This is a genomic window from Streptomyces sp. NPDC091377 (assembly GCF_044757045.1).
Lineage (GTDB): Bacteria > Actinomycetota > Actinomycetes > Streptomycetales > Streptomycetaceae > Streptomyces.
In genome coordinates this window covers 109778-222453 of sequence record NZ_JBIVUE010000002.1, presented here as the reverse complement: position 1 = coordinate 222453, position 112676 = coordinate 109778, and the positions used below count along the sequence as shown (strand labels likewise).

At 73.3% G+C, this 112676-nt stretch carries 99 protein-coding genes (2 of these 99 running past the window's edge); 53 read left to right on the top strand and 46 right to left on the bottom strand.

Annotation, left to right across the window (positions count from 1 at the left end; genetic code table 11):
- The 4 genes from ACIQNG_RS05185 to ACIQNG_RS05170 all read right to left on the bottom strand — a co-directional run.
- A protein-coding gene (locus tag ACIQNG_RS05185) for an amino acid adenylation domain-containing protein (RefSeq protein WP_401482665.1) crosses the window boundary here: on the bottom strand, positions 1-6951 show its 5' portion. Its footprint begins 3864 nt before the window's first position; only the first 6951 of its 10815 coding nucleotides appear in the window; it begins with the start codon at positions 6949-6951; its stop codon lies beyond the left edge, outside the window.
- 43 nt (positions 6952-6994) lie between these two features.
- Positions 6995-7999: a taurine catabolism dioxygenase TauD gene (locus ACIQNG_RS05180; RefSeq protein ID WP_401482664.1), complete on the bottom strand. Its 1005-nt coding sequence runs from the start codon at positions 7997-7999 to the stop codon at positions 6995-6997.
- A 36-nt stretch (positions 8000-8035) separates the two neighbouring features.
- A complete protein-coding gene (locus ACIQNG_RS05175; protein ID WP_401482663.1) occupies positions 8036-8791 on the bottom strand; it encodes an SDR family NAD(P)-dependent oxidoreductase in 756 nt (251 codons plus the stop codon).
- A 178-nt stretch (positions 8792-8969) separates the two neighbouring features.
- On the bottom strand, positions 8970-10178 hold the full coding sequence (locus tag ACIQNG_RS05170) for an ATP-binding protein (protein ID WP_401431111.1): 1209 nt from the start codon (positions 10176-10178) through the stop codon (positions 8970-8972).
- A 1019-nt stretch (positions 10179-11197) separates the two neighbouring features.
- Here ACIQNG_RS05170 and ACIQNG_RS05165 point away from each other — a divergent pair.
- Positions 11198-12268, top strand: a complete 1071-nt coding sequence (locus tag ACIQNG_RS05165; protein WP_401482662.1) for a serine hydrolase domain-containing protein — start codon at positions 11198-11200, stop codon at positions 12266-12268.
- A 36-nt stretch (positions 12269-12304) separates the two neighbouring features.
- Here the strand turns inward: ACIQNG_RS05165 and ACIQNG_RS05160 are convergent, their stop codons facing one another.
- From ACIQNG_RS05160 to ACIQNG_RS05150, 3 genes are read right to left on the bottom strand one after another with little or no spacing between them, the layout of a single operon-like run.
- Entirely contained in the window at positions 12305-13933 is a 1629-nt protein-coding gene (locus ACIQNG_RS05160) for a PucR family transcriptional regulator (protein ID WP_401482661.1), read from the bottom strand.
- 4 nt (positions 13934-13937) lie between these two features.
- Complete coding sequence (locus ACIQNG_RS05155) at positions 13938-15299, bottom strand: sensor histidine kinase (RefSeq protein WP_401482660.1); 1362 nt, start codon at positions 15297-15299, stop codon at positions 13938-13940.
- A complete protein-coding gene (locus tag ACIQNG_RS05150; RefSeq protein WP_401482659.1) occupies positions 15296-15946 on the bottom strand; it encodes a response regulator transcription factor in 651 nt (216 codons plus the stop codon). The genes ACIQNG_RS05155 and ACIQNG_RS05150 overlap by 4 nt, the downstream gene beginning before the upstream one ends.
- A gap of 168 nt (positions 15947-16114) precedes the next feature.
- Between ACIQNG_RS05150 and ACIQNG_RS05145 the strand changes: the two genes are divergently transcribed.
- From ACIQNG_RS05145 to ACIQNG_RS05125, 5 genes are all read left to right on the top strand, one after another.
- Positions 16115-16678 (top strand): hypothetical protein, encoded by a 564-nt coding sequence (locus ACIQNG_RS05145; protein ID WP_401482658.1) that lies wholly within the window; start codon positions 16115-16117, stop codon positions 16676-16678.
- Between the two features lie 5 nt (positions 16679-16683).
- Entirely contained in the window at positions 16684-17853 is a 1170-nt protein-coding gene (locus ACIQNG_RS05140) for a peptidoglycan-binding protein (protein WP_401482657.1), read from the top strand.
- A complete protein-coding gene (locus ACIQNG_RS05135; RefSeq protein ID WP_401482656.1) occupies positions 17850-18578 on the top strand; it encodes an ABC transporter ATP-binding protein in 729 nt (242 codons plus the stop codon). The genes ACIQNG_RS05140 and ACIQNG_RS05135 overlap by 4 nt, the downstream gene beginning before the upstream one ends.
- A complete protein-coding gene (locus ACIQNG_RS05130) occupies positions 18575-19837 on the top strand; it encodes an ABC transporter permease (RefSeq protein ID WP_401482655.1) in 1263 nt (420 codons plus the stop codon). Before ACIQNG_RS05135 ends, ACIQNG_RS05130 begins: the two co-directional genes overlap by 4 nt.
- A gap of 186 nt (positions 19838-20023) precedes the next feature.
- Complete coding sequence (locus tag ACIQNG_RS05125) at positions 20024-20674, top strand: hypothetical protein (protein WP_401482654.1); 651 nt, start codon at positions 20024-20026, stop codon at positions 20672-20674.
- Here ACIQNG_RS05125 and ACIQNG_RS05120 read toward each other — a convergent pair.
- The 3 genes from ACIQNG_RS05120 to ACIQNG_RS05110 form a co-directional block, all read right to left on the bottom strand.
- Entirely contained in the window at positions 20607-21152 is a 546-nt protein-coding gene (locus ACIQNG_RS05120; RefSeq protein ID WP_401431137.1) for a sigma-70 family RNA polymerase sigma factor, read from the bottom strand. The two genes, ACIQNG_RS05125 and ACIQNG_RS05120, sit on opposite strands and share 68 nt — an antisense overlap.
- A 343-nt stretch (positions 21153-21495) precedes the next feature.
- On the bottom strand, positions 21496-22452 hold the full coding sequence (locus tag ACIQNG_RS05115) for a hypothetical protein (protein WP_401482653.1): 957 nt from the start codon (positions 22450-22452) through the stop codon (positions 21496-21498).
- A 77-nt stretch (positions 22453-22529) separates the two neighbouring features.
- Positions 22530-23303 (bottom strand): transglycosylase SLT domain-containing protein, encoded by a 774-nt coding sequence (locus tag ACIQNG_RS05110; RefSeq protein ID WP_401431143.1) that lies wholly within the window; start codon positions 23301-23303, stop codon positions 22530-22532.
- A 207-nt stretch (positions 23304-23510) separates the two neighbouring features.
- On the opposite strand from ACIQNG_RS05110, the gene ACIQNG_RS05105 reads away from it, so the two are divergent.
- The 9 genes from ACIQNG_RS05105 to ACIQNG_RS05065 all read left to right on the top strand — a co-directional run bounded on the left by ACIQNG_RS05105 (position 23511) and on the right by ACIQNG_RS05065 (position 32603).
- Positions 23511-23828: a hypothetical protein gene (locus tag ACIQNG_RS05105; RefSeq protein WP_401482652.1), complete on the top strand. Its 318-nt coding sequence runs from the start codon at positions 23511-23513 to the stop codon at positions 23826-23828.
- A 448-nt stretch (positions 23829-24276) separates the two neighbouring features.
- A complete protein-coding gene (locus ACIQNG_RS05100) occupies positions 24277-24660 on the top strand; it encodes a hypothetical protein (RefSeq protein ID WP_401482651.1) in 384 nt (127 codons plus the stop codon).
- Positions 24657-24941 carry a hypothetical protein gene (locus ACIQNG_RS05095; protein ID WP_401431151.1) on the top strand — a complete coding sequence of 95 codons (285 nt, stop codon included), beginning with the start codon at positions 24657-24659 and terminating at the stop codon, positions 24939-24941. The genes ACIQNG_RS05100 and ACIQNG_RS05095 overlap by 4 nt, the downstream gene beginning before the upstream one ends.
- A gap of 167 nt (positions 24942-25108) precedes the next feature.
- Entirely contained in the window at positions 25109-25405 is a 297-nt protein-coding gene (locus ACIQNG_RS05090) for a hypothetical protein (protein WP_401431154.1), read from the top strand.
- A 41-nt stretch (positions 25406-25446) separates the two neighbouring features.
- Positions 25447-26208, top strand: a complete 762-nt coding sequence (locus tag ACIQNG_RS05085) for a hypothetical protein (RefSeq protein ID WP_401482650.1) — start codon at positions 25447-25449, stop codon at positions 26206-26208.
- A gap of 4 nt (positions 26209-26212) precedes the next feature.
- Positions 26213-27541, top strand: a complete 1329-nt coding sequence (locus tag ACIQNG_RS05080; protein WP_401482649.1) for a hypothetical protein — start codon at positions 26213-26215, stop codon at positions 27539-27541.
- 165 nt (positions 27542-27706) lie between these two features.
- Complete coding sequence (locus tag ACIQNG_RS05075) at positions 27707-29200, top strand: SCO6880 family protein (protein WP_401431162.1); 1494 nt, start codon at positions 27707-27709, stop codon at positions 29198-29200.
- Entirely contained in the window at positions 29197-30792 is a 1596-nt protein-coding gene (locus tag ACIQNG_RS05070; RefSeq protein WP_401431165.1) for an ATP/GTP-binding protein, read from the top strand. Before ACIQNG_RS05075 ends, ACIQNG_RS05070 begins: the two co-directional genes overlap by 4 nt.
- Entirely contained in the window at positions 30792-32603 is a 1812-nt protein-coding gene (locus ACIQNG_RS05065) for a type IV secretory system conjugative DNA transfer family protein (protein WP_401482648.1), read from the top strand. Before ACIQNG_RS05070 ends, ACIQNG_RS05065 begins: the two co-directional genes overlap by 1 nt.
- Here ACIQNG_RS05065 and ACIQNG_RS05060 read toward each other — a convergent pair.
- Both ACIQNG_RS05060 and ACIQNG_RS05055 read right to left on the bottom strand, forming a co-directional pair.
- Positions 32515-33828, bottom strand: coding sequence for a DUF418 domain-containing protein (locus ACIQNG_RS05060; protein WP_401482647.1), 1314 nt, complete (start codon positions 33826-33828; stop codon positions 32515-32517). The genes ACIQNG_RS05065 and ACIQNG_RS05060 overlap by 89 nt on opposite strands.
- Positions 33825-34217, bottom strand: a complete 393-nt coding sequence (locus tag ACIQNG_RS05055) for a hypothetical protein (RefSeq protein WP_401431173.1) — start codon at positions 34215-34217, stop codon at positions 33825-33827. The genes ACIQNG_RS05060 and ACIQNG_RS05055 overlap by 4 nt, the downstream gene beginning before the upstream one ends.
- 142 nt (positions 34218-34359) lie before the next feature.
- On the opposite strand from ACIQNG_RS05055, the gene ACIQNG_RS05050 reads away from it, so the two are divergent.
- From ACIQNG_RS05050 to ACIQNG_RS05040, 3 genes are all read left to right on the top strand, one after another.
- Positions 34360-35403, top strand: a complete 1044-nt coding sequence (locus ACIQNG_RS05050; RefSeq protein ID WP_401482646.1) for an NlpC/P60 family protein — start codon at positions 34360-34362, stop codon at positions 35401-35403.
- Positions 35404-35489: 86 nt separating this feature from the next.
- Complete coding sequence (locus tag ACIQNG_RS05045; RefSeq protein ID WP_401482645.1) at positions 35490-36638, top strand: hypothetical protein; 1149 nt, start codon at positions 35490-35492, stop codon at positions 36636-36638.
- A gap of 153 nt (positions 36639-36791) precedes the next feature.
- Positions 36792-38393, top strand: coding sequence for a glycosyl hydrolase (locus tag ACIQNG_RS05040; RefSeq protein ID WP_401431180.1), 1602 nt, complete (start codon positions 36792-36794; stop codon positions 38391-38393).
- A gap of 79 nt (positions 38394-38472) precedes the next feature.
- Here the strand turns inward: ACIQNG_RS05040 and ACIQNG_RS05035 are convergent, their stop codons facing one another.
- Positions 38473-42396, bottom strand: a complete 3924-nt coding sequence (locus tag ACIQNG_RS05035) for a BTAD domain-containing putative transcriptional regulator (RefSeq protein ID WP_401482644.1) — start codon at positions 42394-42396, stop codon at positions 38473-38475.
- Positions 42397-42533: 137 nt separating this feature from the next.
- Here ACIQNG_RS05035 and ACIQNG_RS05030 point away from each other — a divergent pair, with 137 nt between their 5' ends.
- Both ACIQNG_RS05030 and ACIQNG_RS05025 read left to right on the top strand, forming a co-directional pair.
- Positions 42534-44201 (top strand): hypothetical protein, encoded by a 1668-nt coding sequence (locus ACIQNG_RS05030; protein ID WP_401482643.1) that lies wholly within the window; start codon positions 42534-42536, stop codon positions 44199-44201.
- 85 nt (positions 44202-44286) lie between these two features.
- Complete coding sequence (locus ACIQNG_RS05025) at positions 44287-45240, top strand: phosphotransferase family protein (protein ID WP_401431188.1); 954 nt, start codon at positions 44287-44289, stop codon at positions 45238-45240.
- Between the two features lie 80 nt (positions 45241-45320).
- Here ACIQNG_RS05025 and ACIQNG_RS05020 read toward each other — a convergent pair whose 3' ends face one another.
- The 5 genes from ACIQNG_RS05020 to ACIQNG_RS05000 form a co-directional block, all read right to left on the bottom strand.
- Positions 45321-48251, bottom strand: coding sequence for a hypothetical protein (locus ACIQNG_RS05020; RefSeq protein WP_401482642.1), 2931 nt, complete (start codon positions 48249-48251; stop codon positions 45321-45323).
- Positions 48252-48253: 2 nt separating this feature from the next.
- Positions 48254-50101, bottom strand: a complete 1848-nt coding sequence (locus ACIQNG_RS05015) for an HSP90 family protein (protein ID WP_401482641.1) — start codon at positions 50099-50101, stop codon at positions 48254-48256.
- Between the two features lie 151 nt (positions 50102-50252).
- Complete coding sequence (locus ACIQNG_RS05010) at positions 50253-51239, bottom strand: hypothetical protein (protein WP_401431195.1); 987 nt, start codon at positions 51237-51239, stop codon at positions 50253-50255.
- A gap of 228 nt (positions 51240-51467) precedes the next feature.
- Positions 51468-52751, bottom strand: coding sequence for a sensor histidine kinase (locus ACIQNG_RS05005; RefSeq protein WP_401482640.1), 1284 nt, complete (start codon positions 52749-52751; stop codon positions 51468-51470).
- The gene (locus tag ACIQNG_RS05000) at positions 52748-53404 is read right to left on the bottom strand and encodes a response regulator transcription factor (RefSeq protein ID WP_401482639.1); all 657 of its coding nucleotides are present in this window, start codon (positions 53402-53404) and stop codon (positions 52748-52750) included. The genes ACIQNG_RS05005 and ACIQNG_RS05000 overlap by 4 nt, the downstream gene beginning before the upstream one ends.
- 196 nt (positions 53405-53600) lie before the next feature.
- Between ACIQNG_RS05000 and ACIQNG_RS04995 the strand changes: the two genes are divergently transcribed.
- The 6 genes from ACIQNG_RS04995 (at position 53601) to ACIQNG_RS04970 (ending at position 58650) form a co-directional block, all read left to right on the top strand.
- Positions 53601-54161: a hypothetical protein gene (locus ACIQNG_RS04995; protein WP_401482638.1), complete on the top strand. Its 561-nt coding sequence runs from the start codon at positions 53601-53603 to the stop codon at positions 54159-54161.
- On the top strand, positions 54158-55291 hold the full coding sequence (locus ACIQNG_RS04990) for a peptidoglycan-binding protein (RefSeq protein WP_401482637.1): 1134 nt from the start codon (positions 54158-54160) through the stop codon (positions 55289-55291). The genes ACIQNG_RS04995 and ACIQNG_RS04990 overlap by 4 nt, the downstream gene beginning before the upstream one ends.
- Positions 55288-55983, top strand: a complete 696-nt coding sequence (locus ACIQNG_RS04985) for an ABC transporter ATP-binding protein (RefSeq protein WP_401482636.1) — start codon at positions 55288-55290, stop codon at positions 55981-55983. Before ACIQNG_RS04990 ends, ACIQNG_RS04985 begins: the two co-directional genes overlap by 4 nt.
- A gap of 71 nt (positions 55984-56054) precedes the next feature.
- Positions 56055-57260: an ABC transporter permease gene (locus tag ACIQNG_RS04980; RefSeq protein WP_401483035.1), complete on the top strand. Its 1206-nt coding sequence runs from the start codon at positions 56055-56057 to the stop codon at positions 57258-57260.
- Positions 57261-57367: 107 nt separating this feature from the next.
- Entirely contained in the window at positions 57368-57826 is a 459-nt protein-coding gene (locus ACIQNG_RS04975) for a MarR family winged helix-turn-helix transcriptional regulator (protein WP_401482635.1), read from the top strand.
- 176 nt (positions 57827-58002) lie between these two features.
- Positions 58003-58650, top strand: coding sequence for an isochorismatase family protein (locus ACIQNG_RS04970; RefSeq protein WP_401482634.1), 648 nt, complete (start codon positions 58003-58005; stop codon positions 58648-58650).
- A gap of 146 nt (positions 58651-58796) precedes the next feature.
- On the opposite strand, the gene ACIQNG_RS04965 is transcribed toward ACIQNG_RS04970, so the two are convergent.
- The 3 genes from ACIQNG_RS04965 to ACIQNG_RS04955 are packed head-to-tail and all read right to left on the bottom strand — an operon-like array spanning position 58797 to position 61581.
- Positions 58797-59348: a hypothetical protein gene (locus ACIQNG_RS04965; RefSeq protein WP_401482633.1), complete on the bottom strand. Its 552-nt coding sequence runs from the start codon at positions 59346-59348 to the stop codon at positions 58797-58799.
- Positions 59345-60901, bottom strand: coding sequence for an ATP-binding protein (locus ACIQNG_RS04960; protein ID WP_401482632.1), 1557 nt, complete (start codon positions 60899-60901; stop codon positions 59345-59347). The genes ACIQNG_RS04965 and ACIQNG_RS04960 overlap by 4 nt, the downstream gene beginning before the upstream one ends.
- Positions 60898-61581, bottom strand: coding sequence for a response regulator transcription factor (locus ACIQNG_RS04955; protein WP_401431226.1), 684 nt, complete (start codon positions 61579-61581; stop codon positions 60898-60900). Before ACIQNG_RS04955 ends, ACIQNG_RS04960 begins: the two co-directional genes overlap by 4 nt.
- 134 nt (positions 61582-61715) lie before the next feature.
- On the opposite strand from ACIQNG_RS04955, the gene ACIQNG_RS04950 reads away from it, so the two are divergent.
- The 5 genes from ACIQNG_RS04950 (at position 61716) to ACIQNG_RS04930 (ending at position 66682) form a co-directional block, all read left to right on the top strand.
- Positions 61716-62390 carry a hypothetical protein gene (locus tag ACIQNG_RS04950; protein ID WP_401482631.1) on the top strand — a complete coding sequence of 225 codons (675 nt, stop codon included), beginning with the start codon at positions 61716-61718 and terminating at the stop codon, positions 62388-62390.
- The gene (locus ACIQNG_RS04945) at positions 62391-63458 is read left to right on the top strand and encodes an efflux RND transporter periplasmic adaptor subunit (protein ID WP_401482630.1); all 1068 of its coding nucleotides are present in this window, start codon (positions 62391-62393) and stop codon (positions 63456-63458) included.
- Positions 63455-64207 (top strand): ABC transporter ATP-binding protein, encoded by a 753-nt coding sequence (locus tag ACIQNG_RS04940; protein WP_401431234.1) that lies wholly within the window; start codon positions 63455-63457, stop codon positions 64205-64207. Before ACIQNG_RS04945 ends, ACIQNG_RS04940 begins: the two co-directional genes overlap by 4 nt.
- Positions 64204-65439 (top strand): ABC transporter permease, encoded by a 1236-nt coding sequence (locus ACIQNG_RS04935; protein WP_401482629.1) that lies wholly within the window; start codon positions 64204-64206, stop codon positions 65437-65439. Before ACIQNG_RS04940 ends, ACIQNG_RS04935 begins: the two co-directional genes overlap by 4 nt.
- 301 nt (positions 65440-65740) lie before the next feature.
- Positions 65741-66682: a helix-turn-helix domain-containing protein gene (locus tag ACIQNG_RS04930; RefSeq protein ID WP_401431240.1), complete on the top strand. Its 942-nt coding sequence runs from the start codon at positions 65741-65743 to the stop codon at positions 66680-66682.
- Between the two features lie 156 nt (positions 66683-66838).
- Here the strand turns inward: ACIQNG_RS04930 and ACIQNG_RS04925 are convergent, their stop codons facing one another.
- Both ACIQNG_RS04925 and ACIQNG_RS04920 read right to left on the bottom strand, forming a co-directional pair.
- Entirely contained in the window at positions 66839-67711 is an 873-nt protein-coding gene (locus ACIQNG_RS04925) for an SAM-dependent methyltransferase (RefSeq protein ID WP_401482628.1), read from the bottom strand.
- Positions 67712-67954: 243 nt separating this feature from the next.
- Positions 67955-68176 (bottom strand): DUF397 domain-containing protein, encoded by a 222-nt coding sequence (locus tag ACIQNG_RS04920; RefSeq protein ID WP_401431246.1) that lies wholly within the window; start codon positions 68174-68176, stop codon positions 67955-67957.
- 666 nt (positions 68177-68842) lie between these two features.
- On the opposite strand from ACIQNG_RS04920, the gene ACIQNG_RS04915 reads away from it, so the two are divergent.
- The 4 genes from ACIQNG_RS04915 (at position 68843) to ACIQNG_RS04900 (ending at position 72772) form a co-directional block, all read left to right on the top strand.
- Positions 68843-69154: a helix-turn-helix domain-containing protein gene (locus ACIQNG_RS04915; protein WP_401482627.1), complete on the top strand. Its 312-nt coding sequence runs from the start codon at positions 68843-68845 to the stop codon at positions 69152-69154.
- Between the two features lie 329 nt (positions 69155-69483).
- Positions 69484-70158 carry an ATP-binding cassette domain-containing protein gene (locus tag ACIQNG_RS04910; protein WP_401431252.1) on the top strand — a complete coding sequence of 225 codons (675 nt, stop codon included), beginning with the start codon at positions 69484-69486 and terminating at the stop codon, positions 70156-70158.
- On the top strand, positions 70155-71849 hold the full coding sequence (locus tag ACIQNG_RS04905; RefSeq protein ID WP_401482626.1) for a hypothetical protein: 1695 nt from the start codon (positions 70155-70157) through the stop codon (positions 71847-71849). Before ACIQNG_RS04910 ends, ACIQNG_RS04905 begins: the two co-directional genes overlap by 4 nt.
- Positions 71850-71971: 122 nt before the next feature.
- Positions 71972-72772, top strand: a complete 801-nt coding sequence (locus ACIQNG_RS04900; RefSeq protein WP_401482625.1) for a GNAT family N-acetyltransferase — start codon at positions 71972-71974, stop codon at positions 72770-72772.
- Here the strand turns inward: ACIQNG_RS04900 and ACIQNG_RS04895 are convergent.
- The 11 genes from ACIQNG_RS04895 to ACIQNG_RS04845 all read right to left on the bottom strand — a co-directional run bounded on the left by ACIQNG_RS04895 (position 72754) and on the right by ACIQNG_RS04845 (position 83637).
- Positions 72754-73317 carry a hypothetical protein gene (locus tag ACIQNG_RS04895; RefSeq protein WP_401482624.1) on the bottom strand — a complete coding sequence of 188 codons (564 nt, stop codon included), beginning with the start codon at positions 73315-73317 and terminating at the stop codon, positions 72754-72756. The two genes, ACIQNG_RS04900 and ACIQNG_RS04895, sit on opposite strands and share 19 nt — an antisense overlap.
- Before the next feature lie 31 nt (positions 73318-73348).
- Positions 73349-73879 (bottom strand): hypothetical protein, encoded by a 531-nt coding sequence (locus ACIQNG_RS04890; protein ID WP_401482623.1) that lies wholly within the window; start codon positions 73877-73879, stop codon positions 73349-73351.
- A gap of 154 nt (positions 73880-74033) precedes the next feature.
- Positions 74034-75026, bottom strand: coding sequence for a hypothetical protein (locus ACIQNG_RS04885; protein WP_401482622.1), 993 nt, complete (start codon positions 75024-75026; stop codon positions 74034-74036).
- Positions 75027-75068: 42 nt separating this feature from the next.
- On the bottom strand, positions 75069-75341 hold the full coding sequence (locus ACIQNG_RS04880) for a DNA-binding protein (protein WP_401431269.1): 273 nt from the start codon (positions 75339-75341) through the stop codon (positions 75069-75071).
- Positions 75338-76087 (bottom strand): hypothetical protein, encoded by a 750-nt coding sequence (locus ACIQNG_RS04875; RefSeq protein ID WP_401482621.1) that lies wholly within the window; start codon positions 76085-76087, stop codon positions 75338-75340. Before ACIQNG_RS04875 ends, ACIQNG_RS04880 begins: the two co-directional genes overlap by 4 nt.
- A 14-nt stretch (positions 76088-76101) precedes the next feature.
- A complete protein-coding gene (locus ACIQNG_RS04870; protein WP_401482620.1) occupies positions 76102-78162 on the bottom strand; it encodes a hypothetical protein in 2061 nt (686 codons plus the stop codon).
- Positions 78152-78421, bottom strand: a complete 270-nt coding sequence (locus ACIQNG_RS04865) for a hypothetical protein (RefSeq protein WP_401482619.1) — start codon at positions 78419-78421, stop codon at positions 78152-78154. The genes ACIQNG_RS04870 and ACIQNG_RS04865 overlap by 11 nt, the downstream gene beginning before the upstream one ends.
- A 240-nt stretch (positions 78422-78661) precedes the next feature.
- The gene (locus tag ACIQNG_RS04860) at positions 78662-79552 is read right to left on the bottom strand and encodes a hypothetical protein (protein WP_401431281.1); all 891 of its coding nucleotides are present in this window, start codon (positions 79550-79552) and stop codon (positions 78662-78664) included.
- The gene (locus tag ACIQNG_RS04855) at positions 79549-81864 is read right to left on the bottom strand and encodes a hypothetical protein (RefSeq protein WP_401482618.1); all 2316 of its coding nucleotides are present in this window, start codon (positions 81862-81864) and stop codon (positions 79549-79551) included. Before ACIQNG_RS04855 ends, ACIQNG_RS04860 begins: the two co-directional genes overlap by 4 nt.
- Positions 81861-82817: a hypothetical protein gene (locus ACIQNG_RS04850; RefSeq protein WP_401482617.1), complete on the bottom strand. Its 957-nt coding sequence runs from the start codon at positions 82815-82817 to the stop codon at positions 81861-81863. The genes ACIQNG_RS04855 and ACIQNG_RS04850 overlap by 4 nt, the downstream gene beginning before the upstream one ends.
- A gap of 160 nt (positions 82818-82977) precedes the next feature.
- Positions 82978-83637 (bottom strand): Crp/Fnr family transcriptional regulator, encoded by a 660-nt coding sequence (locus tag ACIQNG_RS04845; RefSeq protein WP_401482616.1) that lies wholly within the window; start codon positions 83635-83637, stop codon positions 82978-82980.
- Positions 83638-83818: 181 nt separating this feature from the next.
- Between ACIQNG_RS04845 and ACIQNG_RS04840 the strand changes: the two genes are divergently transcribed.
- Positions 83819-85066 (top strand): phosphodiester glycosidase family protein, encoded by a 1248-nt coding sequence (locus tag ACIQNG_RS04840; RefSeq protein WP_401482615.1) that lies wholly within the window; start codon positions 83819-83821, stop codon positions 85064-85066.
- 60 nt (positions 85067-85126) lie between these two features.
- Here the strand turns inward: ACIQNG_RS04840 and ACIQNG_RS04835 are convergent, their stop codons facing one another.
- The 6 genes from ACIQNG_RS04835 to ACIQNG_RS04810 form a co-directional block, all read right to left on the bottom strand.
- Positions 85127-85321, bottom strand: coding sequence for a hypothetical protein (locus tag ACIQNG_RS04835; RefSeq protein WP_401431296.1), 195 nt, complete (start codon positions 85319-85321; stop codon positions 85127-85129).
- Positions 85322-85513: 192 nt separating this feature from the next.
- A complete protein-coding gene (locus ACIQNG_RS04830) occupies positions 85514-86374 on the bottom strand; it encodes a phosphatidylinositol-specific phospholipase C/glycerophosphodiester phosphodiesterase family protein (RefSeq protein WP_401482614.1) in 861 nt (286 codons plus the stop codon).
- 197 nt (positions 86375-86571) lie between these two features.
- Complete coding sequence (locus ACIQNG_RS04825) at positions 86572-87648, bottom strand: acyl-CoA dehydrogenase family protein (protein ID WP_401482613.1); 1077 nt, start codon at positions 87646-87648, stop codon at positions 86572-86574.
- Positions 87645-88841: an acyl-CoA dehydrogenase family protein gene (locus tag ACIQNG_RS04820; RefSeq protein ID WP_401482612.1), complete on the bottom strand. Its 1197-nt coding sequence runs from the start codon at positions 88839-88841 to the stop codon at positions 87645-87647. Before ACIQNG_RS04820 ends, ACIQNG_RS04825 begins: the two co-directional genes overlap by 4 nt.
- Positions 88838-89875: an NADPH:quinone oxidoreductase family protein gene (locus ACIQNG_RS04815; RefSeq protein ID WP_401483033.1), complete on the bottom strand. Its 1038-nt coding sequence runs from the start codon at positions 89873-89875 to the stop codon at positions 88838-88840. Before ACIQNG_RS04815 ends, ACIQNG_RS04820 begins: the two co-directional genes overlap by 4 nt.
- Positions 89876-90086: 211 nt before the next feature.
- Entirely contained in the window at positions 90087-90671 is a 585-nt protein-coding gene (locus ACIQNG_RS04810) for a helix-turn-helix domain-containing protein (protein WP_401431304.1), read from the bottom strand.
- 92 nt (positions 90672-90763) lie between these two features.
- Here ACIQNG_RS04810 and ACIQNG_RS04805 point away from each other — a divergent pair, with 92 nt between their 5' ends.
- From ACIQNG_RS04805 to ACIQNG_RS04770, 8 genes are all read left to right on the top strand, one after another.
- Entirely contained in the window at positions 90764-91792 is a 1029-nt protein-coding gene (locus ACIQNG_RS04805; protein ID WP_401482611.1) for an NAD(P)/FAD-dependent oxidoreductase, read from the top strand.
- Positions 91793-91821: 29 nt separating this feature from the next.
- Positions 91822-93414 (top strand): ATP-dependent DNA ligase, encoded by a 1593-nt coding sequence (locus ACIQNG_RS04800; RefSeq protein WP_401482610.1) that lies wholly within the window; start codon positions 91822-91824, stop codon positions 93412-93414.
- Positions 93411-93875, top strand: a complete 465-nt coding sequence (locus tag ACIQNG_RS04795) for an NUDIX domain-containing protein (protein ID WP_401431312.1) — start codon at positions 93411-93413, stop codon at positions 93873-93875. The genes ACIQNG_RS04800 and ACIQNG_RS04795 overlap by 4 nt, the downstream gene beginning before the upstream one ends.
- A gap of 101 nt (positions 93876-93976) precedes the next feature.
- Complete coding sequence (locus ACIQNG_RS04790; RefSeq protein WP_401482609.1) at positions 93977-95362, top strand: NADP-dependent succinic semialdehyde dehydrogenase; 1386 nt, start codon at positions 93977-93979, stop codon at positions 95360-95362.
- Positions 95363-95387: 25 nt separating this feature from the next.
- The gene (locus ACIQNG_RS04785) at positions 95388-95624 is read left to right on the top strand and encodes a DUF6213 family protein (protein WP_401431317.1); all 237 of its coding nucleotides are present in this window, start codon (positions 95388-95390) and stop codon (positions 95622-95624) included.
- A 146-nt stretch (positions 95625-95770) separates the two neighbouring features.
- Positions 95771-96880: a type III polyketide synthase gene (locus ACIQNG_RS04780; protein ID WP_401431431.1), complete on the top strand. Its 1110-nt coding sequence runs from the start codon at positions 95771-95773 to the stop codon at positions 96878-96880.
- A gap of 1 nt (position 96881) precedes the next feature.
- The gene (locus ACIQNG_RS04775; RefSeq protein WP_401482608.1) at positions 96882-98102 is read left to right on the top strand and encodes a cytochrome P450; all 1221 of its coding nucleotides are present in this window, start codon (positions 96882-96884) and stop codon (positions 98100-98102) included.
- Positions 98103-98109: 7 nt separating this feature from the next.
- A complete protein-coding gene (locus tag ACIQNG_RS04770) occupies positions 98110-98631 on the top strand; it encodes a cupin domain-containing protein (protein WP_401431322.1) in 522 nt (173 codons plus the stop codon).
- Positions 98632-98768: 137 nt separating this feature from the next.
- Here the strand turns inward: ACIQNG_RS04770 and ACIQNG_RS04765 are convergent, their stop codons facing one another.
- Positions 98769-99995: an acyl-CoA dehydrogenase family protein gene (locus ACIQNG_RS04765; RefSeq protein WP_401482607.1), complete on the bottom strand. Its 1227-nt coding sequence runs from the start codon at positions 99993-99995 to the stop codon at positions 98769-98771.
- 169 nt (positions 99996-100164) lie between these two features.
- Between ACIQNG_RS04765 and ACIQNG_RS04760 the strand changes: the two genes are divergently transcribed.
- Positions 100165-100806, top strand: coding sequence for a TetR family transcriptional regulator (locus ACIQNG_RS04760; protein ID WP_401431328.1), 642 nt, complete (start codon positions 100165-100167; stop codon positions 100804-100806).
- A gap of 112 nt (positions 100807-100918) precedes the next feature.
- Here the strand turns inward: ACIQNG_RS04760 and def are convergent, their stop codons facing one another.
- Positions 100919-101455 (bottom strand): peptide deformylase, encoded by a 537-nt coding sequence (gene def, locus ACIQNG_RS04755; protein ID WP_401482606.1) that lies wholly within the window; start codon positions 101453-101455, stop codon positions 100919-100921.
- Positions 101456-101598: 143 nt separating this feature from the next.
- Here def and ACIQNG_RS04750 point away from each other — a divergent pair, with 143 nt between their 5' ends.
- From ACIQNG_RS04750 to ACIQNG_RS04730, 5 genes are all read left to right on the top strand, one after another.
- Positions 101599-102837, top strand: coding sequence for a MurT ligase domain-containing protein (locus ACIQNG_RS04750; protein ID WP_401431333.1), 1239 nt, complete (start codon positions 101599-101601; stop codon positions 102835-102837).
- Positions 102838-102869: 32 nt separating this feature from the next.
- A complete protein-coding gene (locus ACIQNG_RS04745; protein WP_401431336.1) occupies positions 102870-103601 on the top strand; it encodes a type 1 glutamine amidotransferase in 732 nt (243 codons plus the stop codon).
- 176 nt (positions 103602-103777) lie between these two features.
- Positions 103778-104803 (top strand): 6-phosphofructokinase, encoded by a 1026-nt coding sequence (locus ACIQNG_RS04740; protein ID WP_401431338.1) that lies wholly within the window; start codon positions 103778-103780, stop codon positions 104801-104803.
- Positions 104804-104902: 99 nt separating this feature from the next.
- Complete coding sequence (locus tag ACIQNG_RS04735) at positions 104903-105853, top strand: cytochrome c oxidase assembly protein (RefSeq protein ID WP_401431340.1); 951 nt, start codon at positions 104903-104905, stop codon at positions 105851-105853.
- Between the two features lie 68 nt (positions 105854-105921).
- Positions 105922-106089, top strand: a complete 168-nt coding sequence (locus ACIQNG_RS04730; RefSeq protein WP_401431343.1) for a hypothetical protein — start codon at positions 105922-105924, stop codon at positions 106087-106089.
- A gap of 16 nt (positions 106090-106105) precedes the next feature.
- On the opposite strand, the gene ACIQNG_RS04725 is transcribed toward ACIQNG_RS04730, so the two are convergent.
- The 4 genes from ACIQNG_RS04725 to ACIQNG_RS04710 are packed head-to-tail and all read right to left on the bottom strand — an operon-like array spanning position 106106 to position 110194.
- Positions 106106-107311 (bottom strand): sensor histidine kinase, encoded by a 1206-nt coding sequence (locus tag ACIQNG_RS04725; RefSeq protein ID WP_401482605.1) that lies wholly within the window; start codon positions 107309-107311, stop codon positions 106106-106108.
- Positions 107308-109020 (bottom strand): cation acetate symporter, encoded by a 1713-nt coding sequence (locus ACIQNG_RS04720; protein ID WP_401431348.1) that lies wholly within the window; start codon positions 109018-109020, stop codon positions 107308-107310. The genes ACIQNG_RS04725 and ACIQNG_RS04720 overlap by 4 nt, the downstream gene beginning before the upstream one ends.
- 16 nt (positions 109021-109036) lie before the next feature.
- Positions 109037-109393 carry a hypothetical protein gene (locus ACIQNG_RS04715; RefSeq protein WP_401431433.1) on the bottom strand — a complete coding sequence of 119 codons (357 nt, stop codon included), beginning with the start codon at positions 109391-109393 and terminating at the stop codon, positions 109037-109039.
- A gap of 39 nt (positions 109394-109432) precedes the next feature.
- Positions 109433-110194, bottom strand: coding sequence for a LytR/AlgR family response regulator transcription factor (locus ACIQNG_RS04710; protein ID WP_401431351.1), 762 nt, complete (start codon positions 110192-110194; stop codon positions 109433-109435).
- 123 nt (positions 110195-110317) lie between these two features.
- Between ACIQNG_RS04710 and ACIQNG_RS04705 the strand changes: the two genes are divergently transcribed.
- The 3 genes from ACIQNG_RS04705 to rocD all read left to right on the top strand — a co-directional run.
- Positions 110318-110812 carry an Lrp/AsnC family transcriptional regulator gene (locus ACIQNG_RS04705; protein WP_401482604.1) on the top strand — a complete coding sequence of 165 codons (495 nt, stop codon included), beginning with the start codon at positions 110318-110320 and terminating at the stop codon, positions 110810-110812.
- Positions 110813-110974: 162 nt separating this feature from the next.
- Positions 110975-111802, top strand: coding sequence for a dimethylargininase (gene ddaH, locus ACIQNG_RS04700; RefSeq protein WP_401482603.1), 828 nt, complete (start codon positions 110975-110977; stop codon positions 111800-111802).
- On the top strand, positions 111802-112676 hold the 5' portion of the coding sequence (rocD, locus tag ACIQNG_RS04695; RefSeq protein WP_401482602.1) for an ornithine--oxo-acid transaminase. Its footprint extends 376 nt past the window's final position; only the first 875 of its 1251 coding nucleotides appear in the window; its start codon is at positions 111802-111804; the stop codon falls past the right edge of the window. Before ddaH ends, rocD begins: the two co-directional genes overlap by 1 nt.

The following is a 112676-nucleotide window of genomic DNA, read 5'->3' as shown; positions in this document are numbered from 1 at the left end:
GGTCCCGTCGCTGGGCACGACGCGCAGGACGGGCCGGGCCGCCGGTCCGGTGAGCACCTGCTGGCGCTGTTCGCCGTTGACGGTGGGGAAGACGGTGCGCAGTATCTCGTGCCGGTCGGCGACATCGGCCAGCGCGGCCCGCAGCGCGTCGTCGTCCACCGGTCCGGACAGGCGCAGGGCCAGGGGGATGTTGTAGGCGACGCCGCCGTCCAGTTCGCTGAGGAACCACAGGCGGCGCTGTTCGAACGAGAGGGGGAGGTGGTCGGGTCGCTCGGCCGCCCGCAGCACCGGGCGGGCCACGTGCCGGTCCCCGAGGCGGCGGACCAGGCGGGCTACCGTGGGGGCCTCGAACAGCGTCCGGACCGTGAGCTGCACGCCGAGGGCCGACCACACGCGGCTGGTCAGTCGCATGGCGAGCAGGGAGTGGCCGCCCAGGTCGAAGAAGTCGTCGTCGATGCCGATCCGCTCGACGCCGAGGATCTCGGCGAACAGGTCGCACAGGACCTGTTCGGGTACGGTGCGCGGGCCTCTGCCGTCGGTCGTGGTGCCGGTGCCGGGGGCGGGGAGCGCCTTGCGGTCGACCTTGCCGGTGATGGTGTGCGGCAGGGTGTCGAGCACCATCAGCGCGGAGGGCACCATGTAGTTCGGCAGGGTCCGCCGTACGAGGTCGGTGACGGTGGCGGCCAGGGTGGTGGTGTCGGCGTCCGGCGTCGGGACGAGGTAGCCGACCAGCCTGCGGTCGCCGGGGCGGTCCTCGCGGACCTCCGCGACGGCCTGGCGTACCGAGGGGTGTCCGGCCAGCGCGGTCTCGACCTCGCCCAGTTCGATCCGGAACCCGCGCAGTTTGACCTGGCTGTCGACGCGGCCGAGGAAGAGCAGCCGTCCGTCCTCGTCCCGTCGTACGAGGTCGCCGGTGCGGTACATCCGGGAGCCGGGGGGCCCGTAGGGGTCGGCGACGAAGCGTTCCGCGGTGAGGCCCGGCCGGTTGACGTAGCAGCGGGCGAGTCCGGCGCCCGCGAGGTACAGCTCGCCGGGGGTGCCGGTGGGCACCGGGCGCAGCCAGCCGTCCAGGACGTGGGCGCGGGTGTGGTCCAGCGGGGTGCCGATGGGCAGGTGGTCGGGGACCGGGTCGGCGCCGGTGAGGGGGGTGTGCGCGGTGGCGAAGGTGGTGGTCTCGGTGGGCCCGTACACGTCGATCACGCTGGTTCCGGGGCAGGCGGCGAGGACCGCGCGGACGGCGTCGGCGGGGACGGCCTCGCCGCCGGTCCACACCTCGCGCAGTCCGGCCAGGGAGGCGGGGGCGTCGGTGGCGATCATCCGGAACAGTCCGGTGGTCATGAACGCGGCGGTGAGGCCGTGCTCGGTGATCGCCCGGCGCAGGGTGGGCGGGTCGAGGTCGCCGGGCGGGATCACGACGACCGTGCCGCCGCGCAGCAGCGGTACCCACAGTTCGTAGGTGGAGGCGTCGAAGGCCAGCGGGGAGTGCAGGGGCAGGCGGTCGTGCGCGCCGCCGTCGAAGCGCTGGTCGAAGGCGAGTGCGACGACGTCCCGGTGGCGGGCGGCGACGCCCTTGGGCCGGCCGGTCGAGCCGGACGTGTAGACCACGTAGAGGAGTCGGTCCGGGTGGATCGGGCGGCCGGGTGCGGGGGCGGGGGGTGGTGCGGGCCGGTCCTCGCCGAGGGTGAGGAGGTGGCCGTCGTGGATCTGCCGTGCGGTGGTCCGCCAGGCGGGGTCGGTGATGAGCACCTCGGCGTCGGCCTCGGTCAGCATCAGCCGCAGCCGTTCCTCGGGGGCCCGCTGGTCCAGGGCCAGGTAGGCGGCGCCCGCCTTGGCCACGGCCAGGACGGTGACGACCGCGTCGACCGAGCGGTCGAGCAGCACTCCGACGCGGTCCTCGGTCCGTACGCCCAGCGCGGTCAGTTCGGCGGCCAGCCGGTCGGAGCGCGTGTCGAGTTCCTGGTACGAGACGCGGGTGTCGGCGCACTCCACCGCGGTCGCGGACGGATCGCGCCGTACCGCGGCGGTGAACAGGTCGACCACGGAGCCGGCCGGGGTGGGGCGGCCGGCGCGGCCGGACTGCCGTCGGACGAGGGCGTGTTCGGCGTCGGAGAGCAGGTCCAGGCGTCCGGTGAGGCGGGTGGGCTCGGTGGCGAAGGTCTCCAGCAGCCGGACGAGGCGGCCGTGCAGGTGCCGGGCGGTGGCTTCGTCGTAGACGTCCTGCCGGTATCCCAGTTCCACGCGCCAGTTCGGGCCGGGGAGGACGGCGAGGCTGAGGGGGTAGTGGACGGTCGGCGGCAGGCGGTCGTCGTCGCGGTCGGTGACGGTGAGTCCGGCCGTCCGGTGCGTCGGGCTGTCGCGGGGCGCGTTCTGGAAGACGGTGGAGGTGTCGAACAGGGCTCTGAGGCCGACGCGTCGCTGGATGGCGGGCAGTCCGATGTGGTGGTACGGGCTGAGCGCGGCCTGCTCGCGCTGGATCCGGGCGAGGAGGGCGTCGAACGGCTGGGCGGGGTCGAGCCCGACCCGTACCGGGATGGTGTTGATGAGGAGGCCGACGATGGACTCGACGCCAGGGATCTCGGCCGGGCGGCCGGAGACGGTGGCGCCGAACACGACGTCCCGCTGCCGGGTGAGGCTCGCCAGGAGCAGCGCCCAGGCTCCCTGGACGACGGTGTTCGGGGTCAGTCCGCGGGCGCGGGCGGTCGTGACGAGCGCCTCGGTCGTGGTGCGGCCGAGTTCGCCCACGACGAGGCCGGGCAGGGCGGGCAGTGAGGCGTCGAGACCGGGGGCGACCAGTGAGGGTTCGGTCAGTCCGGCGAATGCCTCGCCCCAGGCGGCCGGTCCTTCGTCGGGGTCCTGGCGGTCCAGCCAGGACAGGTAGGTGCTGAAGGGGACCGCCTCGGGCAGTGCGCCGGACCCGGCCTCGTACAGGTGCCACAGCTCGGCGAGGACCCGGGTCATGGACCAGCCGTCCCACAGGATGTGATGGCTGGTCAGCAGCAGGAGGTGCCGTTCGGCGGCGAGGCGGACCAGGGTCACTCGCAGCAGCGGGGGGCGCCGTGGGTCGAAGCGTGCCAGTCGGTCCTGGTGGAGCAGGTCGGCGACCCGGGTGCGGCGCTCGTCCTCGGTGAGGTCGGTCAGGTCGACGTCGTGCCAGGGCAGTTCCGCGTGGGCCGGGACGACCTGGACGGTGGCGCCGCTGCGGCGGGTGACGAACCCGGCCCGCAGGCTGGGGTGCCGGTGCAGCAGCCCCGCGAACGCCTCCCGCAGCCGCGGCCCGTCCAGGGCGCCGGTGAGGTCCAGCGGGGACTGGGTGGTGTAGGGGTCGGCGGTGTCGTGGTCGTAGACGGCGTGGAAGAGGAGCCCTTCCTGGAGCGGGGTCACCGGCCAGATCTCGGTGCCCGGGCCGAACCCGTCCAGGAGTTCCGCGCGCTCCTGGGCGCCGACGCCCTCCAGCGGGTCGGTCGGGGCTTCCGGGGCCTGCGGTCCGGGCCCGGCGTCCGGGGCCCGCCGGGCGGTCCGGGCCAGTTCGGCGACCGTCCGGCGTTCGAAGATGTCGCGCGGGGACAGGGGCAGACCGGCGCGGTGGGCGCGGACGGCGAACTGGATCGAGGTGATGGAGTCGCCGCCGAGGGCGAAGAAGTCGTCGTCCACACCGACCTCGGTGACGCCGAGGACGTCGGTGAGCAGCCCGCAGAGCAGTTCCTCGCGCGGGTCGCGCGGCGGGCGGGACGCACCCGAGCCGGTGAACCGCGGGGCGGGCAGGGCCCGCCGGTCCACCTTGCCGGTACGGGTCACCGGCAGCGCGTCCAGGGGCACGAACGCGGCCGGCACCATGTAGTCGGGCAGCCGGGCCGCGGTGTGCGCGCGCAGCGCCGTGACGTCGACGTCGGCGGGCACCACGTAGGCGGCGAGTCGTTTGACGCGTGGCCGGTCCTCGCGGGCCACGACCGCGACCTCGCGCACGTCGGGGTGGGTGCGCAGCACCGCCTCCACCTCCCCCGGCTCGATCCGGAAGCCGCGGATCTTGACCTGGTCGTCGGCGCGGCCGAGGAACTCCAGCTCTCCTTCGCCGGTCCAGCGCACGAGGTCGCCGGTGCGGTACATCCGGGACCCGGGGGGCCCGAACGGGGAGGCGACGAACCGCTCGGCGGTGAGCGCGGCCCGGTTCAGGTAGCCGCGCCCCAGCCCGGGTCCCGCGAGGTACAGCTCGCCCTGGGCCCCGGGCGCCACCGGTCGCAGCGCGCTGTCCAGGACATGGGCGCGGGCGTTGGCGACGGGGCGGCCGATGTGGGTGCGGACGTCTCCGGCGATCCGGCTGAAGGTCGAGTCGACGGTGCACTCGGTGGGGCCGTAGAAGTTGTAGCTCGGCACCTCTGCGGCGGCCAGCTCGGTCCACAGGGCCTCGTCGACGAGGTCGCCGCCGAGGGAGATGAGGTGGGGCCGGTAGCCGGGCCGGTCCAGGAGTCCGGCGGCGAGGAGCTGGGTGGCGAACAGGGGGGTGACGCTCAGCGAGTCGAGAGCGTGCCGGGCCGAGTAGTCGATCAGCGCGGCGGCGTCCTTGCGCACCTCCTCGCCGATCAGGTGCAGTTCGTGCCCGGCGACCATCCGCAGCAGGTCGGCCCAGGCGGCGTCGAAGCCGAAGCCCGACACCAGGGCGACCCGGAGCCGGCGTCCACCGGCCGCCTCGACGGCGGCGTGCATGTAGCCGTCGTTCTGCGCGTGGTACATGTTGACGATGCCGCGCTGGGTGAGCGCGACGCCTTTGGGGCGCCCCGTCGAGCCGGAGGTGTGGATCACGTACGACAGGTGCGACGGCAGCAGCGGGCGGACCCGGTCGGTGTCGGTGGGGTCGTGCGCGGGCAGGTGGGGTCCGATGTCCTCGACCCGCAGCGCGGGCCGTCCCCCGGGCGGGGTGTGGTGCGTGTCCGTGAGGACGAGTGCCGGGTGCGCGTCGGTGAGCAGGGAGGCGATGCGGTCGGCGGGCCAGCCCGGTTCGACGGGCAGGTAGGCGCAGCCGGCCTTGAGGACGCCGAGCCAGGCCACGACGGCGTCGGCGGTCCGCGGCAGCAGCACGGCCACCAGGTCGTCCGGGCCGGCGCCCCGGGCGATCAGGGCGTGGGCGAGGCGGTTGGCGCGCTCGTTGAGCAGGGCGAAGGTCAGCTCCCGGCCGTCCACGACCAGGGCGGTGTCCTGGGGTGTCGCCGCGGCCCGCGCCTCGAAGAGCGGCGGGAGGGTGCCCTCGCAGTCCGCTCCTTCGTCGCCGCTCCAGGTGTCCAGGAGCCGGTGTTCGGCCGCGGTGAGCAGGTCGACGCGCCCGGTGGGCAGGCCCGGGTCGGTGGCGAGCAGGGTGAACAGGCGCTGGGCCCGTCCCATCAGCCGTCGGGCGAAGTCGGCGTCGAACAGCTCCGCCCGGTAGCTGATCTCCAGCCGCAGCCGTTGCCCGGGGAAGACCTCGAAGCTCAGCGGGAAGTGGGTGAAGCCCTGTTCCTCGTCGGCGTCGTGGCCGCTGATCTCCAGGCCCCTCGCCCGGTGCGAGCGGCTGTCGCGCGGGGAGTTCTGGCAGACCGTGGAGGTGTCGAAGAGCCGGCCGTGTCCGGTCCTGCGCTGGACGGCGGGCAGTCCGACGTGGTGGTACGGCGTCAGGGCGACCTGCCGGCGCTGGAGGTCGGCGAGCAGGGCGTCGAGCGGCTGCGCCGGGTCGATCCTGACCCGGACCGGGACGTTGTTGATCAGCAGGCCGACGATGGACTCGACGCCCTGGACGCCGGGCGGGCGGCCGGAGACGGTGGCGCCGAAGACGATGTCCCGCTGTCCGGTGAGGTCCGCGAGCAGCAGCGCCCACACCCCTTGCATCAGGGTGTTGAGGGTGAGGCCGCGGTGCCGTGCCAGGTCGAGCAGGGATGTGGTCAGTTCCTCGCCCAGCTCGTCCACGACCCGCGCGGGCGGCGCGGTCAGCGCGCCGTGCGCGCCGGGTGCGACCAGGGTCGGCTCGGCCAGCCCGGAGAGCGCCTCGTCCCAGGCGGCCAGGCCCTCCTCGGGGTCCTGGCGGTCCAGCCAGGACAGATAGGCGCTGAAGGGCACCGGCTCGGGCAGCGCGCCGGCGCCCTCGTACAGCCGCCACAGCTCGGTGAGGGCGCGGGTGGTGGACCAGCCGTCCCACAGGAGGTGATGGCTGGTCAGCAGGAGCAGATGGCGGCTGTCGGCGAGGTGGATCAGGGTGACCCGCATCAGGGGCGGCCGTTCCGGGTCGAACCGTGCCAGCCGGTCCTGGTGGAGCAGGTCGGCGACCCGGGTGCGGCGCTCGTCCTCGGTGAGGTCGGTCAGGTCCACCTCGTGCCAGGGCGGTTCCGCGTGGGCCGGGACGACCTGGACGGTGGCGCCGCTGCGGCGGGTGACGAACCCGGCCCGCAGGCTGGGGTGCCGCAGCAGGAGCCCCGCGAACGCCTCCCGCAGCCGCGGCCCGTCCAGCGCGCCGGTCACCAGCAGCGGTCGTTGCATCAGATAGGGGTCGGTGTGGTCCCGGTCGTAGACGGCGTGGAAGAGCAGCCCCTCCTGGAGCGGGGTCACCTGCCAGACCTCGGCCCCCGGGCCGAACCCGCCGAGCAGTTCCGCCCGCTCCTGGGGGTCCGCGTCCGCCAGCGGATCCGTCACCCGCGCCGGCCCGTCCCCCTCGGCCGTGCTCTCGCGCGCGGCGAGCGCGAGCTCCGCGACCGTCCGCAGCTCGAAGACATCGCGGTACTCCAGGTGGAGCCCGGCCCGGTGGGCGCCGGCCAGCAGCTTGATCGACGCGACCGAGTCGCCGCCCAGCTCGAAGAAGTCGTCGTCGACCCCGACCTCGGCACGTCCGAGGACCTCCGCGAACAGGCCCCGGAGCAGGGACTCGTACGCCTGGAGCGGCTGCTGCGGGACGGCGGACCCCGATGGTTCGGCGATACGGCTGGCCTGGTTCATCTCGTCCCTTTCCCGGGGCGGCGGTGGACTGGGGATCCGGTCGTCAGAGCCGTACGCGGTCGAGCGGCTCGGCCCCGTGCGCGGCGGACCTGCCGCTGACGATGACCTTGCGCAGCCAGCGGTCGGTGCCGTCGTGCCGTGCGGTGAAGGAGTCCCGCCCGTGTACGACGCCGGTGTTGTCGAGGATCAGCAGGGAACCGGCGTGGGCGACCAACGGCCGCCGCACGCGGGCCAGTTCGGCCAGCAGCGCGTCCAGTGCGCGCTGTGCCTGCGGGTCGTCGCCGCAGCAGCGCATGAACGGGGTGTCCAGCCGGATCCGGGGATGGGCCGGGTCGCCGAAGAGCACCGGGACGGGCCGCGGCCGGTCGCGCATCTCGATGGCCCGCAGCAGCGCCGGATCACCCGGGGCCCGCAGCTCCAGCTGCCGGATGTGCTCGTCGTCCGGGAGGATGTGGAACCGGCTCTCCGACAGCACCCGCAGTGCGGTGGCACCGAGCCGTACGTCGCGCAGCGCGGCGACGAACGTGGGTACGGCGTCGGGGTTGCGGATGCCGAGCAGCAGCAGGTGGTCGGGCGAGTCGGGGCGGAACGCGTCGTCGGTGTGGAACGTCAGGAACTTCTCGCTGCCGTGTCCGCTCTCGCGCCGCTCGTCGCCCTTGATGGGGAAGATGTCCTGGACGAGACGCCCGTACTGGAGAGTCGCCCAGGCGAACGGCTCGCCCAGTGTCGAGGCGCACATCGCCAGGTAGATGTCCGGCCCGAGGGTCGTGTCACAGCCCTCGGGGCGCTCCCAGTGCCGGGGCGTCGGCCCGACGGCCGTGTCGTCGACCGGGAAGCCGTTCACCACACAGGCGGCGGACGACGGGTCGTCGCGGAAGTCCGCGAGGAAGCGGCGCAGCCCGTCGGGCAGCAGTTCGTGGCAGCCGCGGTACTTCTCGTAGAAGGCGGGCTCGATCGGTGACAGCCCGCTCGCGCTCACCTCGTCCAGCGTGGCCCGCAGAGCGTCGGCCTCGTCGCCGCTCAGCGTGTACTCGTCGGTGCCCACCATGGTTGCCTGGCCCTTCCTCGATCGCGGGGGACTCACTTACCGACGACCCGGCCGTTCGGAGATCGCCGTACCGAACTCGGACGTCAGAGGGCCGGTGATCTCGCCGCCGTCGATGACGAGTTCCTGACCGGTGATGAACCGCGCCTGGTCCGAGGCGAGGTAGTGGAACGCCTCGGCGATCTCCTCCGGCTGTGCGTGGCGTCCGGCCGGAATACGCGCGTTGACGTCGTCCAGCATCCGCGGGGTGTACTCGGCCTGCTGCATCGGCGTCAGCACGGCGCCCGGCGAGACACACGCCACCCGGACGGCCGGGCTCAGCTCCATCGCGAAGGTGCGGCAGAGCGCGGTGATCCCCGCCTTGGTGGCGTTGTAGTCGGCGTAGTGGGCGAAGCCGCGGTGGGCGTTGACGGAGGCGGTGGCCAGGAGCACTCCCGCGCCCCGGTCCACCATGTGACGCGCCGCGGCCCGCCACAGGCCGAGCACGCCCAGCAGATTGACGTCCACGACACGGCGGGCGTCCTCGAAGGTGATGTCGAGGACGCCGCGGCGGATGCTGATGCCCGCGTTCGCGATGACGACGTCGATCCGGCCGTGCGTGTCGTGCACCTGGGCGACGGACCGTTCCACGGCGGACCAGTCGGCGACGTCGGCCGCCAGCCAGGTGACATTGCCGACCGTCGTCTCCGGCGGTTTCACGTCCAGGTTGTAGACCTGGTCGCCGGACCGGGCGAATCGCTCCGCGGCGGCGCATCCGATTCCGCTCGACGCGCCGGACACCACAACGATGCGCATGACCGTGCTCCATCCTGATGATTGCCTGGCCCCGCTTCATCGTCGTCGGCGGCAGCGCGTCGTTACAGGCAGAACCCCGGCTATTCGACTGTGCGCCCGGCAGGATGGGCAGCGGCGGCAATGCGGCAGGCAAGGGGCAGGCAACCGGGAGCGGTCGGCGCCACCCGGCGCCGGGTCACTACGGCGTCGGCGAGCCGTGCGCGTGCGCCGCCGCGTCCGCGAGATACGCCTTGAGGTGGCGCAGCATGCGGTATTCGTAGCTCCGGCCGCGGTTGACCTGGAGCAGCGAGGCGTCGGCCAGATCGGCCAGCAGGTCCATGGTCTCCGGCGTCGTGAACTCGTCCTCGACGGTGCCCTGGGCGTCGAAGGAGACACTCTCGGGGCGCTGCGCCAGCCGGATCAGCACCTCCTGGTGCCGTTCGCCGAGCAGATCGAGGCTCCAGCGCAGGCTGTCCTGGACACTGCGCTGGTGCGGCAGTGCGGAGGAGTCCGTGGAGCCGAGCAGTTTCATGCCGTACTGGCGGGACAGCAGGGTGGACAGCGGCGCGGTCCGCAGCCGGTGGGCGGCGAACTCCAGTAACTGCGGCAGACAGTCCAGCCGCCAGGCGAGTTCGGTGAGCCGTGGCAGGTCGTCGGAGAGGTCCAGGGTCGGGCAGCTCATCCGTACCCGGTCGGTCAGCAGTTGCACCGCGGCCTCGCCGGACAGCAGTCCCAGTTCCCGGATCCGGGCGCCGTAGAGGGGATCCGCGCGGCGGGAGGTGATCAGCATGTGCAGCGTCGGGTGGTCGTCGAGAAGGCGCTTGACCAGCACGGGCATGGTGGACGCCAGATGTTCCGTGTTGTCGAGGACGAGCAGCATGCCCAGTCCGTCGGGCCCGTCCTCGCCGGTCAGCAGGCCGTGCACCGCCTCCAGCGCGTACTTCACCGCCGACTCGGCGTCCAGGTCCTGCTCCCGGGGCACCCAGCCCATCTCCACCACGGCCACGCCGTCGGAGAACCGCGGGCCGACGCTCTCCGCCGCCGCCAGCGCGACCCGCGACTTGCCGACCCCGCCCGGGCCGGTCACCATCACGACCTGGTTGGCGAGGACGAGTTCGCCCACCTCCCGTACGTCGTCCTCACGTCCGACCAGTGAGGTGTGCGGGGGTCTGGGCCCGCGCCACGCTCCCGTTCCCAGCCGTATCTCGTCCACGGTGGCTCTGCGCAGATGTTTCTGCTCGGGGTCGAGCACCGCGAGCAACAGGTCGACCGACTTGCGCCGGGGCCGCTCGATCAGTCCGCATTCGACGTTGCGGATGGTCCGAACGCTGACACCGGACCGGTGCGACAGTTCCTCCTGGGTCAGGCCCCGCTGGATCCGCAGGTGCCGGAGTGCCTCTCTGTTCAAGGTCTGATCAACCCTTCTAGGCCCGGGCGCGCACATGCCCTGTTCGATCGGAACGGACACGTACGGTGCTGATGGATGGACGGACGGTGGTGACGGGTGGACGTGCGGTGGTTCGGCGGTTCGGTTGGTTGCTGTATGCCGAGAACGTTCTGATGAACGGGGCTCGCGGCGGGGCCGATCGGTCGGTGTGCGACCGTCCGGAGCTAGGCCGAGCGACAGTGCGCGGGGGCGCGCTCCGGGCGGACGGCCGCTGCCGGCCGGCGATCAGATGGCTTCATCACCGCGTCCCCCTGATGGCTCGACGTGCCCCGCCTGGATCCGGCATTTCATCGGCCGTCAAGGGCCATGCGCCGGGGGATCGACAGCCTCCGCCCGACGGGCTGCGCAAGGTGCACCGGGCGCGCTGTCGGCGCCGTGAGGTGATCAGCGACGCACCGAATCCTTGAGCACCGATGCACGTCTGTCAACGATTGTTGAAGCGTATTCGGCAACGGCGGGCCGCCGGACGGACGCGGGAGCCGCCGCCCGCCTGCTCCACCAGAGTCCCAACCCTCCTAGGGGGGCGATTTCTCGCCGTTTTTCCGTTGCATCGGCGGCTGTTGGACGAGAGCACAAAGGCCGTGCCGCATCCCTGGACAGCTGACGCATGCCCCGGGCGGGACCGCACCCGATGCTGGGGAGGAACCGGATCACCGGTCCGTGACCTCGTGGAACCAGTGGGTCGAGTGGGACCGGGGCGACACGTGCGACGAGCGGAGGAAGGGGACGCGATGCGTCGTAGGAGTGGTGGGGGCGATGGGAGTCATGGGAATGACGGGAGTGACGGGAATGACGGGGGCGCTGGGGGGAGTGGGGGCCATGAGTGTGGTGTGGGCCGTGGGCGTGGCGTGGGCAGTGGGCGTGGTGCGGGCGACGGGAGTCGTGCGGGCCATGAGAGTGGTGCGGGCGACGGGAGTCGTGCGGGCCGTGGGCGTCGTGGGAGTCGGCGGACAAGTGCCGTCGCCGCGTTCTGTCTCGCGGTGCCGCTGCTGACCGCCCCGGTCGCCTCGGCCGGTGCGCCGGGATGTGACACGAAGCCGTTCCGGACGGCCCTGGCGGAGTTGGGCACGGCCGGCGCCTCGGGTGTCAGCGTGACGGTGAAGAGTCCGCGCTGCGGGGTGCTGAGCGCTGGTGTGGGGCTCGCCGACCTCCGGACGGGCCGGGCGGTCGTCGGGGACGAGCACAGCCGGATCGCCAGCAACACCAAGACCTGGGTGGCCACGGTCGTGCTGCAACTCGTCGGCGAGGGAAGGCTCCGGCTCGACGACACCGTGGACCGTCATCTGCCCGGTCTGATCCGGACCGAGCACTACGACGGCCGTACGATCACCGTCCGGCAACTGCTCCAGCACACCAGCGGTCTGCCCGACTACCTGGAGGCGCCGTTCTGGGAGGACGAGACCGCGCACCGCTGGGACCACATCGAGCCGCTGGAGACGGTGCGACAGGCGCTGACCCTGCCCCCGCCCACGGACAAGCCGTTCTCCTACTCCAACACCAACACCAACCTGGTCGGTCTGATCGTCGCCGAGGTGACCGGGCGGGACATCGGCACGGAGATCAGGCAGCGGATCGTCAAGCCGCTCGGGCTGCGCGGCACCTCCTGGCCCGGGGACCGGACCACACTGCCCGAACCGGACCTGCGCGGCTATGTGCAGCGGGACGGGAAGGTGCTGGACTGGACGGAGTGGAACGTCTCCGCGGCGGACGCGTCGGGCGCGCTGGTGTCCACCGGTGCCGACGTCACCGTCTTCTGGTCCGCGCTGATGAGCGGGAAGCTGCTGGCCCCCGCCCAGTTGGCCGAGATGAAGCGGACCGTTCCCGACCCCACCGTGCCGGACGGGCGCTACGGCCTCGGGGTCGAGCGCTATGCGCCGTCTCCGGGTCTGGTCACCTGGGGCCACGGCGGCTTCATGGAGACCGGGCACAAGCTCAGGAACGCGGTCACCGGGGACGGCCGGCGGGCCGTGACCCTGCTGATCGGCTCGGAGGAGTTCGACGAGGACAAGGTCGACGCCACCCTGCGCACCCTGATCCGCGACCTCCGCTGACGGCCCCGGCCTCGGCGACCGGTCCGGCCGCCCCCGTCACCCGGCCAGTACCCTCAACTGAAGCCAGAGGACGAGCCGTTCGTCGGGGTCCGCCAGGTCGATGCCGAGCTGACGGCCGACCTGCTTCAGCCGGTAGCGGCAGGTGTTGGGGTGGACCGACAGCGCGCGGGCCGCCCGCGTCACATCGCAGCCCGCGTCGAACCAGGCCATGAGGGTGCGGGCGTAGTCGGTGCCGTGGTCGGCGTCGGCCGCCAGCACCAGCCGCCAGGCGCCCGCTCTCCACTCCCGCCGTACCCGCATCACATCGGAGAGCCGCAGCAGGGTCGCCCGGGGACGCACCTCGTCCACCGTGGCCACCGGCAGGGAGTCGTCCAGCAACCGCAGGACGAGATCCGCGTCGGCCCGGGAGTCGGCCACCCCACCGAGGTCCGGCACCAACTCGCCGAGCCCGGCCCGCACCGGCACCCGCAGCGCCCGCCCGGCGCTCCGCACGATGTCCTCCGCCCACCGCCGGTGCCGCCGGTCGACCGCCTCCCGCTCCGACGGAGCCGACAGAGCCGACGGAGCCGACGGAGCCGACGGCCCGGGCTGCCGGCCGCAGCGCTCCCCGGGCTGCTCCCCGGGCCGCTCCCCGGGGGCGGGCAGCAGCGCGTACACCACCGTGCCCAGGAGCACACAGGCCGGCCATCCGTACCGGGCCTCGCACTGGAGCCTTACGACGTCCAGCAGCCGGAGCCTGGTCCGCTCGGCGTCCGGCACGCTCGCCGCAGAGTCGAGGACGAACGCGGCGACCCGGACCGCGCCCCCGCCGAATCGGTACGCCGCCGTGGTGAGGTCCGCGGCCCCCTCCAGCAGCCGGCGTACCAACGCGGTGTCCTGGTCGTGGGCGAGACCGCGGGCCACCCGGGCGCGCAGCAGGAGCAGGGCCGCCGTGGACGCGCCCTGCGCGAGGCTCCGCTCGGCGTCCGGGGCGAGGGCGCCGCCGTCCACCACCCAGATCGAGCCGAGGGTCTCACCGCCGGCCCGCACCGCGACGGCCAGCCGCGGCAGGTCCGCGGCGGTGAGCGGGGGCAGCCGCAGGGGGCCGGGCGCGGCGTGCACCAGCCGGATCTGGTCCGCGTTGGCGACACCGTCCGGTACCTGGAGGCCGAGGATGCCCTGGCGGCGGTCCTCGTCGACCGGCTGGCCGGGCACGGTGGAGTAGGCCAGGATCCGCTGGTGCGGGTCCTCCACGGCGGTCGCTCCCCCGGTCGCCGTGGCGATCGCGTCGGCCAGCGCGAACAGGTCCGCGCGCCCGCCGTCCTCGGCGGACGGGGCGCCGAGCGCGGAGGCCAGCATCAGATGGGCCTGGTGCCAGGGCACGTCCTCGCCGAGCGTCAGGAGGGCCACACCGAGCGACTCGGCCTCGTCCACCGGTCCGTCCGGGCCGCGCACCACGACCCCGGTCATCCCGGCCTTCGCCGCGGCCCGTACGAGGGGACCGGCTTCGGCCGCCCGGACGCCGACCGCGAGCAGCAGGGCCCCGGGGGCGTACGGCAGCGGGGCGTGGGGGTCGTGGAGGAGCACCCCGGTGACCGGGGTGGCCGGCCCGGCGGGTGCGGTGCGCAGCCGCAGGGCGGTGCCGCCGACGGCGTCGGTCAGGGCGCGGAGCGTGAGGCCGTCCATCGGCTCAGGTGCGGTGGGCGGGGAGTTCGGCGCGGACGGTGAGGCCGCCGCCGGTGGGGTTCGGGTGGACGGTGAGGTCGCCGCGGTGGGTGTCGGTGACGGTGCGGGCGACGGTGAGGCCGAGGCCGGATCCGGCGCGGTGGGGGTGGGTGCCCCGGTGGAAGGGTTCGAGGAGCGCCGGGATGTCGGGGGCGGCGACGGTGGGTCCGGTGTTGCGCACCTCGATCCAGCACCGGCCCGCCGCCGCGCCGGTGGTGATGTGGACGGTACCGCCGGGGTGGTTGTGCCGGACGGCGTTGACCACGAAGTTGAGGGCGAGTTGTTCGAGGAGGGTGGCGTCGCCCGCGGTCGGGGCGGGGCCCAGGTCGGTGTGGAGGGTCACCTTCAGCTCCTCGGCCTCCTCACGGACGTCGGCGAGGGCGGTACGGACGTGATCGGCGAGGTCGCCGCCCCCGGTGCGGGCCGCCTCGGTGCCCCGGGCGTGGGCGAGGCCGCTCTCGCCGCGGGCCAGGGCGAGGAGGGAGGCGATGAGGCGTTCGCTGCGGTCGACGGAGGCCAGGGCGCGGCGCAGCGCGGGTGCGAGGTCGTCGGGCACCCGGCGCTGGGCGAGGGGGATCTCCAGGGCGGTGCGGGTGAGGGTGAGGGGGGTGCGCAGTTCGTGCGAGGCGAGGGCGATGAAGTCGCGTTGGGCGGCGAAGGAGCGTTCCAGGCGTTCGAGCATGGCGTCGAAGGTGTCGCCGAGTTCCCTGACCTCGTCGTGGGGGCCGGTCAGGGCCAGACGGTCGTGGAGGTTGGTGTCGCCGATGTGCCGGGCGGCTTCCGCGACCTGGGTGACGCGGATGAGGGAGCGGCGGGCGATCCACCATCCGGCGAGCAGGGACAGGGCGGCGACGACCACGATGAGGAGCACGGAGCGGGCGAGCAGTTCGCGCATGACGGTGTCCCGGAACTCCTCGAAGAGTGCGCCGGGGACGGTGGGCCAGGGTTCGGTCAGCGGGTGTGACGGCGAGGGCGCGGGGTCGGTGGCCGGGGGCGCCGACGGGGACTCGGCGGGGAGGGTCGGGGACACGGCGAGCAGGGAGCGGTTGGCGTCGAGGAGATCGCGGACGCTGTGCCAGTTGAGGGCGAGCAGGGCGAGGCCACCGACGGTGAGGGCGGTGGAGTTGGAGAGCGCGAGGCGGGCACCGACGGTGAGCCGACCTCTACGGTCACCCCGGTCACCCCGGTCACCCCGGACACGCCGGCCACCCCGGACACGCGCGTCAGCGCCGCCGTCCCCGTCACCGCCACCGTCCCGGCCACGCCGGCCACCCCGAACACGCCCGTCACCGCCGCCGTCCCCGTCGCCGCCTCCCCGGCGGATCACAGCCGGTACCCGAACCCGGGAACCGTCTCGATGAGCGGCGGGGCGCCCAGTTTGCGGCGCAGTTGGTGGACGGTGACCTTCACGGTGCTGCGGGACCGGGGCGGGCTCTCCCAGACGGCGTCCAGGAGTTCGCCGGGGCTGAGGATGCCGCCGTCGGCTTCGAGGAGGACTTCCAGGGTGCCGAACTCCTTGGGGGTCAGGGCCAGGAGGCGGCCGTCGCGCTCGGCCAGGCGCCGGACGGTGTCGAGCCGGACACCGTGGCGTTCCAGGACGGTGGGGGCTCCGGAGGGGCCGCGGCGGGCCAGCGCCCGCAGTCGGGCGACGAGTTCCAGGTAGGAGAAGGGCTTGGACAGGTAGTCGTCGGCGCCCTGGCCGAGGCCGTCGACAATGTCGCTGAGGGTGCCGGCCGCCGTGAGCATGAGGATGCGGGCCGGGTAGCCGCCGGCGGCGAGGGTGCGGCAGACGGCGTCACCGCTCATCACGGGCAGATCCCGGTCGAGGACGATCACGTGGTAGTCGTTCGCCGCGGTCCGCTGGAGCGCGGTCGCCCCGTCGTGGGCGGTGTCGGCGGTCATGCCCTCGCCGCGCAGGCCCTCCGCGATCATCTCGGCCAGTTCCGTCTCGTCCTCCACCACCAGTACCCGCATGGGTCCCGCTCCTGTCCCTAGAGGTGTGCGCCGCGTGCCCGCCCATCGTGAACGGGCCGTGGTTGGGCGGGGGTCGGCTCGCCATGACCGGCGCATGACCCGGGGGCCCGTATCCCTTATGACGGCCGGGACGCCGCTGGGGTGCACCGGGCAGAAGGAGGATCTGTGATGGCTCGTACGACCGTCCGTCTGACAGGGATGCTGCTCGCCGTCTGCTCCGCCGTGGCGCTGTCCGCGTGCTCGTCGGGGGGCGGGAACGCGCCGGACGTCGCCGGTGGTGAGGGGTCGGTGAAGCCCCAGGACGACGGGGCGATCCGGCAGGCGTGGGTGCGGTGCATGCAGGACGAGGGGCAGACCGAGGTACAACTGGGCGAGGACGGGCGGATCCAGATGCCCATGGGGCAGACCGAGGAGGGCGCCGGGGCGGGGGCCGGGAGCGATCCGCTGGCGAAGGCCATGGAGACCTGCAACAAGAAGGTGCCGGGCCTCAAGCAGCTCCAGGACAGCGCGATCCCGCCCGAGATCGTCGAGGAGGCGCGCGGCCTGGTCACCTGCCTGCGCGAGAACGGTCTCACGGTCAAGCAGGTGCCCGACCCGGACCCGAAGTACAAGGGCAATGTCGCCATCGCGCCCGACGTCGACGACAAGGTGTTCCAGAAGGCGTACGCCATCTGTTCCAAGGACTACCCGAACGTCGGTGTCACCTCCACGGTCCTTCCGGACGGGCAGTGACCACGATGACGACGGAGCACACCGAGCCCCTCTCCCCCGCCGGGGAGGGCGGGCCACGTGACCGGCGCAGGCGCTCACGGACCCTGCGCCGTACCGTGATCGGCGCCGCCGTGGCCGCCGCGGTCACCGCGGGTGTCCTGGTGGTGGCCGGGCCCCCTTGGAGCGGTGACCGGCAGGAGCCCGCGGAGCGGGCCGAGCAGTTGGGCACGGCCGCGGTGCGGCGGGCCTCGCTGTCCTCCGGCATGACCCTGACCGGGCGGATCGGGTACGGCGACCCGGTCGAGGTCACCGCGCAGGGCCAGGGCACCTTCACCCGGCTGCCCGCGGCCGGGGACGATGTCGCGGCCGGGCAGCGGCTCTACGAGATCGACGGCGAGCCCGTCGTGCTGTTCACCGGGGACCGCCCGTTCTGGCGGGAGCTGGCCAAGGGGGTGGACGACGGCGCCGACGTGGAGCAGCTCAAGCGCAATCTGGTGGACCTCGGTCACGCGGCCGAACTGGGGCTGGCCGTGGACGAGGAGTTCACCGACGGCACCGTCGTCGCGGTCAAGCGCTGGCAGAAGGCCCTGGGGGTGCGGCAGACGGGGAAGGTCGAGCTGGGCCGTGCCGTGGTGCTGCCGCAGCGCGAGGTCCGGGTGCAGGAGGTGACCGCGACGCCCGGTTCGGCGGTGGGCGCCGGTGCGGTGCTGGAGGTGACGGGTCCGGAACTGGCCGCGACCGTCCGGCCGGAGGACGAGCAGTTGCCGCAGTTCGCCCCCGGTTCGCGGGTCACCGTCGCCCTCGCCACCGGTGGCACCACCAAGGGCACCGTCCGCAGCATCACCCGGCCGCCCCCCGGCGAGGAGGGGGCCGGCGGTGGGCAGGGCGGGGCGGAGGGCGACGACAAGGCGACCGTCACCCTGGACCTGGCCGACCAGGGCGCCGCCCGCAAGGCCCTGCGGGCGGCCCGCCCCGCCGTCTCCGTCACCGTCAGCGACCGCACCGCCGAGGATGTGCTCACCGTCCCCGTCACCGCGCTGCTGGCCCTCGCCGACGGCGGTTACGGCCTCCGGGTGCGGCGGCCCGGCGTGTCCTCCCCCGCGTTGGTCCCGGTCGAGGTGGGGCTGGTCGCCGACGCCCGCGCCGAGGTCTCCGGGAAGATCCGCGAGGGCGACAAGGTCGTGGTGCCCTCGTGATCCCCTCCCCCGGCTCGGCCCCACCGCCCGTGCTGCGCCTGGAGAAGGTCGTCAAGGAGTACGACGGTTCCCCGCCGCTGCGGATCCTGCACGGCATCGACCTCACCGTCCGTCCCGGCGAACTCGTCGCGGTCGTCGGCCCCTCCGGCTCCGGCAAGTCCACCCTGCTCGCTCTCCTGGGCACCCTGGACCGCCCCACGTCCGGGGCGCTGAGCCTCCAGGGGCACGACGTGGGCGCCCTGGCGGAGCGTCAGGTCTCCGCACTGCGCGCGCACCGCATCGGCTTCGTCTTCCAGCAGTTCTTCCTGCTGCCCGGACTGACCTGTGTCGAGAACGTCGCCACCGGCCTGCTCTACACCGGGCACAGCGTCCGCCGCCGCGGGATCCGCGCCCGGGAGGTGCTGCGTCAGGTGGGCCTCGGCCATCGACTGGGCCATCGGCCCGACCAGCTCTCCGGCGGTGAGAAGCAGCGCGTCGCCATCGCCCGCGCCTTGGCCGGACGGCCCGCCCTGCTGCTGGCCGACGAACCGACCGGGGCGCTGGACACCGTCTCCGGGACCGCGGTCGTCGATCTGCTGCGCGGTCTCAACGCCGACGGCACCACCGTCGTCGTCATCACCCACGACCGCGAACTGGCCGCCTCCTTCCCCCGCCGGATCGGCCTCCAGGACGGCCGTATCGCCTTCGACGACACCACCGAGACCCCGGTCAGGACACCCGTATGAGCCGCTCGCAGAAGTCCCGTACGAGCCGTGGCGGCGTCCCGTCCGCCGGGGACACCGCGGTGCCCCGACCGTCCCGCCTCGGCCCCGCCGACCTGCTGCGCGTCGGTCTCATCGGTCCCCGCACCCGCAGACTCCGCTCGGCCCTGTCCGCGCTCGGGATCGCGCTGGGGATCGCCGCGGTCGTCGCCGTCACCGGGATCTCCGCCTCCAACCAGCAGCACCTCCTGGACCGGCTCGACCGGCTCGGCAGCAATCTGATCACCGTCGGCCCCGGAAAGGACGCCCTGGACGAGATCGTCCCGCTGCCCGAGGAGGCACCCGTCATGCTGGGCGCCATCGCGCCGGTGGAGAAGGCGAGCGCCACCGGCGCCACCAAGGCCGGCATCTACCGCAGCGACCTGGTCCCGGCCGAGCAGACCGGCAGTCTCACCGTGCTCTCCGCCCGCCTCGACCTGCTCGACACCCTGCGCGGCACCCTGCGTTCGGGGCGCTGGCTGGACACCGCGTCGCAGAAGCTCCCCGTCACGGTCCTCGGCGACGCCGCGGCCCAGCGCCTCGGCGTCACCGCACCCGGGGAGAAGGTGTGGGTCGCCGGGAAGGGGGTGCCCGGTCAGTGGTACGCCGTCCTCGGCGTCCTGCGGCCCAACGAACTCGTCCCCGAGATCGACAGCGCCGCCTTCGTCGGCGGCCCCCGGGCCCGGAAGCACCTGGGTGGCGACGGCACCCCCGCCACCGTCTACGTACGGGTCCACCCCGACCGGGTCGCCGACGTCCAGGCCGTGGCCGCCGCGACCGCCCATCCCGCGAACCCCGGCATGGTCGCCGTCTCCCGCCCCTCCGACCTGCTCAAGGCCCGCAGCGCGACCAAGGACAGCCTGACGGGCCTCGTCCTCACCCTCGCCGGGGTCGCCCTGCTGGTCGGCGGCCTCGGCATCGCCAACACGATGGTCGTCGGGGTCATGGAACGCCAGGGGGAGGTCGGCCTGCGCCGCGCGCTCGGCGCACGTCAGGGGCAGATAGCCGCCCAGTTCCTGGTCGAGGCCGTCCTGCTGGGCCTCCTCGGCGGACTCGTCGGGGCGGCCCTCGGCTCCCTCACCGTCCACGGTTACGCCACCGCGCAGGACTGGCCGACCGTCATCCCCGCCGTCTGGGCGGTCGCGGGCCCCGCCATGGCCGTGGTCGTCGGCACCACCGCCGGCCTCTACCCCGCCCTGCGCGCCGGACGGATGCCCCCCACCACCGCCCTGCGCGGGGCATGACTCCTGGCAGCTCCGCGACCTCGTCCTTCCGCGCGAGGGTGGTGTCGCGGAGCCGCCGTGATGACGTGCGGCGGGGTGACCGCGGCCCTCGCGTTCGCCGTCGTCGGGGCGCACCCCACCCGACGGGTGACCTGGCCGCGGGAGTGAGCCCGGGTGGGGCGGATGACCTTTCGGTTACCTTCCCCCATGCGACAGGACGAGATTCTCAGCGACCTCACGGTGAGCGGCGGCGCCACCGCTCCGGAGCGACTGGCCGCGCTCGCCGACGAGTTCGACCTGCCCGTGGCCGACCTGCTGGTCGTCGCGGGGCGTCCGGTGCCGGCGGAGCTGCTTCCCCCGCCGCGGGACGCCGGGACCGTCCGGGCATTCGCGTACCGCGTCAGCCACTGCGACCACACGCAACTGGCCTCGCTGGAGGACTTCGTACGCACCCTGTCCCACGTCACCGTGCCCCGCGTCACCGTGCCGGAGCCGGTCGTGCCATCGGTCTCCCCGTACCACCCTCCGGTCGGGACGGGTTTCGCCGCGGTCCTCGACGGGTTGCTCCGCAACCGTGGCTTCGATGTCCGCGACCTGCCGTTCCTGGGGCTGTCGCGCAGCACGCTCTACGGGATGCTGTCGCGCTGGTTCCTGACCACCGGCCAACTCGTGGAGGCCGCCCGGGAGGCGGACCGGCTCAGCGCGCGCGAACGGCACGGGGCGTGGCAGCCGGTGTCGCAGGGCTTCGCCGCCCAGTGCCCGGACTTCCACCGACCGCAGGACGGGGTCACTACGCCACTCCCCGCTCCGCCAGCGCCGACTTCAGACACCTCAAGGCGTAGTACACCCGGGACTTGACGGTGCCCTGGGGGACTCCCAGGCTGGTGGCCGCCTGGCGGGTGGTGCGGTCGGCGAGGAACGTCGCCCGGAGCACCTCGCGGTGGGCCGGGGTGAGTGCCTCCAGGGCCTCCTGCACCACCACGGAGGACAGCATCCGCTCGATGTCGTCCACCTCGGCGCTCCACTCGGTCAGCCAGGTGTCCCCGTTGACCTCCAGCGGCCTCGCCATGCGGGTGCGATGGGAGTCGATGACGAGGTTGCGGGCCACCCGGAACATCCACGGACGTACGGCCATCCCCTCGCCGTCGGCCAGGTTCCGGGTGTTCCAGCAGCGCAGCAGCGTCTCCTGGACGACGTCCTCCGCGCGGTACGTGTCGCCGCCCAGCATGCGCAGCACGTAGGTGTACAGCGCCGGGCCGTGGGCGAGGTAGAGATCCCGCAGCGCCCGCTCCTCGGCGGAGGCCGCGCACGCCGATCCGATGACCGTCACGTTCATGGTGTGCTCCTGCTCCCCCGGGCACCGGCCCGGTCCTGCTGACCGGGCACCTGGGTGTCCTTGGGGAACGGAGTGTTCCGAGCCGTGGTCCATGGCCGATTGACGTGCGCTTTACAGCGCTGACCTGGGCGTTCCCGGTGTACGACTCGGGCGCGGACGGGGCCCGTTTCGGCGGTGGGCGAGGCCCGCGCCGGACGGGGATTTGACCCGCCTGAGGCGTACATGCGACCTACGGAAGACGGGTCGACGGCCCGATTCGGGCATCCGCCGTGCCCGTTTCGACGGTGGACCGGGCCCGACTCGGACATATATCGGGCCCGGATCCGACGGCGCCGCCCCGGGCTCAGGCATAGGCGGCCAGGGAGTCCACCCGCTTGCGGACGCGTGCGGCGATCTCCCGGTGGCGGGGGGTCAGCAGGCCGTGCGCGTTCAACATGGCCCACATGTGCAGCAGTTCGCGCCCGTGGACGACGGCGGCCCGGTCGTCGTCCAGTTGCTGCCAGTAGGCCGCCGCCCGCGCCACGTCCCCGGGCGCCCGCAGGTCCCCGGTCGTGCACCGGGTGCGGGCCACGCCCAGGGCCAGGACGAGGGCCTCGCGGTGTTCGCCGCAGAGATGGGCGACGTACGCCTCCAGGGACCGCGCCTCCAGGACGTGCGGGTCCTCGGCGCCGAGGGAGAGGGTGAGGTTCTCCCGCAGCGCGGTCGCCGCGGCAAGGGCCTCCTCCAGCCGCTCCTCCGACGCCAACTCGTTGACGCGGTCGATCCGTTCGCTGAACTTCGCGGGACGGTCGGGTTCCGTCGTCGGGGCCGGTTCCGGGGCGGCTGTCCGGGGGGAGGGCGTCCGGGCGGCGTCCCTGGCCCGGCCGACCGCGGTGGCGAGGGCCGAGGCGGCGGCGCTGGTGGCGAGGTCGGGGCCCGGGCCGGGCGCCGGCTCCGGCTCCGGCTCCGGAGCGGGATCAGGATCGGTGGCCGTGTCGGTGTCGGTGTCCGTGTCGGCGCCGACGTCGGCGTCCGTGTCCGTGTCGAGATCGGCCTCGGGGCCGGGTTCGGGTTCGGGGTCGGGGCCCTCTCCGGAGTCGAGGAGGCGGCTGGAGCCGTCCGGGGACACCTGGAGGGTGAAGTCGTCCAGACCGGAACCCTGGTTGACGGTCGCCTCCACGGCGGAGCCCCGCTCCTGGGCGTACCACTGCAAGGTGTCGAGCACGGCCTCGTGCACGGACTTGCCGGGGGCGGCGACGACCGGCTCACCGTCTATCTCGGCGAGCCCTTCGTCGGAGAGGTACACCTCGAAGCGGTCCATGGCTCTGCTCCTCATACGGGGGGGGTGGGGTGCGGTGGTGGTCGGCGGGGAGGGCGGGCTGCCGCGAACAACAAGCCCTAGCCGGTCGGGCTCGGGGTGACTCCGGGGGTGGCGCCGGGCGGCGGGGCGGCGACACCGCTGTACTTCGCGAACTGGGCGCGGATCGCGGCGACGTAGCCCTGCGCTCCCTCCGTGTTCGGCACCCCTTTCGCCTCGCGGACCGCGTCCATGCCGACGTGGTAGGCGGCCAGGGTGAGGTCGAGGACCGAGGCGTCGGTCTCGTCGGCGTCCACCATCTTCTGGGCCTCCTCGGCGAGGGCGCACATGTGGCGGCCCTGGGCCATGATCGAGTCCTCGGCGTCGAAGGCGGACGTCTTGTCGTTGTCGTCGTCGTCCTCGCCGTACTGGTCGAAGATCTCGGGCGGCAGTTGGGAGATGCCCTCCTCGCCGTCGGGGCCGACCATCGAGGCGTTGAAGCCGGACTCCCGCTCCAGCTGCGAGGCGATGACGATCGGGCCGATGGCGTCGCACAGCTCACCGGCCTCCTGGATGGGCTCCGCGAGGTCCTCGGGGACCGTGGAGGTGTCCAGTTCGCCCTTGCCGTCGCCCTGGAAGATGGTCATCACCTCGTTGGCGGTGTTCTCGTTCTCCGCGGTGGAGCCGCCGCCCCCGCCGAAGAGCATGATCAGCGCGATGAGCGGGGCGAGCAGGACCCCGAAACCGCCCCAGATGATGACGACGACCGCCCCGCCGATCAGGACCAGGGGCGTCGCCAGACAGCCACAGCCGCCGGCGACGATCAGGCCGTTGCGCACGGCGTTCGAGGACCCGCCCTCCTGGTTCTCCGCCATACGCGCGCCTTCTTCCTCTCACCTTGAACCGCCACGGCCCGACCGTCCGTTGTGCTGTCCGTCGGGCCCGAGAGATCCCAACGGGCCGGAAGGCAAAGAAGTTCAAAACGGTGGAAAACAGATGAGTCAGAGCGGTGCAGGCACGGACGAGGAGAGGGGCGGGACACAGATGAGCACGCGTGCGACGAGAGCCTCGGGCCCTCCCGGGTGGGAACGGGGACCGAACACCCCCTCACCCGCGCCCCCCTCGCCGACGCCTCCCTCACCCGCCCCCCGGCCACCCGCGCCACCCGCACCGGCGCCCCGGCAACCCGCGCCGACGGCACCCGTGCCCCGGCAACCGGCATCCGCGGCACCCGCGGCACCCGCGCCCCGAGCGCCCGCGCCTCCCCCGCCCGCGCCCCGGTCGTCGGCCCCCCGGCCACCGGTGCCCCCGACGCCGGTGCCCCCGGCACGGACGCCCCCGCCCCGCCCGGACCGCGCGGACCCGGCGTCGCGGGCACCGGGACCCGCTCCCGACGGTGAGCGGCGGCGTCCGGCACCCCAGGCCCGCCCCCCGCGGCCCGCACCCGCGCCGCGGAGGGCACCCGAGCGACGGCAGGCCCCCGACCGGCAGGAGGCACCCGAGCGACGGCAGGCCCCCGCGCCGCGGCAGGCACCCCAGCCGCCCCCGACCGGTGACCGCCGTGCCCGGGGCCCCGTACGGAACGCGCCGCGCCCGGCGCCCGCCCGCCAGGTGGAGCCACCCCTCGGGCCCCCCACGCCCGTACGCCCCGCACCCGCACACCGCTGCCCCGCCCCTGCCCCCGCACGCCCGAACCGCCCCTCCGGCCCGACCCGCTCCCCGGCCCCCGTCGCCGTCCCCGAAGGCACCTGGGGTCACCAGCCCCGGCAGCCGGTACCCGCCCGAGGCCGCTCACGTGACGACGTCGGCTGGGTCAAGGCGCACGGCGGGGCCGGGGTCACCTCCCTGGTGGAAGAGCTGGGCGGAGTGGACGTGGGGGCCCGGTGGCCGGACCCCGCCCGGGGCGAGCCACGGCGGGTTGTCCTGGTCGGCCGCACCCACGCGGGCGGGCTGCGGTCCGTGTCGCGGGCGCTGGCCGCGCTGGAGGAGGGACACGCCCCGCGCGGGCTCGACCTGCTGTGCGTGGTCCTCGTCGCCGACGCCCCTGGGCTGCTCCCGCTCGCCCTGCTGCGCCGGATCCGGGTCATCCGCTCCGTCGCCCGGGTGCACCGGGTGCCGTGGATCCCGGCGTGGCGGGAGGGCGGACAGCCACGGCGGCTGCCCGCGCAACTCGACCGGCTCGGCGCCCTGGTGGGCTCCGGCGCCGAAGCCGGGAAAGGTTCCCGCTCATGACACAGCTCCCGTCCGTCGGGCTCCTCCTGGCCGCCAAGGAGCCGACGTTCACCCCGGGGCCGGCCGCCCTGGACATCCTCGAACTCATGGCCTGGTGCGTCTCGGCGGCCGGTGTCTTCGGTCTGCTGGTCGTCGGCATCAACATGGCGCTCCAGTTGCGCCGAGGCGATCCGGGCGAGGGCGGCGATCACTTCCGCGGCATCTTCTTCGTCGCACTCGCCTCCGTCGTCGCCACGACGGCCGGCCCCCTCGTCAGGCTCCTCGGCGACATCACCCTCTAGCGCCCCGACCCCGTTCATCCTCCTGACCCTCCGCTCACCCGGTTCCTCCCGTCCTTCCCGTCCTTCCCGTCCCTCAAGTTCCCCCGGTTCCTTCCGCTCCGTGCTCCTACCCGTCACCGCTCACCCGGTCCACCGCCCAGCGTGGCCCCGATTCTCCGGAGATCCTCATGTCCTCCCTGCTCACCGCAGCCACCGATATGTTCGCCGCCTTCCCCGTCAACGTGCCCAATCCGGAAGGTGACGCTCCCCCGGAGCTGACCGAGAAGGTCGACACGGTGCTCAACCTGGTCGCCTGGGCCGGTACCGCCGCCGGGGTCGCCGGGGTGCTGGTGACGGGCGCGATGATGGCCATCTCCGTCAAGCGCGGCGAGAGTTCCGAGCACATGAGCCGCCTCGGCATGGTCCTCGGCGGCTGCATCCTCGTCGCCACCGCCGGCCCCGTGGTCAGCTTCGTCTTCGACTGAGCCGAAGGGACACAGGGCGGACGAGAGGACGGACGGACGAGATGTGGCTACGCAGAGGGGCGCGCGCCGAGGAGTCGGAGCCGTACTGGCGGCAGCGGAGCTGGCAGTGGTCGGCGGGCTTCCTCGGTATCGCGGTCGTCGTGGGCGGGCTGCTCGCTCTGACGTCGCCCGGGACGGAGGACGCCGGGGCCGATCCGGCCCGCCGGCCCGCCGGTTCGGGACCGCTGGCCGGCTCGGCCGCCCTCAAGGACGGCGAGCGGCCCGGCGGCTGCGCGACCGACGACCGGGCGGGCGACCGGCTGCCCGAGGCGGCGCCCAAGGACCTCAAGTGGCGCGAGATCGGCATCGGACGGGTGCCCGTCTCGGCTTCGGCGGGCCCGACCCGGTTCCAGGACGAGGTGTGGTGGTGCTTCGCGCACACCCCGATGGGTGCCGCGCTCGCCGCGACCGTGATCCCCACCCAGATGAGCGAGCCCGGCTGGCGGACCGTCACCGAGCAGCAGTTGGTGCCCGGGGACGGACGGGAGATGTTCACGTTCATGCGGTCCCAGTCACCCGACCGCGCCCGGCGTACGGACGCCACGCCCGCCTCCACCTATGTCGGTGTCTCCGTCCTCGCGTACACCCGCGAGGCGGCGACCGTCTCCCTGCTGATCAAGGGCGACCAGGGTTTCGTCGCGACCTCCGTCGAGGTGCGCTGGAGCGGCGGGGACTGGAAGGTCCAGGCCGGCGGGGACGGATCCCTGTACACCGAGGTCTCGGCCGTCCAGGACACCAACAGCTACCTGTTGTGGGGCCGCTGACACCATGAAATGCAACTCGACGGGCAGTCCGATCCTGGACGCCCTCAAGAACTTCTTCAGCTTCCTGACCGACCCGATCGGGACGATCCTGTCCACGATCGCGGACTTCATCCTCTTCGCGGCGTACCAGGTGTACGGGGCGATCCTGATCAGCATCCCGACACTCGAAGGGACGGCGACGTCCGAGCGGGTCAGCGCGCAGACCCGCTGGGTCGTGGTCTACCTGGCGGTGGGCTCGCTGCTGTTCGCCGCCGCCAGGATGGCGATGGAGCGCAAGGGCGAGGCCGGTATCACCGCGCTCAAGGGCATCCTGCGGGTCGTCCTCGTCTCGGGCGCCGCCACCATGATCATCGGCGCGGCCGTCACCGTGTCCGACAAATACTTCGAGCATCTCTTCAAGGTGGGCGCGCAGGAGCAGCTCAAGCAGATCGGTGGCTGCTCGGACTTCGGCACCATGGGTGCCTTCGTCAAACTGATCCTCGCCCTTCTGCTGCTGATCGCCGGGATCCTCCAGACGATCCTGCTCTACGTCCGCATGGGCGTCCTGATCATCCTGCTCGGCACCCTGCCGGTGGCGGCGGCGGCCTCCATGACGGACTGGGGCAACGGCTGGTGGCGCAAGCACATCGGCTGGATGATCGCCTGGCTGCTGTACAAACCCGCGGCCGGTCTGGTGCTCTACGCGGGCTCCGTGATGACCAACGCGGGCAAGACGGGCACCGGGGACGTCACCGTCAGCGTGCACACCCGGATCGCGGGCATCGCGGTGATGCTGCTCTCCGCGGTGGCGCTGCCCGCGCTGCTGAAGCTGATCGTGCCCGCCACGGCCGCGCTCGGCACGGGCAATCCCGGCGGCAAGGCGCCGCAGGTGGCCGGCTCGCTGGCCTCCGGCGCCATCCAGCTCGCCGGCCGTGGCGCCGGGGGCGGGGGCGGGGGCGGACAGACGGCCCAGCGCGGCCCGTCCGGGGCGGCCAGTTCGGGCGGCCCCGCGGGCACCGCGGGTTCGGGGGGCTCCTCCGGTGCCGGTGGCACCCAGGGCGCTGGTGGTTCCACCGGCGGGGGCTCCTCGGGAGCGGACGGCGGCAACGGGCGGGGCGGTCCCCCGGGTTCGGGCGGCGGGTCCGGTCCCGCGGGTCCGGGCGGCGGGCAGGGTGCCGGTGTCGGTGGCGGCGCGGGGCCCGCGGGCGCCGGTGCCGGTGCAGGTGCCGGTGCGGCCTCGGTCGCCGGGCCGGCCGCCGCGGCGGTCACCGCGGTCACCACCGCGACCAGGGCCGTCGCCTCCGGTGCCGCCAGCGGTATCGAGGGGGCCAACGGCAGGGAGGGGCACAACTGAGCCCCGGCAGGACGCCCCCCGGCGTCCCCCCACCGCCCCACTGACCGGCCGCCGGGCTCCCCTCCCCCAGGGGGCCCGGCGGCCTTCTCCCCGTAGCGCCCTTCGTTCCCCGTCCGCCCCGGCCCCGCACCCCACCCGCACCTCCCAGAAGGGACCCCGATCCACATGTCCACCGAAGCAGCCACCCATCCGACGTACGGAAACTGGCGCAGGCCACGCCGGCCGGGCCTCGGGCCGCTCGGACTCGTCGGTACCTTCGGGGTGTTCGGCGGGCTCGTCCTGACCCTGCTGGCGTCCCTGATCTCCCTCCAGGCCGCGATGGTCGTGGCCGTTCCCATCGTCGTCGTGCTGGCGCCACTCGCCGTGCGCACCCAGGACGGCCGCAACGTCTACCAGCTCATCACGCTGCGCATCGGCTGGATCCGCCGGAAGCAGAAGGGCGCGCACCTGTACGTCTCCGGCCCGCTGTCGGCGCGGCCCGGCGGCCGGTTCCGTCCCCCGGGGCTGCTGAACAAGGTGACCGCGGACGAGGGACGGGACGCCTACGACCGGCCCTTCGGGGTGCTGCACCACCCGGCGCGCAACCTGTACACGATCGTGCTGGGCTGCGAACCCGACGGCGGCGCGCTGATCGACCCGGACCAGGTCGACGTATGGGTGGCGCTGTGGGGCGAGTGGCTGGCGCGGCTGGCCCACGAGCCGGGGCTGCGCGGGGCGTCGGTGATCGTGGAGACCGCCCCCGACCCGGGCACCCGGCTGGCCCACGAGGTGCTGCCGCGGATCCATCCGGACGCGCCGGCCGCCGCGCGGGCGGTGATGGAGGAGGTCGTCGAGCGCTATCCGACCGCCTCCTCCGAGATGCACACGTACATCACCCTCACCTACGGCGTCCCCGGCGGTCAGCGGCGCAAGCGGGACGAGGTCATCACCGATCTCGCGATCCGTATCCCCGGTCTGCTCAGCGGGCTGATCGCGGCGGGCGGCGGGGCCGCGTACCCGTTGTCGGCGGAGCGGATCGCGGAGGTCGTCCGGGTCGCCTACGACCCCGCGGTGGCCGCGGACGTGCTCACCGCCCGTGCCCAGCACGGCGGGACGGGGCTGGAGTGGGAGGACGCCGGTCCGGCGGCGGCGCTGGAGACGGTGGGGGCGTACCAGCACGACTCCGGGGTCTCCCGGACCTGGCTGATGACGCTGGCGCCGCGCGGCACGGTCCGCTCCTCGGTGCTGCGGGGCATGCTGGAGGCCGCGCCCGGCACCCGGCGCAAGCGGGTCGCGCTGGTCTACCGGCCCATCGACCCGGCGACGTCGGCCCGGATCGTGGAGGCGGACCGGCGCAGCGCCCAGTTCATGGCGACGTCGGGCAAGGGCATGGTGCAGGCGCGGGCGGCGACCGAGATGCGGGCGGCGGAGCAGACCGCGTCGGAGGAGGCGTCGGGCGCGGGCCTGGTGGAGTTCTCGCTGATGATGACGGTCACCGTCGACACGATGGAGGAACTGGCCGACGCGAGTGTGGCGGTGCGGAATCTGACGGCGGCGGCCCGGGTGCTGATGCGTCCGGCGGACCGGATGCAGGCGGCGGCGTTCAGCTGCACCCTGCCCGCCGGGATCCTGCCGTGGGAGCAGACCCTCGTCCCGCACGAGTTGCAGGAGGCGCTGTGAGCGCGCGGAGCGAACGCAAGCGGGCGGAGCAGGCCGACCGGCTGGCGGAGGAGCGGCAGGCGGGCCGCAGGCCCGAGCGGCCCGCGCCGGTCCGCAAGGGCAAGCCGGCCCGCCCCCGGCAGTTGTACGTGCCGGCGCGCGGCTGGCTGGGCGCGGGCGGCGGGAAGGTCGGCTATCTGGATCCGCCGACGATGTGGCGGGCGACCACCGTGCAGGCGTGCGGCATGTGGCCGTTCGCCGCGGGGTCGGGGTCGCCGATGACCGGGGTGCCGCTGGGTCAGCACCTGTTCACCGGGGCCACGGTCTGCGGCGACCCGCTGAACTGGTTCACCCGGGCCCGCTACATCTCCAACCCGTCCCTGTTCATGCTGGGCATGCCGGGTCTGGGCAAGTCCACGCTCATCAACCGGATGCTGATCGGGCTCTCGGCGACCGGGGTGGTGCCGCTGGTCCTCGGTGACCTGAAGCCGGACTACGCGGACACCGTGCGCGCGCTCGGCGGTCAGGTGATCTCCATCGGGCGCGGCCGGGGCGGTATCAACGTCCTGGACCCGGGCGCCATGGGGGCCGCCGCCGAGAGGATCGGCGGGAAGGCGGGCGAGGTGCTGCGGGCCGAGGCGCACGGCCGGGTGCTGAACATGGTGGCCGCGCTCATCACCATCGTGCGGGGCCGTCCCATGGACGACCACGAGCAGTCCGTGCTCTCCGCGGTCCTGCACCATCTGCGGCTGCATCCGCCGGCCGGGCGGGCCGTGCTGCTGCCCGATGTGCTGCGGGTGCTCACCGAGGGCCCGGACCGGGTGCGCGCGGTGACGCTGGACCGCGGCGACGACACCCGTTACCGGGACGCCGTCGACCCGCTGCACCGTTCGCTGCTGGGCATCCTGGACGGTCCGCTCGGTGACACGTTCGCCTCGGAGACGTCCACGCACATCAACCCGGACGCGCCCGCCGTCTGCATCGACATCTCCGGCATCGGGGAGGCGGACACCCAGCTCACCGCCGCGGCGATGCTCGCCGCCTGGTCGGACGGGCTGGGCACGGTGGCCGCCTCGCACGCGCTCGCGGACGCCGGACTGGCCCCGCGGCGCTGGTTCTTCACGGTCCTGGACGAGCTGTGGCGTCCGCTGCGGGCGGCCTCCGGCATCGTGGACCGCATCGACGCGCTGACCCGGCTCAACCGCTCCCTGGGCCTCGGCGACGCCAAGATCACCCACACGCTGAAGGACGCCGAGGCGCTGGGCACCGACGCGGACCGGGCGAAGGCGCGCGGTTTCGTGGAGCGGGCCGGGATGGTGGTGTGCGCCGGGCTGCCGAAGGCCGAGATGGAGGACCTGGGCCGGGTGGTGGGGCTGTCCAGGCGGGAGATCGACCTGGTGTCGTCCTGGTCGTCGCCGCCCGGCTGGGGCGTCACCGGCGAGAACGAGGAGCCCCCGGGCCGGGGCCGCTTCCTCATCAAGGTCGGTGGCCGTCCGGGCATCCCCATCAAGGTCGCCATCACGGACGCGGAGCGCCGGCTGCACAACACCAACACCCGTTGGACGACCGACAAGGAGAAGGCCGCGGACGGTTCGGGACAGGGGTGGTCGTGATGGGCGGACAGCCTTCCGGGCGCGGCGGCTCCCTGAACGACCTGCTCCCCTGGGCGATCGTCTCCCTCGCGGGGACCGTGCTGCTCTCCTTCACCGTGGTGTGGGCGGGCGGCACGCTGGGCGCGGGACTGACCGGTCACGGTTGGGGCGCCCCGCCGTTCGCCCTGTCCAGCGCGGGCCGGCTGGCCTCGGAGGGCACGGCCGCGCTGTGGCCCGGGGCCCCGCCCGCGGCCGTCTACGGCGGCATCCTGCTGCTGCTCGCGCTGATCGCCGTACCGGTCGCGTTCGCCGTCCGCTTCGTGATGGGCCGCTTCTCGACGTCGGACGGCGGTCTCGCCGGCGCCCGTGAGCTGGCGGGGTTCTGCCCCAAGGGCATCGAGGCCCGCGCGCGTGAGCTGCGGCCCTCCCTCCAGGGCCGTGAGCGTCTGCATCCGGACGAGACCGGCAACCTGCTCGGTGACCTGGACCCGAAGGGCCCCGAACTGCGCAGCAGTCACGAGGACGTGGAACTCGACCTCATGGCGCCGCGCGCGGGCAAGTCCACCGGTATCGCGATCCCCCGGGTGCTGCGCGCCCAGGGCGCGGTCCTGCTCACCTCCAACAAGTCGGACGTGTACGCCGTCACGCGCGCCGAGCGGGAGAAGGCGGGCACGGTGTGGACGTTCGATCCGCAGGGCATCGCGCACGCGCCGCGTGCCATGTGGTGGAACATGCTGGACGAGTGCCACACCATCGAGGGGGCCCGCCGGCTGTCCGGGCACTTCGTGGCGTCGGTCAACGACGACACGGCGAAGAAGGACTTCTGGATCGCCGCCGCCCAGAACACCCTGACGGCGCTCTTCCTCGCCGCCGCGCGCGGCCGGGCCCCGATCACCGATCTGCTGGGCTGGCTCGCCGACCCCGCCGACCGGACCCCGGTCGACCTGCTGCGCGATGTGGGGTTGCGGGCGATGGCGGAGCAGTTGCAGGGCACGATCCGGGGCGCGGTGGAGACCCGGGACGGTATCTACGAGACGGCCCGCCAGACCGTCTCCTGTCTCCTGGATCCGGAGATCCTCGCCTGGGTGACCCCGGACCCGAGCCTGCCCGAGTTCCGCCCGGACCGGCATGTCCTCGGCACGGACACCCTGTATCTGCTGTCGAAGGACGGCGGTGGTTCGGCGGCCGGGGTCATCGCGGGCATGGCCGACGCGACGATGCGGGCGGGGGTGGTCGCGGCCGAGCGGATGGGCGGGCGGCTGGATCCGCCGCTGACCGCGGTCCTGGACGAGGCCGCGAACGTCTGCCGCATCTCCGACCTGCCCGACCTGTACTCGCACTTCGGTTCGCGCGGCATCAATGTCGTGACCCTGCTCCAGAGTTACCGGCAGGGTGCGCGGGTGTGGGGCGAGATGGGCATGGACGCGATGTGGAGCGCGGCCACCGTCAAGCTGCTCGGCGCGGGTCTGGACGACGCCGACTTCGTGCAGAAGATCTCCACGCTGGTCGGCCAGCACGATGTGCGCACGCCGAGCGTCTCGTACAGCAAGGACGGTTCGTCGCGCTCGTACTCCTACCGGCAGGAGTCGGTGCTGCCGCCGGACCGGATCCGCGCGCTGCCCAAGGGCTCGGCGCTGCTCCTGGCCACCGGGGTGCGGCCGGCGCTGATCCGGCTGCGGCCCTGGTACAAGGAGCCGGGGGCCGCCGCGATCTCGGCGGCGGCGAAGGCGGAGACGGCGGCCATCACCGAGCGGGCGGCACGGCGTCTGATGCCGGGGGTCCCGCTGTCGAAGGGTCCGCAGGACGGCCCGCTGGACGCCGCGCGAGCGTGACCGTGCGCAGCAGCAGTTCGGCGGGCGCGTAGCGGCGGCGCCCCATGAGCCGTACGCCGAGGGCGAGTTGGGCGCCGTAGAGCACCACGCAGCCCGCGAGGACGAGGGCGGCGCCCACCCGGTCGTAGAGCCCCGCGCCGTAGCCGGTGAAGACCAGGGCGAGGACGAGTGACTGGGTGAGGTAGTGGGTGAGGGCCATCCGCCCGGAGGCGGCGAGCCAGGCGGCCGGGGTGCGGAAGCGGTCGAGCAGCAGGAGCAGCGCGCAGGCGTACGACGCCGTCAGCGCGGGTGCGGTGAGCACGGAGGCGGCCTGCCCCACGTCGTACCACCGGTGGTCCAGCGGGCCGCCCGCGCAGACGGCGGTGAACACCCCGCCGAGCAGGCCGAGCGGCAGCCAGCGCAGCGCGGTCCGGCGCAGCCAGGCCCGGTCCCGGCCGCGTCGCTCCAGCAGCCGTACCTTGGCCGCCGCCAGCCCGGCGAGGAACGCGGCGAAGAAGTCGGGCGCGTACAGCACATGGGCGGCGATCGCGTCCGGCAGCTCGCTGAGGTGGGCGCCGAGGACGTCGGCGGCGTCGCCCCGGTGGGCCGCGACGGTGTCGGCGACGGTCGGGACGTACTCGGCGACGGTCCGCGGCTCGGTGAGGGCGACGGTCAGCAGGCCCTCCAGGAGCAGCAGGGCGAAGAGGGCGAGGAGGAGCCCGGCGGCGATCCGCAGCGCGGTGCGGGGCGCGAGCCGGCGCAGCCCGTACAGGGGCAGGGCGAGGACGGCGTACGTCGTGAGGATGTCGCCGGGGTAGAGCAGGACGGCGTGGGCGGCCCCGAGGGTGAACAGTGCGAGCGTGCGGCGCAGATGGCGGGGGGCGAACGCGGCGCCCTCGCGGCGGGCGGAGCGCTCCTGGAGCACGAATCCGTAGCCGAAGAGGAAGGAGAACAGCAGATAGAACTTGGCCGCGACCAGTGCGGTGACCAGCCAGGACACCGCCCGGTCCAGGTCGGAGGCGTCCGGGCCGCCGCCGAAGGCGGAGTACGGGCCGGCCGTCATGAGGGCGTTGACGACGAGGATGCCGAAGAGCGCGAAGCCGCGCAGGACGTCGAGGGCGGGGATCCGCCCGGGGTCGTCGGCCTCGTCCCCGGTACGGCGCGGGGCGCGGACCCCGCTGGTGGCGTAGGACCGGCCGCGCCCGCTGGCCCGCCGGGGGTCCCGGGCCCCGTCGGTGCGGCTCAAGAAGTCACCACCAGGCCGGTGACGAAGGCCAGGGTCGCGGCGACGAACCAGCCGAAGGACGGGGCCAGCAGATGGGCCACGGTCCACAGACGGGCCGCCTGGGGGCGGGCCCGCGGGTACACGACGGGCACGTCGGCGCCGACGCGGGGCAGACCGCACAGCACCGCGTAGGAGCCCGGGTCCAGGACCAGCACGCGGCCCAGGTGGTCCGGGAACACCACGAGGCCGCCGGGCCGCCGGTCGGCCGCCGTGCGCGCCGTCACCGTTCCCCTCACCCGCAGCCCGCGCACCCGCAGTCCCAGCGCCGTCACCGCGGCCCGGAACGCGAGCAGCAGAAACCCGAGTCCCGTTCCCGTGCACAGCGCGAGCAGCACCAGCTCGGCATCCATACAGCCCCTTCCCCTCGTCGACGGCCCTTTCCGCCCCCACAACGGGCCCCGGCCTCCGGTCGGTTCCCGCCGCCTTGAACCACCGTGCCACGCGGTCCCGTTGTGAGGACGGACCACACCTACGAAGGGAGCCAGGGCCCCGATGACTCGGACGCCGCGCGCACAGCACCGCCGGGCGACGGCGGTCGCCGCGCTGACCCTCGCCCTGACGGCGGCGGCCGTCCAGCCGGCCCGGGCGGAGCCCGGCACCCTCGAAGAGGTGCGCGCGGAACTCCAGCGCCTGTACCACGACGCGGCGGTCGCCACCGACAAGTACAACGCGGCCGACGAGAAGGTGACCCGGCAGTCGAAGCGGGTGCGCACCCTGCGGACGCAGGTCGGCACGGCCGAGCGGAAGCTGAGCCGGCTGACCTCGCGGGCCGGGGCGGCGGCCCGCGCCCAGTACCGCTCGGGCACCGGCGCCAGTCTCCCCGCCGAGCTTCAGTTCGTCCTCGCCGAGAACCCCGAGGCGGCCCTCGACGGTGCCACCCGGGCCCGCCAGGCGCAGCAGGGCACGATGGACGTCGTCGCGGCGCTCGTGACGACCGGCGAGGAACTGCGCACCCGGGCGGACGAGGCGTCCGACGTGCTGCGCCGGCTGAAGGCGAACCGCCGGGCGAAGGACACCGAGCGCGAGAAGGTCGAGCGGCGCATCACCGAGGCCGAGCGGCTGGAGGACTCACTGGCCGCCTCCCAGCGCCGGGAACTGGACGGCCTGGACACCAGGGACGCGAACGCGGCCCAGGACCGCTGGCTGGACACCGGTGCGCTGGACAGGGCCGGCACCACCACGACCGCCGCCGGGAAGAAGGCGGTCGAGTACGCCGCCCGGCAGCTCGGCAAGCCGTACATCTGGGGTGCCGAGGGCCCGGGCGGCTACGACTGCTCCGGGCTGACCTCGCAGGCGTGGCTGTCCGCCGGGGTCACCATCCCCCGCACCTCGCAGATGCAGTGGCAGGGCCTGACCCGGATCCCGGTGGGGTCGATGCGCCCCGGCGACCTGATCGTCTACTACGACGACGCCAGCCATATCGCCATATACATCGGCGACGGCGAGATGATCAACGCCCCCCGGCCGGGCCGGAACGTGACCATCGCCCCGGCGGGCTCCATGCCGATCCTCGGGGTGGTGCGGCCGGGCGCCTGAGCCGGGTGGGACGGCGCTGAACCGCCGCCCGGGCAGCCGACGTTGTGCCTGCCGTCCGTTCCCTCTGGTTGGAAAGGAAGGGTCACATGGCTGGTTCGCACCCACACGAGTCATCACGGCGGGAGAGACACGGCGAGAACGCGTCGCGGAGGTCGTCGCAGGGCTCCTCGCAGCGCAGCGCGCCGCAGGAGGGTTCGGCACGGCGCCGTTCCTCGCAGGAGGAGTCGGTGCGGCGGCGCTCGCCGCAGGAGGGTTCCGTACGGCGCCGGTCGCCGCAGGAGGAGTCGGTGCGGCGGCGCTCGCCGCAGGAGGGTTCCGTACGGCGCCGGTCGCCGCAGGAGGAGTCGGTACGGCCGGCGTCCTCGAACGGCAGTGACGTCTCCGTCGCGAGCTGGCACTCCGCCTACGTCGTCCAGGACCCGGCCACCGGTGCGCAGCGGCTCACCGACAACGACCCGCAGTACGCCCCACCGCCGCCGGTGCCGCAGAACACCCCGGAGCTGCCCGCGGACGCGGACGCGGGTGTCTACGCGTCCAACTACGGGGACGGGACGTTCTTCGCGGTCTCCCGCGTGGCACAGAGCGTCAGGATGTGGGTCCAGGAGGCGACCCAGTGGGTCGGGCTGGAGCAGAACCAGAAGCTCCTGCGCGACCTGCTCCTCGACTTCACTCCCAACACGTTCCAGGGTGCCGCTTCCATCTGGACGGACCACGAACTGCCCCTCCAGGTCGCGGGGGGCGTCGCGGGGTTCGGGGTGAGCGCCCGGGACTTCAGGGCCGGCTACCAGCATTTCCAGGAGACCGGCGAGATCTTCACGATGAACAACTTCGCCGGCGCCTCCCGCGCCACCGCCACGGTGCTCAACATCACGAGCGCCGCGACGAAGCCGACCCATGACCTGCCCTCCCGGCTGACCGGGGCGTTCGGCTCCCTGTCCGCCGCCTTCGCCGCCGGGCTCGACGTGGCGGCCAGCAACACCGGGCGGCAGACGTCTCAGCGGCAGGCGCACCGGCCGCAGGAACGGGAGGACGTCGGGAACGAGCGCGGCGGGCACGAACTGCGTACGCGCGCCGAGGGCCCCCGGGCCGAGGTGTCCAGCATGGCCGCCGCGCGCTCGACCGGGCTGGACCTCCGGCCGGGCCGGGCGGTCACCGCCCCGGTCACCGGCGACTGGACCGAGGCACGATCCGGCGCCCGGCGACAGGGCCGGCGGGGCAGGCAGCCGGGCACCTAGCGGCACCGGACCTCGGCGCTTCCCTCCGCACCTGACGCACGGCACTGCCTGCGGCCGTCGCGTCTCCGCGACCGACCGACCCACCGACCCCTACGGCAACCGACCCCCACGAGCCCCACGGAAAGGGCACGCTCCATGCTCTCCCTGCGCCGTATGCGCAAACGAACACAACTCCTCCTCGCCCTGCTGCTGGTGATCGTCGGTGTCACGGGGACCACCGCGGCGATCCAGTGGCACCAGTCCGGCAACACCACCATCAACAGCGAGAACGCTTCCGGCGGCGCCGATCGCACCGTCACCTTCCAGAACCGCACCGACAGTGCCATCTGGGTCGGCAGCACGGTCAACGCCGACGGTTCGGCGGTCCTGACCGGGCTGCCGAAGATCGACCCCGGGCAGTCGGCGACCATCACGATCCCGGAGAACTCGGGGGCCGGTCACTGGCGCGGCAAGTTCTTCGCGCGCCAGGGGTGCAGCGGCGAGGACGGCTCCACCTTCAAGTGCGCCGTCGCGGACTGCGGCCCGTACGCCGACCGCTGCTCCACCGGTGAACAGCCCGCCAGTCTCGCCGAGTTCAATTTCGACCCGAAGGACGGCCTGGCGCCCTGGTACAACGTCAGTTACGTCAACGCCGTGTCCGTGCCCATCACCATCACACCCGACGGTGTACAGGTGCCGGAAACAGGCTCCTGCTCGGTGATGGGCTGCGCGGTGGACCTGCTGTCCGCCTGTCCGGCCGAGAACCTCACCAAGGACCCGTCGGGCAAGGGCCTGGTGTGCGTCAACCCCAACCGGGACGCCAAGACCCCGTACAGCGACGCCATGACGAAGATGTGTCCCAAGGCGTACGCCTGGTCGAAGCACGACACGGAGCAGGGCAACGAGGTCGTACGGCAGTGCTCCGAGTGCACCGGCATGACCGTCGCCTTCGGCACCGGCGCCGCCCCCGCCGGCGGCGGTGAGGGTGGTCAGCCGGACCAGCCGACCGACCCGCGCAACACGGTGGAGCGCCCCGGTGACAACGCCGGCACCTCCGCCAAGGGCATCAGCCTCAACCCGGTCGACGGCGCCGCCCAGGCGCTCACCGACTCCGGCGCCTCCTGGTACTACAACTGGGCCTCGTCCTCCGGTCAGGTCACCAAGCCGGAGGGCGTCGAGTACGTCCCGATGATCTGGGGTCCCGGCTCGGTCACCGACGCCGAACTGGGCGCGGCGGCCAAGGAGGGCACCACGCTGCTCGGCTTCAACGAGCCCGACCACGGCGGACAGGCCAACATGTCGCCCGAGCAGGCCCTCGACCTGTGGCCCCGGCTCCAGGCGACCGGCCTGCGCATGGGTGCCCCGGCGGTCGCCACCGGCGCCGATGTGGCGGACGGCTGGCTGGACCGGTTCATGAAGGGGGCCGAACAGCGCGGTCTGCGCGTGGACTTCATCCCCGTGCACTGGTACGGCGCCGACTTCGGTCCGGACGCCGCGAACCAGCTCCGCGGCTATCTCCAGCGGATCCACGACCGCTACCAGAAGCCGATCTGGCTGACCGAGTACGGCCTGATCGACTTCTCCTCCGGCACCCCTCGCTACCCCGGCCAGGAGGAGCAGGCGGCGTTCGTCAAGTCGTCGACGGAGATGCTGGAGGGGCTGGACTTCGTGGAGCGGTACGCGTGGTTCACGCTCTCCACGCAGACCAGCCCGACCGGTCTCTACGACGGTACGACCCCCAACGCCTCGGGACAGATCTACCGCGAGGCGGGCTGAGGGTCCCCGTGACCTCCGGCTGAACCGTCCCCACCCGCGCCCCCGTGGCACGGGTGGGGACGAGCCGGGGGGCCGTGCGTCACAGCCGCCTGAGCCTCTCGCGGATCAGCTCGGCATCCGGGTGCCCGAACTCCGCCAGGATCTCCAGCGCGCGTTCCCAGCTCACCCGGGCGGCCCACGGGTCACCGGCGGCCAGTTCGACATCACCGAGGTTGCCCATGGTGTGGCCCTCGCCCCACCGGTTGCCGACCAGGTGATGGGTCTTCAGCGCCTCCTCGTAGTAGGAGATCGCGGTGCTGTGCCGTCCGAGGCGGCTGTGCACCGTGCCGAGGATGTCGAGGGTGATGCCCTCGACCCAGCGGCTGCCGTGGGTACGCAGCACCCCCAGCGCCCGCTCCAGGGAGTCGATGGCCTCCTCGTACCTGCCCTGCCGCTGATAGGCGTCGCCCAGGTTGGCCAGGGCGATGCCCTCGCCCCAGGTGTTGCCCAGCGCCCGGTTGAGGGCCAGCCCGCGGCGGATGTACTCGACGGCCTTGCCGAGGTGCCCGACGTGCAGATGGGCGTCACCGAGGTTGGCGACCGCCGCCACCCGGCCGTACGGATCCCCCAGTTCCCGGAAGACGGCCATCGCCTGCCGCAGATGGTCGATGGCCTCGTCGTACCGGCCCGAGTCACGCAGCGCGGCGGCCGTGTCCGCGAGCCCGCGGGCCTCGCCCGGCCGGTCGTGGGCGGCACGGGCGGCGGCCAGACCGGTGCGCGAGGTGTCGAGCCAGTCGCTCTGGTGGCTGCGCAGATAGAAGAACCCCCACAGGACGGCGGGCAGCCGCCAGGCGATGCCGTACCGACCGGACCCGGCGGCCTGGTGGACGGCGCCGACCAGGTTCGCCCGCTCGTCCTCGCACCACTGCAACGCCCGGTCGTGGGTCGCGAACTCCAGCGGCACACATCCCTCGGGGAGCGGTTCGAGCGGGATGCGGCGGCGGTTCGGGGTGAGGTGCGGGTACGCGGCGTCGGCGGTGTGGAGATACCAGGCGAGCAGCCGATCGCGGGCCCGGTCCCGCTCCTCGGCGCTCTCCTCGGCCTCGACGCGCTCGGCGGCGTAGACCCGGATCAGATCGTGCAGGGTGTAGCGGCCGGGGAAGTGCTCGGTGAGCAGATGGGCCCGGGTCAGCTCGCCCAGCAGCCGGCGGGCCTCCTTCGCGGCGAGCCCAGCGAGAGCGGCGGCGGCGGGCGCGGACAGATCGGGACCGGAGTGCAGGCCCAGCAGCCGGAACAGCCGCGCGGCCGGGGCGGACAGCGCCTGGTACGACCAGGAGAAGACCGCCCGTACGTCGGTGGTGATGTCCTCGTCGTCGGCGGCGAAGGCGTCGAGGCTGCCGTGGCTCTCCCGCAGTTCCTCGGCGACGACCGCGAGCCGGAACCCCGGGTGGGCGGCGGCCTGGGCGGCGACGATCGCCAGCGCCAGCGGCAGCCGGCCGCAGCGCGCGACGATCTCCTCGACCGCCTCGGGCTCCGCCGCCAGCCGCCGGGTACCGAGCCGCCGGGCCAGCAGTCCGTACGCCTCCTCGGCCGTGAGCTGGTCCAGGGTCAGCGGGTGGGCCCCCTCGCCCACGACCAGTCCGGTGAGCCGGTTGCGGCTGGTGACGATGACCAGACAGCCACGGGCCCCCGGCAGCAGCGGCCGTACCTGCTCGGCGTCGCGGGCGTTGTCGAGCAGGACCAGCATCCGCCGCCGGTCGAGCAGACTGCGGTAGAGCGCGGCCTGGGCCTCAAGACCGGCCGGTATCTGCTTCGGGGGGACGCCGAGCGCGTCGAGGAACACCCGGATGGCCTCCCCCGCCACCACGGCGGAACCGGTCGGGTCGAAGCCGCGGAGGTTGATGTAGAGCTGTCCGTCGGGGAACCGGTCGGCGATCTCATGGGCCCAGTGCACGGCCAGGGCGGTCTTGCCGATCCCGGCCATTCCGGCGATCGCGGTGATCAGCACGGTGGCCGGGGTGGTGCCCTCCTCCGGCAGCAGACCGCGGATCTCACCGAGTTCCGCGTGCCGGCCCACGAACGTCACCAGATCCGCCGGGAGTTGGGCAGGTCGGGCGAGCGGCGGGGTGCTCGGCGGGGTGGGTTGCGGGGCCTGCGCGAGACCGGGCGGGGCCACGGTCTCCCTGGGGGATGCCTGGCGCCCCGAGGGGGTGAGGCAGGACTCCGCCGTCGGTGCGGGGGACGGGGTCGCGGGCGGGGGTGCGGCCGGGGCCGGGTGCTGCCGCTGAGCCGGCACGGTGGGCGTGCGCTCCTCGCCGGGGGCGGCGGCCGGTACGACCCTCCTGTCCTGGGTGCGGGAGCCGGGGGCGGGCGAGGACCGGGGCACGACACGGGGCTCGGCCCCGACCCGGAACCGCCCGGCGACCCGGGGCTCGGAGTCGGGGCGGGGCTCCGGCCGGACACCGGGATCGGAGCCGACGGGGGCTTCGGGCCGGGCTCCGGGAACGGCATCGGCAGTGCCCTTGCCATCAGCGTCGGGGTCGGGGTCGGTCGGGGGCTTCGGTACGGCAGGGGGCTCGGGGCGGAACCGGGATCCGGGTCGGACCCGGGGGTCGATGCCGACCCGGGGCTCGGAACGGACCCGGGGCTCCCGGGCGGTCCCGGGCTCGGGGCCGGCTTGAGGCTCGGGTTCGGCCCGGGCCCTGAGGTCGGCCCGGGACGGGCGGTCGGCCCGGGACGCGGGCTGGAGCCGAGCGGTGGGAACCACCCCGGGCGCGGACCCGGCGGGGTCGACGGGCCCGACGGAGTCGGCGACGTCGGCGGAGTCAGCGACGTCGGCAGCGCCGGCGGGACCCACCGGACCGACAGGATCGGCAGGATGGACGGGGTTGCGGGGATGGACGGGGTCGGCGGGATGGGTCCCGGGTGGGGCGCCCGTCCGGGACGCGGGTTGCGCACCGGGCGCAGGGCCCGCCTGACGCGCGGGGCCCGTGGGGGGCACGGGGCCCACCCCGGTCACCTGACCCGGGGTCGCGCGGGAGGTGGCATCGGGTGGCGTGCGGCCCCTCCCCGGCGTGGGGTTGCCTCGCGATGTGGGGGTGCTCCCCGACCGCGGAGTGCTCCCCGACGGGGAGTCGCTCCCTGACACCGAGTTGCTCCGTGGCAGCGGGTTGCTCCGTGACGGGGCGTTGCCCCGAGGTGTCCGGCGCGGCTGTAAGACGTCGTCCGGAGCCGACCGGCCCGTCACCGCGGGGCCCTCGGCCGTCAGCAGCCGATCGTGCAACTCCCGCAGTGCCGGACCGGGCTCGATGCCCAGTTCGTTCATCAGGGTCCGCCAGGTCCGCCGGTAGACGGCCATGGCCTCGGCCCGTCGGCCGGACCGGTGCAGCGCGAGCATCAGCAGCCGGCTCAGTTCCTCGCGCAGCGGGTGGCTGCCGGTGAGGGAGATGAGTTCGGGCACTACCTCGCTGTGCCGACCGAGTTCGACATCGATGTCCAGCCGGGTCTCCAGGGTGGCCAGCCGGACCTCGTCGAGCCGGGCGCGCTCGGTCTCGACCGCGGCGCCGGGAAGCCCGGCGAGCGCCGCTCCCTGCCAGGCGTCGAGCGCGGTGTGCAGCAGTTCCCCGGCCATGGACACCTCACCCGCCGCTCTCAGTCTGCGCGCCTGCGCGACCCGCTGCTCGAAGACGATGAGATCGAGGGCGCCCTCCGTGAGGCGGACCTGATACCCGTCCCCGACCGACACGATGACCGGCGCGGCGCCGGGGGCGTCACGGGCCGGCTCCACGACCTTGCGCAGCCGGGACGCGTAGGTCCGCAGCACTGACACGGCTGCCGCGGGCGGCTCGGTACCCCAGACGGCGTCGAGGAGTTCATGGAGTGCGACCGGACGTCCTCTGCAAATGAGGAGCGTCGCCAGCACCACGCGCTGCTGCGGCGAACCGAGGTCCAATTCCCGTCCGCCTCGCCAGGCCCTCACCGGCCCCAGGACAGCGAAACTCACCAGGTTTTCTCGGGCGTTCACCCGCGGCACTTTACTCACCCACAGGTACCCGAACGGTGCCCCGTCTGTCACAGACACGTCACGCGGACAGGCCCGTTGAACCGTTCGGTGGGCGGGGGCCGTTGCGGTAACGCGGAGAACGTCAGAAGGGAATGTGCATGAGCCGGGGTGAAGAGAACGACGAGCCCATCACGGGGGACGACCACTTCGCGGTGGTCATCTCCGGCGACGGCTCCGCCGCCATCGACGGCGAACCGGTACGGATGGCGGAGGGCCAGTCGTCCGACACCGCGATCCTCGACGCGCTGCACGAGCGTGCTCGCAGCCGCGACACGCCCGTGACCGCCACGATCGCCGATCCGTCGGCGGCGTACGTGGCCCATATCGAGGTCTTCCCGGACGGTTCGAGCCGGCTCCTGGAGCAGCGGGAGGTACCGAGTGCCGCCGCCCCGGGTGAGATCGAGTTCGATCTCGACGACGGGCCGGACGGCAACGACGACGACGATTCCGGCGCCGTCGATTCCCAGGACGCGGATCCGGAGCACGGCGTTCACGTGAACGCGCCGGGCGTGGAGGGGGAATTCGAGGGCGAGGCGCACGACGACGAAGGGTACGAGAGCGAGAAGCACGACAGCTCGAAGTACGAGAGCGAAGGGTACGAGAACGAGGAACTCGATGGCGACGACCTCCGGGCCGGGGGTTTCCGGGACGACGACGTGGACGAGGCGTCGTACACCCTGCCCGAGCCCCCACCGCTGCGGGCCCCGGACACCGGACGGGACCACGAGGACGACGCCGACCACCCGTTCGCGGAGGACCTGGACAGGGACGGGGACAGGGACCGCAACGGGGACAGGGAGCCGGATCTGGACCATGAACCGGACCCGGCGCCGGAGTTCAGTACGCCCCCGGACGTCCGCCGTACCCCTCCCCCCGCGCTGATCAGGAGGCTCGACCGCAGGAACGCGTCCCGGCAGTCGGACGACGAGTACGAGCCCGCCGGTCTGCTCCAGCGTCCCTTGGTGATCGCCCCGGCGGCGCTGGGGGTGGCCGGGATCGTGGTCGTGTCGCTGGTGATGCTCGGCAGCGGCGGATCGGGCGACGACCCTCAGCAGGCGTCGGCCCGTGCGAGCGACCGGACCAGCGAGAGCCCCGCCAAGGACACTCCGGTACCCACCTTCTCGGTGTCCGTCAGTTCACCGTCCAGTTCCCCTTCGGCGTCGAAGAGCAAGAAGGCGAAGAAGAGCGACAAGCCCAGCGAGGCGGCCAAGCCCCCGGCCCCGGTGAGGACGGTGACCGCCACCCCGCGCGGCGGGGTCGCCACGGTGACGCAGAAGCCGGCCGTCGAGACGGCCGCCACCGCGGTGAAGCGGCTGGCGAAGAGCGACCCGTCCGGACGGCACATCTGCTACCGGGCGTATGTGTCGGGGCAAGGCTGGCAGAAGCCGGTGTGCGACGGCACGCTGGCCGGTACGACCGGCCAGAACAGGCCCATCAAGGCCCTCAACATCGCGTCGTACGGCGTCGACGGCTCGGCCGCCAACGCGGTCCGTCACGACCCCGGTTCGACCAACGGCGAGGGCAGGTGGGCCCCGAGCTGGACCGCCGTCACCGGCGACAGCAAGAACATCTACATCGGTGACACCTCGGCGAAGTACATCACCGGACTGGCCATCAACACCGGCAGCGGCAAGATCTGCCCCAACGCCAGGGTCCGCGGCTACGACTGGGGCAACCAGGGCTGCGCCGACCCGCGCCCCGCCTTCGCCTTCGCCGGCTCCATGGAGAACGGCCGCTGGCTGGAGGCCGTCAAGTTCACCGTGTAGGCACCAATGCCACCTCCGGGACGTGGACAGCGGCATGCGCGGGAAAGGATTGGTTGCCCGTCCGTGCCGCTGTTAGCGTCCCCGCGTGAGGAACGACGGCGGTGAGTCAGTGTCCGAGAGGGTGGCCCGGGCGGTCCTGGGTGAGTACGGGGTCGACCCCGATGGCGTGGAGCGGGGCCGGGGGTGGACCAATCTCACCTGGCTGGGTGAGGAACTGGTCGTACGGGTCGCCTCCCGGCCGGGAGCAGCGGATCTGCTGCGCGAGACGCGGCTGTTGCGGCTCCTTCCCCCGGAGGTCGGCTGTCCGCCCGTGGTGGACGCCGGGGTGCGGGACGGCCATGAGTGGGTGCTCACCCGTCGGGTGCCCGGGGTGAACCTGGAGGAGGTCTGGCCGTCGCTGGACGCGGTGGCGCGGGCCCGGGCCCTCGGGCAGATGTGGGAGCGGGCCCGTCACATCCACCGGGTCGACACGGCCGCCGCCGCCCCCTACGCACGCTCCCGGTCGCCGTTCTTCGCCGGGAGCCCCGCCGCGGCGACGGCCTCCCTCGACCGGCTCGTCGGCGCGGGCCTGCTGACCGCGCCCCAGGCCAGAACGCTGGGCGGTGTCCTCGACCGGTTCTGGGCGGCGCTCCCCCACGCGCCCGAGGTGCTCGATCACGGTGACTTCTGCGCGCCCAACACCCTGTGGCACGAAGGGAACGTCGTCGCGCTGCTCGACTTCGAGTTCGCCGTCGTCGCGCCCGTGACCGTCGATCTCAACGAGGCCGTCAAGATGGCCTTCGTCCCCGGCGGGCCCGCCGGCCTCGAACCGCTCCAGGAGGTGGTCCGGCGGATCGCCGCGAGCACCCTGGACCTGCCGGGCGGCCCCGAGGTGCTCGTGGGCCACGCCGTCATGCTGGAGACCTGGGTGCTGGAGAACGAGCTGGCCTCGGAGGACCCCGACGAGAACGACCGGGCCGATGCCACCGCCCGGCTCACCGCCTTCGCCGAACAGGACGGCGGACTCTACGCACCACTCCTCGCCGACCTGCGACGCTGAGGCCGCTGTCGCCGCCGGACGGCGGGCCGCGCCCGCGCGCCACGGCGCCGCCGTCCGGGAAGGTGAGCGTCCGGCCCGCCCTACTCCTCGTCCCGCAGCCTCGCCACCAGCGAGGACAGTGACGCGGTCTCCTCCGCGTGGCCCCGGGCGGTCAGCAGGGCCACCGCCGCGTCCAGCCGGGCGAGGGCCGGGGCGGAGCGTTCCAGGTAGATGCCCTCCACGGCACCCGCGAGACGGACGCACTCGGCCCACTCACCGGCGTGGTCGCCGTCCTCCGCGCCCGGTTCACCGAGCAGGGCGAGGGCCTTCTCCAGGGCGGCCAGGGCGTCGTCGTAGCGGCCCGCGTAGGCGTTGACCCGGCCGTGTTCGTAGGCCAGGGCCGTCTCCAGGGACCGGCTCCCGCGGACCTCGTACCCCGCCGTACGCGCCTCGTCGGCGATCCGTCCGGCGTCGGCGAGACAGGCGAGCGCGTCGTCCAGACCGTCCTCGCCCTGCTGCTCGGCCTGGAGCCGGGCGAGTTCGCGCAGACAGCTGCTGAGCTGCTCGTAGCGCGGGGTCCTGGCGTGGGCGGCGAGGGCCTGGTCCACCGCCGCACGGGCCCGGTCGAACGCCCCGGCCTCGCCCAGGAGTACGGCCGTCTCCCCGGCGATCATGGCGTGGCTGCCGGGGTCGTCGTCCCAGTCGGCGGACTCGGCGGCGAGGGCGACGAACTCCGCCGTGGCGGCGGTGCGGTCGTCCCCGGCGCGCAGGGCGCGGGCCCGGGTCAGCCGCAGTTGGGCGAGGAGCCGGTCGTCCAGTTCCCCGGCGACGACGTCCGGTTCGGTCAGCAGGGAGTCGAGCAGCGCGATGCAGTCCTCGACGCGCCCGAGGTCGAGGCTGAGCTGGGCCACATTGCTGTAGGTGCAGAAGGCGTCCGTCCGGCTGCCGCGCCGCAGGTCCAGTTCGGCGGAGCGGTTCAGCTGGCGCAGCGCCTCGTCGGGGCGGCCCAGGCGCATGCTCGCCTCGGCCAGGTCGCCGTGCATCCGGGCGGTCCCGGCGGTGTCGTCGGGCCATTCGGCGGCCCGTCGCAGCCCCTCCGTCAGATCGGCGTGGGCGGCCTCGGCGTCGCCGAGGCCGAGGTGGAGCCGGCCGCGCAGGCTGAGGGTGCGGGGCAGGTGCCAGTGCGGGCCGTCGGCCTTGAGCCGGTCGATGAGGGTGTCGGCCTCGGCGACGGCGGCGGGCAGATCGCCGGAGATGGCGCGGGTGCCGACGCCCAGCAGCAGGGCCCCGGAGATCTGTACGGGGAGGTCGTGCCGGGTGGCGAAGGTGTGCAGCAGGTCCGCTTCGGCGAGGACCGGCGCGAGGTGCTGCTCGTTCCCCGTCACCTGGAAGCGCAGTCCGAGCGCGGTGGCGCGCAGCCGCAGCAGACGGGCCTCCTGGTACGGGGGCAGGCCGGGCGTCTCCTCGTGCAGCCGGAGGATGGAGGCGTGGGCGGCGGTCAACGCGGCGGCCTTCGCCTCGGCACCACCGCCCCCCTCAGCGGCAGCCGCCCCGGGGGCTTCCGGCGCCTCGGCGGCGGACAGCAGGGCGCAGGCGCGTTCGACAGCCGCCAGACCCCGCTCTCCGGCCTCGTCGTGGAGGGCGGCGGCGACGGTGAACTCGTCCCGGTCGCCCGCCCGGCCGGCCTCCTCGGCCAGCAGGTCCGCGCGCAACCGGACGGGCGGGCCCACGGCGGGGTCGTCGGGGTGGGTGTGGTCGGGGGCGTCGACCAGGGCGCGCAGCCGGGCCCAGCAGGCTCGGGCGTCCGGATGCCCCTGCTCCTCCAGGGTCCGTGCCCGGATGATGAGTTCCGTCAGCGACTCGGGGACGTCCTGGGCGGGGGTGGCGGCGACGGGCGCGGCCGGGGCGGCGGCGTCGAGGGTGACGGTCCGCAGGGTCAGCTCCAGTGCGTCCAGCAGCGGTTCCCGGTCGAGCCGGGCCCTGCGGCGGTCGCTGTGGGCGGTGGTGCCGTTACGGGTGTCGAAGCGGGCGGCGAGCGCGTCGGCGCGGTCGCGGACCTCGGCGCGCAGGGCGGTCACCGTCCAGGTGCGGCCCGCGGGTCCGGCGGCGGGCAGGTCGCCGTGGCCGAGGAGTTCGACGCGCTGGAGGAGGACCTCCACGCCGGTGAGGAGGGCGAGCAGGTCCAGCGGCGACTCGACCTCGTCGAACAGGGTGCGGTTCTCGGCGAGGAGTTCCAGGCCGCGGGCCTCGTTGCCGGTGAGCGCGCAGAACTCCAGATGGCGGCCGACCTCCGCGGACATCGAGGCGGTGCGGCGGGACGCCCGGTAGCCGGCGAGGTGCAGTTCGCGGGCCTGCTCGGTGCGGCCGGTGCGCAGCAGGGGCAGCAGCGCGTAGGAGATGGAACGGGCCGGTTCCTCCTGGCAGGACTCCTTCCCGGACAGCACGGGCTCCCAGGTGCGCAGCGCGCGCCGGTCGTCGCCCGCCGCGAGGTGGTACAGCGCCTGCTCGCAGATCTCGCAGGCTTCGCAGTCGCTGTACTGGGTGCGGGAGCGGCCCGCCCACAGTTCGTAGGCGAGGGTGGTGTCCTCGCCCACGTGGACGGCGAGTTGGTACGCCTGTCCGTAGTAGGGCTGGAGTCCGAGGTCGGCCTTCTCGTAGCGGTCGCGCATCTCCGTCAGCCACTGGCGCAGGGTGGCCAGCGGTATCTCCGGCAGTTCGCGCAGGGAGTGGGCCACCCATTTGAACCGCCAGAACAGCTGGTACCGCATGCGGGCGTCGAAGAGGTCGGGCTGTTCGTCGAAGAGGGTGAGCAGCCGGGCGAAGACGACGGGTGACTTACGGGGTTCGGAGCCGTAGTTGTACGCCTCCTGGAGTTCGAGGAGCGCGATGATCAGCGTTCGGGGGTCGTCGAACTGCTCGGCGGCCTCGGCCAGTTCCTCCGCGGTGACGGTGCGGGGGCGGCCGTAGGGACGCTGGTCGTTCTCCGCGAGCGCGTCGCGCAGTTCGTCGGCGGTCTGGGGTGCGGTCGGCATCGTCAGCTGTCCTTGCGGAGGGCGTGGGCGAGGAGGTCGAGGAAGGAGCGGTTGATGAGGCTCGACTCGGCGGGCCTGAGGGGGCGCCGGGAGAGCATCGCGGCCTGCCCGTAGAGGGCTTCGGCGCTGGTGCGGGCCAGTTCCGGCTCGTCGATGGCGACGGCGGTGCGGACCAGCGGGTTGAGCTGGTTGAGGATGAGCTGGGCGCGTGGTGCCTCGTGGCGCAGGGCGCCGAGGATGTCGCCCCACACTCCGCCCTGCTGCTCGCGGGCGAGGCGGGAGCGGGTGCGCTCGTGCCGTGCCTCGCGGTGGTCGAGGAGGAGTGCGGGGGCCGAGGCGGGGTGGAAGGTGCGCAGCGCCACGTCGCAGTCGAAGACGGCGAGGGCCTCGCGGGCCAGGGTGAGATAGGGGCTGGCGGCCAGTTCCGTCTCCCGGTCGACGGGGTCGAGATGGGCGGTGAGGGTCGCCGGATCGAGGTCGGCGACGGTCACCTCGGGCCGCAGTTCGGGGAGCCGGTGGACGAGGTCGCGGTCGTAGGTGTAGCCGCCGTTGACGACGCCGAGCCCGGCGGCCGAGGCGATGGCGGCGACCTGCCGGAACTCCTCCACGCTGGAGGTGACGAGCACGGTGGGGTGGGTGCGGGCGAACTCGTCCAGGGTGGTGTGGCCGTCCGTGGTCTCGAACGGCAGCCAGGGCAGCAGCATGCGCAGGATCTCGTCGTCGTGCACGGCGAGCGACTTCACGGCCAGGTGGTGGGCGTGGAGGAAGCGGGCGAGCAGGTCCGGGTCGCTGGCGGCGATGCGGGCGATCCATGCGCGCAGTCGTTCGGCGAGGGCGCCGCGGACCGCGGCGAGGGTGTCGTCCTCGTAGAGGGATTCGCGGGAGGCGGTGGGCCGCAGGCTCTCGGCGTCGACCACGCAGCGGACGAAGAAGGCCCACTCCGGGAGGATCTCCTCGGCCTGTTCGGACAGCAGCATGCCCTTGATGTGGACGCGGTGGCCGGTGCGGCGCCCGGTGGGCACCTGCTCGGCGAGGACACAGGCGATGCCCTTGAGGCCGACGGCCGGGAGGTCCAGCTCGATGGTGTCGAGCGGGGTGAACCCGAAGACCTCCTCGCCGTAGGCGGCCAGCGCCCGGGAGCGGGCGCCGGGGGTGGGGTGGACCTGGGCCCAGGGGGCGGGTTCGGGGTTGACGGGGACGCCCGGGCCGCCGGTGCCGTCGTCGAAGGTGACCGGGTGCCGCAGCAGGGAGCCGAAGTGCCGGGCCAGTTCGTGCACCTGGGCCGGGCGGGTCCATCCTCCGGCGTCGGCGCGCGGGGTCAGGGTGACGGTGGTGCCGGGGCGGGGGCGGGCGGAGGAGGGCAGGGTGCGGACGGTGTAACTGCCGTCGCCGCGTCCGCGCCACTCCACGACGGGGGCGTCGGGGGTGCGGGCGGAGCGGCTCAGGACGTGGATCTCGTCGGCGACGAGGAAGCAGGAGAGCAGTCCGATGCCGAACTGGCCGATGAAGTCGCCGCGTTGTTCGGCGATCCGCTCGGCGCGTTTGCTGCTGCGGCCGATGGTGGCGAGGAAGGTGTGTACGTCGGCTTCGGTGAGCCCGACGCCGTCGTCCTCGACGCGGACCACCGCCCCGTCGGCGTACAGGCGGATCCCGAACGCGTCGGCGGGCGCGGTGGGTTCGAGGGTGTGCCGGGCGGTCAGCGCGTCCACGGCGTTCTGGAGGAGTTCGCGCAGGTAGACGCGGGGGCTGGAGTAGAGGTGGTGGGAGAGGAGATCGACCAGGCCGCGCAGATCGACCTGGAACGTACGGTCGGCGTCGGGCGAGTCGGGGGCGGTGCGGCGCAGAGGCATCGGGCAGTCCGGGGTGGGTGGTCGGTGAGCGGGAGGGGGCGGCACGAGGGGTCGAGGTGACCGGGTGCCGGGCGGGCGGGGCGGCGAGGCGGCGGGCCGGTGGCCGGGCGGGCTCGCGGGGCCCCGGGGGGGGCGGACGCCGGGCGGCGGCTCAGGCGTGGCGTCGGAAGCGGGCGTACGCCTTCTCCGGCTCCGGCATGTACTCCCAGGGCCATTCGGTGCGGGCGCCGTCCAGTGCGTGGAAGACGCGGGAGGTGACCACGCTCTCGGAGGCCAGCGACAGGGCCATGGCGAAGGTGTTGAAGTCGTGCTGCCAGCCCGGGCCGCGCTCGTAGGCCGGGTGGAGGATGCTGCGGCGGGCCGCCTCCCTCAACTCCTCCTGGATCTCAGGGGTGTCGAGGCACTCGCCGTCGTCGGACTCCACCCACTCCTCGATGTGGGCCATGGCGATGACACAGCCGAGGCGATGCCCCTCGGGCGCGCGGGCCGCCACCTCACGGGCGTACGCGAGGGCCTGTCCGGGCTCGCCGTTCCACCGGGGCTGGAGGTACGACAGCCACGCGACGTGGGTCTCCAGGTCCAGGGGGTCGCGGCGCAGGGCGGCGTCGAGCCGGTTCTCGTTGACGACACGGCCCAGCGACATGCCGCGGCCGGAGGTGAGGAGCTGACGCCAGGGGGTGATCCACTCGGGCCGCAGTTCGGCGGCCTCCAGGAGGTGTTCCTCGGCGATCTGGAGGCGTTCGTGGAAGACCCGCCACTGGTCGCGTGTGACGTGGACGGCCCGTGCGGCGGTGCGGGCCTCCCAGCCCCAGTGGATGTGGCGGGCCCCGGAGATCAGCAGGGCGGTCGCCCGGTGCTCCTTGTCCTCCGCGACGGCCCGGCCGATCCAGTCCTGTACGCCGTCCAGATCGGTCAGTTCGCCCAGGACCCGGTGGTCGCGACCGAGGTCGAAGGGGGCGCAGGCCGCCTTGACCGCCTCCCAGTCCCCCGCCTCGGCCGCCTCCACCAGGCCCAGCACCCGGATGTCGCCGAGCGCGATCAGCAGGTACGTCCCGTTGCGCCGTCTGCCCCGGACGGGAATCGCGTGCGGATCCGCCGGCGGTCTCTCCGCACCCCTGCCGAACAGCTTCCCCAACATGCCGCGCCTCCCCTGGTCCTGCTTGATCGTTTCGCCGCAGCATAAGGGGTGGCGCCGCCCCCTCCTCCACAGGGTTTTCACCGGTGCTTCACGGGGTGGTCGGGTCCGTCTTCCGGTGGGTCACCCCGACGCCGCCGAGGACGCCGACTACCGGCTGGACCGGATCTTCCTGGACGGGTCCGCCGCCGGTCGGGGGCACGGGGGCGACGACCTCGCGCGCGGGTGACCCTACGGCGTCCCGTCGGACGGCTCTCCCGGAGCGGACAGCGGTGTCATGGGCAGGGTCACGGTGACGGTCAGCCCGCCGGAGTCGCGGGGGACGGCGGTCACCGTGCCCTGGTGCGCGTGGACGATCGTCCGCACGATGGAGAGGCCGAGACCGGCGCCCTTGGCGGTCACCAGGCGTTCGGTGCCCAGTCGGCGGAACGGTTCGAAGAGGGTGGGTATCTCGTACGGGGCCACGGTGGGGCCGGAGTTGCCGACCTCGACCACCACGGTGCCGTCGGTGTCGGTGCGGGTGGTGACATGGACGTGACCGCCGCGCTCGACGTTGTGCCGGATGCTGTTCTCCACCAGGTTCTGGACTGCCCGTTCCAGGAGCAGGACGTCGCCGCGGGTGGGGGCGGTCTCGCAGGCGTGGGTCACGGTGATCCCGGCCCTTCGGGCCTCGGGACCGCTCTGGACGATCACATGGGCGGCGATGTCGGCCAGGTCCACCGGATGGGGTTCGGGAAGGTGGTTCTCCGCCCCGGCCAGCAGCAGGAGACCGGCGATCAGCTTCTCCTGCCGGGTGTTGATGTCCAGCAGGTCGGTGCCGAGTCGTCTGACGTCGTCCGAGGCGGTGCGGCGGTGCATGGCCATCTCGACCAGGGCGCGGTGCAGGGCCAGGGGTGTGCGCAGTTCGTGGCTGGCGTTGGCGACGAAGCGGCGCTGGCCGTCGAAGGAGCGGTCGAGGCGTTCGACCATCGCGTCGAAGGTGTCGGCCAGGTCCTTCACCTCGTCGTCCGGGCCGCCCAGCGCGATACGTTCGTGCAGGCCCCGGTCGGCGGCGGGGGCCGCCGCGATCCGCCGGGCGGTGTCGGTGACCCGGTGCAGGGGGTCCAGCACGCGGCCCGCGATCAGCCAGCCCAGTCCGGCCGCCACACCGCCGACGATCAGCAGCGCGATGCCGCCCTGGGTGATGAGTGAGGTGGTCGCGGCGGCGTGCAGGTCGTCCTGGGTGTCCTGGAGGAACCGCTGGGCGTCGTCGCCGGTGTAGGTGCGTCCGTCCGGGCCGGTGAGGGTGGGCCCCGCCGAGCGCGTCGGCCCGCCGCCCGACGGCGCGGACGGGGAGCTGACCTCGGTCCTGCTGATGTCGGCCTGGAGGCGCTGGTTGAACAGGGCGTAGGTGGTGCCCAGCAGCAGCACCCCCGCGACCAGGAACAGCAGTCCGTGGACCAGGGTGAGCCGGGCCCGCAGGGTGATACGGCCGGGGCGCGGCCGACGGGACGTGGTCGTGCTCGGCACGTTCATGGGATGCGGTACCCGACTCCTGTGACGGTCTCGATGACGGGGGGTTCGCCGAGTTTGCGGCGGAGCTTGAGCACGGTCACCCGGACCACGCCCGTGAAGGGGTCGGTGTGCTCGTCCCAGACCTTCTCCAGCAGCCGCTCGGTGGAGACCGCGGCCCCGTCCGCGCGGAGCAGTTCGGCGAGGACGGCGAACTCCTTCCTGGCCAGGGCGACCTTGCGCCCGTCGCGGAAGACCTCGATCCGGGCGGGGTCGAGGGTGATGCCCGTGCGATGCAGGACCGGGGTGGTGACCGGACGGGAGCGGCGGCCGAGGGCCAGGACACGGGCGGCGAGTTCGGGCAGCGCGAACGGTTTGGTGAGGTAGTCGTCGGCGCCGAGAGACAGGCCCGCCACCCGGTCGGTGACCTCGGCCGAGGCAGTGAGCATCAGGACCCGGGTGTCCGAGCCGGAACCGACGAGACGGCGGCACACCTCGTCCCCGTGCAGCCGGGGGAGATCCCGGTCCAGCACCACCAGGTCGTAGTCGTTCACGTCGAGGCGCTCCAGCGCGGCCAGTCCGTCGTGGACCACGTCCACGGCATGGGCCTCGTCGCGCAGCCACTCCGCGATCACGTCGGCGAGCATCGCCTCGTCCTCGACCACCAGCACCCGCATGCTCCGTGTTCCCTCCGCTCGGGGCGGGCCGCTCCCCCTGCGGCACGAGAGGCCCCCGGGCCATGGTCACAGAACGGGGTGTTCCTTTCTGTTAGTGATCCCGACCGCCGGGCGGTAACAGTGGGTTAACACACGTCCCGGTTGCATCACCCTCGGGAGCCGGCGTCCGGCCGGCCCGAGAGGGATGGATGACCTGATGGAACCGGTACGTACACGGACCCGGGCCGCGCTGGTGGCGCTGCCGCTCGCGGCCGTCCTGGCTCTGACGGGCTGTGGAGGGAACGACGGCGGCGACGGCGGGGTCGCCTCGGCGGGCGGGGACAGGAAGGGCGGCAACAGCACCGGCGCCGAACCCGGTCTCGGCCAGGAGGAGACGGCCCAGAAGTTCGCCGAGTGCATGCGCGAGAACGGCGTCGACATGGCCGACCCCAAGCCCGGTGAGGGCTTCGACCTGGACATGGACGGTGTCGACAGGTCGAAGGCCGAGAAGGCCATGGAGGCGTGCCGCCAGTACGAGCCCGTCGAGAACGGGGCGAACGACAGGGTCGGCAAGGAGACGGAGGAGAGGCTGCGGAAGTACGCGCAGTGCATGCGCAAGAACGGCGTGGACGACTTCCCCGACCCGATCCCCGGCGGCGGCCTCCAGATGGACCGCTCCCTCCAGGACGACCCCGACTTCAAGAAGGCCGACGAAACCTGCAAGGGCCTCCTCCCCGGCGGCGGCAAGAGCGACCTGAACTCCCAGGAGGAGGGGTGAACGAGCGCGGTGTGGATCCCTCCGCGCCCGCCGGGGAGGGGACGGTTCCCCGGCGGGGGCGTCAGCGGCGGGCACGGCACGCGGCGGTCGTGCTTGTCGTCATGGCCGCGGGCAGTGCCCTGGCGTTCGCCCTGCTCGACAGCGGCGGGCGCGGCGAAGACGGCGGGCAGGCGGGCGAGTTGCCGCCGAGGACCGCCCCCGTCACGCGCGGGACGCTCAACGACGCCCAGCGCGAGGACGGCGAACTCGGCTACGGCTCCACCGCCGGGGCGGTCAGCCGGGTGGCCGGCACCCTCACCGCCGTACCGTCGGCCGGCGCCGAAGTCACCCGCGGGCGGGCCCTGTTCACGGTGGACGACCGGCCGGTGACGCTGATGTACGGCTCGATGCCCGCCTATCGCGCGCTGAAGGCGGGCACGGAAGGCAAGGACGTCGAGCAGTTGGAGAAGAACCTGGACGCGCTCGGCTACGGCGGGTTCACCGTCGACCGGGAGTACACCACCGGCACCGCGGCGGCCGTCGGCCAGTGGCAGGAGGACCTGGGCCTGACGGAGACCGGTGTCGTGGACCTGGGCCGGGTGGTCTTCGCCGACGGCGCCGTCCGGGTGGACGGGGTCTCGGCCGCGAAGGGCGAGCAGACCGCCCCCGGCCAGGAGGTGCTGACGTACACCGGCACCACCAAGGTCGTCTCGGTCGACCTCGACCCCGGCGACCAGCGGCTGGCCGAGGAGGACGCCGCGGTCGGCGTCGTACTCCCGGACGGCCGGGAGGTGGGGGGTGTCATCGACAAGGTCTCCACCGTGATCGAGGAGGGCGACGGACCCGACGAACAGGCGCAGACGAAGATCCGGCTGGTCGTGAAGCTGAAGGGCGCGAAGGCCGTGAAGGCCGCCGCCGCCTTCGATCTGGGCGCGGTGGGCGTCGACTTCACCGCCGGCGAGCGTGAGGGGGTCCTCACCGTGCCGGTCGCCGCGCTGCTCACCCTGGCCGAGGGCGGCTTCGGGGTGGAGGTCGTCGAGGGCTCGACCTCCCGGTACGTACCGGTCACGACGGGCCTCTTCGCCGACGGCCGGGTGGAGATCACCGGCGACGGGATCACCGAGGGCCTGAAGGTCGGGATGCCCAAGTGATCACCCTGGACCGGGTCACCAAGACCTATCCCGGCGGGGTCGTCGCGCTGAGCGAGGTCAGTCTGCGCATCGGGCCCGGGGAACTCGTCGGCATCGTGGGCCCGTCGGGCTCCGGCAAGTCGACCATGCTCAACCTCCTCGGCACCCTCGACCGGCCCACCTCCGGCACCGTGCACCTCGGCGGCCATGACATCGGCGCGCTCTCCGACGCCGGGCTGTCCGCGCTGCGGGCCTCCCGGATCGGCTTCGTCTTCCAGCAGTTCCACCTCGCCGCCGGCACCCCGGCGCTCGACAACGTCGCCGACGGGCTCCTCTACTCAGGACTGCGCGCCGGTGAACGGCGCCGCAGGGCGGAGGCGGTGCTGCGACGGGTGGGCCTCGGGCACCGTCTGGACCACGAGCCGCACGAACTGTCCGGCGGCGAGCGCCAACGGGTGGCCATCGCCCGCGCGGTGGCCGGCGAACCGGCGCTGCTGCTCGCCGACGAACCGACCGGCGCCCTCGACTCGGTGTCCGGGGCGGAAGTGATGCGGTTGCTGCGCGACCTGCACGCCGGGGGCACCACCGTCGTCATCATCACCCACGAGCGGGCCCTCGCCGACGGACTGCCACGGCAGGTGCGGATGCTGGACGGGCGGGTGGTCACCGACTCCGCACGGGACGACGTCCACGCCCCGGAGGTGAGCCCATGACCCGCGAGCCCATGAACGGCCGGCCCATGACCGGCGCGTCCCTGACCCCTGATCCCACGACCCGTCAGGCCATGGCCGTCGAGGAGCCGCGGCCGGCCCGGATGCGGCCCGGCGATGTGCTGAGGGTCGGCGGGGTGGGGCTGCGCACCCGCCCGCTGCGGGCCTTCCTGTCCGCCCTCGGCATCGCCATCGGTATCGCGGCGATGGTGGCGGTGGTCGGTATCTCGTCGTCGTCCCGCGCCGACCTCGACCACACCCTGGACGCGCTGGGCACCAATCTGCTGACCGTCACCCCCGGGGAGACACTGGTCGGCGGGACGGCCAGTCTCCCGAAGACCGCCGAGTCCATGATCGGCCGGATCCGTCCGGTGGACGCGGTGTCGGCCGTCGGCAAGGTGCCGAAGACGAACATCTACCGCAACGGGAGGATCCCCGAGGCGGAGAACAACGGTCTCGCGCCCTACGCCGTACGCACCGACGTCCTGTCCACGGTCCGCGCGAGGCTGCGCAGCGGTGTCTGGCTCAACGCGGCGACGAGCCGCTACCCGGCCACCGTGCTCGGCGCGACCGCGGCCGAACGGCTCGGCATCGGCCGCGCCACCGCCGAGACACGGGTACTGATCGGCGACCGCTGGTTCACCGTGGTGGGCATCCTCGAACCGGCCCCGCTGGCACCGGAGTTGGACACGGCGGCGCTGATGGGCTGGGCGGCGGCGGAGCAGGAGCTGGACTTCGGCGGACACCCGACCACCCTCTACACCCGCTCCGCGGACGCCGACGTCGAGCAGGTCGCCTCCGTCCTGGCCGGTACGGCCAATCCCGAGGCGCCCAACGAGGTCACCGTCTCCCGCCCCTCCGACGCGCTCGCCGCCAAACAGGCCGCGGGCCGGGCCTTCACCGGACTGCTGCTGGGGCTGGGCGCGGTGGCCCTGCTCGTCGGCGGGGTCGGGGTCGCCAACACCATGGTGATCTCCGTGCTGGAGCGCCGCGCGGAGATCGGACTGCGCCGCTCGCTGGGCGCCACCCGCGGCCAGATCCGTACCCAGTTCCTCGCGGAGTCCCTGCTCCTGTCGGCACTGGGCGGGCTCGGCGGCGCCGTCCTGGGCACGGCGGCCACCACCGGCTACACCCTCTACCAGGGCTGGCCGACGGTCGTCCCGCCCTGGGCGCTGCTGGGGGGCGTCACCACCACCCTCACCATCGGCGCCCTGGCCGGCCTCTACCCGGCGATCCGCGCCTCGCGCCTCTCCCCGACGGAGGCGCTGGCCGGCGGCTGACCGCGGCCGGGCGGCGACGACACCCCGCACCCCTCGTCGGCCCGCGCGCGACCCTCGCGGCGCCGGTGCCGGAGAATGGTGCGGGTTTCGTCGTGTGAGGAGTGCAGATGCCGGAAAGCGGGCCGGTCGTGTCCCGGGCGTTCAAGGTCGGGGTGTGGCGGTCGTTCATGGAGGTTCATCAGCGGGTGCTGACGGAGATCGCCCGCGCGCTGGACGATCGGCACCGGCTGTCGGTGAGTGAGTTCGACACGCTGGTGAACATCCCCCTGGACGGGGTCCGGCTCAAGGATCTCGGGAAGCGCACGGTGGTGACACAGAGCGCGGTGAGCAGGATGTGCGACCGGCTGGCCCGGCGCGGACTGCTCACCCGCACCCCCGTCCCGGAGGACCAGCGGGGCGCGCTGATCCGCCTCACCGACGAGGGGCGCACCCTGCTGAGGGCGGCCGTGCGGACCAACGCGGAGGTGGTCGAGAAGACCTTCTCCTCCCGGATCTCCGACGACGACCTGGTGGCGCTCCAGGGCCTGCTGGCGCGGCTCGCCCCGGACGTCGGCGCGGAGCAGTGACGTAGCTCACGCCACCTGAACCGTTCCACCGGAATGGAAACCCCCACTCCACCGTTTGGATGATTGCGCACGCAACAAGAAGTGCAGCGGAAAGCGCACCGAGAAGCGCGACAGAAAGCGCACGGAAGCGCCTCACAGCGCCTCACTGCGCCACACGGAACGAGGAATCCACCACCATGAGCGACAACAGCTACCTCACCGACCGGCTCACCCCGGAGAACACCGGGATCCTGCTGGTCGACCACCAGACCGGGCTGATCGTCGGCGTCCAGGACCACGACCAGAACGAGGTCCGCCGCAACGCCCAGGCGCTCGCCCGTACCGCCAAGGTGTTCGGCCTGCCGATCGTCGCCACCACCTCGGCCCCGCAGGGCCCCAACGGCCCCCTGCTCCCCGAGCTGGTGCGCGAACTGCCCGACGGCGCCCCGCTCATCCACCGCAGCGGTGAGGTCGACGCCTTCGACGACCCGGCGTTCGACGCCGCCGTCCGCGCCATGGACCGGCCCAACCTGGTCATCGCCGGCGTCATCACGGACGTCTGCCTGATGTTCGCCTCGCTGTCCGCCCTCGGCCGCGGCTACAAGGTCCACGCCGTGACCGACGCCTCGGGCACCACCAACAAGCTCGCCCGCGAGACCTCACTGCTGCGTCTCCAGAACGCCGGTGCCACCCTCAACAGCACCGTCGGTGTGATCTCCGAGCTGCTGCGCGACTGGAAGAACCCCGGCGGCCCCGGCACCGCCGACATCTTCAGCACCCTCGCGATGCCGTTCTACGGCGCGGTCAGCGCCGGCCACGCCGCCGCGAGCGGCAACGGCAGCTGACCCGCGGCGACTGATGCGAGGGACGGCACCGAGTGCCGTCCCCTCGCATCAGCGCACCACAACACCGCGACACCGGACACCTCCGAGCCCCCGAGCCCCCGCACCCGCACCCGAGCGCCACCGCCACCGGCACCCGCACCCGCACCTCACACCGTCCGCAGAAAGTCCGAGCACACATGGGTACCGGCGAGGTCCCCGGGGCCGCTGCCGTTGCTCTGCGCCTGGACGAGCACGGGGACGTCGTCCGTCCGGGTCTCCCCGGTACCGTCCGTCATGGCCCGCACCCGCGCCACACTGCACACCAGCTGACCGGTGAGGTTGCGGTCCTCCAGGGAGGAGGGGTCGAGGATGCGGCCCCCGATGGTGACCGCGACGGTCTCCCCCTTGACGGTCACGTCGTACTCGGCCCGGTCGAGCAGGGTGGACAGGCCCGCCTCGCGCTCCGCCTGCGTGGGGCCCTCCAGCAGGAACTTGAGGACGCTCTTCGGGTCGGTGAGCCGGGACACCTCGACACCGGGCCGGGAGACGGCCTCCAGCCGTCCGGACTGGGAGACGAAGTAGAGGCGCAGGCCCTTGGTGAGGCCACCGGCCGACGCACCGCCGTCCAGGACCCCGGTGGGCCGTACGCCGCAGCCCGCGAGCAGGGTCACGGACAGCGCCGTCAGCGCCGTCGCCGTACGGCTGCCCCATCGGGTCATCGGTCCTCCTCGGACGGGTGCCGCCAGGGCAGTCGCAGGGTGAAGGCCGCGCCGCCGCCGGGCCGGTCGGCCGCGTCGATGGTGCCGCCGTGCAGCCGGGCGTTCTCCAGGGCGATGGCCGTGCCCAGGCCGCTGCCCTCGGAGCGGGCGCGGGCGGTGTCCGCCTTGTAGAAGCGGTCGAAGACCCGGGCGAGGGTCTCGGGCGGCAGACCGGGGCCGTGGTCGGTGACCTCGACGGTGATCAGGTCGGCCGCCGGATCGGCGGTGAGGGTGACGGTCACCGGGTCGGCGCCGTGCCGCAGCGCGTTGCCGACGAGGTTGGCGACGATCACATCGATCCTGCGCCGGTCCACCGAGGCACGTACGCCGTCCGGCAGCGCGGTGCGGACCCGGTCGGTCCAGCCGCGCAGCGAGAGGGTGGCGCGGACGGCCTCGGCGAGGTCCGTGTCCGCGCGACGCAGCCGGGCGGCGCCCGAGTCGAAGCGGGACATCTCCATGAGATCGTCCACGAGCCGGGTCAGCCGGGCGGTCTCCTCGCTGACCGTGCGGGCGGCGCGGGCCGCGTCCGGCGGGAGACGTTCCGCCTCCTCGTCCAGGACGGTGGTGACCATGGCCATCGCGGCGAGCGGGGTGCGCAGTTCATGGGAGACGTCGGCGACGAAGCGTTTCGCCCGTGCCTCCTGGTCGCGCAGCTCACCGACCGAGCGCTCCAGCGCGTCGGCCGTGTCGTTGAAGTCACCGGCGAGCCGGGCGAGTTCGTCGTTGCCCCGGACCCGGACCCGGCTGCTGAGGTCACCGGCCGCGTGCTTCCTGGTGGACCGGCCCAGCTCGCGGACCGGACGCAGCACGGTCCGCGCGGCGAACAGCGCGAGGACCGCGGCGAGCAGGACCACCGGGGCGAGCCCGTCGCGCACGGCGTCCACCATCCCGGCCGTGTCGTCGCGCTCGGCACGCAGGGAGGCGATGGCGAAGACGTCGAGACCGGAGGGGGTGCCGGAGTCGAAGGTGACGGGCGTGCCGACGACCAGGTACGGCACACCCCGCCGCTCCACGCGCTGGAAGCTCATCCGGTTCTCGTCGCGCACCGCGCCGCGCAGCGCGGGGGTGATGCGTGAGCGGTCGGCGCCGGTGTCGGAGGACACGGTGAGGGAGCGGTACTGGGCGACGACCACGGCGTCCTTGCCGAGGCCGTCCGCGATGCCGGAGGCGAACTCGGTGAGGGACACCTCGTCGGGCGGGATGTCGAAGCCGACCGCCGCCTGCTCGACCCGGGTACGGAAGTCGTCCTGCACAGCGTCCTGCTTGCGCTGGAGCACGGCCGTACGGGACTCGCGGTAGGCCAGCGCGGTCGCGGTGACGGCGCTGACGAGCGCGACGAGGACGAAGGCCACGACCAGCCGCGCCCGGAGACCGCCGAAGACCCGTCCCCGGCGGGCCCGGCGGGGCTCCGCGGATCCGGCGAGGCCCTCGCGGCCGGGCTCGGGGAGTGCGGCGGGCGCCTCATGGCCGGGCCCCGGACCTCCCGTGGGCGGCTGCCCGTCCGGGCCGCTCACACCGGCCCGAACCGGTAGCCGAACCCGCGCACGGTCTGTATGTACCGCGGCTTGGCCGGGACGTCCTCGATCTTGGCGCGGAGCCGTCCCACGGCGGCGTCCACCAGGCGTGAGTCCCCGAGGAACCCGTGGTCCCAGACCGACCTCAGCAGTTGCTCCCGGCTGAAGACCCGGCCGGGCGAGGCGGACAGCTCCAGCAGGACCCGCAGTTCGGTGGGGGGCAGGGCGACGGCCGTACCGCGCTTGGTGACGGTGAGCCCGGCGCGGTCGATGGCCAGCCCCGCGTGGTTCTCGCCCCGGGCGTCGCGGGTGGGTTCCGCGCGCCGCAGCGCGGCCCGGATCCGGGCCTCCAGGACCGGCGCGGTCACCGGCTTGACCACATAGTCGTCGGCGCCCGCCTCCAGGCCCCGCACGATGTCGCTGTCGTCGCCGCGCGCGGTCAGCATGATGACCGGGACGGTGGAGCCCAGGGCCCGCAGCCGGCGGCACACCTCGAACCCGTCGATGCCGGGCAGCATCAGGTCGAGCACGGCGATCTCGACGGGCGCGGGCCCGGCCAGCAGCGCGAGGGCGCTCTCACCGGTGGCGGCGGTGTGGACGTCGTAGCCGTGCCGGCGCAGCACCAGTTCCATGCCGTCGCGCACGGAGACGTCATCCTCGATCAGCAGCACTTGGGGCATGCAGCCGATTATGCGTGACGGTTTGCGCTGCTCAGGGCCGGTGGGAAGGTTCGGGGGCGGTGCCGGGCGCATTGTTACCTGCTCATCATGCGGCCATGGACCGGCCACCATCCTGGCCGTCGACGGTGGTGCTCATGAACCTTCGCAGCACCTCACGGCCGGCCCGGCGGCTGCGCCTCGTCGCGGCCCTGGCCGTCCCCCTGCTCGCCCTCACCACGGCCTGCGGCGGCGACTCCGGCGCGGACAAGGACGACCGGATCGCCTCCGTGCCCGACGAGCCGAAGGGGAAAGGCCCGTCCGGCGACGGCACCCCCTCCTCCTCCTCGTCATCCTCCGAGTCCTCCGCGGACGGCTCCGGCTCCCAGGGCAAGGGCGCCTTCTACGACGCGCAGATGAAGTACGTCCTGTGCATGCGCACCAAGGGCGGGGTGAAGGACTTCCCCGATCCCCGGCTGAGCGGCTATCTCGACTGGCCGAGCATCGACGAGGTGGTCGATCCGAACGGCGGCGGCGAGGAGTACAAGGGCGGCAAGGACGGCGTCTGCTTCCCGGAGATGTCCGACGCGATGGAGTTGGAGCCGGCGCGCGACACCCAGAAGGACTTCGAGTCGATGCTCGCGCACGCCACCTGCATGCGCGAGAACGGGGTCTCCCGGTTCACGGATCCCACCATGTCCGGCGGCGGGGTCATGCCCGGCGGCGACCCGAGCCCCGCCAGCCCGGTGATCGACACGGAGTCCCCCGGGTACAAGGAGGCCCGCGAGGCGTGCAGGGACAAGCTCCTTGAGGGCCTGGACGGGATGCAGTAGATGCGACGCCGTACCGGAATTCTCATGGGGAGCGCCGCGGTGGCCGCCGCGGCGCTGGGCGCGGGCGCGCTGGTGTACGTCGACGGCGCCGACGGCGCCGGTGACGGCCGGGACGGGACGCCCCGCGCGACCGCCTCCGTCACCCGCACCGATCTCGTGCAGTCGACCACCGTCGACGGACAGCTCGACTTCGCGCAGCGGCGGCCCGTCAAGTCGCCCGTCGAGGGCACGGTGACGGTCGCCGCGCGGGAGGGGGCCACGGTCACCCGGGGCGAGGCCCTCTACGAGCGGGACGACAAACCGGTCTCCCTGCTGTACGGGCCGGTGCCCGCCTTCCGCGAGATGAAGGCCGGTGACCGGGGCAGCGATGTGCTCCAGCTGGAGCGGAATCTGGTCGCCCTCGGCCACGGCTCGGGCCTGTATGTGGACCCGCGCTTCGACCGGGCCACCGAGGCCGCCGTCAAGCGGTGGCAGACGACCCTGAACCGCACCCCGTCCGGGCGGGTGGGCCGGGGCGATGTCGTCTTCCAGCCGCAGGAGGTCACCGTCGTACGGGCCGACGCGGCCCTCGCCGACCAGGTCGGGCCCGACGCGCCCGTGCTCACGGTCGCGTCCACCGAGCCCGTCGTCCGCGCGACCCTGGACCAGAGAGAGGTGTCGCTCACCGCCAAGGGCACCCGGGTCGAGGTGACCCTGCCCAGCGGCAGGACCGAGCGGGGCCGGGTCAGCGGTACGGCCCTGCCGGAGGACGCGGCCGAGACCGGGGCGCCGGACGGCATCACGGTCGAGATCACCCTGGACGGCGGGGCGGACGCGGTCGCCGAGGAGGACCAGAAGGCCACCGCGAACGTACGGTTCGTCAGCGAGAGCCGCGAGGACGTCCTCGCCGTCCCGGTGGAGGCGGTCGTCGCCCTGCGCGGCGCGGACGGCGGCTACGGCCTGGAGGTCGTGGAGGGCTCGGTGACCCGGATGGTGCGGGTGGAGACCGGGATGACCGCGGACGGGTTGATCGAGGTCAGCGGCGCGGAGATCGAGGAGGGCCTGAAGGTGGGGGTGGCCCGCTCATGACGGTCCCCGCCCCGCTCATGACCGTCCCCGCCCCGCTCGTCGTGGAACTGCGCGAGGTCACCAAGGCGTACGCCGGTGGGGTGCACGCCCTGCGCGGGGTGAGCCTCACCGTGCGCGCCGGTGAACTGCTGGCGATCGTCGGGCCGTCGGGGTCCGGCAAGTCGACGGTGCTACAGGTGATCGGCACCCTCGACCGGCCGACCTCGGGCACGGTCCGGGTGGCCGGGCACGAGGTCGGTGGACTCGGCGACCGTGAGCTGTCCGCGCTGCGCGCCCGGCACATCGGGTTCGTCTTCCAGCACTTCCATCTGGCGGCGGGCCGCAGCGCGGTGGACAACGTCGCCGACGGGCTGCTGTACGCCGGGGTGCCGCTCAAGGAGCGGCGCGCCCGCGCCCGTACCGCGCTGGAGCGGGTCCGTCTCGGGCACCGGCTGGGGCATCGGCCCACCGAGCTGTCCGGCGGCGAGAAGCAGCGGGTGGCCATCGCCCGCGCGCTGGTGGGCGCCCCGGATCTGCTGCTGGCGGACGAGCCGACGGGGGCGCTGGACACGGCGTCCGGGGAGATCGTGATGGAGTTGCTGCACGAGCTGAACGCGGCGGGCACCACGATCTGCGTCATCACCCACGACACCGGGATCGCGGCCTCGCTGCCCCGCCGGATCCGGTTCCGGGACGGGCTGATCGTGGCGGACTCCACGCATCCGCCCGCCCCTTCCTCCAGCCCCTCCGGTGCCGGGGAGGCACGATGAGGACCGTTCGACCCACCCGCCGCCGGACCCCGGCGGACCGTCCGCGCCGGCCGGTTCCGTCCCGGCTGCCGCCCCGGGACGTCCTGCGGCTCGGCGCCGTCGGGCTGCGGGCCCGTCGTGCCCGGGTGGTGCTGTCGGCCCTGGGCATCGCCATCGGGATCGCCACGATGGTCGCCGTGGTGGGCCTCTCGCACTCCAGCAAGGCGGACCTGATGGCCCGGCTGGACCGGCTCGGCACCAATCTGCTCACCGCCGAGACCGGCAAGGACCGGGACGGGAACGTGGTGAAGCTGCCCAAGTCGGCGGTGGCGATGGTGGAGCGGATCGGCCCGGTCCAGCACGCCAGCGCGACCGGGTACGTCGATGTCAGGATCCGCCGCAGCGACGCGGTGCCCGAGGAACGGACGGCGGCGGTCTCCGCGCAGGCGGCCCGCACCGACCTGCTGTCGGCCCTGGGCGCCGAGGTGGCCCGGGGGGTCTGGCTGGACAGGGCCGGGGAACGTCTGCCGGTCACGGTGCTCGGCGCGATCGCCGCCGAGCGGCTGGGCGTCGCCGCGCCGGGCGAGAAGATCATGATGGGTGATCGGTACGTGGTGGTGGTCGGAGTCCTGCGGCCCGTCGAACTGGTCCCCCAGCTGGACCGGGTGGCGCTGGTCGGCTTCCCGGCGGCCGAGCGGTACTTCGGCTTCGACGGCCATCCCTCGATGATCTTCGAGCGCTCCCCGGACCATACGGTCGAGGAGGTGCGGGCGGTGCTGGCCCGCTCGATCAGCCCCGGTTCCGAGGGGTACATCAAGGTCTCCCGGCCCTCGGACGCGCTCGCCGCGAAGGCGGCCACCGACAAGGGGCTGACCACCCTGATGCTGGGCCTCGGGGCGGTGGCCCTGCTGGTCGGCGGGGTGGGGGTCGCCAACACCATGGTGATCTCGGTCCTGGAACGGCGTCAGGAGATCGGGCTGCGCCGGGCCCTGGGCGCCACGAGAAGCGCGATCCGCACCCAGTTCCTCATGGAGTCCCTGCTCCTGTCGGCCCTGGGCGGGGCGTCCGGCGCCCTGCTGGGCACGGCCGCCACCTACGGCTTCGCCCTCGCCCAGGACTGGCGGCCGGTGGTGCCGCCGTGGTCCCTGGCGGCCGGTTTCTCCGCCACCCTGCTCATCGGGGTGCTCGCGGGTCTCTATCCCGCGGTGCGGGCCTCCCGGCTGCATCCGACGGTCGCGCTCAACGCGGCGTGACGGGACGGCGTACCGTGTGGCCGGAACCCGACGTACCCCGGTCGCGGTCCGCCGGTGGGCCGGCCGGCGATCGGCACGGCCGTCCCATCCGCCTCATGCGTCAACTTCCGTCACAGCGCGCCACATTGACCGGAGCCCGTTCCGTCTCGTACTCCTGAGGGGACGGCCTGGGGAATCGGCTCACGGGTCGGGTGTGTGCGCGGTATTGGACTCTTTTGCGAATCCCGCTCCACACCGATGCCGGGCATGCACTATGTGTGCCGAGGAAGTGACGAGACGTACCGGGACTCAAGGAGCACAGGTGGTCAAGCAGGTGCCGGACACCACGGAACCCGAGGAGGGCAACGGCCCGAAGGCGGGGCGCAGGGGGGCCGTGCGCTACCTCCAGAACGAGACGGCCCCGTCCGCCTCGCGCATGGTGCTGGGCAACGCGCTGCGCCACCGCAGGAACCTCGCGGGGCTGAAACTGGAGGAGGTCGCGAAGCGGCTGGGGGTCTCGTCGTCCAAGGTGAGCCGGATCGAGTCCGGCAGCATCCCCGCCAAGGAACAGGATCTGCTGCGCCTGTTCGCGGTGTACCGGATCGAGCACCGGGGCGATCAGGAGGAGTTGCTGGAGCTGTCCCAGGTGGCCAAGGAGGCCGCCTGGTGGCAGCCCTGGTCGGCGATCACCCCCAAGTACCTTCAGGCCGTGGTCAGTTTCGAGGACATGGCCCAGCGCATCCGGTCGTATGAATCCCAGTACCTGTACGGACTGCTGCAGACCCCGGAGTACGCCCGCGCGCTGATCGAGCGCGGGCGGGGCCCCGTCAGCGCGCACGACGATCTGGTGGACTTCCGGGCCAAGCGGCAGCAGCGGTTCGCCGCCGCGCCCGGCAAGACGCTGATCGCGGTGGTGGACGAGGCGGCGCTGCGGCGGCCCATCGGGTCGGTGGACATCATGCGGGGGCAGGTCCAGCATCTGATCGAGCTGACCCGCAATCCCCGCTACCAGCTCCGCCTGGCCGAACTCGGCCGGTTCGGGGTACCGGTGGAGCTGGGGTCCACCACGGTCTTCGACTTCGAGAGCCGGCTGCTGCCGACGATCGCGTGCATGGAGGGCTTCGACGGCAGTCTGGCCATCGACGACGACCAGATGGTGGACCGCAGGGCGAAGATGTTCGACGCGCTGCGGGCCCGCGCGCTGGGCCCGCACGCGATGCGGCGCAAGCTCCAGGACATGCTGTCGTCGGGCCTGTACCGCTGAACCACGAGCCGCGCCTCGGAGCCACCGGACTCCACGCTGGACCCTGAGTCTCCGCCGCTGAGCCCGGCGGGGCCCGCCGCCGATCCGGGCGGCCGTCGGCAACGGGCCGGTCACCTGACACACCGTCCGGTGACCGGCCCGCTCCGTGACCCGGTCTCAGCGTTTGCGGGCGACGCCCGCGTAGAGGGAGACCTGTCGGTCGCTGACCACCCCGGGCCCGCTCCCGACCTCCGGTCGCCACCGGTTCGCGAGCACCACACCGGGCTCCTCAAGGTCCAGCCGGTCGAAGAAGCGCTCGACCTCGGCGCGGCTGCGGACCTGGGCGGGGGTGCCGCGCCGGGTGTAGGTGTCCACGATGGCCTGCCACGACTCGGGGTCGAAGTCGCCCGTGCAGTGGCTCAGGCTGAGGTAGGAGCCCGGCACCAGCGCGTCCATGAGGTGGTCCACCACCCCGTAGGGATCGCGGTCGTCGGGGACGAAGTGGAGCAGGGCGTGCAGGCTGAGCGCGACCGGCTCGCTGAAGTCCACGACCCCCTCGGCCTCGATGGCGGCGAGCACGGCGGCCGGGTCGGTGGCGTCGGCCTGGACGTAGCCGGTGCTGCCCTCGGCGCTCCCGTCGAGGAGCGCGTCCGCGTAGACGAGGACGATGGGGTCGTTGTCGACGTACATGACCCGGCATCCGGGATGCACGTCCTGCACTATGTCGTGCAGATTGGGCGCGGTGGGGATGCCGGTCCCCACGTCGATGAACTGCCGCACCCCCTGCTCGGCCAGCCAGCGGACGGCGCGGTGCATGTAGGTGCGGTTCACCCGGGCCACGGTCTCGACGGCGGGGAACAGCCGGATCACCGCCTGCGCGGCCTCCCGGTCCACCGCGTAGTTGGTCTTGCCACCCAAGTAGTAGTCGTACATACGGGCGCTGTGGGGCTGGTCCTGCCCTAAGTCGACATCCTTGGCGTGCTTGACGCCCTTGGAGTCCGCGCCGTCCGTGCCGCCCTGTCCGTCTCCAGGTACGGGCTGCTCCCCCACTGTGACCCTCCCAGGCGATCTGTGGTCATCCGCCCACGTCAGGGGCGCGATGCACTTGCAATGCCCCTATCTCTACTGGGGGTCCGCCGAGGATGTCCAGTGCTGAACCGTCTTTCTCACCCGTCTCCCGTGCCACCGCGCGGGGACCGCCGTCGCGGGGCGGGGCCGTGCCCGGCCGGGCGGGGCCGCCGGAGAAGGGGTGTGCGGACGCGGACGTCGTCCCCGGCGGCCGTGACCGTCCCGTCAGAGGTCACCGCGCTCCACGGCGGCGGTGAACGCGGTCGCGGTTGCCCGCGACACCTTCAGGACGGGCCCGCCGTGGACCTTGGAGTCCCGGAAGAGCACCTGGGTGTCGGACGGTTGGGCCAGTTCCACACACGCCCCCTCGGGAAGGCTGTGCGAACTCTTGCGCCATCCGGTCCCGTCCCGGTCCGGGGGCGCTGAGCTGTGCGGTAACGCGTGCATCGGTTTCCTCACCGGATGACCTCCTGCGGTGAACGAATTCCCCGTCGCCGCGCTGCAATTGCAGCGCGGCCCGACGGTGGGAGGATCACCACTTCGGCTGCCATGTATGCGTGCTTGAGGCAACAATGTCTCGATTCAACTGTTGGCCGCCACATGCAAGTGCGTCCGGCGAACATGGCCGTTCATCGCACTGTCGGACAGCACATCGCGAGGGGTGGGCCGACCGGTCGGGGATTCGCACAATCCCGAGGTGACGGGCCTCGGCGCGGGAGAGCGCGGGGCTCTCAACAGGCATACGGGGGGCGCGTAAGCGGAGCGCGCGACTGACCGAAATCGAACGTGCCGGGGACGGCCGTACCGATGACATCACTCGAAAGGAGGCAGATCCCGCGACGTCACGTCGCGTCCGACGGGCGCACGTCCGTTCTGTGACGCCGCTGTTCGGCTTAGCGTCTCCGTGCTCGGCCCGTTCCCCGAGCGGCACCGGAGCCCCGGCGCAGTGATCGGCCGTGATCGGCCGGGGCCCGTGTCCACGACTCCGGCAAGGAGACCGCGTTGGCCCTTTCCCCCAGCCGACGGCACCGCAAACCCCCGTCCCACGCTCCGTCCGCCCGCTCGACCCCTCTCCTGCCGGCCCGCCGCGCAGGAGGCCCCGTGAGGCCGCCGATGCCATCCGAGACCCCACCCGAAACACCCGAAACACCCGAGACGCCCCCGTCTCCCCCCGACCCGCCCGCGCACATCGGGCACGTCCTCGAACAGGTCCGGCGGCAGGCCCGGCTGAGCGTGGCGACCCTGGCGTACCGGACCGGGGTGGTCCCCGACCATCTCGCCGGGATCCTCGCCGGACGCCGCTTCCCCAGCCGACGCTTCACCAGCGACTGCGCCCGGGTGTGCGGCGCGGACCCCCTGGTCCTGCTGATGGTGTGGGAGGACGAGCACGACCGCAGGAACGCCCCCGTCCTCCCGGAGAGCTGATTCCCCCACCCGTTCGGGCAGGGCGCGGCTGTGCGGACCCGCCGACCGTCCCGCACCGCCGCGCCCCCGCCGTCCCACGCCCCGTTTCCGGGCTGCCGGCGGCCTCTGGTCACCGCGGTTCCGGTAGAGCGCCTTTTCGGACCGCACCGCCTCGGGTCGGCCGGAAACGATCCCTGCCGTCCCGCTTCGGCGCTCCTGGACGCCCGCCGGAACGAGGCCGGATCCCGCCCCTCGACAAGGACCGAAGTCAACGGTCCGAACGGGATCACCCGTTCACGTAGATTCGTTCTCCTGACGACGAGGTACGTCCCCCGAAGGAGAGCGCGAAGGTGTCACCGGCCCTGTTGACCGTCCTGGGTGTGAGCCGCACCTTCGGGGAGCGCGAGGCGCTCAGAGCCGTCGATCTGGAGGTGGCGGCGGGCGAACGCGTGGCCCTGCTGGGCCCGAACGGCTCGGGCAAGTCGACGCTGTTGCGCATCGCCTGCGGCCGGGACCGGCCGAGCACGGGCACGGTCGCGTTCGACGGCGGCCCGATGTCCGAGAACGATGTGCGGGTACGCGCGCGGGTGGCGGTCGTCGGCGACGCCCTCACCTGCTACCCCGACCTCACCGTGCGCCAGCACCTCGAACTGGTCGCGGTCGCGCACGGCGTCCCGCAGCACCGCATCGACCCCCTCCTCGACGGGCAGCGCCTCACCCACCACGCCGACTCGCTCCCCGGCGCGCTGTCCTCCGGACAGCTCCAGGCCCTGCTCCTCGCCTCGGCCCTGCTGCGCCCGCGCGATCTGCTGATCCTCGACGAACCCGAGCAGCGGCTCGACCCGCGGGCCCGGCTGCGGCTCGCGGATCTGCTGCGCGCGGAGGGCGAGCGCGGCACGGCGGTCCTGTTCGCCACCCATCACCGCGAGTTGGCGGGGGTCGCGGACCGGGTGATCGTCCTGGCGGAGGGGGCCGTGGTCGCGCAGGGAGCCCCGGACGAGGTGCTGACGGAGGCCGGAGCGTGACCCGTACGGCGTCGGAGGACGGCGTGCGCGACAGCCCGGGCGGCACGTCCGCGCGGGACGGGGCCGGGGTCGGTGCCGTCCGGGACGAGGTGGACCGGACCCCGGCGACCCGGGTGTGGCTGCGGGCCAGACGGGGCGCGGGCCGGGTGCGCCGCTTCGCGTACATCGCCTACGTCCTGGTGGTGCTGCTGCTCGGCTGGTACGGGCTGTTCGCCATCGGACTCTCCCGCGAACTGGGCCATGACCGGCCGCTGGAGCAGCACGCGGACGCCGTGGCGCGGCTGCTGCCCACCGGGCTGGTCCTCGCGGCCCTCACCGGGTTCTTCGTCACGCTGCGGGACGCGTTGTGGCGGGGGCCGGTGACACCGCCCCGGGCCGATGTCGACTGGCTGCTGGCGCTGCCCGTGCGGCGCGGCCCGGTGCTGCTGCCGTGGTTCGCGCTGTCGGCGGGGATCTGGACGGTCGGCGCGCTGCTCATCGCGTTCGTCGGCGCGCTGCTCGTCGCGGCGGCCGGGCTCGGCGGGGTCGGGGTGCTCACCCTGGCCTGTCTCGCCGCCGCGCTCTGTCTGGCACCGCTGGCGGTGGTCGGGGCGGCGGTGGTGGAACGCTCCCCGGAGGCGGCCGGGCGGCTGCACCGGGGCACCCCGCTGCTGCTGCTCGTCCTGCTGCTCGTGGCCGTACAGACGGTGGCGGCGGCTCGTGGGCATCGGCTGCGGGCGCTGGAGACGGTCGAGCTGTGGTCGGGGCCGTGGGGCTGGGCGGCGCAGCCCGTGCTCGCCGCGTCCGGGGGGTCGGCGCCGCTGTGGCCGCTGGCGCTCGCGCTGCTGGTGGCGGTGACCGGGGGCGCGCTCGCGTACGCCGGGAGGGTGGTCGCCGGGACGCCCGCGGCGGCGCTGCGGGCGCGGGCACGGGCGTCGGGCGAGGTGCTGGCCGGTCTCCTGGCCGTGGATCTGCGCGCGGCCCGGCTGGCGATGACCGGCGGGGTCGAGCTGCGTCGGCGGGGCCGTGTCGCCCGCTGGGCCGCCCGGCTGTCCCCGCCCCGCTCCCCCGCCCTGCTCGTCGCCTGGCGGGACTTGGTGGCACTGCTCATGGCGCCCCGGCGGCCCGGTCTTGCGCTGTTGATGGGGGTGCTGTCGGGCGCGGCGGCGGCGATCGCCGCCGGCGCCGAAGGCCAGGGTGCCTTCATGGCGGCGGCCGTGGCCGCGCTGCTGGGCCATGCCGCCGCGTCGTATCTGCTGGAGCCCGCGCGGCTCGACGCCGACGACGTACGGCGCACGGCGTGGTCGCCGCGGCCCTATGAACGCCTCGCGCTGGAGCACGCCGCGGTGCCGACGGCCGTCCTCGCCCTCGGTGGATCGCTGCTCGCGGCCGTCGTCCGTCCCGAGGCGATCGCGCTGGTCCTCGCGGCGGCGCCGGTCCTGGTCGCCGCCGGTCTGCTCAGCGCCTACCGCTCCCCCGTACCGGCGTGGATCCTGTTCAGCGGCCCCCTCCTCGCCGACACCGGCCCGTTCCTGGCGGTGTTCTGGTACGCCATCGGCCCGCTGGTCGGCGTCAGCGGGCTCACCCTTCTGCTCACCGTGCCCCTCCCGGCCGCCGCCGACCCCTTCGCCCGGGTGGCCGCCTGCTGGACCCTGGCCGCGCTGATGCTCATGTGGGTGCGGCGGCGGGCACTGCGGCGGATCCGGCCATGACGGCACCGTCCCGACCGTCCGATCCGGCCGACTTCTCGCCGGTCCGGGCGACTTGAGGGGGCCCGCGTCGTTTACTGGGCGACAACGGTTTCGGCACACTCGACCATCCCCCGGGGGCCACGATGACTGAACGCGCGGAGTCCGTCGAATCGGTGGAGCAACTCGCCTCCGCCTGGCGCGGCATCGTCCTCGACCGCGGCGACGGCGCGGACGTCCGCGACCTTCCCGGTATCGCCGTGCGGTGGGCCGACTCCCGGTTCGTCTTCTGGAACTGCGTGACGCTGACCGAGCCGGACACCGACGCGGAGCTGACCGCACAGCGGCTGGCTCAGGCCGCGGACATCATGCGTGCCAAGCGGCATCCCGGTTTCCTGTGGCTCTTCGAGGATCTGCTCGGCGACGCGGCCCGCGCCACGCTGGAGCGGACGGTGGGGCGCGCGGGCTTCGCGTACGCCTTCTCCGGCTCGGGCATGGCCGGTGACCTGCTGCCCTTCCCCGAGCCCGGACACCCCGACCTGACGTTCACGCGGGTCACCGACGAGGAGCGGTTGGGTGCGTTCGCGGACCTCAACGCCGGGGCGTACGGCTTCGCGCCGGAGGATGTGCGCGAGGGGCTCCTCGGCTCCACGTTCTGGAAGAGCGGCGCCCACGCCTGGATCGGGCTGCGCGCGGGCACCCCGGTGACCTGCGCCGCGGCGGTCGAGGTGGACGGCCGTCTGTTCGTCGCGCTGGTCGCCACGGATCCGCAGTGGCAGCACAGGGGGTACGGCGAGGCGGTGACCCGCAAGGTGCTGTACGAGGCGCACCGGGTGACCGGACTGACCCGTGCCGTGCTGCACGCGACGCCCGCCGGGGCCCCGGTGTACGAGCGGATCGGGTTCCGGCCCAACTCGCCCGTGCACTTCTACGCGTTGAAGGACTGAGGCCCGGGTCGGGCGGCGGTGTCCGGCCCGTCGGTGAGGGGGCGGTCCCCGGTGGCGCGTACGACCGCGAGGCCCGCCTCGCCGCGCGCGAACAGGGCGAGCAGGGTTGCCGGGGAGGCCGGTCCGGCGACATGGTCGAGCAGCAGCACGGGCTGGCGTTCGCCGTCCCGCTCGGCGGGTTCGAAGTCGGTGTCCAGTGCGCGGCGCATGAGGACGACCCGTTCGCCGTCCACCGGGTCGGGCGGGAGGGCGAGCAGCCGTTCGCGCAGGTCCTCCGGGTGGGCGTCGAGATCGCGGGTGAGGAGATCGCGCCGCGCCAGCACGCTGACGGCGAGTTGTCCGCCGGTCCGTTCGTAGCGGGCCGCCAGATCCTCCTGGAGCAGGTAGAAGACCCCTTCCTCACCTTCGTGCCCCCGGTTCAGCAGGACGGAGACCATGCGTTCGCCGGGGTCGGTGGAGGCGTGGTCCAGGGCGAGGATCACCTCCTCGAAGTCGGGGTCGAGCGAGGGGACCGGGCTGATCCATATGCGGGGCGCGTCGTCCATGCGGCGTATCCAAGCACAGGGAACGGCGAGGTCACCGGCCCCCGTCGCGGTCGCTCCCGTCCTCCCCCCGTACCCACCGGGCGACGGCCTCGGCCGCCTCCGCCGTGCCGCGCCCGGAGGTGGTGAACGCGCGGGGGACGAGCCCCCGCAGTTCCTCGGCGTCGGCGAGGGCCTCCTCGATCTCCTCGGAGCCCCAGGGGCGGGCGGCGAGGCGGGCGCGCCGGTCGGTGTCGGCGCAGTCGAGGCGGGCCCACTCGGGGTCGGGCAGGCCGGGGACATCCGTCGCGGCCTCGGCCCACTCGTCCGGGGTCAGCGGGCACATGACCAGGACCGGGCCGCCGCCGCGCAGCAGCAGGGCGGCGAGCCTGGCCCACATCCGGTTGTAGGCCGGCCACACGGGCTCCGCCGTCGGGGACGCGATGTCGATACCGAGGAGCGTCCCGTCGGGTTCGAGGAGTTCGTCGAAGTCGACGGTGGCGAAGGGGAAGCCCACCAGGATGTCCAGCAGCGTGCTCTTCCCGGCGCCGGGGGCGCCGGTGAGGATGCAGAGCCTGGGGGTCATGCGAGGGCCTTTCCGTCGGACGGTGGGTGCGCCGGGGCCGGTGCGGGGGCGGTCTGCTCGGCCGGTGTCCCATTGTCGTCCACACGTCGAAGCCGCCGGACCGACCCGGGAGCGGGGCGCCCGGCGGGCGCCCCGTCCGGTCGGTCGGGGTGGGTCAGGTGCGCAGGAGGCGGGCCGCCGTGGTCTGCCACTCCTCGAAGACGGCCACGCCCTTGAACACGGCCCGGATGGACCCGCTGATCCGCCGGGCCGGTCCCCGCAGATGCCGGCTGGACGCGCCGAACATCTCCATGGCGGAGAGCGCGGCCTGGAACTCGCCCGCCGCGGCGCTCACCCCCAGGGGCTCCCGCACCACGTCGTTCAGCACCTTCTCCACGCCGTCGGGCCATGCGCCGCGCGGGGTGTTCGACGCCCAGTCCAGGACCGACTTCAAGGCGACGGAGGCGCTGTCCATGCGCTCCACGACCCGCTGGGCGGCGGCCTCCAGATCGCAGGCTGGGCCGTCGATCGCCTTGCCCATCCGGTTGACCACCCCGAGCGTCACCCGCGCCGACGCCCCGGGGTGGCTCACCCGGGCCATGTCCTCCCCCAAGAGTTCCATCATCGCGCCGAGATCGGCCGTCGCGGATTCGAGGTCCGCCATGTCCGCGTGGATCGCCTCCAGTTGTTCCTCGGCCTCCAGGACCAGATCGACCATGCCGGGGGCGTCGTCGTCCTGCTCGCCCGTGGCGCCGAGCAGGTCGGTGAGTACGGCGGTGAGCCGCTGCCTGGCCGCCGTGGGGTCGGCGGACCGGGGCGGGAGTTCGATCCAGGGCGATCCCGCCGCCCCGTGCGGGGTGCCCGGCCCTTCGGTGACATGGACCGTGCATCGGCCGAGCGCGTGGCGCGCCCCGAGGACGAAGGACAACTCCGCGTCGGCCGCGCCGAGATCCGCGACGACGACGTCCGCCTCGGTGAGCAGGCGCCGCAGTTGCTCCGGGGGGAGCCCGGCGTCCAGCAGGGCGTCGGCACGCAGGAAGGTGAGGCCGAGCTGTTCGCAGGTGGGGCGGACGACGTCGTCGTAGAAGAGGGTGGAGCGGTGGTGGCCCTGCGGGAGGGCGGGGGCGGCGGTGCGGGTCGCCGCCTGGATGGCGAGGCAGGTGGGCATGGGGGTCCCTTCGGAGGGTCGGGGGGTGGGCGGTGCGGTCGGTCAGTCGAAGAGGGTGAGGGCGATGCCGTCGGCGATCTCGTCGGCGAAGACGGGGCGTTCCTCGATGCCGAGGGCGTGCAGCAGGTCCACGGTGCGGACCCGGTGACGGTGGCCGACGCGGACCGTGGGGCAGGGGAAGTCGTCCCGGGCGATCAGCCGGTAAGCGGTGCCGAGGCACATGCCGAACGCCCTGGCCGCGGTGCGCAGGTCGACGCTGACAGGGAGGTCGAAGATCTCGCGGAAGGTGAGCGGTGTCCCGGTGTGCCGGCTCACGCGGTCCTCCCGAGGCGGTCGACGCGGCGCAGGGAGAGGGTGGCGACCTGGCGGCCCCGGCCCGAGTAGCCCGTCGCTGCGGCGGTGTCGGCGAGGCCCCACGCCTGGGCCAGGGCGCCGATGCGGACGCCCTCCACACGGTGGGCGGGGACGGTGAACCGCAGGGGGGCGGAGAGTCCGGGGCGGCGTCCGGGCGGTTCGTAGTCCGCCTGCCAGAGCCCGTCCGGATCGGTGTCGACGGGGGGACGTCCGAGGACGTCCACGTCTTCCACGGCCCGCTCGGGCAGCGTCCGCTTCCACAGGGTCCAGGCGCGGGTGCAGGCCGAGCGCAGGACGTGTGAGCCGGGGTCGGTGGTGTGGGCGTCGAGTTCCGCGAGGGCTTCGAGGTAGCAGGTGACGAGTTCGGCCTCCACGTCCTCGCGTTCGGCGCCGAGGTCGAGGGTGAGGTGGCGTGCGGTGCGGCGGAGTCCGGGCAGGCCCAGCCAGACGGCGGCGGACGGCCAGTCCGAGTGGCGTGCGTCGAGCCGTGCGCGCCGCGCGATCTGGTGCCAGAGGGCGGCGCGGGGCGTCGGGTCCGCGTGCCGGTCGTAGAGGAGACGGCGGGCGGGACGCAGGGCGATGGGCACGCCCGTGGGGTCCGTCCCGTCGAGGAGCCGGAGTGCGGGCCGGGCCTCACGGTCCGCCCAGGCGCGTTCGACGGAGGTGAAGAGGCCGGGGCGGGCGGGAGACGGCGAGGGAAGTGACATCGGTCCTCCGGTGGTCAGTCGGTGGTCGTGGCGGCGGGTTTGGCGCGGCACTCGGTCAGCAGCCGTGCCGCCAGCTCCTTGCCGGGCAGCGGGTCGGGGGTGCGGTCGACGGCGAGGAGCCAGCGCAGGAAGCCGGGCCGGCGGGCGGTCGTGAGCCGCTGGAGCAGCTCCGCCACGGCCGGGTCGGGGTGCGGGCCGTCGTCGGGGGCGCGGCACCAGGCGAGCAGGACGTCGCGCATGGCGGCGTAGGCCGTCGCCTCGTCCAGGGCGTGGCCGATCAGCTGGACCACGCCGGAGGCCGCGTCACCGTCGTCGGCCAGCAGGTCGCGCCACCAGGTGGGGTCCGTGGCCGCCATGCCGGGGAAGGCCCGGGTCGCCAGGCGGGCCGGGGCGCCGTCGGCGCGCGTCCACTCCCGCAGCCGGTCCAGGAGGGCCGTCCTGGTCGGCGGGGATCCGGCCGTGAAGCGCCGCACGAGTGCGTCCACGGCGGTGGATTCCAGGGCGTCCGGCCGGTGACCCGGGGTCTGCGTGTGCCGGTGCAGCAGCCGCAGTGCGAGGTCCGTGGTCAGCCGGCCGTGGTCGGGGTGGCAGGCGAGGACCGCCACCGTGCGCAGGGCGGGTTCGGCGGCGGCGCTCCACTCCTCCAGGAGGTCCGCCGCCTTGGCCGCCGCCGCGGGGTCCCGGACAACCGTGCCCAGGCAGCGGGCGGCGACCTCGACGGCCGAGGGCCAGGGGGCGGACGCCAGGGGGCGCAGGAGGTCGAGGCTTCTGCCGCCGGTCTCCACGGCCAGGGCGGCGACGGCCCGGCCGGCGCGGGCGATCTGGTCCGGTTCCCGCCCTGTGCGGGCCAGCCAGGTGTGGAGCAGGGGCAGCAGTTCCATGTGGTCGCGGCAGAGGACCTCCCACACGGCCTCGCCGACGGCCGGCCAGAGGAACGCCACGGTGTCCGTGGGCTCCGTGCTGTCCGTGCCGGTGCGGCGGGTCCGGTGGGCGCCGAGGACGCGCAGGATCTCGGGCAGGGGGCGCTGTCCGGTCAGCCCGGGCCGCGGCCGGCCGCCCCGTCCGGAGGGGCCGGGCGGCGGGGCGGGGTCCTGTTCCCATTCCGGGCCGGCCAGCGCCAGCAGGTCCGCCGCCCGCTCCACCACGACCCCGAGGTCGAGCCCTCCGTAGCCGCTGAGCGCGAGGAGATGAGCGAGGAGCACGGGGTCCTCCAGGGCCCGGACCGTCAACTCCGGGGCCTCCGCGCGGGCCAGGGCCCGTAGGACGTACGCGCCCGAAGCCCCGTCGGGGGCCCGGGAGACGGCGTGGGCGGCGTGCGCGGCGTGCCGGGGCGGCAGTGCGGTGGGCAGCAGTTCGCCCAGGTGGTCCGGCCCCAGGGCCCGCAGCAGCGCGGCCCGCTCGCCCTCGTCGGGGCACAGGTCGGCGAGGTGGGCGGCGAACACCTTCCGCGGGTCGGGCGGCAGATGACGCAGGACGGGGGTGCCCAGACGGTCACCGAGGGCGCCGGCCAGGCCGGGGGTGTCCGCCAGCACGATGAGCAGCCGGGCGCCGGTCTCCGCCAAGGTGGCCTCCAGCCGGGACAGGTCCCAGGAGCGCAGGGCGAAGGGGTCGGGCGGTTCCATCACCAGGTAGCCGTCCACGCCTTGGGGGCGCGGCACCCACCGGGAGAGGCCGACCGCCCCGTCCACCTGCACGAGCACCGGTTCCGGCCTGCCGTGGGCCAGCAGATTGAGGGCATGGGTCTCCCGGCCGGTCCCCGGTGCCCCGACGAGCACGGAGACTCCGGTGTCCAGCGCGGCGAGGGCGTCCTCGAACCCGGGCGGCGGGACGAAGCGCCGCCGGGCCGCCGCCAGGTCCTTGGCCCGTACGGGGCCTTGGCGCACGGGTCCGGAGGCGTGGTCGTCGGGGCCGGTGTGGTGGCGCTGACCGCCCGTCACCACTCCGGTGTTGACCGTGCCGTGCGGTGCCACGACGAGCATCTCCCGCCCGGCGGACAGCGCGGCCACCAGCGCGTCGAGGTCGTCCACGTCATCGAGGCGGCCGAGGCCGTCGGGGCGGCCCTGCTCAGCGGCCACCGTCGGCTCCGCTCACCGGGCGGGGGACCTCGGCGCTCTCGACGGTGGTGTGGTGCTGACCGCCGTGGACCGTACCGGTGTTGATGATCCCGCGCTCGGCGCTGAGGACCAGGGCACGGGGGGCCGCCGCCGCCGGCTCCGGCTCCGGCTCCGGCTCCGGCTCCGGCGGCTTCTCGTCGCGGGCGGGTGCGCCGAACAAATCGTTCAGCTCGTTCAGTTTCTTCAGCTCGTTCAGTTCGCGGATTTCCTCTGGGCGCATGTCGTCCTCTCCGGGGAGGATCGGGACGTCCGGGGAATGCTCGGACGCCGTCTTTCTGGACGACTTGAGATTCCCGCGGACCGGCGTTCTTGTCCGCTCGCGGACAGCAGTCGGAGCGTGGCTGCGGTCACATTTCCCGGACCCATTCCGGCGGTGGTGGTACCGCATACGCAAAGGGACGGGCGCACCGCCCGAAGGCGGTGCGCCCGTCCCTTTTCTGTGAATGCGGGACAGCTCGGGTCATACGCTCACGCCGGGGACCGGACGTCCCAGCGCGGCGATACGGTCCCGCAGGAGCCGGGAGAGTTCCGTCCGCTCCTGCTCGGTGAGCGTGCCGAGCAGCAGGGCCAGTTCGTCCTGCCAGTCGGTGCGCGGCGGGCTGAGCAACTCCTGGTGACGGACGGCCCAGTCGAGTACGTCCCGGACCTGGTCGGGGTGTCTGAGCAGCCAGAGCGCGGCGAGGGAGACGGGGCCGGAGTGCAGCGCCTGGAGACAGAAGTCGTACTCGCCGCTGCGGCTCGGGGTCCAGGAGTAGCGGACGCCGTCCTGCCGTTCCTCGTCCAGGCGGAGTTCCTCACCGGTGTCCCGGAGCCGTACGTCGAACACCCGGTAGCTGAGGCCCGCCTCGGGGACGCGCTGGGGTGCGGTGCCGAGGTGCCGCATGATCTCCGGCGCCCCGAGCCCGTCGCCCGCCACCTGCTGGGCCTCGGCCAGATGACGCAGTGCGCCGGTGAGATGGGTGTGCACCACATGCCAGCCGTACAGGCTCTTGGCGCGTACGGCCCGGACCGGGTCGTGCACCCACCAGGCCACCCACAGGTCCACGGACTCCGTGCCGTACACGGTGGGGAGCCCGACCGCCCGGGTGTCCACATGCTCGGAGACGTCCACCCGGAAGGCGTCGGTGTACCGTCCGCCCATCCCCGGTGCCGGGGCCTCCTCCACCGGCGGCACGTAGGCGCCGGCGGTGTCGTCGGGGTCGCCGCCGCGGCCCAGGAGGTAGGAGGCACCGGTGTCGTCGAAGAGGACCAGGGCCCGGTCCCGCGCGGCCGTCCAGCGGTGGCCCAGGATCTCCCGCCAGGGCGGCCGGACCGTCCGGACGTAGAGCGGTTCGGTCACTATGTCGTTCATACGGCCTCCCGTTGTTCACCGTTGCGCCAGTAGTCGAGGGAACGACGCGCGATGGCGTGGCCCGCCCAGTCGTCGGTGGATTTCTGGTCCATTTCCACGAAGAGCCGGAAGACACCGAAGCTCATGGTCCCGGCCAAGGAGGCGAACAGATTCTCGACGGATCGGAAAACTGTTTCATCCCATCGCGCGGCCTCTGCCCAGCGGAGCAATTCCCGGCAGGTCGCGTCGAAAGAGCCGTCGGTGTCCAGGGCTCTCCTCACCACATCGGTGATGAGGGGTGCGGCGGGGTTCTCGTGCGCGAGGTGCCGCTGGAACCATCCGGGGCGGCGCAGCAGTTCCCCGAACAGGGTCAGCAGTTCTTCGGTGTCGCCCGTCTCCTCGTTCAGCCATGCGAGGAGACGGGCGAACACCTGTGGTTCGTTGCCGTTGACGAAGAGGCGCAGCACCGCCGCCCGCACGGCGCGGCCGACCCGGGCCCACGCCCCGTTCTCGTCGTCCCCGCCGTACCCGCCGCCCCGCAGGCGGGTCCCGCCGACGAGGGTGCGGAGCAGGCGCAGGGCGAAGTCCGGCCGCGACAGCCCGAAGACGGCGCCGCAGGCGTATGCGACGGTGGTGCGCAGATACGGGTTCGCGGCCAGGCTCCACCGCTGGAGGCGATGACGCACCTCCGCGACCAGCACCGGGTCCTCGGCCGCGATGCCCAGCGCGTGCGCCGCGATCATCCGGCTGGTGTACCGATCGGACTCGGCGAGGGTCTCCACATGGTCCAGGGCCCGGCGGCCACCGCCCCAGCTCGCCGCCCGCCCCATGGCCCGGCCCGCGGGCTCGGACAGCTCGGAGCCGCGGCGCACGTCCCGCAGCCAGGCGACCACCAGGTCGGACAACTGGCCGTACTCGCGCCACACATGGCGGAGCACCACCTCCGCCTGCCGGTGCCGGACGAACACGACCGGTTCCACGCTGTGCGCGTAGGCACCTCCCGCACGGATCTCCCGGGGCTGTCGGCAGGCGTGCACGGACTCCAGCAGTTCGGTCAGCGAACGCCGGAAGACGAAGGCGGGGTTGGGCCGGTCGGTCCCCGCGCCGCCGGGTGCGTCGGTCGCGGGGAGCAGGGCCGCCAGCCGGCCGTCGGACAGCTCCAGCAGCCGGTCGGCCTCCTCCCTGACGATCCGGTGGTCGAGCCGCTCGTAGACGCAGGCGGAGAGCAGGAAGGCCAGGGCGTCCGGGTCGTCGCGCAGGGACGCGACGAGCGCCGGTACCTCCTGCTCGGCCCGGTGGCTGAGCCGGGCACCCAGATCGCCGAGGCGTTCCGGGTCGCCGTCGGCGGCCACGAGGGTGTCGACCAGCTCGGCCACCTCGGCCGGTACCAGCTCGGGGACCAGGAGTCCGCCCAGTTCGTCCTCGCCCAGCGCCGCCAGCAGCCGCTCCCGCTCCCACCGGTCGGTCACCTTCGCCTCGAACCGGCTGCCGAAGACCAGGGCGGGCGGCGGTGGTTGGCAGACGACGGGCTCGACGTGGAGTTGCTGGCGCAGGCTGTGCAGCAGCGCCGCGTCGTCGGGGAGAACGATCACCATGCGGGCCCCGGCGTCCTTCAGCAGCGACCGCACATGCCCGAGCACTCCCGGGCCCATCGGTCCGGACGGGAACAGCCCGTCCATCAGATAGCCGCGCGCGGTGGTGTCGGTGGGTTTCCAGCGGTCCAGTTCGGTGACACTGTCCAGGGCCCGCAGGGTGGCGCCTTCGCCGCAGCTCTCGCGGAGGAGGTTGAGCGCGGCGGTACGGCGACCGGAGCCCGGTCGGCCGGAGAGGAACAGCAGACCGCCCGCCAACTCGCCCAGGGCGGCGCCGAACCAGGCGGGTTCCGCGAACCCGAAGGCCGCCGCGCGCACCTCGGCGACCGGGATCGGTCCCTCGCGCACCCGGCCCTCGGACTCCGGCCGGTCCTCGCCGGGCATGGCGTTCCACACCCGCTGACCGCCGTGGACCGTGCCGGTGTTGAAGTTGGCGTTGGGGGCGTACAGGAGGGACCGAGGGGTCGGGCCAAGTGCGTCGAACAGTTCGTCGACGTCCGGCTCGGGTTCCGGGTGGTGGTGGGCTTCCCCCGGTTCGGGGGCCGGGGCCGGTTGCGGTTTCGGCTCCGGATCCGGTGGCTGCTGGGGCTGACCGGGCGGCAGCTCACCTTGCGGCGCTCCCGCCGGAAGCGGCCCGGCCTCGGGTGGAGCGGCCTGGCGTGGCCCGGCCTCGGGTGTGGTGGCCTGGCGTGGCGTGGCCTCGGGTGTGGTGGCCTGGGGTGTGGTGGCCTGGGGTGTCATGGCCGTCCCTGGTACTTGTCACCGCGGACCTGGTCGCCCTGGAAGCCCCGGACGCGCCCGGCCTTGTTGCCTTCGACGTGGTCTCCGGCGACATGGTGGTTCGCCACGCTCTGACCGCCGTGCACGGTTCCCGTGTTGAGGTTGCCGTGGGGGGCGCTGTTGCTCACATGCGGGAGCGGCGCGGGCGCCGGGGCGGGTGCCTGGGCGGGCTCGGGGTCGGTCCCCGGCCGACGGGCGCCCTCCGGCGCGGGCTCTCCGAGGAGGCCCTCGGCCGGGGCCGTCTCGTACAGCGGTCCCGACGGCTGCGGTACGTAGATCCAGGCGCGCTGGGCGAAGGGCTTGCCCTCGACCGTGGCGGCGACCTCCACGAAGTGGTCGGGATGGCGTCCGGTGTAGCCGCCGGCCACGGCGTCCTCGTAGCAGCGCTGCGACAGGATGGCGGCGACATGCGTGATGCTCTCCTTGTGCGAGGCCAGTACGGCCTTCACCGGCACCGAGTCGAGCAGTCGGTGGGTGTCGTTGCGGGGCGTCCCGTTGCCGCCGAACTCGTCGCCCGTGTCGGGCAGCGGGCCGATGTGCAGGCTGGCGCGCAGCCGGATGGGGGCCACCGCGTGGGACAGGACGTTGTAGTCGGTGAGGACGTCCTGGAGGGTCAGCAGCAGGGGGTGGACGACGAAGGGCATCAGCGTGGGATCGAAGCCGAAGACATAGCCGTCGCCGGTCGTGGCCGGGAACCTGCGGTCGTTCCAGATCTCCCTGAGCCCCGCCCTGGCGAAGGCGGTCTCCAGGAGTTCGGGGACGGTCCGGCTGATGACCTCATGGGCGATGGCCGGGTGCCCGGTGAATCCCTTGGCGTCGACGGCGAGGATGCCGCGGTAGTCGGGGAGGGAACGGCTGCGGGTGTAGGGGCCCGTGGCCTCCTGGGCCGGTCCGCCGAGGCGCTGTTCGTGCATGGGGCACTCCTCCGTGAAGCCCGACCGCCCGGCCGGACGGGGTCCGGCGGGACGTCGGTGGGGTGGGTGGCTGCTCGTGCCACCCGAGCTTCACAGCGGGTGCGGGATCGGTCCGCTCGGCGGAAGCAGACCGGGCGTGACCTGGGTCACAGTCCTGGGGTCAGACGCCGACGGCGTCCGCCAGCAGCCTCCTCAGCCCTTCGACGTCGGTCACCCGGACGCGGTTCTTCGCCGCCTCGACCCGTTCGGGGCCCAGCTGGGTGAGCGCCTTGCTGACGGAGCCCCGGCCGACACCGATGTGCTGGGCCAGTTCCTCCCTGGTGAGCGCGAAGGTGTCCTCGCCGTCCGAGATCTCGACCAGCCGCACCAGCGCGACGGCCAGCCGCTCATGGACGGCTCCGTCGTAGACCTCGGTCTGCTCGCGCAGCCGGCCCGACGCGAGCACGGCGAGCGGATACGCCAACTGCTGCGTGACGACGAACCGCCGGAAGTCCTCGGCGAGGATCAAGGACGCTTTGCATGTGCTTACGGTCCGTACGTCGGCCAGCCGCTGCCCGCCCTCCTGGAGGGAGGCCATCTCCCCCAGGATCTCGCCCGGTCCGCGAAACGCGAGCAACCGCTGCCTGCCGTCCCGGTCGGTCCGGACGACCTTCACCAACCCACTGGTCAAGGCGAGCACATGGCTTCCTTCGGCGCCCTGCTGCAACAAGGTTCGGTCGGCCGGGTAGGGCCGGGAGGGATAGCGCGTCAGCTCCGCCCACGCCTGCTCCGAGACCAGATCCCGGAGGGTCCTCACCGAGTACGAGGGTTCTTCGCTCATGCGATCACGCTAGGCGACACGGGGCCGAGCGGGTAGGGGCGTATTCGCCGCACTGTACGCCGTTCCGTTACTGGTTCACGCCCCTTCCGCCAGGGTCACCCGTACCGTCTCCGCCCTCTGGTTCACTTCCCCTGCTTCTTGGGACAGTTGACCGGCTGACGGGACTTCAGGGGGGATCGGTGTGACGTCGGAACGGCCCCGCCGCACGGCGGCGAGAGCGACGGTGGCGGTGCTCGCCGCGTTCGGTGTGTTCAGCGGCGCGGTTCTCGCGGGGGCGGCGCCCGCCGGAGCGAGTGCGGACACCGCGGTACGGGTCGCGCCCGGTGTCCGCTACGAGTGGCGGGATGTCGCGGTGGCGCAGGGAGCCGCCCGGGTCCATGTCCTGAGCGTCGATCTGCGTGACCCGCGGGTCGCGGTCGACCTGCTGCACCCGGGGAAGGTGGCCGCGCGGGACACGGTCTCGCGGATGGCCGACGCGCAGGGGGCCGTGGCGGGGGTCAACGGGGACTTCTTCAACATCACCGAGACCCAGCATCCGGGCGTGGAGGCGACCGGCGCGAGTGTCGGTCCCGCGATCGCGCACGGCCTGCCCCTGAAGGGGGCCGTACCGGACGGGCAGCGGTTCGGGCCGGCGCTGCCGCCGGGCACCACGACCGAGGACGTGCTGGGCGTCGGCCGGGACGGCAGGGCCCGCCTGGACCGGCTCACCCTCCGGGGGACGGTCAGCGCCGGGGCGGATCGGCTGCCGCTCGGCGGGCTCAACCAGTACGCGCTGCCCGTCGGTTCCGTCGGGGCGTACGACAAGGAGTGGGGCTCCGTGTCCCGGCTGCGCGCGACCTGCGGCACGGACACCGACCGGGCCGCGCCGTGCAGCGCCGAGACCTACGAGGTGACGGTCCGCGGTGGTCGCGTCGTCGCCGTCGCCGAGCGCCCGGGCGGCGGGGAGATCCCGGCGGGGACCACCGTGCTGGTCGGCCGGGAGGCGGGCGCGCACCGGCTGCGGGAGGTGGCGGTGGGCGAGCGGGTGGAAGTGCGGTACCGGCTGGTGCCGTCGGTGTCCCGGCAGCCGTACCGGATGGCGGTGGGCGGATACCCGGTACTGCGGGACGGGCTGCCGCTGCCGGGGCTCGACGACCGGACGGCGGCCGTGCGGACGGCGGCGGGCATCGCGGACGCCGGCCGACGGCTGCTGCTGGTCTGCGTGGACGGCGCGCCCGGTCGGGCCGGACTCACCGTCGCCGAAGTCGCCGGGTTTCTGCGGGGGGTGGGCGCCCTGGACGGGTTCAACCTGGACGGCGGGGGTTCCTCGACGCTGGTCACGCGTGAGCCCGGCGCCGGCTCCGTCGTCGTACGGAACCGTCCGGCCGGAAGCGCGGAGCGTCCCGTCGCCAACGGGATCGGGATCCACTCCGCGGCCGGGGGCTCCTGAACCGGGGCTCCTGAACCGGGGCTCCCCCGGCCGGTCGGGGGAGAGGCGAGACGGGCCGGTTCAGGGCCGCAGGCTGCTGACGATGTCCGCCGTCGCCGTCATCCCGCTGTAGATCGTGGGCGCCACGCTCGTCCCCGCCAGCGAGAAGCCCAGCAGGGCGCAGACGATCGCGTGGGAGATCTTCAGCCCCCCGCTGCGCAGGAAGACCACCGCCAGGATGAACAGCAGCAGCGTCGCAGAGATGGAAACAGCCATCGTGAACCTCCTCCGCCACGTCCGTTTCGCGGCGTTCGGCCGCAAGTGTGGCGTAGCGGAGGGGTCATTCGGGCGGCTTACCTGTCCGCCGATCGTGTGGACTTTCCGACGAACGGCGACGGCGGGGCGGACGGGACGCACGGGACGGACGGGGCGCGGGGCCGGACCCCGGACGGGAGGCCCGAGGGCCGGCTAGGTGTGGGCGTTCAGGAAGGCTTCCAGGCCCGCCAGGTCGTCGGTGTTGATGTGGTCCACGTCGGCGGCGAGGAGTTCGGTCCACAGCGCGTCCCGGGCCGGGCCCGCGAGGTCCGGGGTCGCCCAGAACCGCACCTTCTGCCGACGCGCGTGCGCGGCGTCGACGATCGTCCGGAGTTTCCGCCGCTCCGCCGCCGGGAACTCGCCGACGCCCCGCCAGGTGAAGTGGAGCGTCCAGTTGTCGCTGACCAGGGGGAGGAAGGAGGACTTCGCGGGGCCGCCGAGGTCGGCCAGCCGGCCGTCGTAGAAGGCGCGGCGCACGGACTGCGCCTCCATCGGCACCCGGGCCGCCCGGTCGCCGGAGACGACGGCCGTGACCGCGCCGCGGTGGACCCGGCCGTGGGCGTAGGTCGTGAACAGGTGCTTGTACCGCTTGAGGTGGCGGTCGAGTGCGAGGTAGGTCGACGCGCCCTCCGTCTTGATGTCGATCAGCAGTTGGAGGGGGGTGGGGTGGCCGCGGTACACCGAGCCGCGGTTGGCCTTGACGCGCGCGGCGAGCGGGTCGAGGTAGAGGGACTCCAGGGTGCGGGCGGGGTCGAGGTCCACGGGGTCGTGGGCGACGAGGAGTTGGTCGCCGATCAGGTGGATGTCGGCCTCGACGCTGCCGAAACGGTGGCCGAGGGCGTCGAGCAGGGGCCGCGGGTGCTCGTAGTCGTTGTGGGCGTGGGCCCGCCACAGCGGGCGGGGGCGGCTGGGCCTGTTCTCGCCCGCGAGGGCGGTGGCGCCGGGCAGCGCGAGCGAGCCTGCAAGGGCGACGCCGAGGGTGGTGAGGGCTCTGCGGCGGGTGGTGAGGGCCATGCTCTGCCTCCCTGGTGGGGAACTCCGGACGGAACCGCACAGGAGTATGCGCCGCCGGGGCCCGCAAGTGACAGACGGGGAGCGGGAGTTGTCCTGACCGCCGTCGGGTGTTCACTTCATCGGCGCGGCGCGCACCGGAAGGCCCGCCCCAGGTGGGACGGGCTTCAGGGGGCCGGAGAGCGGGGCGGGCCCGGGCGTCAGGGGGCCGGGAGGTCCACCAGTGCCGCCACGTGCTCGCGGTGCGCGCCCGCGGTCCCGTAGGCGATCGAGTCCGCCTTGGCCCGCTTCAGATACAGATGGACGGGGTGTTCCCAGGTCATGCCGATGCCGCCGTGCAGTTGGAGGGCCTCTTCGGCGGCCCGTACGGCGACGGGTGCCGCGTACGCCTGGGCGACCGCGACGGCGACGTCCGTGTCGTGGCCGGTGGCCAGCGCGTCGGCCGCCGCGCGGGAGGCGGCACGCAACTGGACCACCTCCAGCCAGAGCTGGGCGAGCCGGTGCTTGAGCGCCTGGAAGCCGCCGACGGGCCGGTTGAACTGCTTGCGCTCCTTCAGATGGCGGACCGTCTCGGTCAGGGACCACTCGGCGACGCCCAGTTGCTCGGCGGCGAGCAGTCCGGCCCCGGCGCGCAGGGCACGGCGTACGGCGGGCTCGGCGGCGCCCACCCGGCGGCCGGGCGCGGCGCGCAGCGTCACCGTGGCGACGGGGCGGGTGAGGTCCAGCGACACCTGCGGGGTGACGGTGGCGTCCGCAGCGTCCACCGCGTAGAGCCCGCCGTCGTCCGCGGGCACGAGCAGCACCTCGGCCGCCGTCGCGTCGGCGACTGCGGTCACCGCGCCGTGCAGGGTGCCGTGCTCGTGCCGTACGGCGGTGAAGGCGGCGCCGGGTGCGTGGTGCAGACCGACGGTGAGGGCGCCGACAGCCCGGCCGGAGGCCAGCCGGGTGAGCGGCTCGGCGGAGTCGTCGCAGGCCAGCAGGGCCTCGGTGGCGACGACGGCGCTGGTGAGATAGGGGACGGGTGCCACGGCCCGCCCCAGTTCCTCCAGGACGACGGCGGCCTCCCGGTGCGAGGCGCCCTGACCGCCCCGCTCCTCGGGGACCAGCAGTCCGGCCAGGCCCATGCCCTCGGCGAGGGACTTCCACACGGTGAGGTCGTGGGGTGTGTCGGTCTCGGTGCGGGCGAGCACGGCGGCGGTGTCGCAGTGGTCGGTGAGCAGGTCCCGTACGGCCGACCGCAGGAGGTCTTCCTCCGCCGAGTACAGCAGATCGGTCATCGGGCCAGGTCCTTCCAGGCGACGTCCTTGTCGGTGCGCGGTTCGGCGGGCAGTCCGAGGACCCGTTCGGCGACGATGTTCAGCAGGATCTCGCTGGTGCCGCCCTCGATGCTGTTGCCCTTGGAGCGCAGATAGCGGTACCCGGCGTCGCGGCCGGTGAAGTCGACCAGTTCGGGCCGGCGGGGGGTCCAGTCGTCGTACAACAGTCCTTCCTCGCCGCGCAGTTCCACCTCCAGGGCGCTGATCTCCTGGTTGAGGCGGGCGAAGGTGAGTTTCATGCCGGCGCCCTCGGGGCCGACCTGTCCGGCGGAGAGCTGCTGGCGCAGGCGTTCGCCGGTGAGCCGGGCGACCTCGGCCTCCACCCACAGCTTCAGCAGCCGCTGGTGGAGGTCGTGGGTGCGCAGTGCGGGGCGTTCGCGCCAGGTCTTCGCGACCGGGGCGATCATGCCGCCCTCGCGGGGCAGTCGCATGCCGCCGATGGCGACGCGCTCGTTGTCGAGGGTGGTCCGGGCGACCCGCCAGCCGTCACCGACCTCGCCGAGGCGGCGGGTGTCGGGGATGCGGACGCCGGTGAGGAAGACCTCGTTGAACTCGGCCTCGCCGGTGATCTGCCGCAGCGGGCGGACCTCCACGCCCGGGTCGGTCATGTCGCAGAGGAAGTAGGTGATGCCCTGGTGCTTGGGCACCTCCGGGTCGGTGCGGGCGAGGAGTATGGCCCAGCGGGCGAGATGGGCGCTGGAGGTCCACACCTTCTGCCCGTCCACCACCCAGTCGTCGCCGTCGCGGACCGCCCGGGTGCCGAGCGCGGCCAGGTCGGATCCGGCGCCGGGCTCGCTGAAGAGCTGGCACCACACCTCCTCCCCCACCCACAGGGGCCGCAGATAGCGCCGTTTCTGTTCCTCCGTGCCGTGTCTCAGGATCGTCGGCGCGGCCATGCCGAGGCCGATGCCGATGCGGCGCGGGTCGTTGTCCGGGGCGCCCGCGGCGGACAGCTCGGCCTCCACGACGGCCTGGAGCGCGCGCGGGGCACCCAGTCCGCCGAGGCCCTCCGGGAAGTGCACCCAGGCGAGCCCGGCGTCGAAACGGGCCCGGAGGAAGTCGTCGCGGGCGGTGGCGGCGGGCGGATGCGCGGCGAGCAGTTCGGCGGTACGGCGGCGGAGTTCGGCCGTACGGGATTCGGCGGCGTCGGTCATGAGGCGGCTCCCGCGTCCGGGTCCGCTGCGGCTCCTGCTTCCGCGTCCGCTGCGGCTCCCGCTCCCCCTGTCCTGCCCGCTCCCGGCATCACCGCGATCCGCCCGGTGGTCACCCCGTCGGCCACCCGCTGCACCGCGTCCGCGGCGCCGTCGATCGGGACCCGTTCGCTGACCAGCGGTCTGATGGCGCCGCGTGCGGCGAGTGCGGTGAGCTGCTCGTGGCAGTGCCGGACCAGCTCGGGCTTCTTGGTGTTGTACAGGCCCCAGTGCAGTCCGAGGATCGAGTAGTTCTTCAACAGGGCGTGGTTGAGCGCGGGGCGCGGTACGGTCCCGCCGGCGAAGCCGACGACCACGATCCGGCCCTCGAAGGCGACGACCTTGGCGGACTGTTCGTAGGCGGTGCCGCCGACCGGGTCGTACACGACGTCGGCGCCGTGACCGCCGGTGGCCTCCTTGACGGCGGCGATCACCTCCTCGCCGCGCCGGTCGATCACCACGTCACAGCCCAGTTCGCGGGCGACGGCGGCCTTCTGCGCGCCGCCGACGACACCGATCACGGTGGCGCCGGCCGCCTTGCCCAGTTGGACGGCGGCGCTGCCGACCCCTCCGGCGGCGGCGTGGACGAGGAGGGTCTCCCCGGCTTGGAGGGCGGCGCGGCGGTGGAGGGCGAACCAGCCGGTCTGGTAGCCGATGTGGAGCGCGGCGGCCTCGGCGTCGTCCAGTGAGTCCGGCGCGGGCAGCAGGGCGGCGGGGTCCGCGACGGCGTACTCGGCGAAACCCCCGAAGGGCAGGGCGGGGGTGGCGAGGACCCGGCGGCCGTCCTCGGTCTCGCCGCAGATCTCCACGCCCGGGGTGAACGGCAGCGGCGGCCGGACCTGGTACTGGCCCCGGCACAGCAGCGCGTCGGGGAAGTTGACATTGGCGGCGCGCACCCTCAGCAGGACCTGGCCTTCGCCGGGGACGGGCCGCTCGGTGTCCCGCAGCCGCATCACCTCGCTCGGCTCACCGTTCTCCTGTACCTGCCATGCCTGCATGCGGGCCTCCAGCGGGTCTGCTCGGTCGGAACCGGTCTCGCTGCGCATACTAAGCAGTCGCTTGCCGCCGAGGGAACAGCCACCCCACACAGGCGCCCCCGCCCCCGGGGCGGCCCCGGGGGCGGACCCGGCCCCACCCCGGGCGAACCTGGCCCCGTCCCGGGCGGACCCGGCCCCGTCCCAGGCGGACCAGACCCCCGCGCCCCACCCCTCAGCCGCCCCCGCCCGCCCGCTTCGGTCGGGCCCGTACATGGATCCGCTCGCCCTGCGGGCCGAACAGGCTCAGGAACTCCACGGCTTCGTCGCCGACCGCGCCGAACCAGTGCGGTACGCGGGTGTCGAACTCGGCCGCCTCCCCCGCCGTGAGAACCAGGTCATGCTCGCCGAGGACCAGCCGCAGCCGCCCCGACAGCACATACAGCCACTCGTACCCCTCGTGGGTGCGCGGCTCCGGTGGCGCGCTGCGCGGCTGCTCCAGCACCTTGAACGCCTGGAGTCCGCCGGGCTGCCGGGTGAGCGGGAGATAGGTCCGCCCGTAGCGCTCGATCGGTTTGGCCCGGACCCGGGGGTCGCCGACCGGAGGCGCCCCGACCAGTTCGTCCAGCGGCACCTGGTGGGCCTGCGCGATGGGCAGCAGCAGTTCCAGACTGGGTTTGCGCAGCCCGGACTCCAGCCGCGAGAGGGTGCTCACCGAGATCCCCGTCGCCTCGGCCAGCGCCGAGAGCGTCACCTCCCGCTCCTTGCGCACCTGCCGCAGCCGCGGCCCCACCCCGGACAGCACCTCTTCCGTACTCATGGCTCCACCTTCATGAACCTATTGCAGTTTCGGCAAACAGATTTGTCAATACCGCGAGGTTCGGCGACCGTCGGAGGCGGAGGTGGTCACCCATGACCGAGACAAACGGCGAGACGGCCGACACCCGCACCGAGCCCCACGACAGGGACACCGAGCCCTATGAGGCGATCGTGATCGGCGGCGGGGCGGCCGGGCTGTCCGCCGCGCTGATCCTGGGCCGCGCACGGCGCCGCACCCTGGTGGTCGACGCGGGCGCGCCGCGCAACGCGCCGTCCGCGCACATGCAGGGCTTTCTGACCCGGGACGGCATGTCACCGGCCGAGTTCCTGGCGCTCGGGCGGGAGGAGATCGCCCGGTACGGGGTGGTGGACCTGGTCCGTGACCGGGCCGTGGACGTCACCCGGGACGCCGACGGCCCGGAGGGGGCGGCAGCGGGCGCTGACGGCCGCGGGAGTTTCCGCGTGACGCTGGCGAGCGGCGGCACCGTCCGTGCCCGGCGGCTGGTCGTCACCACCGGCCTCAAGGACGAGTTGCCGGCCGTGCCGGGGCTGGCCGCGCGGTTCGGCAACGATGTGCTGCACTGCCCGTACTGCCATGGCTGGGAGGTCCGCGACCGGGCGTTCGGCGTACTGGCGACCGGCCCGCAGAGCGTGCACCAGGCGCTGATCGTGACCCAGTGGTCGAAGGACGTCACCTTCTTCCTGCACACGGTCGCGGAGGCCGACCTGTCCGAGCTGGATCTGCGCCGGCTGGCGGCGGCGGGCGTGCGGCTGGTGCCCGGCGAGGTCGCCGAGGTGCTGGTCACGGACGACCGGCTGACCGGCGTACGGCTCACGGGCGGTTCGTCGCACGCGGTGGAGGTGCTGTTCACCGCGCCGCGCCCCGTTCCGCGGACGGAACTGCTGGAGCGGTTGGGGGCCGAGCTGGACGAGACCCCGTTCGGCGCGTACCCGGTGGTCGACTTCACGGGGCAGACCTCGGTGCCCGGCGTGTGGGCGGCGGGCAATGCGGCGGGCTTCGCCGAGCAGGTCGCCAACGCGGTCGGCGCCGGCTACCGCGCGGGCTCGGCGCTCAACGGCGACCTGCTGATGAGCGACCTGGACGCCGCCGCCGGGGTGTGACCGGCCCGCCCCCGAGGCACCATGGCCAGATGCTGCTGAACCGGCTGGCCCAGGTGTCCCGGGAGGTCGCGGCCACCTCGGCCCGCTCCCGCAAGATCGCGCTGCTCGCCGGGTTGTTCCGGGAGGCGGACGCCGAGGACGTGCCCGTCGTCATCCCGTATCTCGCGGGCCGGCTGCCCCAGGGCCGGCTCGGCGTCGGCTGGAAGCTGCTGAGCCGGCCCGTGCCCCCGGCCGCCGAGCCGACGCTGACGGTACGTGGGACGGACGCCGCGCTCACCACCCTGGGCGGGGTCACGGGGCCCGGTTCGCAGGCGGAGCGGGCGCGGCTGCTCGCGGAGCTGATGGGCGCGGCGACCGAGGAGGAGCAGCGGTTCCTGTTCGGGCTGATCACCGGTGAGGTGCGGCAGGGGGCGCTGGACGCGGTGGCCGTCGAGGGGCTGGCCGAGGCGACCGGGGCGCCCCCGGCCGAGGTGCGGCGGGCGGTGATGCTCGCCGGTTCCCTGCAACCGGTCGCGCGGGCCCTGCTCGGCGAGGGCCCGGCCGCGCTCGTCCGGTTCCGGCTCACGGTCGGCCGCCCGGTGCAGCCGATGCTCGCGCAGAGCGCGTCCTCGGTCGCCGAGGCCGTGGAGAAGCTGGGGGCGTGCGCGGTGGAGGAGAAACTCGACGGGATCCGGGTCCAGGTGCACCGCGACGGCCCCGACGTACGCCTGTACACCCGCACCCTGCACGACATCACGGAACGCCTGCCCGAGGTGACCTCCGCCGTCCTCGCGCTGCCCGGCGAGCGGTTCGTCCTGGACGGCGAGGTGCTGGCCCTCGGCCCCGACGGCCGTCCCCGTTCCTTCCAGGAGACGGCGGGACGGGTGGGTTCCCGGGTGGACGTGGCGACGGCCGCCGAGTCGGTCCGGGTCTCGCCGGTCTTCTTCGACGCGCTCAGCGTCGAGGGCCGTGACCTGCTGGACCTGCCGTTCGTGGAGCGGCACGCGGCGCTGGCCGCGCTGGTGCCGGAGCCGCTGCGGGCACGCCGGACAGTGCTGACCGGCCCCGGGAACCCCGGCAGCCCCGCGAGTCCCGGAACCCCCGGAACCCCCGAGCACCCCGAGGGCGTCGCCGCCGCCGAGGCGTTCCTCGCCGAGACCCTCGCGCGCGGCCACGAGGGCGTCGTCGTGAAGTCCCTGGACGCGCCCTACAGCGCCGGACGGCGCGGCGCGTCCTGGCTGAAGGTCAAGCCCGTACACACGCTCGACCTGGTGGTGCTGGCCGCCGAGTGGGGCCACGGCCGCCGTACCGGCAAGCTCTCCAACCTGCATCTGGGCGCCCGCGCCGCGGACGGCTCGCTCAGCATGCTCGGGAAGACGTTCAAGGGCATGACCGACGCGATGCTGACCTGGCAGACCGAACGGCTCCAGGAGCTGGCCGTGACCGAGGAACGCTGGGGCGTGACCGTACGCCCGGAACTGGTCGTGGAGATCGCCTACGACGGTCTCCAGCGCTCCACCCGCTATCCGGCCGGGGTCACCCTGCGCTTCGCCCGCGTGGTGCGCTACCGCGAGGACAAGCGGCCCGAGGAGGCGGACACCGTGGAGACCCTGCTGGCCGCGCATCCGGAGCTGCGGCCGTGACGGGGCGGCGCAGCGCCGGTCTGCTGCTGTACCGGCGCACCGGCCGGGGCGTCGAAGTGCTGCTGGGCCATATGGGAGGGCCGTTCTTTGCGCGGAAGGACGCCGGGGCGTGGACCGTGCCGAAGGGCGAGTACGAGCCGGACGAGCCGGCCTGGGACGCGGCGCGGCGGGAGTTCGAGGAGGAGCTGGGGCTGGCGCCGCCGGACGGCGACGCGGTGCCGCTGGGCGAGGTGCGGCAGAGCGGCGGGAAGGTCGTGACGGTGTGGGCGGTGGAGGCCGATCTCGACCCGGCGGACGTGGTGCCGGGGACCTTCACCCTGGAGTGGCCCCCGCGCTCGGGCCGTACCCGGGAGTTCCCCGAGCTGGACCGGGTGGCGTGGTTCGGGCCGGACGAGGCCCGGGCGGTGCTCGTGAAGGCGCAGGCCGCGTTTCTGGATCGGCTGGCCGAGCACACGGCCTGACCGGCGGCGACGGGGGTACCCGGCTCGGAGGAACGGCCACGCGTTGCGGCCGATGGCACCGCGCGGGAAGGTCGTAACACAGACGCTCCAGGAGGTCGGCCATGCCCATCGCGACGGTGAACCCGGCGAACGGCGAGACGCTGAAGACGTACGAGGCCATGGGCGCCGAGGAGATCGAGCGCCGGCTCCAGCTCGCCACCGCCACGTTCCGCACGTATCGCGAGAGCACCTTCACGGACCGTTCGGGCCTGCTGGTGCGGGCGGCGAACGTGCTGGACGAGGACCGTGAGTCCGTGGCGCGGGTGATGACCACCGAGATGGGCAAGCCGATCGCGCAGGCGCGAGCCGAGGCGGCCAAATGCGCGAAGGCGATGCGGTGGTACGCCGAGCGGGCCGAGTCGCTGCTGGCGGACGAGGTGCCGGCCGACGCCGACGTGGAGGACTCGGGGGCCTCGCTGGTGCGGGTGCGCTACCGGCCGCTGGGCCCGGTGCTCGCGGTGATGCCGTGGAACTTCCCGCTGTGGCAGGTGATCCGCTTCGCCGCGCCCGCGCTGATGGCGGGCAACGTGGGGCTGCTCAAGCACGCCTCGAACGTGCCGCAGACCGCCCTGTACCTGGAGGATCTCTTCCACCGGGCGGGCTACCCCGAAGGCTGCTTCCAGACACTGCTGATCGGCTCCGGCGCGGTGGACGAGATCCTGCGCGACGAGCGGGTCAGGGCGGCCACCCTGACCGGCAGCGAGCCCGCCGGGCGGGCGGTCGCGGCCACCTCCGGCGAGATGATCAAGAAGACGGTGCTGGAGCTGGGCGGCAGCGATCCGTTCGTGGTGATGCCCTCGGCCGATCTGGACCGGGCCGCGCGGGTCGCGGTGACGGCACGGGTCCAGAACAACGGGCAGTCGTGCATCGCCGCGAAGCGGTTCATCGTCCACACGGATGTCTACGACGCCTTCGCCGAGCGTTTCGCCGCGGGCATGCGGGCGCTGACCGTGGGCGACCCGCTGGTGGAGGAGACCGAGGTCGGGCCGCTCGCCACCGAACAGGGGCGGGCCGACCTGGAGGAACTGGTGGACGACGCGCGGCGCGGCGGGGCGGCGGTGCTGTGCGGAGGTGAACGTCCGGAGGGCGAGGGCTGGTACTACCCGCCGACCGTGCTGGCCAGGATCACCCGGGAGATGCGCGTCCACCGCGAGGAGGCGTTCGGCCCGGTGGCGACGCTGTACCGGGCCGGGGACCTGGACGAGGCCGTGCTCATCGCCAACGACTCCCCGTTCGGACTCAGCTCCAATGTGTGGACGCGGGAGGAGCGCGAGGTCGAGCGGTTCGTACGGGATCTGGAGGCGGGCGGGGTGTTCGTCAACGGGATGACCTCCTCGCATCCGGCGTTCCCGTTCGGCGGGGTCAAGCGGTCGGGGTACGGGCGTGAGCTGTCCGGGCACGGAATCCGGGAGTTCTGCAACATCACGACCGTTTGGCACGGTCGGTGACGGCCGCGCGGCTACCATCGCGTTTGTGAACCGCGAAGTGACCCTGCCGCTGATCGTCGACGACCGCGGGGCCCTGCACGTGGCTGCCGCCGATGTGAGCAAGCTGCTGCGCACGGTCGGAGGGCGGTGGCTGCGGCTGGTGGAGGCCGGTGAGGACGGGCTCGACGAGGACACCGTGGCCGCTCTGACCATCGAGCTGGCCAAGCTCGCCGACCGGATCGACGTGGCCTGCATCGCCCACAGCAGCGGACAGCGGGACTAGGCCGGGGCCTGGAGACGCCGTCGCGGACCGGTGGGAGCTGTTCACCCCTGGGGGTTGTCCGTCCCCGGGACGGAGTAGTCCGGCGCGAGATCGGCGGGCCGCGGGGTGATCGTGGGGTCATCACCTCTCGTGGGGTGAACCACCCTCTGACCGGGGGCCCAGAGCCTTCCGGACGGCGAAAGCAGGCACGGTTCATGGCGACTTTGTGCAGACCCACAGTGTCCGTCCCCGAGCATGTGATCACGATGGAGGAGACGCTGGAACTCGCGCGCCTCCGCCACGCCGATCACCCCCAACTGCCGCTGGCCCTCCGGCTGATCGAGAACACCGGGGTCCGGACCCGGCACATCGTCCAGCCCATCGAGGAGACCCTGAAACACCCCGGGTTCGAGCAGCGGAACAAACTCTACGAGTCGGAGGCCAAGGCCCGGGTGCCCGCGGTGGTGCAGCGGGCCCTGGACGACGCCGAGCTGCTCACCTCGGACATCGATGTGATCATCTACGTCTCGTGCACGGGCTTCATGATGCCCTCGCTCACGGCGTGGCTGATCAACGAGATGGACTTCGACAGCACCACCCGTCAGCTCCCCATAGCCCAGCTGGGCTGTGCGGCCGGCGGCGCGGCGATCAACCGCGCCCACGACTTCTGCACGGCCTACCCCGACGCCAACGCGCTCATCGTGGCCTGCGAGTTCTGCTCGCTGTGCTACCAGCCCACCGACATCAACATCGGCTCGCTGCTCTCCAACGGACTGTTCGGCGACGGGGTCGCCGCCGCCGTGGTGCGCGGCCGGGGCGGCACGGGCGTCGAGCTGGAGCGCAACGGCTCGTACCTGATCCCCAAGACCGAAGAGTGGATCATGTACGACGTCCGCGCCACCGGGTTCCACTTCCTGCTGGACAAGCGGGTGCCGGCCACGATGGAGCCGCTGGCGCCGGCCCTCCAGGACCTCTCGGGGCTGCACGGCTGGGACGCCGCGGACCTGGACTTCTACATAGTCCACGCGGGCGGTCCCCGCATCCTCGACGACCTCAGCAAGTTCCTCCAGGTCGACCCGCACGCCTTCCGGTTCAGCCGGGCGACGCTCACCGAGTACGGCAACATCGCGAGCGCGGTGGTGCTGGACGCGCTGCGCCGGCTGTTCGACGAGGGCGGTCCCGAGCACCGGGCGCGCGGGCTGCTCGCCGGGTTCGGTCCCGGCATCACCGCGGAGATGAGCCTCGGCCGCTGGCGCGGCATCCAGGAGACGGTGTGAGATGAGCGAAGAGACCGAGACGATCACCGAGACCGCTCCCCCGGTCCGGCAGTGGCCCGCCCTCGATCTGACCGGCGTCGACTTCGACCCGGTGCTGCGCCGGCTGATGAACGAGGGCCCGGTCACCCGGATCCAGCTCCCCAACGGCGAGGGCTGGGCCTGGCTGGTCACCCGGTACGACGACGTACGGCTGGTGACCAACGACCCGCGCTTCAGCCGTGAGGCGGTCATGGACCGGCCGGTCACCCGGCTCGCCCCGCACTTCATCCCGGCGCGGGGCGCGGTCGGTTTCCTCGATCCGCCCGACCACAACCGGCTGCGCCGCTCGGTGGCGGCGGCGTTCACCGCGCGCGGGGTGGAACGGGTGCGGGAGAAGTCCCGGCGGATGCTGGACGAGCTGGTGGACGAACTGCTGCGGGCCGGTCCGCCCGCCGATCTGACGGCGACGGTGCTCAGCCCCTTCCCCATCGCCGTGATCTGCGAGCTGATGGGGGTCCCGGCGGCCGACCGGCACGGGATGCACACCTGGACGCAGCTGATCCTGTCCTCCTCGCACGGCGCCGAGGTCAGCGAGCGGGCCAAGGAGGAGATGGGCGCCTACTTCGCCGATCTCATCGGGGCGCGCGAGAACAGCACGGGCGCGGATGTGACGTCGCTGCTGGGCGCGGCGGTGGGCCGCGGTGAGGTGACGCTCCAGGAGGCGGTGGGTCTCGCGGTGCTGCTGCAGATCGGCGGTGAGGCGGTCACCAACAACAGCGGGCAGATGTTCTATCTGCTGCTGACCCGCCCGGAGCTGGCCGAGCGGCTGCGCGCCGAGCCGGAGATCCGCCCGCAGGCCATCGACGAACTCCTGCGCTACATCCCGCACCGCAACGCGGTGGGCCTGTCGCGGATCGCGACGCAGGACGTCGAGATCCGCGGTCACACCGTCCGTGCGGGGGACGCGATCTATGTGTCCTATCTGGCCGCCAACCGGGACCCGGAGATCTTCCCCGACCCGGAGACCATCGACTTCGGCCGCAGTCCCAATCCGCATGTCGCCTTCGGTTTCGGGCCGCACTACTGCCCCGGCGGGATGCTGGGCCGGCTGGAGTCGGAGCTGCTGGTGGACGCGCTGCTGGACCGGCTTCCGGGGCTGCGGCTGGCGGTCGCGCCCGAGGAGGTGCCGTTCAAGAAGGGCGCTCTGATCCGGGGTCCCGAGGCCCTGCCCGTCACCTGGTGAGCGGCCGATGACCGCCACGGAGGGGTTGCTGGTGCCGCCCGGCCACGGCCGGGTGGTGCAGACGCCCGCCCAGCATGTGACGTTCAAGGTCACCGGCTCCCACTCCCGGACGGCCTCCACCTTCGAGGTGCTCGTGCCGCCCGGCTTCGACGTGGGCGCGCATGTGCACACCCGCAGCGAGGAGCTGTTCTACGTCCTGGAGGGCGAGCTGGACGTGCTGGCCTTTGAACCGCGGATCCGTACGCCCGACCACTGGCAGCGGTGGGAGTCCACCTCCGGCAGCCGGGTGGTGCGGGCGACGCCGGGCACGGTCATCGTCGTACCGCCGGGCTGCCCGCACGCGTTCTCGAACCCGACGGACACCCCGGCGAAGATGTTCTTCCAGGCGTCCCCGCCGCCGGACCACGAGCGGTACTTCGAGGAACTGCTGGAGATCCTCTCCGACGGCGGTCCCCCGGACCACGCGGCGATCGAGGCGCTGCGGGCGCGCTACGACATCGAGCAGCTCACGCCCCTGAAGCACCGCTGACGGGCGGGACGGACCCGGGCCGGTCCGCCGGCCGCGGCCGGCTTCGGTCGGGCTGCCGCCGTACGACCTGGACGCGGGCGCGGTCGGCCTGACCATCCGTCGGCGGCGCGTGCGGTGCTCGCCCGCGTCGGCGCGGGCTACCGGATGGGGACGCCGGAGAGGGTGCGGGCGATGACCAGGCGCTGGATCTCGCTGGTGCCCTCGAAGATGGTGTAGATCGCGGCGTCCCGGTGCATGCGCTCGACCGGGTACTCCCGGGTGTAGCCGTTGCCGCCGAGGATCTGGATGGCCTGGCCGGTGACCTTCTTGGCGGTCTCGCTCGCGAAGAGCTTGGACATCGAGCCCTCGGCCGCCGTGAACGGCTTGCCGTTGACCGCCATCCAGGAGGCCCGCCACACCAGCAGCCGGGCCGCGTCGATGGAGGTGCGCATGTCGGCGAGCTGGAAGGCGACACCCTGGTTGTCGATGATGGGCCGACCGAACTGCTCGCGGGTGAGGGCGTAGTCGAGCGCGACCTCGTAGGCGGCGCGGGCGGTGCCGACGGCCATGGCGCCGACGGCGGGCCGGGACGCCTCGAAGGTGGCCATCGCCGCGTTCTTCACCCGCTCGCCGCCGGTGCGGGCCTTCTCCCGGGCGCGGGCGAGGCGTTCGTCCAGCTTCTCCTTGCCGCCGAGCAGACAGGAGCCGGGGACGCGGACGCCGTCCAGGACGACCTCGGCGGTGTGCGAGGCGCGGATGCCGTGCTTCTTGAACTTCTGGCCCTGGCCGAGCCCCGGGGTGCCCGCCGGGACGATGAAGGACGCGTGGCCCTTGGAGCCGAGGTCGGGGTCCACGACGGCGACGACGACATGGACGTTGGCGATCCCGCCGTTGGTCGCCCAGGTCTTGGTGCCGTCGAGCACCCACTCGTCCTTGGCCTCGTCGTACACGGCGCGGGTGCGCATGGCGGCCACGTCGGAGCCGGCGTCCGGTTCGGAGGAGCAGAACGCGGCGACCTTGACGTCGTCGGCGTCGCCGTACATCTGGGGGATCCAGGTGCCGATCTGTTCCTCGGTGCCGTTGGCGAGGACGCCCACCGCGGCGAGGCCGGTGCCGACGATGGAGAGGGCGATTCCGGCGTCCCCCCAGAACAGTTCCTCCATGGCCATCGGGATGCCGAGGCCGGTGGGGTCGAAGTACTGCTGGGCGTAGAAGTCGAGGGAGTAGATGCCGACCTTGGCGGCTTCCTGGATCACCGGCCAGGGGGTCTCCTCACGCTCGTCCCACTCGGCCGCCGCGGGACGGATGACGTCGGCGGCGAAGCCGTGCAGCCAGTCCCGGACCTCCTTCTGTTCGTCGCTCAGCTCCATGGTGAACTCGGCCATGACCCCTCCAGCGGCACCCAGGCAAGTTACTTGCGGTAACCGCAGTCTGTTACCGGTGGGTAGGAAAAGTCAACTCACGGACAGCACCCGGCAGCCCGTTCGATGCGACAGCGCCCATCAGTGTTAGTTTGCGCGAGCGTCACCGAATCAGCACGGGTGGGGAGAGCACATGGACACCACGCAGCGGACCGAACAGCAGCGGTCGGCCGACCGCCGCCGGCGTGAGTTGCTGGAGGCCGCCGACCGGGTCGTGCTCCGGGACGGTCCACAGGCGTCGATGAACGCGATCGCCGCGGAGGCGGGCATCACCAAGCCGATTCTGTATCGCCACTTCGGCGACAAGGGCGGGCTTTACGCGGCCTTGGCCAAAAGGCATACCGACGCGCTCCTGGCCTCGCTGCGGGCGGCCCTCGGCGCCCCCGCCGAACGCCGGGAGCGGGTGGAGGCGACGCTCGACACCTACCTCGCCGCGATCGAGGCCCGGCCCCAGGTGTACCGGTTCCTGATGCACCCCGCCGACGGCTCCCCCTCCGAGCAGGGCTTCGACGTCGGCAAGCACTCGGCGCCCCTGCTGCGGCGGATGGGCGAGGAGTTGGGCCAGGTCATCGAGGAACGAGTGGACCTCGGGCCGAGCAGCCATGAGCTGGCGCGGGTGTGGGGGCACGGGATCGTCGGCATGATGCACGCCGCGGGTGACTGGTGGCTGGGCGAAAGGCCCTGCTCCCGACAGGAGTTGGTCAGGTCGCTGGCCGACCTGCTGTGGGGGCGTCTCGCCGCCGCGGCGGACCGGGTCGGGGGGCCCGGGTTCTGACGGTCGCGGTGCGTCCGCGGGTGCCGTCGCGGCCGGTCACGCGGTTCCCCGCGCCCCCGAGACACCGGGCGCGGGGAACCGCGCAGAAAGCCACGGCGGCACCCGCGCCCCCTCACCCCCACGGCGCCCGCGCGACCTGCCGGCGCACCTTCCGGCGGCGCCACCCCGTCAGCCGGTCCACATACACCCGCCCCTCCAGATGGTCGTACTCATGCTGAAGGCACCGCGCGAAGAACCCCGTCCCGTGGACCCTGACCGGCTCGCCCGTCATCGTGAACCCCTCGACCACCGCGTGGTCGTACCGCTCCGTCCCCGCCTCCAGCCCCGGCAGCGACAGACAGCCCTCCGGACCCCGCACCACCACGCCGTCCACCTCCACGAGACGGGGGTTGACGACATGTCCGAGGTGACGTACGTCATCGTCGTCGGGGCAGTCGTACACGAACACCCGCCGCGCCTCGCCCACCTGGTTCGCGGCCAGACCGACCCCCTGGGCGGCGTACATCGTCGCGAACAAGTCCTCCACGAGGCGGATCAGTTCGGGGCCGGACCCGGTGACTTCCGTGCAGGGTGTGTGAAGGAGCGGGTCCCCGAGCAGGGTGAGGGGCCGGACGCGCCCGTGGGCCCCCGGAATCGAACCGTGTCGCATGAACGAAGGGTACGGTTCGTTCCGCCCCCGTCCGCCGCGCAGGCCGCGATTCGGGCAGGTGAGTGTTGCTCGATAGGCTGAGGCCACACCACGTTGCCGTAAGGCGTTAGGCGCGGCGCGTTCGCAAGGAGGATCGAGAACTGATGGCAGGCAACTCGGACCCGCTCACGCCGCGGGCCAAGCTCGCCGTGACCGCGGGCAAGGCGGTCGCGGCAGCATCGCGCGCCGCGGGACGCGGCAGCGGTTCGGTGATCGGCGGCAAGGTGGCCCTCAAGCTCGACCCCGACCTCCTGGCCCGGCTCGCCCAGAACCTGGATGTGACGCTGGTCTCGGCGACCAACGGCAAGACCACCACGACCCGGCTGATCGCCGAGGCCCTGCGGGCGGCCGGTCCGGTCGTCTCCAACGCGCTCGGCGCCAACATGCCGGCCGGCATCACGTCGGCGCTGGCGGGCGGCTCGGAGTCGAAGTTCGGGGTCATCGAGGTCGACGAGAAGTATCTCGCCGGGGTCGCCCGGGACACCGACCCGAAGTGCATCGCCCTGCTGAACCTCTCGCGCGACCAGCTGGACCGCGCCGCCGAGACCCGGATGCTCGCGGAGAACTGGCGGGAGGGGCTCGCCGGGTCGAAGGCCGTGATCGTGGCCAACGCCGACGACCCGCTGGTGGTGTGGGCCGCCTCCTCGTCGCCGAACGTGATCTGGGTCGCGGCCGGTCAGATGTGGAAGGACGACGCCTGGTCCTGCCCGTCGTGCGGCGGGGTGATGCAGCGCCCCGGCGACGACTGGTTCTGCGGCCAGTGCGGCTTCCGCCGGCCGGTGCCGAGCTGGGCGCTCTCCGGCGACCATGTGCTCGACCCGCACGGCTCGGCCTGGCCGATCCACCTCCAGCTGCCGGGCCGGGCCAACAAGGCCAACGCGGCCACGTCCGCCGCCGTCGCCGCCGTGTTCGGGGTGCCGCCGCAGGTGGCGCTGGAGCGGATGTACCAGGTGCAGGCGGTGGCCGGCCGCTACGACGTGGTCAGCTTCCTCAACCGGGATCTGCGGCTGCTGCTGGCGAAGAACCCGGCCGGCTGGCTGGAGACGTTCTCGCTGATCGACCCGCCGCCCACCCCGGTGATCCTCTCGGTGAACGCGCGCGGCGCCGACGGCACGGACACCTCCTGGCTGTGGGACGTGGACTACACCCGGCTGACCGGGCACCCGATCTTCGTGGTCGGCGACCGCAGACTCGACCTCGCGGTCCGCCTGGAGGTGGCCAACCAGCACTTCCAGGTCTGCGACACCGTGGACCAGGCCGTGCAGATGGCGCCGCCCGGCCGGATCGAGGTCATCGCCAACTACACCGCCTTCCAGGACCTGCGCCGCCGCGTCGGCAACTGAGCACACCACCGAGCACAGGGGACTCACACTTCATGAGCGACAACAGCCTGCGGATCGTCTGGATCTACCCCGACCTGCTCAGCACCTACGGCGACCAGGGCAATGTCCTCGTCGTGGAGCGACGGGCACGCCAGCGCGGCCTGGACGTGGCCCGGCTGGACGTACGGAGCGACCAGCCGATCCCGACCTCCGGTGACATCTATCTGATCGGCGGCGGCGAGGACCGGCCGCAGCGGCTCGCGGCCGAGCGGCTGCGCCGGGACGGCGGACTGCACCGGGCGGTGGGCAACGGGGCGATCGTGTTCTCGGTGTGCGCCGGGTACCAGATCCTCGGCCATGAGTTCATCAACGACCTGGGGCAGCGCGAGCCCGGCCTCGGTCTGCTCGATGTGATCTCCACGCGCGGCGAGGGCCAGCGGTGTGTCGGGGATGTGCTCGGGGACATCGACCCCCGGCTCGGGCTGCCGCCGCTGACCGGCTTCGAGAACCACCAGGGCATCACCCATCTGGGCCCCAGCGCCCGCCCGCTCGCCCAGGTGCGGTTCGGCAACGGCAACGGCACCGGCGACGGCACCGAGGGCGCGTTCAACGACACGGTCTTCGGCACCTACATGCACGGCCCGGTGCTGGCCCGCAATCCGCTGATCGCCGATCTGCTGCTGAAGCTGGCGCTGGACGTGAACGCGCTGCCGCCGACCGACGACCGCTGGTACGAGGCCCTGCGCGGCGAGCGCATCGCCGCCGCCCAGCAGCAGCCCGCGTAGGGAACCGGCCCGGGTGGGGCGGGGGCCCGTCTGACGGGGTGTCCGCACAGGTGAGCGCGGCCGTCCAGCTGTCGGACGCCCGCTACGGCACCGGCCCCCGCTGCCGCTAGGGTGGCCGGGATCGAGCCGGACAGTGTGGTCCGGACCCGGCCCACGTCGAGAAGGTTCTTCGGGCTATGCGCATTGGTGTCCTCACGTCCGGCGGCGACTGTCCCGGTCTGAACGCCGTCATCCGGTCCGTCGTACACCGTGCGGTGGTCGACCACGGTGACGAGGTCATCGGCTTCCGCGACGGCTGGAAGGGCCTCCTGGAGTGTGACTGGCTCAAGCTCGACCTGGACGCGGTGGGCGGCATCCTCGCCCGCGGCGGCACGATCCTCGGCTCCTCCCGGGTCCGTCCCGAGCATCTGCGCGACGGGGTGGAACGCGCCAAGGGGCATGTCGCCGAGCTGGGGCTCGACGCGATCATCCCGATCGGCGGCGAGGGCACGCTGAAGGCGGCCCGGCTGCTGTCGGACAACGGGCTGCCCATCGTGGGTGTGCCGAAGACGATCGACAACGACATCGCGGTCACCGATGTGACCTTCGGCTTCGACACCGCCGTGACCGTCGCCACCGAGGCGCTCGACCGGCTGAAGACCACCGCCGAGTCGCACCAGCGGGTGCTGATCGTGGAGGTCATGGGCCGGCACACCGGGTGGATCGCGCTGCACTCCGGGATGGCGGCCGGCGCGCACGCCGTCGTGGTGCCCGAGCGGCCCTTCGACATCGAGGAGCTGACCGCGAAGGTCGGTGAGCGGTTCGCGGCGGGCAAGCGCTTCGCGATCGTGGTGGCCGCGGAGGGCGCCAAGCCGAGGTCCGGCACCATGGCGTTCGACGAGGGCGGCAAGGACGTGTACGGGCACGAGCGGTTCGCCGGGGTCGCCCGTCAGCTCGCCATCGAGCTGGAGGGACGGCTGGGGAAGGAAGCGCGGCCGGTGATCCTCGGCCATGTGCAGCGGGGCGGGACGCCGACGGCGTACGACCGGGTGCTGGCCACCCGGTTCGGGTGGCACGCGGTCGAGGCGGCGCACCGGGGTGAGTTCGGACGGATGACGGCACTGAAGGGCACGGAGATCGTGACGGTCTCGCTGGCCGAGGCCGTGGAGACCCTGAAGACGGTGCCGTCGGACCGGTACGCCGAGGCGGAGTGCGTGCTCTAGCTCGTCCGGATCCGCCCCCGGTGACATCCGTCGCCGGGGGCGGTTCTAGTCTGTGGGGCGGACGATTTCGTACAACCCCCACGAATCAGGAGCCGGCAGATGGATCACAGCGGGCACGGCATGGACATGGATCTGGCGCCGTTCACGCTGGGGCGGGGGCTTCAGTGGTCGCCCGATCCGTTCTTCCTCGTCGCCTGTCTGGTGGGGCTCGGGCTGTACGCCTGGGGGGTCGTACGGCTGACGCGGCGCGGGGACAAGTGGCCGGTCGGGCGGACCGTGGCGTTCGCCGCCGGGGTGCTGAGCATCGCGCTGGTGATGTGCACCAAGCTGAACGACTACGGGATGGTCATGTTCAGCGTGCACATGGTGCAGCACATGGTGATCAGCATGCTGTCGCCGATCCTGATCCTGCTCGGCGCGCCGATCACCCTCGCGCTGCGGGCGCTGCCGCCCGCCGGGCGGGGCCGCACGGGGCCGCGTGAGCTGCTGCTCGCGCTGCTGCACAGCCGGTACATGCGGATCGTGACGCATCCGGTGTTCACGATCCCGCTGTTCATCGCGAGCCTCTACGGTCTGTACTTCACTCCGCTGTTCGACTTCCTGATGGGGTCGAAGCCGGGGCACATCGCGATGATGGTGCACTTCCTCGCCGTCGGTCTGGTCTTCTTCTGGCCGATCATGGGCGTGGACCCGGGTCCGCACCGGCCGGGCTATCTGATGCGGATGCTGGAGCTGTTCGCGGGCATGCCGTTCCACGCGTTCTTCGGCATCGCGTTGATGATGGCGTCGACCCCGATGGTGAAGACGTACGAGAACCCGCCCGCGTCGCTCGGTATCGACGCGCTGTCGGACCAGAACGCGGCGGGCGGGATCGCCTGGGCGTTCAGTGAGATCCCGTCGGTGCTGGTGCTGATCGCGCTGATCTTCCAGTGGTACGCGTCGGACCAGCGGCAGGCCAGGCGCACGGACCGGGCCGCGGACCGGGACGGGGACAAGGAGCTGGCGGCGTACAACGCCTATCTGGCGTCCCTGAACGCGCGCGGTCGCTGAGGCGCGGGCCCCGGATCGGCGGAACCGGGGCACCATGGAGGGGAACGAGTCATGAGGAGGGTGTTGCGATGCCCGGTTCCACGGACGGTTCCACCAAGACCATGGGGGTGCTCACCGTCGGCGGTCTCGTCGCGGTGACGGCCTACACGGTAGCGCTCGGCTCCAACGGCTGGCTCTGGTTCGGCTGGGTGGTGCTGGGGCTGATCACGCTCGGCATGGTCGCCACCCGGGGCTGACGGCGGGCGGTCCGGGTCACTGCCCGGGCAGTCCGCGGGCCGAGTGCACGCCCGGCTGGTACTTGGGCAGCCGGGCGGTGATCTTCATTCCGGCGCCGGCCGCGGTCTCGATCACGAGGCCGTGGTCGTCGCCGTAGACCTGGCGGAGCCGGTCGTCGACGTTGGACAGGCCGATGCCGCCGGAGGGGCTGACCTCACCGGCGAGGATGCGGCGCAGCGCGTCCGGGTCCATGCCGGCGCCGTCGTCCTCGATGACCACGAGCGCCTCCGCGCCCGCGTCCTGGGCGGTGATGCTGATCCGGCAGGTGGTGGTGCGGCCTTCCAGTCCGTGTTTGACGGCGTTCTCCACGAGTGGCTGGAGGCAGAGGAAGGGCAGGGCGACGGGGAGCACCTCGGGGGCGATCTGGAGGGTGACGGAGAGCCGGTCGCCGAAGCGGGCGCGGACCAGGGCGAGGTACTGGTCGATGGCGTGCAGTTCGTCGGCGAGGGTGGTGAAGTCGCCGTGCTTGCGGAACGAGTAGCGGGTGAAGTCGGCGAACTCCAGGAGCAGCTCCCGGGCGTGCTCGGGGTCGGTGCGCACGAACGAGGCGATCACCGCGAGCGAGTTGAAGATGAAGTGCGGGGATATCTGGGCGCGCAGGGCCTTGATCTCGGCCTCGATCAGCCGGGTGCGGGACTGGTCCAGGTCGGCCAGCTCCAGTTGGACGGAGACCCAGCGGGCGACCTCGCCGGCCGCGCGGACCAGGACGGCGGACTCGCGGGGCGCGCAGGCGACCAGGGCGCCGTGCACCCGGTCGTCCACGGTGAGGGGGGCGACGACGGCCCAGCGCACGGGGCAGTCGGGGGCGTCGCAGGTCAGCGGGAAGGCTTCGCCGCGGCCGGTGTCGAGGGGGCCCGCGAGGCGTTGCATGACCTCGGCGCGGTGATGGTCGCCGATGCCGTCCCAGGCGAGGACCCGGTCGGTGTCGGTGAGGCAGAGCGCGTCGGTGCCGAGGAGGGAGCGCAGCCGGGGGGCGGATCTGCGGGCGGTCTCCTCGGTGAGTCCGGCGCGCAGGGCGGGGGCGGCGAGGGAGGCGGTGTGCAGGGTCTGGAAGGTGGCGTGCTCGACGGGGGTGCCGAGTCCGGCGAGGCTGTCCGGCCGGGCGGTGCGCCGTCCCAGCCAGAAGCCGGCGGCGAGCAGGGGCAGGACGGCGACGCAGAGCCCCGCGATGAATCCGGTCATCCCTTCGCCTCCGTGCGCAGGTCCTCGGGCAGATGGAAGCGGGCCAGGATCGCCGCGGTGCCCGCGGGGACCCGGCCCGGGGTGGCGAGGGAGACCAGGATCATGGTGAGGAAGCCGAGCGGGACGGACCAGACGGCGGGCCAGGCGAGCAGGGTGTGCAGCCAGCCGGTGCCGGGGAGTCCGGCCATGGTCGTGGTGACCGCGAGGAACGCCGAGCCGCCGCCGATGAGCATGCCGGCGGCGGCGCCGTGCGGGGTGAGGCGGCGCCACCAGATGCCGAGGACGAGCAGCGGGCAGAAGGAGGACGCGGAGACGGCGAAGGCGAGGCCGACGGCGTCGGCGACGGGCAGTCCGCCGACCAGGACGCCGGCGGCGAGCGGCGGGGCCATGGCGAGGACGGTGCCGAGCCGGAAGTGGCGGACGCCGCGGGCGGGCAGCACGTCCTGGGTGAGGACTCCGGCGACGGCCATGGTGAGGCCGGATGCGGTGGACAGGAACGCGGCGAAGGCGCCCCCGGCGACCAGCGCGCCGAGCAGGTCGCCGCCCGTGCCGCCGATGATCCGTTCGGGCAGCAGCAGGACGGCGGCGTCGGCGTCGCCGGTGAGGGTGAGTTCGGGGGCGTAGAGGCGGCCGAGGGCGCCGTAGACGGGCGGCAGCAGGTAGAAGCCGCCGATGAGGGCGAGGACGGCGACGGTGGTGCGGCGGGCGGCGACGCCGTGCGGGCTGGTGTAGAAGCGGACGACGACGTGCGGCAGGCCCATGGTGCCGAGGAAGGTGGCGAGGATCAGTCCGTAGGTGGCGTACAGCGGGCGTTCCTCGCGGCCGTCGGCGAACGAGGTGGACAGTCCGCCGCCGGTGTCGTGCCGGCCGGTGGGGACCGGGTCGCCGGCGGCGAAGGTGAGCCGGGTGCCGCGTTCGACGCGGTGGGTGCCGGCGGGCAGGTGGAGCGCGGTGTCCTGGTGGCGGCGGCCGTCGACGGTGCCGTCGACCGTCACGGTCAGCGGGCTCTGGAGGCGCAGGTCGAGGGTGGCGTCGACGGTGACGCTGCGCTGCTCGCGGAAGGCGGCGGGTTCGTCGAAGGCGTGCCGGGGTGCCCCGTCGCCCTGCCAGGCGAGGACCAGGAACAGGGCGGGGACGAGGAGCGCGGTGAGCTTGAGCCAGTACTGGAACGCCTGGACGAAGGTGATGCTGCGCATGCCGCCCGCGGCGACGGTCGCGGTGACGACGACGGCGACGATCAGGCCGCCGAGGGAGTCGGGGGCGCCGGTGAGCACGGTGAGGGTGAGGCCGGCGCTCTGGAGCTGGGGCAGCAGGTAGAGCCAGCCGACGCCGACGACGAAGGCGCCCGCGAGGCGCCGTACGGTCTGGGAGGCGAGGCGGGCCTCGGCGAAGTCGGGGAGGGTGTAGGCGCCGGAGCGGCGCAGCGGGGCGGCGACGAAGAGCAGCAGGACGAGATAGCCGGCGGTGTAGCCGACCGGGTACCAGAGCATGTCGGGGCCCTGGACGAGGACGAGTCCGGCGATGCCGAGGAAGGAGGCGGCGGAGAGGTACTCGCCGCTGATGGCGGCGGCGTTGAGGCGGGGGCCGACGGTGCGGGAGGCGACGTAGAAGTCGGAGGTGGTGCGGGATATGCGCAGGCCGAAGGCGCCGACGAGGACGGTCGCGACCACCACGAGGGCGACGGCGGTGACGGTGTAGCCGGAGTTCACGCGGGTGCCACCGGCCTCAGCGGTCCCCGACCAGGCGGACGAAGTCGCGTTCGTTGCGTTCGGCGCGGCGGACGTACCAGCGGGCGAGCAGGACCAGGGGGACGTAGACGCCGAAGCCGAGGACGGCCCATTCGAGGCGGGCGTCGGGGGCGACCGAGAAGAGCAGCGGCAGCGGGGCGACCAGCAGCACGAGCACGGCGAAGACGGTGAGGGCGGCGCGGAGCTGGCTGCGCATGAGGGAGCGGACGTAGGCGTGGCCGAGGGTGGTCTGTTCGTCGATCTCGGTGCGGGGCCGGTAGTAGCCGGAGGCGCGGCGGGCGCGGCGGGGCGGGCCGGTGACGACGACCCGGCGTTCGGTGGAGTCGGGGGGCATCGTCATCGTCTCCGGGTGGGGTGGGGCGCGGGGGGCACGTCAGGGCCTCCTCATGAGCAGGTCGCGCAGTTCGCGGGCGTGGCGGCGGCTGACCTGGAGTTCCTCGGTGCCGATGACGACGCTGACGGTGCCCGCGTCGAGACGGAGTTCGCCGATGTGGCGCAGGGCGACGAGATGGCGGCGGTGGATGCGCAGGAAGCCGCGGGAGCGCCAGCGTTCCTCCAGGGTGGAGACGGGGATGCGGACCAGGTGGCTGCCCTTGGCGGTGTGCAGTCGGGCGTAGTCGCCCTGGGCCTCGACATGGGTGATGTCGTCGACGGGGACGAAGCGGGTGACGCCGCCGAGTTCGACGGGGATCTGGTCGGGGTCGGGTTCGTGCACGGGGATGCGCGGGGCGGCGGGGTGTTCCGGGGCGCGCAGGGCGGCGGCGCGGCGTACGGCTTCGGCGAGTCGTTCCTTGCGGACGGGTTTGAGGACATAGTCGACCGCCTTCAATTCGAACGCCTGTACGGCGAAGTCCTCGTGCGCGGTGACGAAGACGACCAGTGGGGGCTCGGCGAAGCCGGTGAGCAGCCGGGCGAGGTCGAGTCCGTCGAGGCCGGGCATGTTGATGTCGAGGAAGACGACGTCGATGGCCTCGGGGCCGTGCGGTCCGGACTCCAGGGCCCGGTTGATGCGGCGCAGCGCCTCGGTGGCGTCGCCGGCCCCCTCGGCGCTGCCGATCCGCGGATCCGCGTTCAGCAGGTACACCAACTCCTCCAGGGAGGGGCGTTCGTCGTCCACAGCGAGGGCGCGCAGCATGAACGTGGAGTCTAGGAGGAATCCGTACGCCTGCCCACGTGTCCGACGTGGCCGTTTCCCCTGGATAGAGTGCCCGCATGAACACCACGGAGGTGCCCGCGTGAACACGGGTGGGGTGGCCGCGTGAGCGGGGGTCAGGCGTCCTTCGACGAACTGGACCGGAAGATCGTCACCGCGCTGATGGCGAACGCCAGGACCAGTTTCGCCGAGATCGGCGCGGCGGTCGGGCTGTCCTCGACGGCGGTCAAGCGGCGGGTGGACCGGCTGCGGGAGACCGGGGTGATCACCGGGTTCACGGCGACGGTGCAGCCGTCGGCGCTGGGCTGGCGCACGGAGGCGTACGTCGAGGTGTACTGCGAGCGGGCGGCGCCGCCGCGGCGGCTGGCCGAGGTGGTGCGCAACCATCCGGAGATCGCGGCGGCGATGACGGTGACCGGGGGCGCGGACGCGTTGCTGCATGTCCGGGCGCGGGACGTGGGGCACTTCGAGGAGGTGCTGGAGCGGATCCGCACCGAGCCGTTCATCCGGAAGACGATCAGTGTGATGGTGCTGTCCCATCTGATCCCGGACGCTCCGGAGGCCGGGGCGACCCAGCCCGCCCCGGAGGCGGGTTCCTGAGCGGGCCCCGGAGCCGGTCGAAACGCAACAGTGCTGCGTGAGAGCTGATCGACACGCAGCGTTGCTGCGTGGACGCGCAGCTTTTGTTGCTTGTCGACCGTATCCGCCGCTTTCTACCGTGGTGTCACCCCATCACATCGCAGGAAGCGGAGGAACCCCTCTGTGTCCGAGCCCCGTGTGCCGCGCCGACGGCGCTATCTCGTCTGCGAACCCAGACACTTCGCCGTGCAGTACGCGATCAACCCCTGGATGCATCCCGACGTCAAGGTCGACGTCGATCTCGCGCAGGAGCAGTGGCGGACGCTGATCCGCGCCTACCAGACCCACGGCCACACGGTGGATCTGGTGGAGCCGGTGGCGGGCCTGCCCGACATGGTCTTCGCCGCGAACTCGGCCGTCGTGATCGAGGGCCGGGTCTTCGGCGCCCTCTTCCACGCCCCCGAGCGCCGTCCCGAGTCCGTGCCCTACGACACCTGGTTCAAGCAGGCCGGCTATGCCGTCCAGCGGCCCGAGGCGGTCTGCGAGGGCGAGGGCGATCTCGTCCCCACCGGCCGGTACGTGCTGGCGGGCACCGGTTTCCGCACCACGCCCGAGGCCCACCGCGAGGCGCAGGAGTTCTTCGGTGTGCCGGTGATCGGGCTGCGGCTGGTGGACCCGTACTTCTACCACCTGGACACGGCGCTGTTCGTCCTGGACGACGGGAGCGGGGAGCGCGAGGAGAACATCGCGTACTACCCGGACGCCTTCTCCCCCGGCAGCCGCGAGGTGCTCGCCCGGCTCTACCCGGACGCGGTGCTCGCCACCCGTCAGGACGCCATGGTCTTCGGGCTGAACTCCGTCTCCGACGGCCGCCATGTCTTCATCGCGCCCGGCGCCACGGCCCTGGCCGAACAGGTCGCCGCGCGCGGCTATGTCCCCGTCCCCGTCGACCTGTCGGAGTTCCAGAAGGCCGGCGGTGGCATCAAGTGCTGCACCCAGGAGATCCGCTGATGACCGCTCCCGCCCGAACCGACGCCGCCGCCTGCACCGAGGGCTCCGCCCGGACGACCGCCGAGCTGATCCGCGCCGAGGAGCCGGTGCTCGCGCACAACTACCACCCGCTGCCCGTGGTCGTCGCCGCGGCCGAGGGCGCCTGGGTCGAGGACGTCGAGGGCCGCCGCCACCTGGACCTGCTGGCCGGCTACTCGGCGCTCAACTTCGGCCACCGCCACCCGGCGCTCATAGCCGCCGCCCACCGTCAGCTCGACCGGCTGACCCTGACCTCGCGCGCCTTCCACAACGACCGGCTCGCCGAGTTCGCCGAACGGCTCACCGCCCTCGTCGGCCAGGACATGATGCTGCCGATGAACACCGGCGCCGAGGCGGTGGAGAGCGGCATCAAGGTGGCCCGCAAATGGGCCTACGACGTCAAGGGCGTCCCCGCCGACCGGGCGACCATCGTCGTCGCGGCCGACAACTTCCACGGCCGTACGACGACGATCGTCAGCTTCTCGACGGACGAGACCGCGCGCACCGGCTTCGGCCCCTTCACCCCGGGCTTCAGGGTCGTCCCGTACAACGACCTCGCGGCCATGGAGGCGGCGATCGACGCGACCACGGCGGCCGTGCTGATCGAGCCCATCCAGGGCGAGGCGGGCGTCCTCGTCCCCGACGACGGCTATCTGCGGGGGGTGCGCGAGCTGACCCGCCGGACGGGCTGCCTCCTCATCGCCGACGAGATCCAGTCGGGCCTCGGGCGCACCGGCCGCACCCTCGCGGTGGACCACGAGGACGTGGTCCCGGACGTCGTGCTGCTCGGCAAGGCGCTGGGCGGCGGGATCGTACCGGTGTCGGCGGTGGTCGGCAGCCGTGAGGTCCTCGGGGT

Excerpts from the sequence above, each read along its gene's own strand:
- ACIQNG_RS05180 (WP_401482664.1), bottom strand. The coding sequence starts at position 7,999 with ATGGTGGGCACCGACGAGTACACGCTGAGCGGCGACGAGGCCGACGCT.
- ACIQNG_RS05175 (WP_401482663.1), bottom strand. The coding sequence starts at position 8,791 with ATGCGCATCGTTGTGGTGTCCGGCGCGTCGAGCGGAATCGGATGCGCC.
- ACIQNG_RS05160 (WP_401482661.1), bottom strand. The coding sequence starts at position 13,933 with ATGGACGGCCTCACGCTCCGCGCCCTGACCGACGCCGTCGGCGGCACC.
- ACIQNG_RS05150 (WP_401482659.1), bottom strand. The coding sequence starts at position 15,946 with ATGCGGGTACTGGTGGTGGAGGACGAGACGGAACTGGCCGAGATGATC.
- ACIQNG_RS05145 (WP_401482658.1), top strand. The coding sequence starts at position 16,115 with ATGGCTCGTACGACCGTCCGTCTGACAGGGATGCTGCTCGCCGTCTGC.
- ACIQNG_RS05140 (WP_401482657.1), top strand. The coding sequence starts at position 16,684 with ATGACGACGGAGCACACCGAGCCCCTCTCCCCCGCCGGGGAGGGCGGG.
- ACIQNG_RS05130 (WP_401482655.1), top strand. The coding sequence starts at position 18,575 with ATGAGCCGCTCGCAGAAGTCCCGTACGAGCCGTGGCGGCGTCCCGTCC.
- ACIQNG_RS05125 (WP_401482654.1), top strand. The coding sequence starts at position 20,024 with ATGCGACAGGACGAGATTCTCAGCGACCTCACGGTGAGCGGCGGCGCC.
- ACIQNG_RS05120 (WP_401431137.1), bottom strand. The coding sequence starts at position 21,152 with ATGAACGTGACGGTCATCGGATCGGCGTGCGCGGCCTCCGCCGAGGAG.
- ACIQNG_RS05115 (WP_401482653.1), bottom strand. The coding sequence starts at position 22,452 with ATGGACCGCTTCGAGGTGTACCTCTCCGACGAAGGGCTCGCCGAGATA.
- ACIQNG_RS05110 (WP_401431143.1), bottom strand. The coding sequence starts at position 23,303 with ATGGCGGAGAACCAGGAGGGCGGGTCCTCGAACGCCGTGCGCAACGGC.
- ACIQNG_RS05095 (WP_401431151.1), top strand. The coding sequence starts at position 24,657 with ATGACACAGCTCCCGTCCGTCGGGCTCCTCCTGGCCGCCAAGGAGCCG.
- ACIQNG_RS05090 (WP_401431154.1), top strand. The coding sequence starts at position 25,109 with ATGTCCTCCCTGCTCACCGCAGCCACCGATATGTTCGCCGCCTTCCCC.
- ACIQNG_RS05085 (WP_401482650.1), top strand. The coding sequence starts at position 25,447 with ATGTGGCTACGCAGAGGGGCGCGCGCCGAGGAGTCGGAGCCGTACTGG.
- ACIQNG_RS05080 (WP_401482649.1), top strand. The coding sequence starts at position 26,213 with ATGAAATGCAACTCGACGGGCAGTCCGATCCTGGACGCCCTCAAGAAC.
- ACIQNG_RS05075 (WP_401431162.1), top strand. The coding sequence starts at position 27,707 with ATGTCCACCGAAGCAGCCACCCATCCGACGTACGGAAACTGGCGCAGG.
- ACIQNG_RS05065 (WP_401482648.1), top strand. The coding sequence starts at position 30,792 with ATGGGCGGACAGCCTTCCGGGCGCGGCGGCTCCCTGAACGACCTGCTC.
- ACIQNG_RS05055 (WP_401431173.1), bottom strand. The coding sequence starts at position 34,217 with ATGGATGCCGAGCTGGTGCTGCTCGCGCTGTGCACGGGAACGGGACTC.
- ACIQNG_RS05050 (WP_401482646.1), top strand. The coding sequence starts at position 34,360 with ATGACTCGGACGCCGCGCGCACAGCACCGCCGGGCGACGGCGGTCGCC.
- ACIQNG_RS05045 (WP_401482645.1), top strand. The coding sequence starts at position 35,490 with ATGGCTGGTTCGCACCCACACGAGTCATCACGGCGGGAGAGACACGGC.
- ACIQNG_RS05040 (WP_401431180.1), top strand. The coding sequence starts at position 36,792 with ATGCGCAAACGAACACAACTCCTCCTCGCCCTGCTGCTGGTGATCGTC.
- ACIQNG_RS05030 (WP_401482643.1), top strand. The coding sequence starts at position 42,534 with ATGAGCCGGGGTGAAGAGAACGACGAGCCCATCACGGGGGACGACCAC.
- ACIQNG_RS05020 (WP_401482642.1), bottom strand. The coding sequence starts at position 48,251 with ATGCCGACCGCACCCCAGACCGCCGACGAACTGCGCGACGCGCTCGCG.
- ACIQNG_RS05015 (WP_401482641.1), bottom strand. The coding sequence starts at position 50,101 with ATGCCTCTGCGCCGCACCGCCCCCGACTCGCCCGACGCCGACCGTACG.
- ACIQNG_RS05010 (WP_401431195.1), bottom strand. The coding sequence starts at position 51,239 with ATGTTGGGGAAGCTGTTCGGCAGGGGTGCGGAGAGACCGCCGGCGGAT.
- ACIQNG_RS05005 (WP_401482640.1), bottom strand. The coding sequence starts at position 52,751 with ATGAACGTGCCGAGCACGACCACGTCCCGTCGGCCGCGCCCCGGCCGT.
- ACIQNG_RS05000 (WP_401482639.1), bottom strand. The coding sequence starts at position 53,404 with ATGCGGGTGCTGGTGGTCGAGGACGAGGCGATGCTCGCCGACGTGATC.
- ACIQNG_RS04995 (WP_401482638.1), top strand. The coding sequence starts at position 53,601 with ATGGAACCGGTACGTACACGGACCCGGGCCGCGCTGGTGGCGCTGCCG.
- ACIQNG_RS04980 (WP_401483035.1), top strand. The coding sequence starts at position 56,055 with ATGGCCGTCGAGGAGCCGCGGCCGGCCCGGATGCGGCCCGGCGATGTG.
- ACIQNG_RS04975 (WP_401482635.1), top strand. The coding sequence starts at position 57,368 with ATGCCGGAAAGCGGGCCGGTCGTGTCCCGGGCGTTCAAGGTCGGGGTG.
- ACIQNG_RS04970 (WP_401482634.1), top strand. The coding sequence starts at position 58,003 with ATGAGCGACAACAGCTACCTCACCGACCGGCTCACCCCGGAGAACACC.
- ACIQNG_RS04965 (WP_401482633.1), bottom strand. The coding sequence starts at position 59,348 with ATGACCCGATGGGGCAGCCGTACGGCGACGGCGCTGACGGCGCTGTCC.
- ACIQNG_RS04955 (WP_401431226.1), bottom strand. The coding sequence starts at position 61,581 with ATGCCCCAAGTGCTGCTGATCGAGGATGACGTCTCCGTGCGCGACGGC.
- ACIQNG_RS04950 (WP_401482631.1), top strand. The coding sequence starts at position 61,716 with ATGAACCTTCGCAGCACCTCACGGCCGGCCCGGCGGCTGCGCCTCGTC.
- ACIQNG_RS04945 (WP_401482630.1), top strand. The coding sequence starts at position 62,391 with ATGCGACGCCGTACCGGAATTCTCATGGGGAGCGCCGCGGTGGCCGCC.
- ACIQNG_RS04940 (WP_401431234.1), top strand. The coding sequence starts at position 63,455 with ATGACGGTCCCCGCCCCGCTCATGACCGTCCCCGCCCCGCTCGTCGTG.
- ACIQNG_RS04935 (WP_401482629.1), top strand. The coding sequence starts at position 64,204 with ATGAGGACCGTTCGACCCACCCGCCGCCGGACCCCGGCGGACCGTCCG.
- ACIQNG_RS04920 (WP_401431246.1), bottom strand. The coding sequence starts at position 68,176 with ATGCACGCGTTACCGCACAGCTCAGCGCCCCCGGACCGGGACGGGACC.
- ACIQNG_RS04915 (WP_401482627.1), top strand. The coding sequence starts at position 68,843 with ATGCCATCCGAGACCCCACCCGAAACACCCGAAACACCCGAGACGCCC.
- ACIQNG_RS04900 (WP_401482625.1), top strand. The coding sequence starts at position 71,972 with ATGACTGAACGCGCGGAGTCCGTCGAATCGGTGGAGCAACTCGCCTCC.
- ACIQNG_RS04895 (WP_401482624.1), bottom strand. The coding sequence starts at position 73,317 with ATGGACGACGCGCCCCGCATATGGATCAGCCCGGTCCCCTCGCTCGAC.
- ACIQNG_RS04890 (WP_401482623.1), bottom strand. The coding sequence starts at position 73,879 with ATGACCCCCAGGCTCTGCATCCTCACCGGCGCCCCCGGCGCCGGGAAG.
- ACIQNG_RS04885 (WP_401482622.1), bottom strand. The coding sequence starts at position 75,026 with ATGCCCACCTGCCTCGCCATCCAGGCGGCGACCCGCACCGCCGCCCCC.
- ACIQNG_RS04875 (WP_401482621.1), bottom strand. The coding sequence starts at position 76,087 with ATGTCACTTCCCTCGCCGTCTCCCGCCCGCCCCGGCCTCTTCACCTCC.
- ACIQNG_RS04865 (WP_401482619.1), bottom strand. The coding sequence starts at position 78,421 with ATGCGCCCAGAGGAAATCCGCGAACTGAACGAGCTGAAGAAACTGAAC.
- ACIQNG_RS04860 (WP_401431281.1), bottom strand. The coding sequence starts at position 79,552 with ATGAACGACATAGTGACCGAACCGCTCTACGTCCGGACGGTCCGGCCG.
- ACIQNG_RS04855 (WP_401482618.1), bottom strand. The coding sequence starts at position 81,864 with ATGACACCCCAGGCCACCACACCCCAGGCCACCACACCCGAGGCCACG.
- ACIQNG_RS04850 (WP_401482617.1), bottom strand. The coding sequence starts at position 82,817 with ATGCACGAACAGCGCCTCGGCGGACCGGCCCAGGAGGCCACGGGCCCC.
- ACIQNG_RS04845 (WP_401482616.1), bottom strand. The coding sequence starts at position 83,637 with ATGAGCGAAGAACCCTCGTACTCGGTGAGGACCCTCCGGGATCTGGTC.
- ACIQNG_RS04835 (WP_401431296.1), bottom strand. The coding sequence starts at position 85,321 with ATGGCTGTTTCCATCTCTGCGACGCTGCTGCTGTTCATCCTGGCGGTG.
- ACIQNG_RS04830 (WP_401482614.1), bottom strand. The coding sequence starts at position 86,374 with ATGGCCCTCACCACCCGCCGCAGAGCCCTCACCACCCTCGGCGTCGCC.
- ACIQNG_RS04825 (WP_401482613.1), bottom strand. The coding sequence starts at position 87,648 with ATGACCGATCTGCTGTACTCGGCGGAGGAAGACCTCCTGCGGTCGGCC.
- ACIQNG_RS04820 (WP_401482612.1), bottom strand. The coding sequence starts at position 88,841 with ATGACCGACGCCGCCGAATCCCGTACGGCCGAACTCCGCCGCCGTACC.
- ACIQNG_RS04815 (WP_401483033.1), bottom strand. The coding sequence starts at position 89,875 with ATGCAGGCATGGCAGGTACAGGAGAACGGTGAGCCGAGCGAGGTGATG.
- ACIQNG_RS04810 (WP_401431304.1), bottom strand. The coding sequence starts at position 90,671 with ATGAGTACGGAAGAGGTGCTGTCCGGGGTGGGGCCGCGGCTGCGGCAG.
- ACIQNG_RS04805 (WP_401482611.1), top strand. The coding sequence starts at position 90,764 with ATGACCGAGACAAACGGCGAGACGGCCGACACCCGCACCGAGCCCCAC.
- ACIQNG_RS04800 (WP_401482610.1), top strand. The coding sequence starts at position 91,822 with ATGCTGCTGAACCGGCTGGCCCAGGTGTCCCGGGAGGTCGCGGCCACC.
- ACIQNG_RS04790 (WP_401482609.1), top strand. The coding sequence starts at position 93,977 with ATGCCCATCGCGACGGTGAACCCGGCGAACGGCGAGACGCTGAAGACG.
- ACIQNG_RS04775 (WP_401482608.1), top strand. The coding sequence starts at position 96,882 with ATGAGCGAAGAGACCGAGACGATCACCGAGACCGCTCCCCCGGTCCGG.
- ACIQNG_RS04770 (WP_401431322.1), top strand. The coding sequence starts at position 98,110 with ATGACCGCCACGGAGGGGTTGCTGGTGCCGCCCGGCCACGGCCGGGTG.
- ACIQNG_RS04765 (WP_401482607.1), bottom strand. The coding sequence starts at position 99,995 with ATGGCCGAGTTCACCATGGAGCTGAGCGACGAACAGAAGGAGGTCCGG.
- ACIQNG_RS04760 (WP_401431328.1), top strand. The coding sequence starts at position 100,165 with ATGGACACCACGCAGCGGACCGAACAGCAGCGGTCGGCCGACCGCCGC.
- def (WP_401482606.1), bottom strand. The coding sequence starts at position 101,455 with ATGCGACACGGTTCGATTCCGGGGGCCCACGGGCGCGTCCGGCCCCTC.
- ACIQNG_RS04750 (WP_401431333.1), top strand. The coding sequence starts at position 101,599 with ATGGCAGGCAACTCGGACCCGCTCACGCCGCGGGCCAAGCTCGCCGTG.
- ACIQNG_RS04745 (WP_401431336.1), top strand. The coding sequence starts at position 102,870 with ATGAGCGACAACAGCCTGCGGATCGTCTGGATCTACCCCGACCTGCTC.
- ACIQNG_RS04740 (WP_401431338.1), top strand. The coding sequence starts at position 103,778 with ATGCGCATTGGTGTCCTCACGTCCGGCGGCGACTGTCCCGGTCTGAAC.
- ACIQNG_RS04735 (WP_401431340.1), top strand. The coding sequence starts at position 104,903 with ATGGATCACAGCGGGCACGGCATGGACATGGATCTGGCGCCGTTCACG.
- ACIQNG_RS04730 (WP_401431343.1), top strand. The coding sequence starts at position 105,922 with ATGCCCGGTTCCACGGACGGTTCCACCAAGACCATGGGGGTGCTCACC.
- ACIQNG_RS04725 (WP_401482605.1), bottom strand. The coding sequence starts at position 107,311 with ATGACCGGATTCATCGCGGGGCTCTGCGTCGCCGTCCTGCCCCTGCTC.
- ACIQNG_RS04715 (WP_401431433.1), bottom strand. The coding sequence starts at position 109,393 with ATGCCCCCCGACTCCACCGAACGCCGGGTCGTCGTCACCGGCCCGCCC.
- ACIQNG_RS04710 (WP_401431351.1), bottom strand. The coding sequence starts at position 110,194 with ATGCTGCGCGCCCTCGCTGTGGACGACGAACGCCCCTCCCTGGAGGAG.